The organism is Colwellia demingiae, assembly GCF_007954275.1.
Taxonomy (GTDB): Bacteria; Pseudomonadota; Gammaproteobacteria; order Enterobacterales; family Alteromonadaceae; genus Colwellia; species Colwellia demingiae.
The window spans coordinates 1-115,343 of the sequence record NZ_VOLT01000007.1; the positions used below are offsets into that span (position 1 = coordinate 1).

Consider the following 115,343-nt stretch of genomic DNA (forward strand, 5'->3'; position numbering starts at 1 on the left):
AAACCATCAAAGATTCTTCGACCGTCGGCATCGGTGTAGTAATTTCCCTCGGCAGAAACGATGATGCGCGGGTCTTTTTTAAACTCACGGTTGCCGGTAAATGCCATCCAGTGCGCATCAAGTTGTGACTGAGTGATACCATGTTTTGTTTGGTTGTTCATATTTCACCTCATTATATGAGTCTTATAGACTTAAGATTTTCTTATTATCTATAATCCGTAAGATTAGTAAATTTATAATTATTGAACTTTAGTTAAGTAAAAGGTTACCTTACAAGGGTGACTCTGACGTTAAGCAAGCTTTCATCATTATGCGTATTAGCCAATCCAGTCGATTTTGAAATCATATGTAAAGCCGATTGTCACCGAAGTAAAATCACCTTATTGTCAAAAGTTATAGTCAGTAACTGAATGTGGGTTTGAAACTTTGAGCATTTTTAAGACTGAGAGTTTGAGGCGCTGTATCATCCATACCGCGATGATACAGTGCCTTAAAAGGATCAAATAACTCGATCCTTTTGAGTCTTGAAATAACTTTATTCAGGCTGAGTAGTTACAAAATAAGTTAAAAGTTATAATCAAAGTTGTAGCGCATACCAACGATTAGCTGATTATTATCTTTCGCGTTATCATCTTCAAAATTGTTATTTTGAAACTCAACAAATAAACGATAATCTGGACTTCCTTGCCATTCTAATGTGGTATTAAAGCGAGTAACTTCATTACTATCGGTAGGCATTAAATCGTCAGAAAATAGAGAGTAGCCGGCTTTAAGCTTGTAGCTATCATTAATACGGTAGGCGCCAACTAAATCAATGGTATTGATATCTTGACTATTACCACCGCGATCAACGTCTTGATAAGCTGCAGCAACGTACCAGTTACCGAATGATTTTGACGCTGAGAAACCCACTGTGTTTTCGTCAGTTCCAGTAAGATCTTTGGTTAGGTAAGCAGCAGCTAAAGTAAAGCTTTCACCAGTATATTTAACGCCACCGTTAACTAAGTCACTACCTTCAAGATCGCTTTCACCTTTGAATTGACCTTCAATGCGAAAATCTAAGTTACCAAAGCTCTTTCTGTAGCTAACCATCTCTTGTTGACGAAATGGGCTAACATCATCATAAGCTAGTGGTGATGCTGAACGGTTGAAAATGTCAACTGGACCGGCAATGATGGCGAATTGAGTGGTATCTTGTTTACCTATCGCAATACTGCCAAAATTCCCTTTTATTCCTACATACGCTTTACGTGCATCGCCAAAGTGCGCATCACCTTGAATTTGAACTTTAAACTCACCTTTTGCAAACCCCGTCATACCATTACTTAATTTATGCTCTGCTGCGATGCCTATACGTGATAATGCATCACCAACATCCCAGCTATCCTCAGTATCACTGCTCGTTACACCAAAAGTTGGACGTAAAGAGCCATAAAAATTAATAGATGTTTCACTTGTATCTGCTGCTGGTTTTTTAGATTCTTCTAATTGCGCCAAACGAGTCTGGATTTCTGTTAGCTGTTTTTTTAAGCTTTCTTTTGAAGTTTCTGCATAGGCTGCAGATGTTGGTAACAGAATAGCTAAAGTAAGTAGTGATGTTTTAAAGTTAAAATTATTCATAGTGATCCCCGTTTTCATATTGTTATAGTTATTTTTTAAGTGCGAAACTTAGTAAGTTACGTGCTATTTTTATTGATACTTATATCTCTGTTGCTTTATAACTCTCAGTAATTGAGCAGCTACAAATAGCTTTATTACTACGATCTAATATCGACTGTGGATAATCACGTTAAGGTGATAGCCCGATGTCATACACTCATTATTTGCTTCCATAGTGTCGATATTGACTTATACTTGCGCAACGGCTAACGTAAATAAATTCAAACATAATTAACCTAAGTTAAACATTTGTTTACCTATTGGAGAGCTATGACATTAAAAAAACGAAGTTTCACAGGACAAGTCAGTAATATTGATCTGCGGATGTTACGTATATTCAAAACAGTGGTTGATTGTGGTGGATTTTCAGCAGCTGAAGTGGAATTAAATATTAGCCGTCCTGCGATTAGTATTGCTATCTCAGATCTGGAGAAACGATTTAATCTAAAACTCTGTCAACGTGGTCGTACCGGTTTTTCTTTAACGGAAGAAGGCGCAGAGGTTTATCAGTCTGTAATTGAGTTGCTTAGTGCATTAGAATCATTTCGAACCCAGGTCAATGGTATTAATGAGCAACTGAAAGGCGAACTTAATATAGGTATTACCGATAATTTGGTTACCATCAAGCATATGAAACTTACCAATGCCTTGATGGAATTAAAAGATTTAGGACCTGAAATACAAATAAATCTTAGGATGATGCCGCCGGATAAGATTGAGATCGATGTTCTTGACGGCCGGTTGCATGTCGGTGTGGTTCCTGAACTTCGCCCCCTTTCAGGCCTCAATTATCATCAACTATATCAGGAGGAATCGTTTCTATATTGCAGTAAAGACCACCCATACTTTCCTCTCGAGGATAAGCAACTTACCAATACGATAATCTCTAAAAGTGACGCCGTGGTACTATCTTATCAACAGACACCTGAAATTAGGCATTTGTTGCAAAAGCTCAATAGTACGGCCAGCGCTACGGACCGTGAAGGTCTGCTTTTTTTAATTCTTACCGGACGCTATATTGGATATTTGCCCGAACACTTTGCCAGGCAATGGGTGGCTGATGGTAAGCTCAGAGCGATAAAACCTGATAAATTTCGCATTGAAAGCTATTATTCGGTTGTTACCCGAAAAAGTGCCCGTTCAAACATTATTTTAGATAGCTTTATGGAGCTACTCCTTAAGAAAACAAAGAAATAAACTCTCTTTAAATTAAGCTGAAAAATACTAAAAGTTATTGATAATATCGCTATGACTTTAAGCTTAGTGTGTAGTGATATCGTTAATTCTTCCATCTGATTAGCGAGGATGTCATACCAATTAACATTGGTTGGCATGGCGAAAAGATGAATAAAAATCCCTTTAACACCCAAGTTCAGACTGGAATAAATTCGTCCGCTAAAAGTGCACGTATTGGTGTCAAAAGCAGAACCATGCCATATCACCTCAGTAGATCTCGTCATCAGGCTACTTCACTAATCCATTTGAAAACAGCTAACTCAACATCAGTGTTTAGCTCTCCCACATGAAAAATTTTAAGTACGGCTCCTTCAGTGATAAGTCAGGTGATTTTAGGTTAATCAAAGCGCTTTCAAGGGGGACTGATTAATGTTTTTCGCGTTGCAGGTGTATGTGCTTTTTAGGTAAGCAAATAATTAACTTTAGTTAAGATATATAAGATTTATTTTAACTTTAAAACGAGGCAGACTGATCTCGACCTCGCCTATTATCGGAATAAAAATTATTCTGAAATAAGGCATATAAAACCTAAAACAGAGGATTCAAAATGTTGAAGACAAAAAAAATTACAACAATGATTACCAAAAATAAACTTATTAGTGCTTGTACACTTGCTGCTGTGTTAAGTGTATCTGTAATTAATACTGCTGTAGCAGATAGTAAGTTTATTTTTGCCCAAGCTTATAACACCGAACATATTTTTCACCACACTTCTGAGAAGTTCATGGAGCAACTTAATGATAAAGGCTCTTCTTATAAAGCCGATTATCATCCAGGTGGTGATTTAGGCGATTGGACCTCACAGTTTGAACAAGCAATGATGGGTGTTATTCCCATGACTATTACTTATGGTGCGTCTGAATTTGATGGTCGACTCGATCTGACTTGGCTGGGTTATGTGGTTGATGACTGGGCAAGCGCACGCAAAGTTTATGGTCCTGGTGGGCCGATGCTTGATGTTTACAATAAGATTTTTGCCGAAATGGATCTAGTGGCGTTAGGTACTATCCCAACAGGTTTTGGTTCTATAACCATCCGTAAAGGTGTTGATAAAATTCCGACCAGCTTTCCCGAAGATGCAAAAGGGATCAAAATGCGGGTGATTCCATCGCCATTGGCTATTGAGCGTTTTAAAAACTGGGGGTTTTCTGCTGTCCCTATGCCATATTCCGAACTCTACACCGCACTGCAGTTAGGTACTGTAGATGGTCGTGCATTTGGTCCTGCCGTTGAAATTTATCAAATGCGTGATGTGCTCGAAGCTTACATTTTAACCCGTGATTATTTTGAGCACGCTTTCTGGTTAGTTAATAAGGATTGGTGGGAAGATCTTCCGGCTGCCGAGAGAAAGAAAATGCAAACGGCTGCTGATGAAACGCTTAAATGGGCATGGCAGGAAGCAGAAACGATTGATAACGGGTTTTTAGACAAAGTGCGCGAAAGTGGTATTAAGGTTATTGAGTTATCAGATGAGGATCGTGCTAAAGCTAAAAGTATTTTGTACGCAAAAGAATGGCCATACATGGAGAAAAAAGTTGGAAGCGACATCATGAAAATGATGCGTGAGATAGCTGGTATTTAGTAATTCCTTAATTAGGTGTGATCTGGGCTCAAGTCAGTAAGTAAGTGACCTGAGCCTAAAATTTACAAAATCAAGGATATATTTTTATGAAAACCACTACGTTAAAATCTGACAGTCTTCTTCAACAAGTTGATTTAACAGGTAAAACAAAAAAAACTACGCTACAACAGTTTGAATATCTGCTAGATTTCTGCCTCAAAGCGGCCATGATCTTTAGTGGTCTCGGACTCGCCATATTAATGTTCACTCAAGTCATCATGCGTTATGTGCTCGAATCTCCTTTTGCGGGAATAGAAGAAGCGGCAATTTTGTTAGCAGTATGGGTCTATTTTCTCGGTATGGGCTATGCGACTAAAGAGCGAGCACACATTCACGGTGGCATCGTCAGCCTCGTTGTCAGTGACCCGTTTAAAATTGAAATGATCCGCTTTATTGTTTCTATTATTTGTACCATTGCCGCCTGTGTTTTTGGCTATTATGCGACTAAATACGGATTATTTGTCATTGAAAAAGGACGAATGAGTCTCTATTTGCAATGGCCTAAAGGATTATGGAGTGGCAGTATGATCTTTGGTTTTTCGATGATGATATTTTACTTTCTGCTGCAAACAGTAACAGACTATCGGGCTATGTTAGCCGCCAAAGCCCAAAAGCAAGCCACTACACCTCAATCATCAAACAACGGAAAGGATTAGCATATTATGGTTATTTTTCTCATATCTATGCTGGTCATAGTTCTCTTGTTATTAGCTGAACTTCCGGTAGCATTTGCATTTGGCATCGGCGCGATAATGTTTACTTTTGCTACTGGCAATGATATTTCATTTTTGGTTATTCATGGATTTAATACCAGCGGTGGTTTTGCCCTGTTAGCATTACCCTTGTTTATTTTAGCTGGGATTTTAATGGCTGAAGGTGGAATTTCAAACCGATTGCTTGATTTTGTTAATTCAATTGTTGGTCGTCTTAAAGGCGGTTTAGGTGCAGTAACTGTTTTAACCTGTGCACTGTTTGGTGCTATTTCTGGTAGTTCTTCGGCTGCCATTGCGGCAATCGGCCAGATTATGATCCCGCGGATGAAAGAAGAAGGCTATCCAGAAGGGCACGCGACGGCTTTAGTTGCTTGTTCATCTGTACTTGCACTGTTAATACCGCCAAGTATTCCAATGATTATTTTTTCAATCACTGGCGGATTGTCTGTCGGTGCAGCTTTTCTATCAACCATTATTCCTGGCATTATGTTAACGGTAATATACTGTTGCTTAAACTTTTGGTTTTTACGTAATAACACCTTAATAAAAGTCGAACCTGCGCTTCCTTTTGTTCAAGCAGCGCGAGGCGTAGTTACTTCTGGCTATAATGCATTTTGGGCATTGTTGATGCCTGTTATTATATTAGGTGCTATTTATACGGGTATTGCTACGCCAACAGAAGCGGCGGCAATTGCTGTTATTTATGCAATCCCAGTAAGTTTATTCGTCTACAAGGGTTTAACCTTTAAAACGTTAGGTAGTGCCACTGTTCGTGCTGTCATTATGACGGGTTCAATTATGGCCGTACTTTTCTTCTTGTTTATTATGAGCAGGGCAATGATTTTAGAACAGGTGCCTAAGCAACTTGCCGAAGCGTTATTAATGCTATCTGATAACAAGCTAGTCATCCTTTTGGTGATTAACCTCTTATTATTGCTTATCGGTATGATAGTTGATGATATTTCTGGAGGTGTTTTAGCGGCGATTATTTTCTTGCCGGTAGTACAGGCTCTTGGCATTCATCCTATTCATTTTGCCGCTATTGTTGGGGTAAACCTCGGCTTAGGTAATGTTTCTCCCCCCTGTGCCCCGATGCTCTATATGGCAGGAGGTGTCGCAAAACTACCGCTCAATAAGTATATTGTGCCGACGGTTAAATTACTGTGCTTTGGTCACTTACCTATGGTGGTTTTAGTTACCTTCGTACCTGATTTGGCATTATTTTTACCTCGTTTGTTGATGGGTATTGAGTAATACAATTTGATTAAATTTCTTCCCAACTCAGAGCTATGTTAAATGTTCAATAACAAGGCAAATTTGTTTAGGTCTAGTCATTCTAAATCAAATAAATTTAACGATGTTAATGGGCATAGAACAAGCTCCCAAAGGGCGAGTATCTAATAAAAGGTAAAGGCTTACATGCTGCGTTATTGATTTTGACAAGGGAATAACCATTCTCTTCAATCAATGTCTTGCCTCTAAGCCTTTTAATTCTCGCTGAGTGGGAAAGAACTTAATCAACTTGGTATAATACCTGTGTTCTTTGGGTCATCAAATCTTTATTTAGATCTGATGACCCGTTTTTTTTGGTCATTAATGCCTTCTTTTTTAAATTTTTTCTGTGATTAATAAGAGCGTGTGATTTAATGAAACTGCAAGTTGATAGAGTAATATTTATCTGTTGGTTTTATATTTTGCGATTGAAGAGAATAAGAGGATTGGGTAAAGTCTGATTAAAATGAAAGTTATGAGAGTGCTGCAATGTCATTTGAAATTACCGATGTAGTGAATATCATGGGATTGTCTGCAGTGGCAGTCTTTGCAATATCGGGGGGACTCGATGCCGCACGTCAGAAAATGGATATTCTTGGTTTTATGCTAATTGGAACGGCCACAGGTCTCGGTGGCGGTACGCTTCGCGATTTGCTGCTGGGTAATGTGCCCGTATTCTGGGTGCGAGAGCCGGTATGGATCGTCGTCTGTCTGGTTTCGACAGCAATAACCTACTTTATCGCACCAAAATTGGCTTCTATAACGCGCGCACTGATTTGGATGGATGCGGTCGGTATTGCATTGTTTGCAGTGGTTGGAACTGAGATTGCGTTAGAGTTTGGTACCTCCCCCTTGATCGCCATCTGTATGGGAGTAATGACAGCTAGCTTTGGTGGTATCGCACGTGATGTACTCAGTGGTAGCAACCTTACACTGATGAATGAAGAACTTTATATCACCACAACTGTGGCTGGTTCAGTTATGTACCTTTGGCTGAATACCTTAAGTCTACCTCCTAATTATGATTTGATTGGTGGTTTTTTTATTGCTTTCATTCTACGTGCATTAGCGATTAGATTTAATATTAAGCTGCCCAATCTTTATAGAAAGGACTGATATTTCCTGTCTGCGTTAGCAAATCTGAAGCTGATATAAATGCTAAGCAAGATTAAGGTAGGAAGTAGCAAGTTCTCAAACTCAATTTGATTAAAAATTATGCTAATTAAATTTAATTTAATGATTATTGCGTAATACGCTCTAATTAATACTCTAATCAGACTCAGAAGAGTAATTGCACTAATGGGATTCTGAAGTCATTTTGAAGGCGGATTTAGCTTCTTAGAGCATGCTAATGCTATAGAGAGTAACTTTGTTAGATTATGCAGAGGTAATTATCCTGATTAGATATTATTTGAATAACTATTCTCTTCGGTTGATGCCTTTATTTTCTGTATTTTCACTCTATCGCAGCGGTAAGTAACTTAACGGACTTAGTACTACTTTATTCGTAGATAATATATCGGGGTAGAATTGAGATTGTGACTCTAAGCCTAGCATAGTTAGTGTTTCTTTTATTTTACAGTTGGCGGTGTTTTTGTTGTTTATTCAGTGTTTTTGGCGTTTTATTCAAACAATCAAGTGTAATCGTGTGAATACAAAACTAAATATAGCTACTAATTAGAAGAAATAGTAATAGTTTTCAATTGTTTTAAATCCTTTTTATTGTTGTATATATTCAAATATGTCGTATATATATTCATAAAATGATTGACTCAGAACCATTTTGCGGGTAATTTTGCCGGCCGCAATTAATAATGACTTTCACAATTGCGTTCGTCTCATAAAGACTCAGCAGAAGTCTGGCGTTCGATGTTCAAGAAATTCTAAGTAATATTCTGAAGGATCAGTTGCGCACATTTTGAACATAAAGAATATATAGCTTAATTAGCAAGCGGCTTAATTAAAAAGCAACAAAAGCTAATAGAAATAGTTTGATGAAATAGGAATAAGCAATGAATGATATGAGCAAAAAATCCCAAGGCCTTTATCGCGCCGAGTTTGAACATGATAGTTGTGGTATTGGTTTTGTCGCCAACCTAAAGGGTAAAAAAACTCACGATATTATTGAAAATGCACTCACCATGTTGAGCTGTATGGAACATCGTGGTGGTACTGGTTTTGACGTCAAAAGTGGTGACGGTGCCGGTATTCTTATTCAAATCCCTCACGATTTTTTAAGCCAAGAAACCGAAAAATTAGGTTTTAGCTTGCCTGAAGCTGGAAACTACGGCGTTGGCATGATTTTCTTTCCGCGCGATAAAGCGCAAAGCGAAGCGTGCAGAGACACTTTAAATCAAAATATTATTGAGCTGGGCTTAACCTTACTAGGTTACCGTGATGTCCCAGGTGATAATTCTATGTTAGGTGCCGCTTCATTTGATAGCGAACCGAACATCGAACAAGTATTTATTGCCAAACCAGCAGCATTAACTGCACAAGAGTTTGAACGTAAGTTATTTGTTCTGCGTAAATATACTTCGCATAAAATTAATGCTAGCGGTATCACAGAACGTGATGAGTTTTATGTTACGTCAATGTCGTCAACTAAGATTGTTTATAAAGGGCAGTTTACCACGCAGCAAGTTCGTCAATATTATCTTGATCTTCAAGACGAACGAACTATCTCTGGTATGGCGATGTTCCATTCTCGCTTCTCAACAAATACTTTCCCAGCTTGGCGTCGTGCTCAACCGTTTCGTTATATCGCCCATAATGGTGAAATCAACACGGTTCGCGGTAACATTAACTGGATGAATGCTCGTGAAGCATTATTTAGTTCAGTAAATTTTAGCGATGCTGAATTGAAAATGTTAACGCCGATTTGTAATAACGATAACTCTGATTCTGCCAATCTTGATATGGCGATTGAGTTATTGGTGCTAAGTGGACGTTCACTAGCCCAAGTTATGATGATGATGGTGCCAGAAGCATGGCAAACACAAACTGATATGGATCCAACTAAACACGCATTTTATGAGTATTATGCTTGTATTATGGAACCGTGGGATGGTCCAGCTTCGTTATCGTTTAGTGATGGTAATGTTATCGGCGCGACCCTTGATCGTAACGGTTTACGTCCTTCACGTTACTTGTTAACTGAAGACGGTACTTTGGTGATGGGCTCTGAAACAGGCACTTTATGTGTTGATCAGTCAACTGTTGTTGAAAAAGGTCGTTTGCAGCCAGGTAAAATATTTATTGCTGATTTAAAGCAAGGTCGCATCATTAGTGACGAAGAAGTAAAACAGCAAGTCAGCTCAGCTCAGCCTTACGGTAAGTGGTTAGCAGATAACAAAGTTGAATTAGATAAATTACCAGTTCCAATAGCATCTATTGCCCAACCGCCACTGGCAGAATTGCGTAAAATGCAAAAAGCCTTTGGTTATACGAGTGAAGATCTTAACTTAGTGCTTGCGGGCATGGTAGGTACATCAAAAGAGCCATTAGGCGCTATGGGTACAGATACGCCATTAGCGGTATTGTCTAGTCGTCCGCAACAATTGTCTCATTACTTTAAGCAATTATTTGCTCAAGTAACTAACCCACCAATCGATCCGATTCGTGAAGAGTTAGTGATGTCATTGCGTGGTTATATCGGTAAGTCGTTTAACTTACTGGATGAAACACCAGAGCATTGCCACAAAGTTGAAATTGAACAGCCGGTATTAACAATCGATCAATTACGCAAGTTACAGTATATTGATAATAATCATCTGCAATCAAAAACCATTGCTATAACCTTTAAAGCGAGCGGTGAACCTGGCGCACTTAAAAAAGCGCTTGATCGCGTATGTTATAACGCAAAAAGTGCCGTTGAAGATGGTTATGAAATCCTAATTTTAAGTGATCGTGAAGTTGATAGTGACCATGTTGCTATTCCATCAGTATTAGCAACAGCAGCCGTTCATCATTATTTGATTCGCGAAAAATTACGTTCTGGTGCTGATATTATTTTAGAATCAGGCGACATCCGTGAAACGCATCATTTTGCTACGGTTATTGGTTATGGCGCAGCAGCGGTAAATCCTTACTTAGCACTAGAGAGTATGTATGGCTTACGTGATGAAGGCGTACTTGACAGCAAGTTAACTGACGAAGAAATTGTTGCTAAGTACACAGCAGCAGTAGGTAGTGGTTTATTGAAAACCTTCTCTAAAATGGGTATTTCAACACTACAGTCTTATTTAGGTGCGCAAGTTTTTGAAGCATTGGGTATTAACTCTGATGTAATCGATGAGTACTTTACGGGTACGGTTAGTCGAATCCAAGGTTTAAGCCTTGATCAAATCGCTCAAGAAGCACTTTTACGTCATCGTGAAGGTTTCCCTGACGCGAGTCGTATTGCGGTTGAGAACTTATTACCAACCGGTGGTGAATATTCGTGGCGTAATGATGGCGAACGTCATCTATTTAGCCCAACAGTTATTCGTTTATTGCAACATTCCACAGCAAGTAACAATACTAACCAGTTTAAGCAGTATGCAAAAACAGTTGATGATCAAAGTAAAGAAGCCTTTACCTTACGTGGCTTACTTGAACTGAGTAGCGATCGTCCTGCAATTGACATCAGTGAAGTTGAACCTATTGCAAATATTTTCAAACGTTTCGCTTCTGGTGCAATGTCATTTGGCTCAATTTCATGGGAAGCACATACTACCTTAGCCATTGCAATGAACCGTATTGGCGGTAAGAGCAACAGCGGTGAAGGTGGTGAAGATCCTATTCGTTTCACACCGTTAGAAAATGGCGATTCGATGAACTCGCGCATTAAGCAAGTTGCTTCTGGTCGTTTTGGTGTTACCAGTCATTACTTAGCTAATGCAGACGAATTACAAATTAAAATGGCGCAGGGCGCTAAACCAGGCGAGGGTGGTCAGTTACCTGGCGACAAAGTTGATGCTTGGATTGGTAAAACACGTGGCTCAACGCCGGGTGTTGGTTTGATTTCACCACCGCCACATCATGATATTTATTCTATTGAAGATTTATCACAGCTTATTTTTGATCTTAAAAATGCTAACCGTGAAGCTCGTATTAACGTTAAATTAGTGTCAGAAGCCGGTGTAGGTACGATCGCGTCAGGTGTTGCTAAAGCGTATGCTGATGTAGTACTGATTGCAGGTCACGATGGCGGCACAGGTGCTTCACCATTGAGCTCAATTAAGCATACGGGCTTACCGTGGGAACTTGGTTTGGCTGAAACCCATCAGACCTTGGTACGTAATCATTTACGTAGCCGTATTACCGTACAAACTGATGGTCAGCTTAAAACACCACGCGATTTAGCGATTGCCACATTACTTGGTGCAGAAGAATATGGTATGGCAACCACTGCGTTAGTAGTTGAAGGTTGTATCATGATGCGTAAGTGTCATTTAAATACGTGTCCAGTGGGTATCGCTACTCAAGATAAAGAGTTACGTGATCGCTTTACCGGTCGTGCTGATATTCTAGTTAACTTCTTTACCATGATGGCTGAAGGTTTACGTGAAATCATGGCTGAGCTAGGCTTTAGAAGCATTGAAGAAATGGTTGGTCAGACTCAATGTCTTAAGCAACTTAAAGATGTTGACCATTGGAAATACCAAGGGCTTGATTTAACGCCGTTATTGCACAAAGAAGCGTGTCATGAGAACGAAACGCTTTATCAATCAATCAATCAGAAGCATTTAATTGACGATATTATTGATCGCAAGATGATGGTAGATGCAAAAGCTGCGCTTGATTCGCAGCAAAGTGTTGAATTGGAATATGATGTTATCAATACTGATAGAACAGTTGGTGCCATGATTTCTAATGAAATCTCTAAGAAGTATCAAGCTGAAGGATTACCAGAAAACACTATCAAAGTTAAGTTTAACGGCTCTGCAGGTCAAAGTTTTGGTTGTTTCTCAGCTAAAGGTTTACGCTTTGAACTTGAAGGCGATGCTAATGATTACTTTGGTAAAGGATTATCTGGTGCAAACCTTGTGGTATATCCAAGTAAACAAGCGAAGTTCTCAGCTAGTGAAAATATTCTTATTGGTAACGTTGCATTCTTTGGTGGAACATCAGGAACTGCCTTTATACGTGGTATTGCTGGCGAACGTTTCTGTGTTCGTAACTCAGGTGTAACAGCAGTTGTTGAAGGTGTTGGTGATCACGGTTGTGAATACATGACTGGTGGTAAAGCCGTAATCTTAGGCGCAACAGGTCGAAACTTTGCTGCGGGTATGTCGGGCGGTGTTGCTTATGTACTTGATGACAACAATGACTTTGCTGCTAAATGCAACATGGAAATGGTTTCACTAGAAACGGTTGACACTGATGCTGAAAACCTTGAATTGAAAGCACTGATTACTGAGCATTTTGATGCAACAGGCTCAGATGTTGCCAGTGACTTACTGAGTGATTGGGACAACAATGTTAAGCGCTTTGTTAAAGTTATGCCGGTTGATTACAAACGCATGCAAGGTTACATGAATGACGTGCGTAATAGCGGAGATTTCGAATCAGAATATGACATTGCGGTTAAAGCTTTCGATATCCATTTAAACAAACTAGCTAGCGCAAAAGCTTAAGCTGACAAGGAGAATATATTATGGGAAATCCAACAGGATTTATCAACGTAGGTCGTGCCTTGCCAACTGAACGCAAAGCTGGAGAACGTTTAACTGATTGGCTTGAAGTCTATGAAGAAATACCACTAAAAGCTGTAGAGAAACAAGCTTCTCGCTGTATGGACTGTGGCGTACCATTTTGCCAATCGGCAAAATCAGAGTTTGCACCTGCCGTTGCGGGTTGTCCGGTTAACAATGTTATTCCTGAATGGAATGACTTGATTTACCGAGGCCGTTGGAAAGATGCCATAGAGTTATTGCATAAAACCAATAACTTCCCTGAGTTTACGGGTCGTGTATGTCCAGCACCTTGTGAAGGCGCATGTGTATTAGGTATCAATGCTGATCCAGTAGCTATTAAGCTACATGAAAAAGAAATTATTGACCATGCCTTTAAAGAAGGTTGGGTAGTCGCTCAGCCACCATCAGCACGTACCGGTAAAAATGTTGCTGTTATTGGCTCAGGTCCTGCTGGCCTTGCTGCCGCAGCACAGCTTAATAAAGCAGGCCATATGGTTACTGTCTATGAACGTGCCGATCGTATTGGTGGTTTGTTAATGTACGGTATTCCTAATATGAAGCTGCAAAAGGAGTTAGTACAACGTCGCGTTGATATTCTAGCGGAAGAAGGCATTGTCTTTGTAACGAATACCGAAGTAGGTAAAGACGTTAGTGTTGAACAGCTTGAAAGCGACTTTGATGCGATAGTGTTATGTATTGGCGCAACGGTGCCACGTGATTTACCTGTTGAAGGCCGTGAACTTAACGGTGTTCATTTTGCTATGGATTTCTTGAAAGCGAATACTAAAAGTTTACTTGATAGTGAGCATAAAGATGGCCAGTTCATTAATGCCCAAGGCAAAAATGTGGTCGTTATTGGTGGCGGTGATACCGGTACTGATTGTATTGGTACTTCATTACGTCATCAGTGTACAAATGCGATACAACTAGAAATCATGCCGCGTCCACCAGAAAAACGTGAAGAAAATAGCAATCCATGGCCACAATGGCCAAAACGTTTGTTGGTTGATTACGGTCAAAAAGAAGCGATTGAAATTCAAGGTCAAGATCCACGTCAATATTTAGTAATGACTAAGAAAATTGAAAGTGACGAGCAAGGTAATGTTAAGGCGGTTCATACCGTTGATATTACTTGGGAACAAAACGAGAAAGGTCAAATGTTCCCGCAGGAAGTTGCTGGCAGTGAAAAAGCTATTCCAGCCGATATCGTACTTATCGCAATGGGCTTTATGGGCCCTGAAGGTGGGTTAGTCGAGCAGTTTGGTCTTGAGCAAGATAATCGCTCTAACATAGCTGCAGAATACGATAAGTTTGCTACCAGCAAGCAAGGCGTATTCGCTGCTGGTGATGGTCGCCGTGGTCAAAGCTTGATTGTTTGGGCAATTGATGAAGGTCGTCGTTGTGCGCGTGAAGTAGACAGTTACCTAATGGGTAAAAGCTACTTACCTTAAACAATTAGTTACTACTGCTATATTTTAAACTAGCACCCTATAAAAGTCCTGCCATGTTCATCACGGTGGGACTTTTTTATTAAGTGTTTTTATCAATGTATTACAATAGAAAAGATAATGCTCGGTATCGTTCAGTACTCTATCTCAAGTTTCGATGGATAGGCTTAGACTAAAGTTTTATCTAATGAATCAGTACCTTTCAGCGAAAATGTCTATAATAGAAATCAACAATAATTAATAGGTTAAATGTCGAGAATATTTTAACCATTGAAGGGTGAGAATGGATCGCTTATTTCTTTGTTGTTTAAATTTTTGTCAAAATCTTAATAAGGCTCAATATGAATTTACTTAATAATTTAGTGTTTAAACAAAAATTAATTTTACTTGTGTTGATACCCCTTTTAGCAACACTGTATTTTAGTTTGAACAATTTAAATACCTTAACCTCGAAGCAAGGGCAGCTTGAAGAGATTCATGACTTGATTACGCTAACGGTTGCTAATAACGCTCTTGTTCATGAGTTACAAAAAGAGCGTGGCGCCACTGCTGTTTATCTAGGCAGTAAAGGTGAAAAATTTTCTTACGAGTTAAAAGAACAACGCAAACTAACCAATAAAACTCACACACTCTTAAATGAAAAGTTAAAAGTTTTCTCTTCAGATAACGACAAAGTAAATAATATTGTCTTAACGATTAAAAGTGGATTATTAAAACTAGAGGGGATTAGATCTCGTACTGATGGACTGTCAATATCACTCAGTGATGCTATTGGTTACTACACAACTCAAAACCATGAGATGCTTAGCTTAGCAGAGTTCTTTTCAACAATTAGTCCAACAGAAACCGTCAGTAACGACATTGCCTATTATGTTCTTTTAGAAGCTAAAGAGCGGGCGGGTATAGAGCGAGCAGTTGCTAGTGGTGGTTTTGCAAAGGATAAGTTCACACAGTCTGCCTTTCAAAAATTTAACAGCCTAGTTGCCTTACAAGATAGTTATTTAGAGCAATTCAGCGCTAAAGCATCATCGAAAATCATAAGCGCTTATCAAAACAGCTTAAATAATAATGCTGTAGTTGAAGTCAATAGAATGAGAGTTACAGCATTATCTGTTGGTCAAGCTGGCCCTTTCAATGTTGATGCGAGTGCATGGTTTAAAAGCGCAACAGGAAGAATTAATTTACTAAAAGATATTGAGAACCTCGTTGCTGATGAGTTCATTACTGACATAGATAAACTGCTTCATGAAGCAAGTAGAGGAGTCAGTATTGATTTGATTATTATTATTATAACGTTCATTATGACGATTTTTATTGTCTACGTTATTTTGACAAATTTAATTAAGCAATTGAATGAGATTTCAGTAACGATGGAAAAAGTAACTGAAAATAATGATTTAACGGTACAGGCAGGTGTTTTTAGCACGGATGAGTTGGGTAATATTGCCAAAGGGTTAAATAAAACACTTAGCACATTTTCTCATGCTATCACTGAAATAAAAAGTAGTAGCATTTCTCTCGCTGCATCGGCACAACAATCATCTGTCATTGTGAATAATAACGTAGATAGTTTACAACTACAGCGTGATGAAACCGCGCAAGTGGCTACTGCAATAGAGGAAATGTCAGCAACAGTACAAGAAGTCTCTCGTAATGCCAATGAGGCTATGTCATCAACACATCAAGTAAATACTCAAGCGATAGAGAGCCAGACTGTTGTAGGGAACTCATTAGAAGCAATCAATAATTTAGCGACAGAAGTGTCTGAAATAGGCACGCTCATCTCAGGATTGCACTCAACAACGTCAAACATATCAAATGTTATTGATGTTATAAAAGGTATCGCGGACCAAACTAACTTACTTGCCCTAAATGCCGCAATAGAAGCAGCAAGAGCAGGCGAGCAAGGGCGAGGCTTTGCCGTAGTTGCGGATGAAGTTAGAACCTTAGCCCAACGTACTCAAGATTCCACTATTGAAATTGAAGAAATTATCAATCAATTGCAAAGTGAAGCGAGCAATGCAAATACCATGGTGGCTGGCACCCAAAAACGTGCCGATGAAAGTATTGACGGTGCTCATCAAATTGAATTATCACTGACAAGTATCGTAACGGCCGTATCGGATATCAATCTAATGATAGAGCAAATTGCTACCGCGGCAGAAGAACAAGTCAGTGTCACGGAAGATATCAATAAAAATGTTAATGACATAGATAAAAAGTCTTCTGAAATAACATCAGGAGCACAAGATGTCTCTCTGGCAGCGAGTGAGCAAGTAGAGATTGCTAACGCGCTTGAAAGCTTGGCAGCCAAGTTTGTCGTATAGATAAGCCATTTTAAATAATTTGCTTATCGCGTAATAATTAACTTACAGAATGTGGTAGTGGTTTTATGCCTCTACTACAGTTCAACGTTATTTTAAGGCTATCGAATAAGCGCTTGAACCGCATCACTTCATAGTTACTGTGACTTATAATGTATGAGTCCCGACGATGAGTCACAGTGCCTTGAATCGAAATAGCTTATCCACTCTGAAATATGTATCTTGATTGGTAATAGGTATATGTTTCTAAAAAACTCCTTTACTCATATGCAATCGCTAATCATTAAAACGATTAATGATTTAATTAGTCTAATTCCACATGTAAATCATAATAATCAACAGTGATATATTCATTTATTGGAAAATAAAATCAAGTATGTTATAAGTGTTTTTAGGATTTTATTTATTAATAACAAAGAATTAAGTTTTTTATATGCAAACGGACTGTACGGGTAATATTCCATTTATTTTAGGTATCACTGGGCATCGTGATTTATTCACATCTACTGAAAACTCACCAGAAGCACTTAAAGATCAAATTAGACAGGCACTTTCTTTTTGGCAAAAAAAAATAGGACCAAATACTCCGTTTTGGTTATTAACGGGTTTAGCTGAAGGTGCCGATTTACTTGTTGCAGAAATCGTATTAGCACTGCAAAGAGAAGGCGAAAATATACTATTACTTGCCTGTTTGCCAATGCCAGAATCAGCGTTTAGAAAAGATTTTGTTAATGTAGACGCGCTATCGACCTATACCAACATAATTGAGCGTATAACAAACAGTGATAATAAGCTTTTTGAACTAAAAAATCCTCTATCGTCTATAGAGTTTGAAACTGCAATTAATGACAATGAATTTGGCGCGTTACGTAACGCTTTATATTTGAATCAAAGTCTTTTTGTTGCTAAATACTGCAATGTTTTATTGGCTTTATGGGATGGACACGAAAGTAAAGGTGCTGGTGGTAGTGCAGATGCAGTGCAATACAAACTTGGTAATACACCTTCTTGGCCAGAAAATATTATTGTTGATAAAAATCTATTGCCAGCCTCTGATTTTGACGGTCAAGTTAGCGGTATTGTGCATCATATCCTTGTGTCTCGAAATACCGACTCCCCGAAAATCACGGAATTAACCGAGTTTACGTCAATAGAAATTGGCATTGGCAAACTTTATTCTTCAGTAGGAAAAACGAAGGGTAAAAATATACTAAATGACCTGATAGTGCATGAGTTTCAGTTAATGCTCGATGAAATGACGTTTTATAATCAAATAGCGCAAAATCATCCTATTGAATCAAGTATTCAAAGTGATGGACTGAGTAGTACTAATGCAATATTTGAAAAGGCTGACGCCATTGCTATTGCTAATCAATCTAAATATAGGAATATAGTTAAAGCATTTTTTACCATCATCACTCCTGGTTTTATTGCTTATGAGCTTGCGGGTAACTACATTAACGAACTGAGTAGTGTGTATATACTTTTTGTCGTTTTACTCGCTATTTTAGGTAGTTGGTTACTTATTAAATATGTGAAAAAAAATGATCACAAATGGCAATATCAACTAGCTAGGGGCGTTGCCGAAACGGTCCGCATTAGAGAGTTTCTAAATATCGCTGATGTAGAACCGACAGCAGAGCCATTAATTCCAAGGCGTTATCGTGAAAATTTACCCTTGTTAAATCATGTTATTCAACTTACAGAAATCCAGTGGTGGGACAAAAACTATCAAAGCAGTCCCGAGTCTATTAAAAATATTTGGCTAGATGAACAAGTAAAATTTTTAGATAGTCGACTTGTTTTATCTGCCAATTCAGTCAGTGATTTATTATATAAACGGCCACGTTACGCAGCTCATTTATGCAGTAAAATCGCATCCTTTAGTTTTTATACTGCAGTGGTGTTTGGTCTTGTTTTATTGATAAATTTGAGTGCGTTCTATGTTGTTGGTTTTGATTTATTCAGTTCATTTAACGGCGCACTAATGTACATAGTGCAATATGGATTGATGCTAGCGGGTATCGTAGTGTTATGGAGTGAAATTGCTGGCTATGAGTCAACTACCTTAGGTTATAGCAGTCTAAAAACTTTATATGAGCGTGCCACAGCACTGTTTGAAGAAACGCCAGACAGAAGCAGTAAAAAAATGTTACTTGAGTTAGCGAAAGAAGCGGTATTTGAACACGTCACTTGGACACGTTCAGAAATGGCTAGCGACTTGAAAGAAAGATAAGAATTTGTATTTAAGCAGTAAGGGAAACTAATTATGACAACAGAAAAAGTAAGCTTTTATCAAACACTGACTGATGATGAAATTGCTAAAGAGACTGTAAGGGAAGAACGTTTAGATAATAAATATAGATTAGAGTGGGGTGTAGATTCAAGCTTTACTATTTACTGTGACGATGAAGATGAACAAAAAACGTATACTCGCCACCTTGATTCGATTATTGGTGTCCTACCGCTAAAGCATCCTAAAAATGAAGGATGTTTTGTGAGTATAGGATTGGAAAATAGCTTACAAATCTCATTAAATCAGGGACCTCACCTGAAAACATTAACAGGCCATGACGAACGCGTTCTTGGCTTGATTGAACTTGATGACGGGAACTTAGTATCAGCCAGTACTGATGGTTTTCTTCGCTTTTGGAATACTAAAAACGGGAAAATGCTTAGTGAAATAGAAACCTCACTTGAATCATTAGAACAAGTTAAGTTTTTTCTCTATCACGATATAGTGGCAATCCAAGAAACTAACGCTGTGAGTATTTGGAAATTTTCAGGTGAACGACTAGTTCAGCTTGAAGGACAAAAAAAGCAACTGCAATCGGCTCATCACCTATCATCGGGCAACTGGTTAATCTGGACAGAAAATACTAAGCCAAGTTTATGGACAGAAGAAGGAAAATTAATTAAAGCCTTTTCTTTCTCATTTCCTGTGTTCGGAGCATATTGTGAACTTGAATCGAAGCAACTGTTAATTAAGAGAAGTGATTCGATCATTTCATTATTTGATGAAAACGGCACTTTACAAAGTGAACATCAAAACAATAAAGAGGTTGTTGATTTATTTGATCAATTAGCAAAAGGACTTCGAGAAACTGAACAATTTATAATTAAAAATCCGAATGTTAGCTACTTTCAACATGCTAGAAATTTACTCGCCTCGAAAAAAAGTTTATTTTGCGCACACTATGAATTAGAAAAACAATCGTTAGAATTTGACCATAATTCCACTGAGCAGAAAGTTTGGAATTTTTTTAGTCGACCAATATTTGAAAAAATCAAAACAGCACTAAAATCTGTGATCAAAACCGCTCGTACGAAAGAAAAAACACTCTTAACATTGATTGAAGATAGTAAGGAAAGAGAAACTCGCTATATTTCAAAAAGAGGTACTTTTAGTATAATGCGTTGGATTTTCTTTGTTTTGGTATCGGCTGCTGCAGGAGCTGGCTGGTTTTTATTACAACAACCAGACTTACTCGAATCTATGGTGTCAGATAACAGAGATTTATTGAGTATTGCTCGAAAAACCCCACACATGCTTGTCTATATACCTGCGGCTTTATTGTCTATTTTTTGGTTGTTCTTTTGGTCTAAATCACGAAAGCATAATAAAAATGCTAACCGTGAAAACAACAATTTAGCCGTGCTAAATGTGCTTTTACCGGGATATTATCAACTAATTGATAACATTAAGAACTATAGGAAAAAATTAACAAGTCAGATCCCTGTATTACAAGAAGGTAGTAGAGACCTTTATCAAGGACAATTCATCCAAGCTCATATCGATGAATTGATCAGTGGTAAAATACAAGAATTAGCGATGAATGAATGCGGATTAGATAAAGACGATATTATCTACAAAGATCAAGAGCCCATTATTTTACCGACATTTAGTTTAATTCAAGATAAAGAAAGACGAGCACAAGTTGCGAGTAAACTTGTTTTTGAAAATGAATATTCATTTTGGCCGGTAAAAGGCGGTACGCTAGTCAGTGCCGTGCAATTTATTCAATACACTTTCTTAACAAAAGATAAAATTGATGTGTTCACTACTTACTATGACTTTATAACTAATAAAGCGGTTGGTAAGGAAGCAAATGCTTTCTACTACAAAGACGTTACCAATATTGCGAAAAAAGAAGTGGATCGTGATGACTTTTGGGAAGATAAAAGTAAAGACATTTCAGCGACCGAAATTGTTTTATCAGTTGCTAGTGGAGAGAAGATTCGTTTAACTATTCTAAATGAAGAAAGTTTGTCAAAAATACACCAACAAACTAAAGATGTTGAAACAATCAGCCCTGAAATGTTGATGAAAAAATTAGAAGATGAACGTATAAGCATTAAAGCAGATGACGACTTATCTGATGAAGAAAAAGAAGATGAATTAAGAGTTGTTGATGGTCGTATAGCTGAAGCGAAAACAAGCTTATTTGAATTAGATTCTAGTCAAACAAGTAATAAAGCTGATGAAGCAATTAAAAATATCCGTAATCAATTACAGCAACACAAGAAGGAAAGTTAATGAGCAAAGTATTTATCAGCTATAGCTCATCTGATAGACCTGCGGTAAAGCTATTGAAAGAGTCTTTAGAGCAACTTTCTTATGATGTTTGGTTTGATCAAGATGCTATATTGCCCGGAGGATATTACGCAAAGGACATCGCTAACGCATTAAAAGATATTGATGTTTTTGTACTAATGACAAGCGCTAACTCAATTGGGGATAAAGCAAATAATATTGTCGGCTCTAGTGAAGTAGCTAAAGAAGTGGTTTTAGCACAAAATTCACCTGCTGTTATTATCCCCGTTAAATTAGATGACTGTTGGATGGAAACAACCACTCATGATGAGTTCACTTATTTATTAGCGCGAACACAGTGGCTTGATGCGGGGTATTGTGACTCATCTTCTGATTTTATGGACGTTGCTAAACGGATTGATAGTGCCTTAGTTTCTGGTAACTTTAAGTTTAATCACGATACGACACTTGATGAGATCGATAAATTATTGAAGCAAGGATTATTTGGTCAAGCTGCGTCAAGGATGAGTGCTAATACGTTCCCTGATATTGCAAGTGATAGAGTTGTATTGATTAATTCAATACTCGCACTGTCAGAGCGGCCTATATCAAGTCTGAGTAAGTTAATGGTTGATAACTTAGTACGAGAGTTAATGCACATTCGTAATGAAAGTGTCAGACCAGCAGCACTTTATTTACAAGGAGCTTTATCAACATTCTATTATCAGACAAATGCCATTTATGATCCAACGGGTGGATTAGTTGCTCTTAAAAAAGAAGCCGCGGCTCTTGGTCGATTAAAAGCTAAATATGTAATGTCTATTGCGCATTTATTGCCATCAATTAACCAATACTCTTTGCAGTGGTCGAAATAACCGACCTGCATTGGAGTGGTTAATAATGCTAGTTACCTTCATGAGCAAGATTAGGCTTTTTGAAAGGTTGTATTCAAACACACTACTAATGAGTAATAAAAGAGAGTGTTGAGTTAGTATCAATAAGAATTGGAGATGAACATTTTTAGAACCAAAAGCAACTCGGTAATAGGTAAGAAAAAAATTTATAAGACAAACTAATTTAAGAATATGCGATAAAGATATATCTAGTCTGTGTTATTGTTTTTTATTTTTAAATCTGCGATCTGAAGAGTAATGTGAATATATTCTTAATACTGTTAATCAAAATTTTCCCACTATACATAAATGTTGGTTTAGGTTTTTTTGCTACAAAATATTTGGATGTTCAAAGACACAGTGTTGCTGCTCTTCTTATTTATATCATAGGACCTATTGTTGTATTGTCTGCAACGATGAGTGTAGAAATAAATGCAAGTGTCGCATTTTTGCCCATTTTTTTATATGTCTTTGGTTCCATCATTGCTTTCGCCACTTTGTTCATTTTTGGAAAGAATTGGAATGACCCTACGGGGAATATTTTAGCTTTTTCAAGTGGAACGGGAAATACTGGTTACTTTGGAATACCGCTTGCTTTGATCTTTTTTGATACTGATTTAGCGAATATATATATTTTTACTGTGTTAGCTTCTCTTTTATATGAAAATACCACAGGATTTTATGTAACGGCAAAAGGAAATTTCACCGCCAAACAAAGTCTTGTTAAGATAATTAAACTGCCAATTCTGCATGCATTTATTGTAGGAATTACATTGAACATCATGGGAATAAAGCTTCCAGAAGAGTTGACGTTTTACTCTGATCAATTCAAGAGCTCCTATGGCATTCTAGGAATGATGATGTTGGGGATGGGGCTTCATGGTTTTAATAAAAGTGAAGATTTGGATTATAAATTTATCAAAATATCTTTTATCATCAAATTCATTTTTTGGCCGGCTTCAATTTTGGCGCTTATTTACCTAGATAAAACATTTATTCAATTACTTAACGAAGATTTATACAAGGTACTGATTCTGTTTTCAATCGTTCCACTTGCAGGCAATACCGTATCACTGGCTGTCTTATTAAATGCTAAACCCGAGAAAGCGAGTTTATCTGTCTTTTTAAGTACAGTACTATCAATTTTATTCATACCATTAGCACTTTATTTATACGGTGGTTTTTAAATTCATCGAAGCAGGGGGAGCAATAACCTTCTGCCTGCTGTGACTTATAAAGACGCTACATGGATGTCGCTTCTTAGGTAATGCATGAGCAATTATCCTGAGTATATTCTCCTTAAATACTACTCTTTCATCAAAGTGCCTCAAATTGAAATTGCTTACGCACTTTGAAATATGCAACTTGATTGGTCGCGGGATCAGCTAAGATAAGGTTCTTATTTTTCAGTTTTACGCTAACACCAACAATTATATATTAATCGACAGGTGTAACAGGGGAGATATTGCTGTAAATTAGTCACTTGCTTACTCTCTTATACGAATCACCATGACATCAATTCGCTTGACCCAATACTCACACGGCGCAGGCTGTGGCTGTAAAATTTCTCCATCGGTACTTGATGTGATGCTAAAGTCATCACTTGCTTTACCAGTGAATGACGCACTTTTAGTGGGTAATAGCACTAAAGACGATGCGGCCGTTTTTGATATTGGTAATGATCAAGGCGTGATTTCAACCACTGATTTTTTCATGCCCATTGTTGATGACCCAACTGACTTTGGTAAAATCGCTGCCTGTAATGCCATCAGCGATATTTATGCCATGGGCGGAAAACCGATAATGGCAATAGCTATTTTGGGCTGGCCAGTCAATCTTTTAGCACCAGAAATCGCTCAACAAGTGCTTGATGGTGCTAGAGCTATCTGTGCTGAAGCGGGTATCCCATTAGCGGGCGGTCATTCCATTGATGCGCCAGAGCCTATCTTTGGTTTAGCGGTCACTGGCTTAATTAATAATGCGCACATTAAGCGAAATAATACCGCAGAGGTTGGCGATCTACTTTATTTAACTAAGCCATTAGGTATTGGCATTATGACCACGGCTGAAAAACAAGGAAAATTGTTACCTGAGCATGCGCAACTCGCGCCACAAGCAATGAAGACTTTAAATGTTATTGGACAGAAGTTTGCAGAACTCGAAGTAGTTACTGCTATGACTGATGTAACCGGTTTTGCACTATTAGGACACCTTTTAGAAATGTGTCAGGGCAGTGGGGTTGCTGCCGTTATTGATTTTGACCAAGTACCTCGTCTTGATTTTGTCAATGATTACATTGACCAAGGCTGTGTACCAGGTGGCTGTGAGCGAAACTTCATCAGTTATGGCGAACACGTCGGACCGCTAAGCCCTAAACAAAAAATACTTTTGTGTGACCCTCAAACCAGTGGTGGTCTACTTGTGGCAGTGAAACCACAAGGTAAAGAAGCTTTTGAAACGTTATGCCAAGAAAATGGTCTTAACCTACAACCTATTGGCGAACTCGTGGCGGCAGTGAAAACTGCGCCAACTGTGAGCTTATTGTAATGACAGTAAGTAACAAAAACACCTCAACAACAGAGCGTTCTGACAGCAGCGATTTTCGAGCTATTATTCGTAATAAACTGCCTTTAATGGATGTACGCGCACCGATTGAGTTTGAAAAAGGTGCCTTTAGCCAGTCCATTAATTACCCGTTAATGAACAATGATGAACGAGAAGAAGTTGGGATTTGTTATAAAAAGAATGGACAAGAAGCCGCCATCACATTGGGTAACGCGCTAGTTTCAGGACAAAGTAAAGCAAATCGAGTGGCACAATGGCAAAGCTTTGCACGGGAAAACCCACAAGGTTATTTATATTGTTTTCGCGGTGGTTTACGTTCACAAACAGTGCAGCGCTGGTTAAAAGAGTCAGGTATTAACTATCCACTTATTACAGGGGGATATAAAGCACTTCGTCAGTTTTTACTGAACGAAATTGAACAATTAGCGTTACATCCCTTAACTATTTTAGCCGGTAACACTGGTAGTGGAAAAACGCCTTTTCTGACCCATTGTGTTAACAGCCTCGATTTAGAAGGCGCAGCAGGACATCGAGGCTCAAGTTTTGGTGGCTTCGTTACACCGCAAGCAAATCAAATAAATTTCGAAAATAAGCTGGCTGAACAATATATTAGGGGTAACTTCTCTTTAGATCAAAGGTTAGTCTTAGAAGATGAAGGTAGGTTAATAGGTAGTGTTCATTTACCTGAAAGTTTACGAAATGCCATGACGTTAGCGCCAGTAGTCGTTATTGAAGAAAGCTTAGACTATCGACTTGAACATATATATCAAGAATACATCATAAAAATGACCGCACAATATCAAGCTGCTTATGGTGTTGAACAAGGTTTTATTGCCTTTAGCGAGTATTTGGAACATGGCTTATTCAAAGTACGAAAACGCCTTGGTACAGAGCGTTACGGTCAATTAAAAGAAATACAGATTGCAGCGTTAACGCAGCAACAAAATGGTCAACAGCAGTATCACTTGGATTGGTTAAAACCGTTGCTCAGCGAATACTATGATCCTATGTATCAATATCAATTAGGACTAAAAGCCGATAGAGTAGTTTTTCGTGGCAATAACGCGGAATGTTTAGCTTTTTTACACGATAAGTAAAAACCAACTAAAACATTACCAAAAAATAGTTAAAGCCAGTTTTACTTGCATTATCACATGCGGTATCACATGTGATAATAGTTATTGTTCTTGCAAGAACTTAGCTTTTAATTTATTGATAAATAACCGTAATATTAATGGTAATTGTTGATGATATGAATGTACCGCATAGACGTTTCTCGGCTCGCCTAAATAATCAGGTAGTACTCGTTGCAAGGTACCTGACTGTAGTTCACTTTTAATAAAAACTGACGGTATTAAACATATACCCGCACCTGTGATTGCACTATTAATGGCACTGGTTGAGGTATTCATTTTTAGGTATTTTAAACTACTAAAAGTAATCGCGTTATTATCGTTTTTAGTAAGAGAAAAATTATGTTGCCATGGCAGCATAATTAAATTTTGTAATGATAAATTTTTCTCATTAATCCCTGTCTGCTTAGCCAAATATTTTGGCGAAGCAACTAACACACTTTCTAACTCCCCAATAAGTATCGCATGATACGAACTATCTTTTTGTGTCCCCACTGAAATGGCCAGATCAAGCTGATGTTTAAGTATATCTAAACGTTCATCAGTAAAAGTAAGTTCAGGTGTAAGCTTGGGGTATTCATCACATAACTCTGTAATGATTGGTGTGACTAAAGACGCCTCAAAAGCATGTGGAGCCGTTATTGCAATTCGGCCCGCTGGTGCGATAGCACTCTCTTGTATTTCATCTAAAGTGACGGTTAATAACTCAAGTAATTGCTCACTACGTTTGGCAACTAACTGTCCTGTTGGCGTCAAATTTAAAGTGCGGGTACTTCTATTGAGCAATCGTACTCCTAGGGCTCGTTCAAGTTGACTCACATACTGACTAATTGCTGATTTAGTATGCCCTAGGCTATGAGCCGCTTCTGTAAATGAGCCTTGCTTAAGCACTTCATCAAATACTAACATTTGGTAAGCTAAGCGCTTCTGTTCACTTTTATTGAACATTGTTTTCATCTTTTGGCTAATTATCATTCTTTAGAATAACAATAAAATGGTGCTTCTGAAATAACTAAGAGATAAAAAATGAATCAAATAACATTAAACAGTATTAGAAATAACGTTATGAAAGCTAGCGCCCAGTGGATCTCTGATTTCAATCAAGGGAATGTTCAAACATGTATTAACCGATATTTACCCACTGCAACGATGCAAGTTCACCCTTTTGGAAAATTTACTTCAATAGAGGCTATTTCTGACTTTTGGTTCGAGTTTTCCAAAAGTAACCCAAGTGATTTAGTTTATCGAAACATTGATATCAAAGTATTAAATAATGGACAAGCAGTACTTTCAGCGAATTGGCGCATGAATATTGCCAGTGGTTTTATTAGTAAAGAGTTGTGGACCCTGGCAGAAGACGGTCAGTGGTACCTTGAAGAAGACGACTTTACTGTTTTAGCACAGCATACAAAACCTGTTCACGATAAGAGAACGGCGTTAGTCTTGGTTGATCTACAAAATGATTATTTTAGTGGTGGTCGTTTTGAACTTGATAATACTGATTTAGCCGCCAAAAAAGCAAGTCAATTATTAGCGCACTTTAGACAAAACGAAATGCCAGTTATTCATATTCAACATATATTTGAAGATGCCAACGCAGCCTTTTTCACAGCGAATACAGAAGGTGCTGATATTGAATCAAGTGTTAAACCTAATGAAAATGAGCCTGTGATTATAAAACATCAAATAGACAGTTTTATTAATACAACATTGGAGCAAACATTGGTTGAGTTAGGTATAGATAACTTGGTTATTGTCGGTGCAATGGCACAAGCATGTGTGCAAACCATCTGTCGAAGTGCGGTCAATAAAGGCTATAAGTGCCAGGTCATATCCGATGCTATTGCTGCACCTAAATTAGAATATAAACAGCACACCTTTACCGGAGAGCAATTGGTTGCGGCTAACTTATTATCACTGTCATTTGGCGGCGCTGATATTACTGAAACGAAGGAATGGTTACAAAAAAACAGCTAATCAATCAGTTAAATAATAGTAAAAATAGTGATTATTACTCCAAATAACCACTATTTTTATTTACGACCATATGCTGAAGAGTGCCTGCATACCCATTACATTACTGAAAGTGATTACTTTAGCCCTTCACTCAATTACAATAAATTCCATAGTCAGTATTTTATAATGGATTTATATGTCAAATTCTCACTGCATTCATTGCGAACACATAGTAAAAGGCACATGTCGTATTTGCCCTATGTGTGGTGGTTCAATGAAACAAGAAATAGAGAATGAAAACCGTCAATGTCCTCGATGTAAAGATCCCTTAGTGGTTTTTCAGTTTAATCATTATCAATTAGACAAGTGCACAAGTTGTGAAGGTTTATGGCTAGAGCCTGATAAATTTAAAGTGTTAACGAGTGAGTTTGACGTTTATCGTGATGATAAGTCGGAGCCAAACTTTCTTAGGAAACCAACGCCAAAAGCGGAAGGGTATTTACCTTGTGCTTGTTGCGATAAATTAATGTCTCGGAAAAACTTTAAAGCTATCTCAGGGGTAATTATCGATTCCTGCATTAGCTGTGGGATTTGGTTAGATAAAGGTGAACTAATACAAATTCGTAGTTTTATTGCTAGTGGTGGTTTAGATAGATCACAAGATAGACAACTCGATAAACATTCACAACAAATCCAAGCGTTAGATGATCGGCTTTCAGATGTTGAATTAATGGAAAAAATGTTAAATAAATTTAGTTTGAAACGCATCTTTTTTAGAGGATTTTAAATCTAATTACCCTAGACAGATTTACGTATGGGCTTATACCAATTCCAATAAATTTCTTCCCACTCAGCGATAGTTAAAAGGCTTAGAGGCAAGACATTGATTGTAGATAATGGTTTTTCCCTTATCAAAATCAATAACGCAGCATGTAAGCCTTTTAAACTCGCCGTTAGGGAGCTTTCCAGTGACTCGATAATCGCATAAAATTTCTTTTATATAGAGTGACTATATGCAAAAAATTCTATTTATTCTCAAACCGCTGGCAAGCTCTGAGTGGGAACTAACTTAATGGACTTGGTATTACATTGCATTAAGGACTTTCTGCTTTCACAGCCCTATTGTAGTGATTAGCGCAAATCAGTTATCACTAAAGCAGTAATGTTCATTTAAATCTCAAGTGTTCATGTCTCACAAGTGCGACTCACTACAATGAAAACTGTGTCGAAATTGACACACCCCCTCATATGAGTGACAGTGTAATTTAAATAAAACACAATATAATCAGTATGTTAGTTTTTATTTTACAGATGGCACAAGACTTGTAATAACTAATCATCTCATTTACAAATATAAGATGAATCATGGATATACAAAGAAAAGCCGTTCAAAAACCACTTTGGAAAAAATACTGGTTTGTTTTACCTGTATTTATTCTACTCATCGGCACTTATTCATTAAGAAATATTTTAGGTAATGCCTCTTACTTTATTGAACGAAGCGCCGTTGTTACCGCCAAAGTAGAGCAGGGTAATTTTCGAGTTAATGTGCGTGCAACAGGTGTTTTAAAGCCACTTAATATTCGTTGGGTATCCTCGCAAGTTTCAGGTAGAGCAGAGCAAGTCTTTGTTAAAGCTGGCGCTGAAGTAAATAAAGGTGATGTGCTTGTACAATTATCTAACCCTGAACTACATCGTAATTTAGAAAAGGCGCGTTGGGAGCTGGAAGCAAAAAAGGCTGAAAGTCATGTTGCTTTTGTGATGCTAGAATCACAGATGGTTGATTTAGAAAATTCAGTATTATCTGCAGAATATAGCTATCAATCAGCGAAACTAAAACTTGATGCAGAAACCGCTCTATTGGCACAAGGTAATGCGACAGTCTCTGCGCTCGAATACCAAAGAAGCCAATTAACTGTTAAGCAACAAATGCAATCTTGGCGCGCTCAACAACAAAAAACTGAAAAAATGAAAGCGAATATGGCGGCAACAAAAATTGCTCAACAAGCCCGTATTGGTTTAGTTGAAAATAATTATCAGCGTGTGCAAGAGCAAGTCGCTGCGCTGCAAGTGAGATCATCAACGTCTGGTGTTGTTCAACAAGTTTCACTAGAACTCGGTGAACGTGCTCAAGTGGGAGATAGTGTTGCTTTAGTGGCCGATCAAAACACCTTATTTGCAGAATTACAGGTACAAGAAGTTAGGGTAAAAGATATTGCGCTAGGCCAATTAGTGACTATTGATACTCGCACCAGTGAGATTATTGGTGAAGTGACGCGTATCGACCCAGCGGTAAAATCTGGCATGGTGTTGATCGATGTCAAACTAATGAGTGACTTACCAACGGAAGCTCGTCCTGAATTAACCGTTGATGGGCTGATTGCTATTAGCAATATTGAAAATGCTTTGTATGTAAAGCGACCTGTTTATGCACCAAGACATACTAAGGTTGGCCTGTATAAACTGAGCCAAGACCAGCAATTTGCGAGTAAATATTCCGTTGGTTTAGGTCAAAGTTCAGTAAATAAAATTCAAATTATAGATGGTTTGATGCTTGGTGATGAAATCATTATTTCAGACACATCAAGCTGGCAAGAACATCAAGAAATTAAGATCAATTAATGGTCTATTAGCAATAATACTTAATGAATAGTTACTCAATACACACGACTCAAAAAATGAAAATCAGCAGCAAGTAACTTGCTGATACCATATGGGAATAATTATGACTGCACTTATCACCTTAAAAAATATTAGCAAAAAATTCTTAACTGAAGAGATAGAAACGCGGGCTTTAAATACTATTAACCTAGAGATTAATAAGGGTGAATACCTGTCACTCAGTGGCCAGTCAGGTTGTGGTAAATCAACCTTACTCTCTTTACTAGGATTATTAGATGCACCTAGTTCAGGACATTATCATTTAGCAGGTAGTGATGTTTCAGCTTTAACACGGGATCAACGAGCAAAAATACGCAGTGAACAAATAGGGTTTGTTTTTCAATCGTTTAATTTGATTTCAGATCTCACGGTATTTGAAAATGTTATGTTACCGTTGACGTATCAAACAGGAAAGTCTAAAAAAGCCATTGAAGCTAAAGTGAATGAAGTATTAGCGAAAGTAGAAATGGGACATCGTAAAAATCATTACCCTTCACAATTATCTGGCGGACAACAACAGCGCGTTGCCGTTGCTAGAGCCTTAGTTAATGACCCTGCAATTATTCTTGCCGATGAACCAACAGGTAACTTAGATTCAAAAAATGCCGAGGCAGTTTTACAGCTATTCGATCAACTTCATCATGATGGCGCAACTATCTGCATGGTGACCCATGATCCCTCGTCAGCGAAGAGAGCGAGTAGGTGTTTAGAAATGTTTGATGGGCAACTGATCAAAGACAATATCAATCATGATCGTCAAGTAACGCTTAAACCAGTTGAATTGGCTGCGGGCTAAACCTTAGGAGAAGTACCATGTCGATGTTAATAGATATTAAATACGCTTTTCGCTTGTTATTTAAAGCGCCTAAATTTACTGCGATGACCTTGGGGGTATTAATCGGTGGATTATCGATTAGTTTATTCACCTTCTCATTTTTATATACCATGGTTTACAAACCTCTACCAATACCTGAGGCTGAAACGGCAAAAGCGATTACTGTTGAATTTGACGGTAACTACAACTTAATCACGGGTTATGAATATAACAATGTTAAAGAGAGTGTAACCAGTTTTACCGAGTTTGGTGTTTATGATAATCGTAATATTCGTTTGTCTGTTGAACAATCAGGTAAAGATATTTCAGGAAGCTATGTCCAAAATGGTTTTTTTGAGTTCAGCCGTACAGAACCTATTTTAGGTCGAACGATACAAGCCCAAGATAACAAAGTAGGTGCATCGCCAGTCGCATTAATTAGCTATGAAATTTGGCAGTCTGAACTTAATGGCGATGAAGGTGTTTTGTCAAAAAGCCTGATGCTAAATGGGGTGATTACTGATGTTATTGGGGTTATGCCAAAAGGATATCTATTTCCTAATACTTCACAAATTTGGTTGCCACTGTCAGACAGCGTTTTTAATGCTACCGCAGAGCAAAGTGAAAACTATTTTGCGTATGGCCGAGTTAACGCTGGTACCACTATTGAACAAGCTGAATTGGAGTTGGGGCAAGCCATTAACCAAGTTTATCAACAGAATGTAGAATTATATAACATGCCTGAGTTTGAAAAAGGCGCGAAGCTGATGTCATTCCAAGCGGCGCAAACCAACGGCCAAGGCAGTATTGTTTTTGTCTTCTTAAACGCCATTTCATGGTTGATTTTATTACTTGCTTGTATCAACGTCGGCAATTTATTACTCGCTCGTACCATTGAACGTCAAAAAGAAACCGCTATTCGCGCTGCTTTGGGGGCAACTAGCTCTCGCTTAGTTAGCCAGTTAATGTGGGAAGGCGTTATCATTTCAACGGTTGGTGGCATTTTGTCATTACTATTGGTTGGGGCTGCTTTAGATTATACCGAAATTGCTTTTCACTCGTGGATTCCAGGTGGAGGTTCCTTCTGGTGGCATTGGAGTATGGATCTGCAAACGTTGCTAATGGGCATTGCATTTACCGTGGTTACTATTTTACTGTCAGCTTTTTTACCGGCATGGCGCTCTGCAAATCAAGACATTAATACCACATTAAGAGATGGAACCCGTGGTGCTCAAAGTAAAAAAGCAGGCAGGATTTCTCGGATATTAGTCACTAGCCAAGTATTTTTGGTCGCCACTTTAATGTTAATTGGCTCTGTTTCTGCCTACATATCACATAAATTGATTAACCTTGAAATGGGCGATGATTATAGCTATGTGATGTCAGCAAGAATGTCGATACCTGAAAATAAATACCCAGAGCCTACGCAGCAATTAGCATTATTTCAATCGTTAAAAGAAAACATTGAGCAACATCCTCAAGTGGTTGGTGTTGTTGCAAACGATTGGCGACGTCAATCGACAGTGACTCTCGAAGGTAAGGATTATGCCTCTGAAGAGAGCAAACCTAAAATTGATACTATTACGGTTATTGGTGATACCGCAACAGTGGGTATTGACTTAGTCGCAGGGAGACAATTTACTCACCTTGATAAGTTGGGTCACCGTAAAACGGCTATGATAAGCCAATCTATGGCTAAACGTTATTGGCCGGGAGAGTCTGCTTTAGAAAAAAGTTTTCAGGTGAAAATAGATGATAAAAATGAAAAAGTTTTTATTGTTGGCGTTGTTACAGACCGTCTTAATGCTTCTACTATGTTTGCTCGATTAGATAGTGCTGATGAAGTTTATGTATCAGGGTTACAATTTATCAATAGCTTCCAAATTGTTTATTATCGTACTTTACCCAATACGCAAAACGCGGAAGAAATTTTCTATCAAGCCATGTTTGATACCGATCGCTCTATTGAGATGACATATTCGGTTCAATTAGCGAGTAAGAACAGAAACATGATGCGAGATTCAATGGGCTTAATGTCGAATGTAACCTTTGGTACTGGTTTCTTTGCTTTATTATTGGCCATGGTGGGTATTTATGGCTTAACGGCAAATTCAGTGGCTCAGCGTACCCATGAAGTAGGTATTAGGCGTGCTGTTGGGGCTAGTGATAAAAATATTACACAGATGTTTTTAAAGCAGGGGGCCCGTCAGTTAGTTATTGGTTTAGGCTTGGCGGTGGTACTGTTTGCTTTAATCTCTTTTGGTTTTCATAAGTTTACTGAAGAAATATTCCCGGTATACCTCTACTTCGGCATTGCTATTACGGTAGTTTCGGTGCTTTCAGTCATTGTTATGTTGGCAATTTTTACACCAACCAAACGTGCCGTTAAAATGGAACCGAGCATAGCGTTACGTTACGAGTAGGCTGATTAAGCTGCCTAGGGTAATAGATGGATCTCGTACTTCATCTGTTACCCTTATCAGTCAACTTTTTAAGCAAATAGACTTTATAACTATCTAATTCTTGTTCCTTTGCTCGATATTACTTAAAGTGAAGACATAATCTCGGAAACTTAACTACTTATGAATAAACGCTTGTGAATAAAAAAATACTAATCGCTGATGATGATATTAATATCATTGCCAGTTTAAAATTTGTTTTAGCCGACGAAGGCTTTGATATTGTAGCGGTCACAACGCCACAAGCTGCTTTAGATAATTTAAAAACTCAAAGTGTTGATTTGATTCTACTTGATATGAACTTTCAGCAAGACACAACCTCTGGTGCTGAGGGTGTTCAATTAGTTGAAGCAATCACAGAACTTGAACTTAATGTTCCCATTATCGTGATGACTGGCTGGGCGACTATTGATATTGCCGTTGAAGCTATGCAAGCTGGCGCAAAAGACTTCATTCAAAAACCGTGGAAAAATGAACGTATGCTCAGCGCGATTGACAATCAATTAGCCTTGGCAAAATCCGATAAAAAAGCACAACGACTCAGTCAGCAAAATCAATTGCTCACCTCGCAAGCCCACCCTGGCAGTCGTGCAGGTATCATTGCACAATCCCAACCTATGCAAGAATTATTAGCAACCCTTGATGATTTAGCAAAAAGCGATATGAGTATTTTATTAACTGGTGATAATGGCACGGGTAAAAGCATGCTTGCAGCTTATGTGCATAGTGTTTCTACACGAGAAAAACATTCTTTTGTGCCTGTTAATATGGGCGCTATACCCGAATCACTTTTTGAAAGCGAAATGTTTGGCCATGTAAAAGGGGCGTTTACTGATGCCAAAGAAAATCGTATTGGTCGCTTTGAAATGGCAGAGCAAGGTACTTTATTTTTAGATGAACTTGCCAATATTCCTTTTGCTCAACAAGCTAAGTTGCTGCACGTTTTAGAAGCACAACAGTTTGAGGCGGTTGGCAGTAGTAAATCATTACATGCAGATGTACGTATTATTTCGGCGACTAACAGTGATTTATTGGCTGAGATTAAAAACAATACCTTTAGACAAGATCTGTATTATCGATTAAATACTATTGAGTTAAGAGTGCCATCATTAAGTGAGCGAGTTGAAGATATCCCCGCGCTCGCTGAGCACTTTCTTCAATCTTTCAGTGCTAAATACCATCGAGCTTGTCCTAAACTTACAGAACAAGCCATCATTGCAATGCAGCAATATGACTGGCCTGGTAATATTCGTGAACTTAGTCATATGATGGAGCGAGTGCTTTTCACCTGTAAAAAAGACAGTATTGAGACCCAAGAGTTGATGTTAACAGGCGCTAATAACTCTGAAAATGGTGCTGTTGAATCTTTGGATGATCCCAATTTAAGTCTTGATGAAATCGAAAGGAAAACCTTAATCAAGCGTCTGAAGTTTCATCGTGGTAATGCCACTGAAACAGCGAAGTCCTTAGGGTTAAGTCGAAGTGGTTATTATCGACGTTTGAGTAAGTATGAACTGGATTAAAAAAAGTTGGCAATTACTTTTGGGTAATTCAAAAACTCAACACGGCGAAAACCAACATAATTTATTATTGTTGGTATGTATACCGTGTTTCTTCATCACCGCCACTGCGCTTTTCTTAACGCAAATATCAGGCTATTTAATTGCTTTTATCCTCATTGTTTTATTACTGCTGTGTAGTTTTGTCATCGTGGCGAGTAGACAAAATTCGCATTATCAAATCCGCACATTATCTAACTTAATTGAGTCGATGATTGATGGCGACTACACGTTAAGAGGGCGGCTTCAAACGAATCAAGCGTTTCAAGAACTACTCAATTCAGTTAACGTTTTAGCAGATACTTTGTCAAAACATAAAATTGAAGCCAAAGAATCACGTTTGTTATTAGAGCGCATCATGGAACAAATGGATGCCATGGTATTCGCCACTGATGAGCAAGGTTTTGTCGTTATGGCTAATGCTTCGGCGCATAAACTTGTTTTGGGGCAGGTCGGTAATGAGGTCGATAATATAACCAATATTCAATTAGCGACTTTACCTATTGGCGCTGAAATTATTAGCGCCAATGCAGGTATCATTGAGTTTAAAGAAGGGTCAATTAGTGGTGAACACTTTTTATCTAAAGAGTCTTTTTTAAGTGATGGCAAACAGCATCAACTTTTTACTCTTACTAATGCCGAACGTCTATTAATGGAGAAAGAGCGTAAAGCTTGGCAAAGCCTGCTTCGGGTATTAAGTCATGAAATGAATAATTCATTAACGCCAATTGTTGCCATCAGCCAATCAATGCAAAAAAAGTTACAAAGGGAAGATCGCGAAGTAGACAAAGTATCCTTACTTGAAGGCATTAACATTATTAATGAGCGTGCAGACTCTTTAAGCCAATTCATTGCCAGTTACAGTCAACTATCTCAGTTACCTAAACCGAATAAATCAGTATTCAAGTTAGTGTTTATGATTGATAAACTTTCAACACTTTATCCCGAATGTAAAATACAGTGTGAACTGGATAGCGAATTATTAATTGAAGCGGATAAAAGTCAGCTTGAGCAAGTGTTGATTAATTTATTTAAAAATTCTGTTGAGGCAATGAGCGATACTGATGAAAAAATAATTGAGATTAACAGTTCGCAAGAAGGTAACTGGCAGCATATTTCTATTCGAGACTTGGGTACAGGCATTGCAAATTTAGATAATGTCTTTGTGCCGTTTTACAGCACAAAACCTCAAGGCAGTGGTATTGGATTAGCATTGTGTCGACAAATTTTATTTAATCATAATGGCTCGATTAAAATAGACAATTATCAAGGTTTACTTCAAGGGAGTGATAAAGACTCTCCTTATGTTAAGCAAGGTGTTGAAGTGGTTTTATCGCTGCCAATATATGTTGCGTAAAGTTGAAGTTTTCTAGAGATGAAATCACAACACTCTCGCTATAGCTGATATCATTAACTCAAAATTAAAGAAGCCTCAAAAACCTCTATTAACGACCATTAATTGATCACTACTCTGTAACTAATCTTATGAACGCAAACTCTCTAATAATCCTCGATTTTGAAACAACCGGTCTGTCACCTGATAATGGCGATAGAGCCATTGAAATTGGTGCGGTAAAGCTTGAAAATGGAGTGGTAACTGATCGTTTTCAAGAGTTGATGTATCCTGGGCGACCGGTAAGTCACTTTATTGCTGATTACACTGGCATCACTAATGTAATGCTAAGTAAAGCCGCGCCATGTCATGAAGTCATGGGTCGCTTTAGCGATTTTATTCAAGGGCAAAACCTGGTTGCTCATAATGCATCGTTTGATAAGCGTTTTTTAGATAGTGAGCTAAAGCGTATTTCGTCGGGTTATGATGGGCAGTTTGCCTGCTCGTTATTGTTATCTCGTCGATTATATCAAACTGCACCTAACCATAAGTTAGGTACATTAACTAACTATAAAGGCATTGCCTCAAATGGCAGTTTCCATAGAGCATTATATGATTCTGAAATGACAGCAAAGCTTTGGGTCGCGATGTTAGATGATATTAAGCAACAAACTGGTATTGATGAAGTGCCATTTTCTTTAATTCAGAAGTTAACTAAAACGACTAAAGCGAATGTTGGTAAGCTTTTAGCTAACTACAGATAATCCGTAATAGCTGGATAACTACATTAAGTTAATCGCTTAATTAAAGCCAATAAAAGCTAATAAAACAGTAGTCTACATTTCTTAGACTTTTATCCTTATTTTAACCATTGCTTCAATAAGACATCCGCATCAGCTTTTTCGGAATAATCTGAATTCACTACATCTACCATTAATTTTATTGCCTCTTTATCTCTATTAAGAGCTTTGAGTGTTAACGCTAAATGATACTTCACCGCCGGATTTGAATTATTGATGGCTAACGCTTTTCTAAATAGAGGTAAGGCTTTATTAAATTCTTTGGTGTGATAATAAACCCAGCCTAAAGTGTCTAAAGAGTCAGGCTGATTATCAACAAGTGCCAATGACCTTTTTACCAATGCTTCAGCTCGTGGGTAATCAGATATATTCAAAGCCACATAACTGGCATTATTTAATATTGCCGGTTGCTTAGGGTACAGCTGAACTAATGTTTGATATATCTTATCTGCATTGATCCATTGAGATTGGTCGATATAAAGCTCAGCTAATGCTGTATTCAATAATAAACTGTTTGGCCTGTCATTTAACGACTTTGTTAATAAGTCTACCGCTTTACTGGTTCGTTTCGTCGCTCTGTATATTAAGTTTAAACCAACTACGCTACTGTCATTACTAGCTAATTTAATACGTTTTTTATAATATATTTCAGCTAGTTTATATTGATTTATTCGTAAATATGAATTAGCTAACACTTCGACTAATTGGGCAGATAACTGATGATTAACTTCAAACGATTTAATTAATTTTATTGCACTGTCAGTATCATTTTCTGCATTATAAAGTTGCGCTAATCCTATGATCGCTTTATCGTTATCTCCATCCCAAGCCATCGATTTTTTATAGGCAGTGATTGCCTCAGGTACTTTAGAAAATCGTTGATAAGCATGGGCTATTAACAAATAAATTGTCCCTTTATCTCCGTCTTGTTTTATCGCCGATTTATACGCACTAACTGCAGAGTTCACATCTGAATTCATTATTTGTAAACTTGCCAGCATAAGATAAAGCTCAACTGTTTTTCTTTGATTCAATAAATAAGTATTCAATGTTTCAATAGCAAGCATCAGCTGTTTATCGCCAACATAACTAACAATTAAGTTTTTTAATAATTCTTCATTTTTAGTATCAAGCTTAAATGGTTCTTCTAATAAGATGACGCTAGCAGCTGAATTATCAGTACGATTATATAACTTAGCTAAAGCTGTAATTAAATCAATATCGTTTGCTGAGATTATTAATGCTGCTTTTAAACGATTAATAGCAATATCAGCGTTACCCTTTTGATAATCGAGGTTAGCTAAGCTAATAATGGATTTGGCATGATTGGGTTCAATTATCAATGCTTGTTCAAATTGATGTTTTGCCTTCTCTATTTCACCTGAAATTTGGTAAATATAACCAAGATGATGCTGAATATTTGCATTGTCTGGCATGTTTTCAGCTAAGTTTTTCGCAACGCTAATGCCCTTATTCATTTCTCCAGACTTAATATAAGACTCAACCAATAATAAACCAACGACTATTGGATCATATTCTGCTGCAGAGGCTGTTAACAAATGCTTAATCGCTTTTTCGGGCATTCCTGTTGCTAAATAGCTTTGTGCAAGTTGAGTGTCTGCGATCCCTAAATTAGGCTGCAGCTCTTTAACTTTTGCAAGGTGGAAGTGGGCTTTTTCATACTGCTTTAGCTCTAAGTAGGTCATGCCTAACATAGATAATATTTTTGGGTTATTAGGATCTAAAAAATTAGCCCTACTTAACAACGCCTTTGCTTGCATTGGTTTTTCTTCCAATAATTCAATAGTGGCAGCAAGTATTAAAGCGTTAATGTTATTTTCATCTATAAATAAATAGTCATCTATGTATTGTCTTGCTGCTTCATATTTTTGTTGGTGAAATAAAATGATACTGGCTAAATAATAATAAGAAGGATTTGACTGCAATACATCCTCACTCAGGTGGTCCAGAACTTGTGCCACTTTTTCTATTGAGCTGTCAAAGCCAGTATTTTCATTTTTTCTAATCTGTACCATAGCTTTAAGAAATTCAGCTTTAGGTTCATTAGGCACTCGTTCTAATACGGTATCTGCGTATTGTTCGGCTAACTCAAAATGTTGCAATTCGGTGTTAATAGTACTGGCAAAAATTAGTGATTGAATATTTTTTTTATCAATCAATAGCGCCTGGTTGATTGCATTAAGAGCAAGTTCGTTATTGCCTAAACTTTGCTGAATACTGGCCTTCAAATTCCAAGCTTTAATGGGAGGGATATACCCAGATAACACCTCATCAACGAGCTTTTCTGCCTGACGGAATTGAAAGTAATTAACTGCAATTTGCGCTAATCCCAACTTGGCGTCTATATTTTTGGCATCAAAAGTTAACGCTGTGTTGTAATCATTTTGTGATAGCTTTAATTGTCGTAGCCCCAAATGCGCATCACCACGAAGTACATAAATTTTCGCGGCTAATTTGTCGTCATTTGTTTGCTCTGGTAGGTAATCTAGGGTTTTATTATATTGCCCTTGCATAATGTAGGACTCAGCAAACAATAGACGTAACTGTTTCTTATTCGCGCCTAAGGAAGCCGCTTTGGTTAAAGCTGCTTCTGCCGCACTAGCACTACCGTGAGCGAGCAATATTTCAGCGATTAAAATATTTGAGGCTAAGTGCTCTGGTGATGTTTTTAGTATGTTTTTTACGTGTATCAGTGCTTCATCATATTGGTTGTCGTTTAATGCACTTCGAGCTTCTTCATAAAGCTTATCTTCCTGTGAAGCAGCTAACGAAGAGGAAATAAGGAGTAAAAATATATACGGATAAGCTTTCAAATTTCTATCCAAAATAGCAAGTGAACATTAGATAATGATTATGTCAAAATTATTGGAATAAAGATAACGCAGCATAACTAACCTTTTCAAACTGTCTATAAATTTTACACTTTTTTTTTTTTTTTTATTAAAATTTATAAATAAATCATTAAAGTGATATATAACAAAGACCTTTAATATAAGGTACGATTTTTGCATTGTATGTTCACATATGGATGATTATGATAAATGCATAATTTAATTTTCACTTCTTCAGGTAAATATTATGTTTTCAAAACTTTTATTCCCAATGATTTTATTGATCGGACTTTCTCTTTTCGTTAGCTATGCAGCTAATGCTAAATTGACACGAGTTGGTACACTCATTCAGGGTAACGAGTGTGGTTCAGGAAGTTTTTCTGCCTGTAAAATATCAATAGTAGATACTAATGGAGATACACAATATTTAGCTAACTCTTTAATTAAATTCAGTGGGGATTTTCAAGTTTCTGATGAAAACACAAATTACAAATACACTAACGCTAGTGATGATTTTGTGAAATTAAAAATGAAATTTACAGATAAAACAGGTGGTGGACCAAGCAATGATCAGCCTGATGGTGTAGATGATAGAAATGGTGATGGTAAATGGAAATACTCTCCTCAAGGAGAAAATTCATATCCTGATATTCGTTTTTGGGCTGCAAAAGCAGGTAATCAATACAAGTTATTTTGGTACGTTGATGATGTTAATATTTCAAATGCATCTTGCAAGAAAAATGTAAAAAATTATAACTTTACATTTAACTGTATGAGTTTAGCTGAAACAGTAACAGCGGGTAGTTGGACGACTCCTAGCAATAAAGACTTGTCTCACCTCACTTTTTTTGGTGATTTATGTGATAATGCTAATCAAGGTATCAATGGTAACGGCTGCGGAACAACAACAACAACAACAAGTATCCCTGAGCCATCATCTATTGCATTATTTGCTTTAGCTTTATTTGGTATTACAGCTAGACGTAAAAACTTAACATCATAATTTAGCCTAAATAAAGCTAAGTCTATTCAAAAAAGCCAGTCACTGTATGACTGGCTTTTTTTGTCTTTGAGTACTTATCTTGTAGTAGATTGCTTTGTGTTATCGTAAATCTAATTGGATAGCCAAGGCAGTTATTAGTAAATAGTCCATTGAAAAATATTTTCCAACAACCTTATAAAGTTATTGTGGAACTGAACCTTAAGTCGCGTTGAAAATATTCCTACACGTTTGAGTCTCTGGTTCTTAATAATCGACTCTTACAACATGTTAGCCTTATGGCAGTTTTCTAATTTGATTAGCACATTCGGCTAAGACAATAGCACCAGCGGTAGAAACATTGAGCGAATTACCCATGCCAAACATCGGGATGTGAATTTGCTGATGGCTTAATTTCAATGCTGCTTCACTCACACCTTTGCGCTCATTGCCTAATACTAAAACGCATTTAGAGGGATAACTAACAGTAGTGTAATCAACCGACTCATGGCATAGCTCAACACTGTAAATGGCATGTCCTTCATCCAATAAAGTTTGTAAACTTGCCGTAGTACTATCGCTATATTCAACACAAACCCATTTTGCTTCGTTTCTAGACGCTTTTTTCATCTTTTTATCTGAAATAGTCAGTGCGCCACAAACAATGACTTTTTCGATAGCAAAAGCATCAGCCAAACGAATAAAAGCACCAATGTTGTAGCTGTTAGTGACATTATCTAATACCACTATCAAGGGGATTTTTGGCTTAGTTAAATATTCATCTCGTGTTGGTTTATTCTTTCTAAGATCTTCTTTGGTAAGTTGTATTTTTGAATCCATTATTCCTACTCTGATTACTTTTTAATACTAGGTGGAGATGCTTTTTTCTATGACCCACATTTGTGAGCTTATAGTTCAGGCGAGGATTGTGCGACTTTATTTCGATAATATCAAATTATTGTTATACAAGGTTCATTAAGGTTTCGAACTTGTTACGCATAGATAAAATACATCAAAGTAACTCGGCTTCTGAGTATTATACCCCGTAAAAGAGGGAGTGATTTCATGAGTTTTTTTGCTAAAAGTCCCATACTTTAACGTATTAAAATACCTACGAACCTTTCAATATTACTGATAGATTTTCTATTGATCGGGTAATCTCTTTTTCAGAAATAGCACCGAAACCAAAGCGAATATGAGTAGGGTCTGTAGATTCATCGTTGTAAAGAGTACTCAGTGTTGAATCTTTATGGTGCAAATTTTTTATTGATTTTCCCTTAATTGTTTTTGATATATCTATCCACAGGGCCATTCCTCCAGTAGGTAGCGTGAATGAAATATTTTTACCAAACACTCTTTTAAATTCACGTGCTGCAAAGTTTCTTCTTGATTCATATTGTTTTCTCGTTTTACGGATATGCCTTTTCACTTCACCAGATTCCATCAAATCGGATAAAACATGTTCAGTGATTGTGTTTCCTTGTCTGTCTATAAGTACTATTTCTTGTGCGGCCCTTTCAATAAATTTTTTATGAGCAGCTACATAACCTAATCTTAGACCTGGCGCAAAAACTTTAGACATAGAACCTATGTGAACAACGTTTTCTGAATTAGGTAAACTAGCTAGAGGGGGAATGGGTTTGGTTTCGTAATGGAATTCGTGATCATAATCATCTTCTATTATTACGAAATTATGTAGTTTAGATAATTTTAGTAAATCGAGCCGTCTTTCCATCGGAAGGCATACGGTCGTAGGATATTGATGGTGAGGTGTAGTATAAATACCTACTACTTCATGTAGAGATAATATTTTTTCTAACGCTATAATACTTAAACCATTGTGATCTAATTCGCACGCTAATACCTTAAATCCATTTGACTCGAATGCCGCTCTGGCGGGTGGATAATACATTCTTTCCATGACAATGATCCCTTTACTAGGATCTAATACTCTAGAAGCCAAATATATTCCCATTTGACTCCCCCTGACTATGCAAATTTCTTCGGAAGAGCAATTCATAAATCGATCATTGGACAACATCTTTTGGATTGAATCTCGTAGTTCTATAGTGCCTCGAGGATCTCCATAACCCAGACTTGAATGACGACTCAAGCTGATACAAGCTCTTCTATAAGCTCTTGCCAGTATTTCATAGGGGATTAGTCTCGTATCAGGGATGCCATCATTTGCAGTAGCCATGGTCGTACTAGTACTGAGGGCATCTTGATAGAGATTTTCTACTAATTTAGAAGGTGCTTTAGTTTTTTGTGCATTATTGATTAGTTGCTTATTTTTGTCTGACAACTCATTTTCAGGAAGGATGTTAGAAATAAATGTCCCACATCTAGGCTTTGTCACTAACCATCCTTGTGATTCAAGCTCTTCATATACCAGTTGAACGGTTTTTCGGTTAACCCCTAATTGCTTTGCTAATGAACGTGATCCGGGAAGCATAGAATCAGAGGCAAGACGACCGTCTTTAATATCTGTTATTAGCTTATTAAGTAGCTTTGTATGAAACGTTTTTCCAGGGCTATCTTCTAGCCAAAATTTCATACTCCAAGGTCTTAACACGTATCTCTCCTATCTGGACCACTATAATTGTTTAATCTGGATGTTATTGGTAATCCAGTGTGTTGCTATCCTGCACTCGTTGTTAAATAAACGCAAACATACGAGGAGATTTATTATGAAAACAGCTTCTACAGCAAAAAAAGAGCTCATGGTTAGCGCACAACTTGAGATGAAGAAAACTATTCAGGATATAGATTTAACTGTTCGTCAAAAGCTAGCATTAACTTGTCGCATCTTATTCGACAAAGGTCATGATGCAGGCGTAGCAGGGCAAATTACGTGTCGTTCTACTAAGCCAGATACGTATCTTACGCAACGATTCGGACAAGGCTTTGATGAAATTACGGCAGATGGTTTGATTGAAGTAGATCATGATCTTAAACCATTGGACGGCGAAGGTATGGCAAATCCAGCGAATCGTTTTCATACCTGGGTTTATAAAGAACACCCAGAAGTTAACTGTATTGTTCACACGCATCCAACTTATATCGCAGCATTATCAATGTTGAAAGTACCCCTTGTTATTTCTCAAATGGATACGTGTGGTTTGTACAACGATTGTTCTTTTGTCGAGAATTGGCCAGGTGTGCCTGTAGGCAACGAAGAAGGAATTCTTATTTCTAAAGCGTTAGGCAATAACCGAGCTGTTTTTCTTGCTCATCATGGTCAACTAGTTACAGGTAAAACTATTGAAGAAGCCTGTAATCTTGCGATTTTAATTGAGCGCGCAGCAAAATTACAATTATTGGCCATGGCTGCTGGTGAAATCCAGCCGCTTCCTCATGAACTAGCACAAGAAGCTCATGACTGGGTGTCTACAGACAAACGCAATAAAGTAAATTTTGCCTATTACGCAAGACAAGCTCTTAAAAAAAACACAGATTGTATATAAGGAAAGCAGATGAATTTATCAGGAATTATTGGTTACCCTATAACCCCTTTTAGTGATTTAATTAAAGGCGTTGATCTTGAAAAACTTGGTATCGTTATAGATATTTTACTTGATGCAAAAGTAGACGCTATTGCTGCGCTAGGCAGTGCTGGTGAGGCGGCTTACTTAACTAAATTTGAATGGGAACAAGTAGCAAAATACACAGTGAAGTATGTTGATGGTAAGGTGCCTGTTGTTATTGGTGTCGCTGAATTGACCACTGAGCAAGCAATAGAACGTGCCAAATATGCTCACGCTATAGGCGCAGATATGATCATGGTATCGCCTTTTTCTTACTACAAGCTAAATGAAGCAGAGTTATTTCAGCATTATGAAAGTATTTCAAATGCAACGCCTTTGCCCATTATGATATATAACAATCCTGCCACTTGTGGCGTCGATATGTCTCCGAAATTTATGTTAACTATGGTCGATGGCATTAAAAATGCCTGCATGATTAAAGAGAGTACGGGTGATATCCAACGCATGCATAAAATTCATAAGTTATCTAAAGGAAAAGTGCCATTTTTTAATGGTTGTAATCATATGGCTTTAGAAGCACTAACGGCCGGGGCAAGCGGCTGGTGTACAACGGCACCTTGCTTAATTGGTGACCAACCTAAGCAATTATTTGATGCTGTTAAACAAGGCGATAAAGATAAAGCACAAGCGTTATTCTATCAACAATATGAATTCCTTGAGTTCATTGTTACCTCAGGTTTGGCTGCCGCAGTTAAATCTGGTTTATCAATTCAAGGTAAGCTAGATGGAGAGCCTAGAAAGCCTCTATTACCTTTGACTAAATCTGCTCAAAAGACACTAAGAAATATGTTAACTGAGTTAGATTGTATTAAAGCATAAACGTTCAACTCTACTGACTTGAATGACTGCTGTAGATAGAGCCAAGTAACCTGAAAAGAGGTTACTTGGCTCTATCTACAGCATAGCTATATTTTTAAATTAAAAGAATCAATCTCTTTACCAACAGACTTTTCATCATATTTTATTCAATAAACCTTGCTGGTTAAGCAAATATAGTGATAATCGGGCAAGGTTTTTACTTGCTGGGTTAATGAAGTGCAATTATTAGAAATAGAGTGTTTAGGTCAAACACTACGGTTAGAAGGTTCAATGGCTGGATGGCAGCAACTATTTTGGGGTGATCAATGTGTCTCCCAGATTAATGCTAATGCCGATAGTGAGTCATTTTTGCATCAATTTTCTTTGCAAAATGAACAAGGAGAACTACAAGTTGAACTCAAAGGATCATTACAGTGGCAGCCCTTTGACCTGCAGTTTCAGCTTTTAGTCAATGAGGAGTTGTTACATGAAAACACCCTCAATGAAAAAGACATAGAACAACGTCAAGTCACGCAAGGTGAAAAGCAACCAATAAAGTTTAGCTTTGTTGGTATGGCTGGTCTTGGCTTAAAACTATTGAAAAGTGCCAAGGTCATTAAAGTTTTATTTGCTGCGGGTAGTTTGGCGGCTTATAGCTGGTTATTTTCTATTGAATTTGCTATCGCACTTATCCTCTGTCTGGTCTTTCATGAGTATGGTCATATTAAAGCGATGAAATATTTTGGTTTGAAAACCAAAGGTATTTATCTCATTCCCTTTGTTGGTGGTTTAGCACTTAGCGATGACAAAATTAATACTCGCTGGCAAGATATTGTCATTTCCATTATGGGACCCTTTTTCGGATTAATACTTTCTATAGCCTGTTTAATTGGCTATTGGCTAACCGATATAGAAATACTCGCCGGTTTAGCGGTATTTAATGCATTGCTCAATTTATTTAATATGCTGCCAGTATTACCGTTAGATGGCGGACATGTCCTTAAAAGTATCGCGTTTTCAATCAACTCTAAAGTGGGTTTAGTCGCATGTGTATTAGGTGCAGCATTGGGGGTATATATTAGTTATCACTTTGGTTTAGCCTTGCTAGGGTTTTTACTGGCTATTGGTAGTATCGAAATATTCTTTGAATATAAACGCCGACATTTAAGTGATTTATTACCGCTAAATCGCTATGCGCAAATCGTATCAGCTCTGTGGTATATCATTACTGTAGGTGGTTTAAGCGCCATTATTTGGTTTGTTGGTCAAACAGCTAATGATGCCTTGTCATTACCGCTTAAAATACTCGGTAGTTAGTCTTATTTACAGGAGATATCACTGTGTTGGTGAGTAAATAAGTATTAATCAAAACCAGCTATCCAGCTGGTTTTAGTTTCTTTACTTAGTTTCTTAAACTAGGTTCGTAAATTTTTTGATTAACGCTATTTACTTAACTTTGTTTTTAACAAATTATCTAATGAGAGTTTTCCTGCACCAAATAATACGACTTGTAACAGAAGTAAGCCCCATATAACGTGTGAGTAAAGTGCTGCGGGAGCAATCTCGGTTAAGCTGACAACGGCAACGATATTTACAACAGTTAAACCTAAAGCACCAAATCGACTCGCTAAACCTAGTACCAATAAAACGGGCAAAATTAGTTCGCCTGCTGTGCCCAAATACGCAGCCAGTTCAAAGGGAATAAACGGCACGCTATATTCTTCTTCAAACAAAAATAAGGTGGAATCCCAATCTCTCAGTTTTGTTAGACCCGAAGCAAAAAATACCCAAGCGACGTAAAATCTTGCACCTAACAGTGCAAGGGGCTGTAAATAATTTAGCAGTTGACTAACTTGGCTGTAAGGTTGAATAAGTCGCTGGGTAATTGTTGTCATCATGTTTTTCCTTTACGGGTAAATTTTTTATTTAAATTGTGGTTTCAATATTCAATTAGGGTTCATTTAGGGCTTAAATTACTCTGTAAATTAAATTTTTAATCGGCTAATCAGATTTTGTTCCAGTGCTATACCAATCCATTGGGCGAAGTCAAAGTCATGCTCAAGCTTGTTATTATTGGTCATAATATCTAATGCTTTACCTATACTGACTCCTTGCTTTATTAACGTTAACCAAGCGTATTCACTTACTGATAATTCGCGTATTTCAGCGTTGAAATAAGGTCTATATATCAGTACTTTTTGTGAGAAATCACCTTGTGCTAATTTATCGAGTGATTGTTTAATAAATCTTTGGTTGAGCTCTTCCGCAGTATCGGAAACAACACGTTGTTGATGAGATAACCAAAACTCAATCACAGGATAATTAGAGCTCATACCCAATTGGCTCGTCGTTAATTCTATATAAATTTCATCTATGTCGTGTGTTGCTAATAGTTGTAGACTTGCTTGATCTATTACAGAGTTTTTCGCACGCATGCTCTGTTGTCTAAGTCGGTCTACTTGCGCAATATCAGCAACAAAAGGGTAGTCAGATAATTGCACTAAACCAGATAGTAGCGTCGGAAAGTTATCTCCCCAAAGTGCCCAGTCGCCATGTTTAGGTGGTGATAAGATTAATAACTCACGACTTGCATAATTAAATAAACCTTCACCAATTAACGTTAACACCGTAGGAAAACTTATCGCGAGTGCTTGTTGAGCTGTAACTAATAAATTGTTGCGATATATCGCCATTCCTCTTGGGTCGAATTCATCAATTACGTCATTACCTGCAGAGGGGAATATCGCAGAAATGAGCCTTTGCTGTTGTTGTGCTACTTGTTCAAATGCAGCTTGGAGTGAGTGTTTTTTTGCGTCGTTGTTATTCATGTGCAAACTCACTCTCAAGTGTTGTCTCAGGTGTTATGATTCTTGATGAAGCATTATCGTCAAAAACCTGCTCTGCTATCGCTCTCGCTTTGTCCGCTTCGGCGATTAATGTTTGCCAGCTAGGCAGATTATTATCCCATTCAACTAAGGTTGGGACTTTTCCAAAGCGCTCTAAAGCGCTGCGATATAGTTGCCATCCTTGGCTCGAAACAGCTTGACTATGATCATCAATAATGAGTTCACCTTCAGTTACCTCGGTAAAACCTGCAAGATGAATTTCACCGACCATGGTTGTCGGAATTTCAGCTAACCATTGTTGTGCATAATCTAAAGGTTGTGCCGCATTAATGTTGTTGGCCGTCACAATGATATTGTTTAAATCAACTAATAACTTGCAGCCAGTTAACTCTGCAAGACGGACTAAAAACTCGGTTTCAGGCATACACGCATGTGAATATTGAATGTAAGCTGATAGGTTTTCTACCAACAGTGAACGACCTAACGATTGTTGAACACGGTCAATATTGTGCGCTAGCACCATCAAGGTTTGCTCGCTGTAAGCTAGCGGTAATAAATCTCCCGCATGCACTTGTTGACCCTTTAATTGGCTCCAACTAAAACAAACATGATCTGACATTAAAATAGGGTTGCAAGTACTTGCTAACTGCTTAAGCTTTTGTAAATAATGGCTAGGTACACCTTGTGCTGAACCTAAGCCCATTGCCGTTGAATGCAAACTGATAGCGTATTTTTCACTGGCTTGAGCTAATACACTTTGTGTCGCGCCGCCTTGTGCAAAAAAATTTTCTGAATGTACTTCGACAAAATCGATATTTGATGGAGTTGTTAACGCCTCAGTAAAGTGTTGGTGTCTTAATCCAACACCAATAAGTACGTCAGACTTCAATTTTTCATCTGCTCTTTGTAATGACATTAATTCAACTCCATGGATACCAAGTTCAATAACGACTAGTTACTTTGCTTTATCTTCTGCAAATTTTTTCTTTGCTGCTGCTTTTAAAAGGCCGCCAATATCTTCACAAGTGCCTTTAGCCACAAGTTTCCACTCACCTGGATCATTATCTAATGATGATTGTCCTGCACATGAATGTGTTCCTGCTAAGTTAGCACAATCATTTTGACCAGCCATCGCTACGCCATAACACTTCTCTTTACTCGCCGCTTGTGCTGGCGCAGTAACTACAGTAGAAAGGGCGACAACCAGTGCTGCACTAGCAAGTAATTTTTTGTTATTCATAATAAAGCCTCTATTTAATTGTATTGTGGTTAAGCTGCTCGCTTAACCAATGGTTTATTTCTTCAATGTTTACGCCACCTATCAAGCGAGATTTAGTACCAGAACGGCCTAATAACACTAAGGATGGAACGCCTGTCACTTCAAGTTGTTTTGCTAACTGTGTTTGCTCATCAACATCAATTTTGATCACGTTTAGCTGGTCTACATAATGTTCTGATACATCGACCATGATAGGCGCCATGCTTTTACAGGGTGCGCACCATGAAGTACTAAAATAAATAAGTACCCATGATTTTTCATGCTCGCACCAGTTAAGACCTTGCAGGTTTAGTTCTTCTTTCATTGGCAAAGGTCTAACTCGGGCAAACTTTGTAAGCAAATTATTCAGCATCTAACTGCGCAATAGATACACCTTGAATACCAGACCAAGTTCTATCTGCAGTAGCGATGTAACCAGGAATATCAGTTGACCATTTTTTCTGAACTGCTTTGTTCAGGTTCAAATACAATTTACCATCAACAATTTTCCAAGCTGTAGGGTCAGTATCTAATTTTTTATTTAACGCTACGCCCATCGCGCAAAAGCCGCCAAATTGTGGTGCGAATTGTTCTGGGTTTTGTTTGAACTGATCACGATTTGCTTCACTGCTAAACTGATAAATAGCGGTCTTATAAGTCGCAGTGTATTTTTGGTTACCTTTAGTTGCTTTACTGTCGGTGAAATATGAAACAGCATCATAACCATGAATAGCAAGGTCATTTTCATTGCTATTAACATCAATTTGGGCAGCAAAACTCACACTGCTGATAGCTAGCGTTGCGACGATGGCGACAGATTTAATTAGAGTAGAGATATTCATTAAAGGCTCCTTGGAGGCTAAGTGGTAAAAGTATGCAACGTTTTGTTGTACATAAATTATGGTGTATAGACATAAGTGGTGTAATATTTACAGCGCTTCGTCATGTGGTTACTTTAACAAGCCGTTTGTGAGCGAATGCCGCTATGAGTCTCGAACTTGAAACCAATCGTCTAAAAGAGTTGTTTATGGATCAATTAAGTCAAATTTTAGAAAACCTTTCTTTTAATGCTGATGTTTTTTTCAGTGGTAACTTGTGTGGTATTCAAAGCTTAGGCGGGGCTGATAGTAAAAAAGGTCATTTGCATTTATTAAAATCAGGCGTATTAACCATTGTGTGTGAAGAAGGGCATAAAGTTACCCTAGATAAGCCATCTGTTATTTTCATGCCTGGTCCAAGTAAACATCAAGTTATTGCCAGTGAATCAGATGATGCTGAGTTAGTTTGTGTCGATGTCGATTTTCATTCGGGCAGTGGGGCTGCATTGGTAAATGCATTACCAAAATTTATTTGTTTGAACATTGAACAGCATGATCCTGTTGGAAGAACTGCACACTGGTTGTTTGAAGAAGCGTTTAACAAACAAGCTGGTCAACAGATGATCGTGAATAAGCTCGGTGATATTTTCTTGATACAAATACTGCGACATGTCATCAAGGAAGGCATCGTTATTCAGGGAATGTTAGCGGGTATGGCGCATCCTCAATTATCAACATTAATGTCAGCGTTGCATAAACGGCCGCAAGAACAGTGGACCGTTGAGTTAATGGCTGAAACAGCCTTAATGTCCCGAGCTAAGTTTGCCGCTTTATTTAAAGACACCATAGGCCAAGCGCCCAGTGACTATTTAACAGACTTACGTATTGCTATCGCGCAAGGCTTATTGAAAAAAGATAAACCCGTTAGCTTTGTTGCTAACGAAGTGGGTTATGAACATGGCTCTGCATTGGCCAGAGTGTTCAGGAAAAAAACGGGATTATCACCAAAAGAATGGTTAATGAAATTTAGGAAATAATATCAATCGAATTAATTCTCGCTAAGTGATCAATAAATTAATCTGATTGGTATAACAGTAACAAATAGCCTTGTTGTATAAAGAAAGGACTACAACAAGTGTTCCGCCAAGTAGTCTACTAATAGTCTTATTTTTGGCGACAAGTGACGATTCTGTGGATAAATTGCCCATATGCCTTCATCTGGTGCGCGATAATTATCTAATAAGGTGACCAGTTCACCACTTTGTAAGTGCTGTTTAATATAATAATCGGGTAGTTGTACTATACCTAGCCCTTTCAATGCCGCATCAGTCAAACTATAACCGCTGTTGTATCGTAACCGTCCCGTGATGCGAACGCTCTTTTCTTTGTCAGACTCTCTAAAGTGCCAATAATCGTTTGTTCCCAATAAACAGCTGTGTTTATTAAGTTCTGAAATAGAGTGAGGTATGCCATGTTTTTGTAAATAAAGGGGCGATGCACAAACAAAGTTTGAGCGTTCACCTAATTTTTTTGCCATCATTGAAGAGTCACTTAAATTGCCTAGTCGAATAGCCAAATCATAACCATCTTCAACTAAATCAACTCTCTGATTACTTAAGTAAGCCGATACTTCAACATCGCTATATTGTTTTAGGAAATCATTCACCAGCGGTAATATCTGCTTTTCGCCATAGGTAACAGGGGCTGTCAGCTTAATTTTACCTTGAGGTTTCGATTGTAAATTTGTAATTGCACGTTCAGCAGCGTCAAGTCCATCAAGTACACTGCGACAGTGTTGATAAAAAATTCTTCCTTCTTCAGTTAATGAAACCTTGCGTGTAGTGCGATAAAATAATTTGATATTTAAGCGTTTTTCTAACGCACTTATTTGCCGACTGACTTGGGCTGTCGATATAGCCATTTTTTTTGAGGCAAGAGTAAAACTCTCATTTTCAGCAACGTAAACAAACTCGCTAATACCTTCCCACTGCATCATTGTTACCTATATGTAAAAGTAATTTACCAAAACGTCATATTATCATTGTTTCAGAAATAGATATAATGTTGCTTACAGAAACAAATACGATGTGCTGAAGTGAAGCTATAATTGAGCTTTAAAGCCTAATATACAAAAGTGAGAATACCTATGTCAGATAAATTTATTAAATCAAAAGCCGCTATTGCTTGGGGTCCTAATCAACCCTTATCCATTGAAGAAGTCGATGTAATGTTACCTCGTGAAGGTGAAGTGTTAGTTAAGGTTGTTGCATCGGGTGTTTGTCATACTGATGCTTTTACCTTATCAGGCGATGATCCAGAAGGTATTTTCCCCGTTATTTTAGGGCACGAAGGTGGTGGTATTGTTGAGCAAATTGGCGCAGGCGTTACTAGCGTTAAAGTTGGCGATCATGTTATCCCGTTATACACACCAGAGTGTGGTGAGTGTAAATTCTGTTTGTCGGGTAAAACCAACCTGTGTCAAAAAATTCGTGAAACTCAAGGTAAAGGTTTAATGCCTGATGGCACCACGCGTTTTTATAAAGACGGTCAACCTATCTTTCATTACATGGGATGTTCAACCTTTTCTGAATACACAGTTTTACCAGAAATTTCTTTAGCTAAGGTCAATAAAGATGCGCCGTTAGAAGAAGTTTGTTTACTTGGTTGTGGTGTCACTACCGGTATGGGCGCAGTAATGAATACGGCGAAAGTTGAAGAAGGTGCAACAGTCGCTATCTTTGGCCTTGGTGGTATTGGTTTATCAGCAGTTATTGGCGCAACTATGGCTAAAGCGAGTCGTATTATTGCCATTGATATTAATGAAAGTAAGTTTGAGCTAGCAAAAAAATTAGGCGCAACAGACTTTATTAACCCGAAAGATTACGACAAGCCAATTCAAGATGTGATCGTTGAAATGACTGACGGCGGTGTTGATTATTCTTTTGAATGTATTGGTAATGTAAACCTAATGCGCTCAGCTTTAGAATGTTGTCATAAAGGTTGGGGTGAATCAGTGGTAATAGGTGTTGCTGGTGCAGGACAAGAAATTTCAACTCGTCCATTCCAGTTAGTTACTGGTCGTGTATGGAGAGGATCTGCATTTGGTGGTGTTAAAGGCCGTACTGAATTACCTGATTATGTAGAACGTTATTTAGCGGGTGAATTCAAACTAAGTGACTTTATTACTCATACTATGCCTCTTGAAGACATTAATGAATCATTTGAATTGATGCATAAAGGCGAAAGTATCCGCTCAGTTATCCATTTCGATAAATAATAGTTTTACGTTGTCCCTCTCTTAGTAATAAACAGAGAGGGGTCGCGTCTTGAGGTTTTACCATGACAACTAGCCATGTAATTGAAAACGTAAGTGTAAACAAAAGTTTTGGTGGATGGCATAAGCAATATAGCCATCAATCTACAACGTTAAATTGTACGATGAAATTTGCTATCTACTTACCACCCAAAATCGCAAGCGGAGAAAAGGTACCTGTACTGTATTGGCTTTCTGGCCTGACATGTACTGATGAAAACTTTATGCAGAAATCAGGGGTACAGCGCATTGCTGCTGAACTTGGTATTGCTATTGTTGCGCCTGATACCAGTCCGCGTGGTGAAGGGGTAGCTAATGATGATGGTTATGATTTGGGGCAGGGCGCAGGCTTTTATGTTAATGCAACCCAAGCACCTTGGAATCGCCATTACCAGATGTATGATTATGTGGTGAATGAACTGCCGCAGTTAATTGAATCGACGTTTCCTGTCTCAGATAAACGAGCGATTTCCGGGCACTCTATGGGCGGACATGGGGCACTGACCATTGCCATGCTCAACCCTGAACGTTATAGCTCAATGTCGGCGTTTAGTCCTATTTGTAATCCAATAAACGCTCCTTGGGGTAAAAAAGCTTTCAGCACTTACCTTGGTAAAGATAAAGCCAATTGGCTTAATCACGATGCCAGTGAGTTAATGCGTCGAGCAACACAGTTTATTCCGGCTAAAGTTGACCAGGGAGGGGCTGATGATTTTCTCACTGAGCAGTTACAACCCGAAACCTTAGAAGCCGCTGCACAAGCCAATGATTATCCATTAGAGCTTTGCATTCATGAAGGTTATGATCATAGTTACTATTTTATTTCATCATTCATTGAAGAACACCTGCGCTTTCATGCAGAGCACTTGAACAAGTAATTATTGTCTAGCAATAGTAATAAAAAAGTACCTTTCCTGCTCAAGCATTGAAGGTACTTTCGTTAATATTGTAAGTGATATGATTATTGAAAAGGGTATAAGCGCATACCTAAATGTAAAATTATTGCTTTAAAATGTGTCATTTATTTTATTCAAAGCAATAGACTTTAGTCTAACTTGCTCTGTTTCACTCTTTTTTTGTCTATTAAAACAACAATATTTTAACTTTTACTCTTGTTACTCTCAAATGATGACGTTAAAATACTTAACATAATAATAACAAATCAAGAGTATAGGAATGAAGTATGTCCTTTGAAGATGAGTATCAAGTAACGTCTGAATTCAGTGAGCGTACCCATGACTTCCTCTCTAGTCATTTAATTTCCCCAACACCAGTCAATTATTCAGTAATATATCTTCATATTAGTAATGAAAACGAAATGTTATCGGCTGCTATAAATAAAAAATTACAACAGGGAACATTAATCACCGCAGATTTCATGGCTAATTTATTCAAACGTTATGTATCCCTTACTGAGCAAATTGAAAATACGATATTAGCCCCTTTTGAACAAACCTTGAGTAAAACGCTAGAACAAATTAGTAAACAGGTGAGTAATGAAGATAAAGCGGTAAATAATTTAGAGAAGTTAGATAAAATTTTAGCTAAGACAAAAAACAATACTTCTATGGATAATATTGTTAGTTATCTTTTTAATACGATAAATAGCACTAAAGCTCAGCATGAAGAACTGTCGCAAAAGTTAACCACAACACAACAAGAAATTAATCAATTAAAAGACAAATTAGCGTCGTCAAGACAAGAAGCTTTAGTTGACTCATTAACAGGTTTATTGAATCGTCGTGGCTGTGATGAAAAACTACAAAATTTAGACCTCGCTGATACCCATTCCTCTTTAGCCATTGATATTGATCACTTTAAAAAGGTCAACGACACTTTTGGCCACTTTATTGGTGACAAAGTGATTCAACGTATAGCTAAAACGATTCAAAGCCATATTGGGGAGCAAGATCTTGCGGTACGTTTTGGTGGCGAAGAGTTTGTGGTAGTTATGGCTCACACTCCCATTGATGAAGCAAAAGAAATCGCTGAAAAAATACGTATTGCTATCTCTAAAATGAGATTAAAACAAAGAGATACCAACACCTTTTTACCACCAATTTCAGTCTCTATAGGTATTGCTCAAAATGATAATATTTCAGAGTGGACCACCTTATTTGAACAAGCAGACACTGCGTTATATAAAGCTAAAAACTCTGGGCGAAATTGCTGTATTTGTGCCTAAAAAATTGTTTATAGGTGGCCTACTTTAACCAATATAATCGTTTCCTGCTCTACATAGGGAAAGTGCTCGCTCATATGGGGGCTACGAATCCAAGAGCCTTCAGGATAACGGCCATGCTCATCTATAAATTCTCCACTAATCACAAAGATTTCTTCACCGCCAAAATGCTTATGGGGTTGAAAACGCTCCCCTTTAGGCCATTTGACGAGTGCGGTTGATTCACCTTGATAGCTGTGCAACGGCATAACCATTAAGTTACCCATGCCAGCTGACCAGCTTTCGTTTGCGGTATCGATGACAACATGTTCATTATCGCCTGGCAGAAATTGATGAAGTTTTACCAATAAGGTACAACCATCTTTACTAAAAGGCGCATGGCGATAACCTTCAGGATTACGAAAATAGCTACCCGCATGATAGTCACCACTATGATCAGAAAAAGTGCCCGATAATACGAGGATCTCTTCGCCTAGAGGATGATCATGTTCACTAAAGCTAGCGCCGGGATCAAACTTTACTAAGCTCGTTGCATGTCCTCTTTCTGCATCTTCTCTGGCTAATGGTTTACGCCATACACCCTCTTTGGGGCTTGCTACCCAAGGTTGTTGCTGTGTATTAATGAATACTTGTTCATCGAAGTTCATATTGAGCATTGATTTTCCTTTAACGCTTGTAATTTTAAGAGGAAGACTTCATAACTATAGCTATATTCTCAAGCACTCTGAAAGCTGCATCTTGAATGGTAATGGGTATATAATATCGCTTATCAGATACAACGCCAAGTATGCACAAAATGGTTTAGTAGGCACTTTAAGGTACATCTTTATGAATAATAAGAATATTAAATTTTCAAGAAAATCGGCCCCTGAAAAATCTGCTCGCATGGTTGAAACGATTGTTGGCTGTAAATGGTCACTCACCGTTTATAACTTACTCAATAATGACATATATCGCCCAGGAGAAATGGTGAGAAGTGTTGAAGGTTTAACCACCAAGGTGTTGAATGCTTGTTTAAAGCGCAATATAGAGTTTGGTATTCTTGAACGGGAAACCTTTAATGAAGTTCCACCTAGAGTCGAATATAAAGTGACAACGTTTGGTCATAAATTTATTAACATTTTGACAGAATTAGAAAAGCTGCAACTAGAAATAGATGACAGTCATTTATAAAAATAATGCTCTAAGCTCATGGTCTAGATTTAAATACAAAATATTTTCTTTTTATTATTCAGTAAACTAGACCAATAAGTACCTAGCTTACTAGATTGTGCCTACTTTTTTTACTTGTTTTATCTCCTTATTATTTAGTGGTATCTACTTTACTTATTTAAATAATTAACGGGAGAAAAATGATGAAATTTACCCATCAAGGAAAAGCAATAATTATTGGTGGCTCAAGCGGTATGGGCTTAGCAACAGCGAAATTATTAGTTAAACATCATGTCGAGGTTATTATTGTAGGGCGTAATGCTGAAAAACTTGAACTAGCATTAACTCAGCTTAATGAGACTGGAAAAGCATCAGCAATTCAGGCAGATCTTTATCAAGCAGCAGACTTAGAAAAATTACTCTCGTATATTAATCAAGACGATGTTCGGTTAAGTTATTTGGTAAATGCCGCTGGATATTTTAGCCCTAAGGCGTTTTTAACACATGATGTTGAAGACTATAATACTTATATGGAACTTAACAGAGCGACATTCTTTATCGCACAAGCCGTTGCTGAAAACATGAAAAACCAAGGCGGCGGAAACATTGTTAATATTGGTTCAATGTGGGGAAAACAAGCGATTAAAGCGACACCTTCTTCGGCTTATTCTATGGCAAAGGCTGGGTTGCATGCCTTAACTCAACATATGGCAATGGAATTAGCACAGTACAATATTCGAGTTAATGCGGTATCTCCAGCGGTGGTGAAAACGCCTATCTACCACTCTTTTATTGACCCTACAGAATTAGATGAAGCATTAGCTGGATTTAACGAATTCCATCCTATTGGAAGAATAGGCACGGTCGATGATGTCGCTAATACTATCGGCTTTTTATTATCGTCAGATACATCTTGGGTAACAGGGGCTATTTGGGATATTGATGGTGGTGTTATGACTGGTCGCAATTAAGGTGATGTAATAAGACGAAAACAACTCAGTGCGCAATACTCCTGAGTTGTTTCGAATGTAGCAGATATCGCTATTATTTTGTCATCTTATTTATCTATATGACCAACTTTATTGTGTTGTCATGCGTCATGATAAATTCATTCATATCATGTTTCGCAATAGTTAATTTATGCTGTGCATCTCTTAGTGCAGTACGTAAACCTTCCTCAATTACCGGATGATAAAAGGGCATGGTAAGCATCGCTTGCACCGTCATCTGTTGTTGCCTCGCCCATGCGAGCAAGTGGCCAATATGCTCAGCGGCAGGGCCAAACATCTCAGCACCTAAAAATTCACCTGAGTATTGGTCGGCATAAACCTTCAATAATCCTTTATTTTTACCCATGACACGGCTTCGACCTTGTCCTTCAAAACTGACTTGGCCAACCACATAATTCGTGGCATCTTGATCGGCATATAAATCCTCTATTTGTCTCAACGATAAACCGACACTGGCAACTTGTGGTTCAGTAAAAACAACGGATAATGGAGCACGTCTTTGCCCTTGAGCGATAATTGGATATGCTCCTGCATTGGTTCCAGCAATTTTTCCATCATCGGCTGCTTCATGTAATAGCGTTAAAGTATTGTTGGCATCTCCCGCGACAAAAATATGGTCAACTGATGTTTGCAGAGTCAATTCATCAAATAGTGGGCTGTTATTTTTACCAAGTTCGATGCTAGTATTTTCCAGTCCTAGCTTGTCTACGTTAGCTTTACGACCCGTAGCAGCTAAAATATACTGAAATGACTCAGTCGTTTTATGTCCTGATTTATCGAAATAAATTACTTCAACAGCATCATCTTTTTCTATGGTACTAATGACGTGTGCTTTAGCATCAAAATAAAACTCTTCATTAAACGTCTTCTCAGCGTAGCGTTTCATTTCTTCATCTTGTAAATTTGCAACCGAGCCACTTCGGCCAAATACTTTAACTATTACGCCTAATCGACTTAAGGCTTGGCCTAATTCTAGCCCTATGACGCCAGGACCAAAGACAGCAACAGACTTTGGTAAATCGTTCAGTTCGAATAAGTTATCATTGGTTAATAAACGGCTACCAGCCGCGGCCAAGAATTCAGGGTAATTAGGTCTAGAGCCTGTGGCGATGACAATACGTTTTGCAATAACTTGGCTATGATCGTCTATCTGCAAGGTATGTTCGTCTTGAAATTTGGCAAAACCACGAATTTTATCTTGCTCATCGAAACCCTCTACAGACTCAACCACAAAGCCGACAAAACGATCACGTTCTGTTTGCACGCGCTTCATTACAACTTTTCCATTAACTTTAATGCGGTCAACTTGAATGCCAAAAAGGTCCGTTTGACTAGCGTGATAAGACGCATCCGCCGCGGCAATTAATAATTTACTAGGCATGCAACCTACGCGAGCACAAGTAGTACCGTAAGCGCCGCCTTCAATTATGACTATCTTATCAGTATATTTCTTTGCGGCGCGATAAGCGCCCATTCCTGCAGTGCCTGTACCAATAATGGCAACATCAACATTGATTACTTTCATGAGAATAGTCCTGCTTTAATTATGAGGTTAATGAAAATGAAATAGCTTATTTTCTATTGCGTAAAAAGTTAATAATGTCATCGGATTCATATAACCATTGCGCTTGACCATTTGATTGACCGATACGTAAACAAGGTACTTGTGTTTTATTACCTCCTTGTTGCAATTCAATACGATGCTGATGATTTATTTGAATATTTCGAAGTTCAACACTGAGTTCAAGTTCATTTATTGCTTGGCGTGTTTTAGCGCAAAAAGGACAGCTGTCATAATGATAAAGTGCCATGTCATTTGGCTGTACTACTGATAAAGTCATGATTTTTTCCTTGGTGATAATAATGTAAATGTAAGTATTTTGAGAATAAATTTCGTGAACATGAATACCATAAAAATAAGTGTTTTAGTCACGAATAGAAGCTAAAGAGTGAAGCCATAATATAAATGCTCATAAGGAGATAAAGGCAACCAGGAGTCTGGACATTGCCACCATTTGTCTAATTAGCCCTATTTTTAAATAAAACATTAAAAAAGCGCTACAAATAAAATGGGATTATTGCAGCGCAAAGGAAATTTATGTATTGCTAGTTATTCTTTGTCATGAACTTAAGAATGTGATTGGCAATAACATCACCGTCTTCTTCTAAAGCAAAGTGACCTGTGTCTAAGATATTAAAGTCTAAGTTTTTTAAATCACGTTTGTATGGGTGTGCGCCTTCCTCAGGGAAAATATAGTCTCCTTTACCCCACATTAATAATGTTGGCGGTTGGTGCTCTCTGAAGTAATCTTGCCATTCTGGGTAAAGTGCTGGATTAGTGCCGTAAGAATAAAATAATTCTAATTGGATTTCTTTATTGCCTGGGCGGTCTAATTTAGCCTGATCTACTATCCAGTTATCAGGGCTAATGGTTTCTTTATTACGAGTACCATTAGTATATTGCCACTCTGTTGCACCGATAGTTAACAGGTTATCTTTAAGTACTTTGGCATTTTCAGGTGTTTTATCTTTCCAATAGGCTTTAATGGGGTCCCAAAAGTCACGTAAACCTTCATCATAAGCATTGCCATTTTGTATGATCAGACCTTGGACTCGCTCAGGATGAGCTGCGGCTATTCTAAAGCCGATTGGAGCGCCGTAATCCATGACATACATGGTATATTCTTCAGCGCCTACTTTGGCTAAAAAGGCATCGGTAATCTTAGCTAAGTTATCAAAACTGTATTCAAAATCACTAAGCGCAGGCATAGAGCTGTTACCAAAACCGGGATAATCTGGAGCAATGACGTGATATGTTTCTGACAATTTAGGGATTAAATCACGATACATATGTGACGACGTTGGAAAGCCATGTAATAACACAATAGTTTTCTTGTGTTCTTCACCTGCTTCACGGTAAAAAATTTCTTGGTTTTGTACTTTAATCGTTTTGTGTAAGGTTTGTGCTGCTTCAACATGATTAATTGAGCTAAAACCTAGTAGTAATACGCTAGCAGTTGCCATGAGATAATTGCTAAATTTTCTATTTTTTACGATTAACTTAGTTAAATTTTTCATTGTTTTTTCCTATGTAAGTAATTAATAAGTGCTATTTTTTTAAGTTTGTTGCTAATAAGTTGATCTGTTTGTTTTCTAGTAATTCAGTAAAACCACCCACTGATAACTCTTCGATAAATATTTGAGGGTAGGTTCTGCCCGTTGTTCTTTGTTGTAACTCTTCTATGTACTTTGGATTTTCATAAACATCATATTCAACATAATCCAACCCTTTATTGCTTAATAACCGTTTAGCGTGAGTACAGTAACCACAGCCAGGGCGGGTATATATTTCTATCTTTTCCATTTAATCCTCCGTTTACACTTTTCAGTGATGCTGCTTTGTTGTTGATGAGGCTATTATCTATTTCAATGCTTCATTGATAAACAGGGTTGATGTTGAATGATTGTCAATGTAGTGTTGATAATAAGGTTCTGAATGAATAGTAATTGAGTGAATACTGAGTAATGGCTGAGCCGAAATTTAGTCATCGTTGAATGAAAGAGGGGTCTGCGAGTAGCTTATGGATACGTTAGATGGATTAAAAACAGTGGTGGCAGTCGTTGAAACAAACTCATTTACCGCGGCAAGTGACAGACTAGGGATCTCAAAAGCGTTAGTAAGTAAGTACGTAGGTGAAGTGGAAAACCAATTAGGCATTCGACTTTTTAATCGCACAACTAGGCAATTAGCATTAACTGATTCCGGCCGACGTTATTATGAGGAAGCAATTATATTACTGGAGCAGTTTAGCGCTATGGTAGATAACGTAACTGGTGAGCAGACAGCACCACGTGGCTTGTTACGAATTAGCGCACCAGTAACTTTTGGTGAAATGAGGTTAGCACCCTTATTACCAAAATTTATCGCCTTGTACCCTGACTTAACCATTGAGTTAGTGCTAACCAATGGTGCGATAGACATGCTTGAAGAGGGAATTGATGTGCGTTTACGTATTGGCGGTGTTGATGACTCCAACATGATAGCCAGGCATTTAACTAACTTCCCTCTGGTATTATCGGCATCACCAAACTACGCTCAGGAAAACGGTTTACCTACAACGCCTGAACAGCTTGGGGAACATCATTGTATTATTGACAGTAATTTTAGGATTGGTAAACAATGGCCATTTATTTCGCCAAAGGGGCAAGCAGAAACCATTAATGTGCAGTCTGGGGTTGCGGTAAATAGCCCGCAAGCTGTTCGGGAAGTAGCCATCGCTGATGGTGGAATTGCGATGACACCTAACTTTATTGTTGAAGATGCACTAGCTGATGGCAGGCTATTAAGAGTATTACCAGAATACACCACGCTGGAGTTTGGTCTTTTTGCTATTTATCCACACCGTAAATATGTGGCCAAGAAAGTACGTTGTTTTATCGACTTTGTCTTAGATCAGTTCTCCAAACAATCAAGTGCTAATAACTCGTAATAGAAATATTTTCCGTTGCAAGGCTGTCCTGCGAGTAACCGCAGGACTTTTGATTGGTATAATAAGATATATTTATTAAAACGTTAAGCACGCCAAAACATTTCAAGCGACGCAGTAGCGTTGTATTTACGTAGGTCTTCTTTGTAGTCAGGAGAACTGGTAATAATACTAAATGCTAATCCCCATGACTCTTGATAATAAACGGCACCGGTAGATAGTGTTGCTTGCCAATGTTCAGTATGTACATCAAATAAATGCTTAGGGCGTGCGCCATCAATAGTAATATCTTGAAATCTATATCTCCCCTCTATTGAAAGGTAGTAAAATTGTCCGGAATGACTTTTTGATAATACACTTACGTCAATGTATTTACCCGGCATAGCCCCAACACTAGCAAAACTTTCATGTAAAGAAGTGCCCCACCTGATGGTGCTACCCAGTGCAACTTCGCTTTGATAATTACCCACATTAACTCTACCTGATAAGCCCGTATCGTAGTCTTTATCAAACCAACCTTGTGATCTGGTCAGCAACCGTTGGCCCTCATAAGAAAAGCTAAAGACGGTTTGATTTTCAATTTGTCTAGCCCAGCCCATAGGTTTTGGTGAGCCTATTAAACTATGAACAGACTTTTGTGAATTCTCTCCAAAAGCATCAGGACCAACAGCCCCAAGCATCAAACTGTATTTATTAGCTGCATCCGCAGAAAATTCAAAAATATTCGCTTCAATAAACAAAAATCCGGTGTAGGGTCTATCGTTTTCTCCTTCAACGGGAGATTCTAAGTCGGTCGGAGTCCATATTTGTTGACCAACAGTAATCCCCCAACCTTTGTTACTCTGTTGATGTAACGGTAACCAATTGCCAATAGTTTTAAGCAGCCACGGGGAATTATTTTCTATATCAACAGTACTACTTGAGTTGAATTTTAAAAATAGACCATTGGTGTATCCTCTATCAGAGCCTAGAAAACCATCATTATCAAGGCTTAGGCTCATACTGCTGGTATTGTATTCCTCAGCGATAACAGAACCTCCCATGAGTATTGCAAAACAGATAACAATGACATTGATGAGAGTACTTGCTGAATGAAAATCAAAATGTATTTTTTTCATAACGATTATCCAAAATTATTTACAAAATATATGAAATTAAAAAATCAATAATTTAGGATGTTTGTTGAAATACACTTTGCCTAGTCATGGTTATTTACGTTGAAGTAATTTAATAACAATTATTGTTTATCAACTTGTTCATCCTGAGATAAATGTTATCAAGGGCAAACTCAGTCAATGCATCCAAAAGGCTTAACTTTGAAACTGATCGTCTTAATAGGAAGGTTTCGAAGTGTCACTCGGAAAGGGGGGCAATAATGAATACAGTTTACTCCGTATTTCTGTTACATTATTTTAACAAAGATTGTTATGTCAATTTAAGGATAATTCTCTATGACAGATATCATTCCTCACTCTGAAGATACGTCGGAAAATCAGCCAGAAGTGATGCCAAAAGTAACTCGTGAAACATCAGCTCAGCGGATCAATCTCGCTTTTATAAAAAATACCAAAGCGGTTGGCATAGTGATGATCATTATTGGCATCTTAGGGATTTTGGTACCTAATTTAATTGGTTTGGCATTTAATACTTATGTCGGTGGTATATTCTTAATATCAGCAATCGCACTGGCTTTTAATGCCTGGCAATATAAAACACAAGATATGTCTTTATGGTTTAAGCCCTTTATTTTAATGGCTTTAGCACTTATTATTTTTACTCATCCAGCTATTATTCTTGGTGTCTTAGGGGTGTTAATTGCGATTTACTTTTTAATTAGCGGCTTTAGTGCTGTTGTGGTTTCTTTTGGACTTAATGCATCAGCCAAATTTTTCAGTCTGTTAAGTGGTGTGATTTCTTTCATGTTAGGCGTAATTGTACTGACTAATTGGCCCTTTGCTAGTGCTTGGATCATTGGTCTTATTATTGGCATTACCTTTTTATTTGATGGAATTGCTTTATTAAGCATCTCGAATCAACTAAAGAAAACTCAACAATAGTGGATTAAGTCGCGCTATATTTTGTGTTTTTGGTATGTTTCACCTCAATTTTTAACATCAGTTTTAACATCGTTTTTTACATAGGAAGTATAGGTTTATTAATTTTTTACACGTGTAATTGATTGTTTATCTATTTTAAATAAAAGGATTTAAGTGTGGTTATATTTTTTAGAATGGTAATTTTGCTTGGTTTTATCTTAGTTTCAGCGACGGGATACGCTAAAAACTGGGATGGAATATTCGAGCGGGCACAGTATCAAAATGCCAAAATATCTCCTGATGGCAAACATCTAGCGGTGTCAGTATTTAGCCAAGGGGAGGCGACTCTTGTTTTTTTAGATAGTAAAACACTAAAAGCTGTTTCAGGCTCTAAGCTCGCTGGACGATTAGAGATTGATCAGTATTACTGGGTTAATAATGAACGAGTCGTTATCAGTCTTGCCAAGCGAGATCCGTGGCTTGAAGAACCCCAATCTTATGGTGAATTATTTGCAGTAAATATTGATGGCTCAAGAGGGAAGATGATTTTTGGCTATCGAGCTGGTGAGAAACAAACAGGCAGTTTTATTAAAAAGAAAGAATCAACCTTTGGCTGGGGTAAAATTGTTGATATTCTGCCAGAAGATGAGAAACATATTTTAATTAGCTCTACACCTATGAGTACAACAGGAGAAAGATTCGCCACTGTCTTAAAACTTAATGTTTATACTGGGGTAATCAAAAGGAAAGTCGTTAAATCTCCTGTGCCTTTTGCTCGATTTTTAACGGATGGTCAAGGCAAGGTAAAGTTTGTGGTTGGCACTGATGGAAATAATGATACTAAACTTTATGTTAGGCAAGATGGAAAATGGAAACACATCCCTCAAGATATTGTTGGTTCAAGTGTACAGCCACTGTTTATAGATGCATCAGGAAAATATTTATACACCATTGATGATTACCAACAAGACATCAAAGGTATATTCAAGTTGAATCTGGAAAACTACCAATATAAATCGATTTACACAGATAAAGTAGTAAACATAACCGATGTTGAAATGACCACTGATAACCGTTTAGCTTATGCTGTTCGTGTTGATGATGGCTATCCAGCCTACTTAGTTTTAAATAAAAAGCTTGAAGAAGCAAAAGTTTTTAAAGAGCTGTTAAAGCTGTTTCCATATAGTTCGGTGAATGTAACCAGTAAAACCGAGGATGGACAACTTTATGTTGTTTTTGTTTCATCTGATGTTGACCCTGGAAGTTTGTATTTACTCGATAGAAAATCAAATAGTTTAAAGAAGCTCTTTCAATTTAAACCTGAATTTAAAAGTGCTGACTTTGCCCAAGTTGAACCTATTAAATTTGAAGCATTGGATGGTTCGATGCTCAATGGCTTTTTTACCCAAGCAAAAGCAAAACAAAAAAATGAATTAGCACCTACCGTTGTTTTAGTTCATGGCGGCCCTCATGGTGTGAGAGATTATTGGGAATTCTCTACCCAAGTTCAATATTTAGTTGCTCATGGTTATTCTGTTTTACAGGTGAATTACCGGGGTTCAGGTGGGTTTGGTGCTAATTATGAAAAATTAGGCTATAGAGCATGGGGAAGTCGAGTACAACAGGATATATTGGATGGTTACCAATGGTTAGTTAAAAATAAAAAAGCTGCTGATAATAATGTTTGCATTATGGGAGGGAGTTTTGGTGCCTATTCGGCGATACAAAGTGCAACCTTATATCCCGATGTTTATAAATGCGCCATAGCCAATGCTGGCATTTATGATTTAGAGTTAATGTTTGAAGAAGGGGATGTACAGCAAAGACGTTCAGGTATGAGTTATCTGAAACGCGTTTTAGGAACAGATGAACAACAGTTAAAAGGTATGTCTCCAGTTAACTATGTTGAAAAAATACAAGTGCCTATTTTATTGGCTCATGGCGAGAAAGATGAACGAGCCCCCTTTGAGCATGCGGAGCGATTAAGAGCAGCGCTTGATAAGGAAAAGAAGTCATATGAGTGGTTTGTTGTTGATAAAGAAGGTCATGGTTTTTTTAACCCTGAAAATCAAAGAGCTTACATGAAACAGGTTGTTGGATTTTTAGATGAGCACCTATTGTAAAGCTTGTTTGTATTCTATTTAGATCATACTTCTATTACTTAACTTATCAAAATTGAGAGAAAGTCAGCAACGATGCTGGCTTTTTTCTTTAGAGTAAGTGGCTGAAAATGCTATTTACTCACTCAAACCTGCCTAGCTTATTTAGTTAATCAAGAAACCAAATCTACACTAAGACTCTAATTCCTCTCATCAAAAAAAACTTTGAATTATTATCCTCCCCCCTTTCTTATTGATGACTATAACCGTTGTTTATTTTCATTATTCTTCTTGTAAATAAATAGTGTCTGGATAAAAAACGACCACTAATCTATTGTGATTTAACTGGTCCAACGTCAGACCAGTTAAATCACAATAATAAAAATATGACGGAATAAAAATAATTATAAAAAATAATTGGGGAATATATGAATATTATCAAAAACACAATGGCGATTGCAGCGCTCTGCTTGGCATTTTACTCAGCGGATACATACAGCAAAGAATATAAAATAGTACTTATTCATGGCTTTCAGCCACAACAATTGATATCCGATGGTGATGTTAGCGAAAGTGGTCAAAACTACTGGAATGGTTATTGGGACAACTTAAGTGATGCCCGTATTGATTGGCCCTCATATGAGCGAATTGAAGAGAAAATTGCAACGGATTATATTTGGCCAAAATTGAAGGCTTTTTCAGAAAGTGATTTCTGCTCACCTGGCTGTATATTTGTCACTCATTCTACTGGTGATTTAGTGGCTCGCTATATTATCGAAAATCAAGAAACGTGGTTAGAAAATGCTGGATTAGCACCGCTTAATATCGTTGCTACTTTTGATATTGCGGGTGCTGGCGGTGGTAGTGAACTTGCCGATTTAGCTGTAAGTGTCGCTCAGGGGACTGAAAGCTGGACCTTTATTATTGAGGCTGCGTTAGAGGCTTGTTTGGGAGGCCAACTTAGTGATGAAATGGGCGTACTTCATGACCTCAAAGTTAATAATGCGAGACAACTTGCACCATTACCTGATGCGAGAATTCCTCGTTTACGTTTTGTTGCTGATGCCAGCGATTTCTTAGGTGTTACAAGTCCATTTATTCAAGGCCATGATGATGGTGTTGTTGGTAGTCATTCCTCGTGTGGTGGAAACCGCCAAGGGCATTACGGTAGTTGTAGTTCGCAAGTCGATTTTAACGGTAAAGTGTCAAATCAAGGCAATGCGGTTTCAGGTTTTATGCCGTATCATTATCCTATGCTTATGAGTAAAGACTATGCTCACTTGTCTGTACTTGAACAACAGCACAAAGGTAAAGTAACGGCGGCCAGTAATCATGAAAACTTATTATCTGGTGAGGGCGTGCATTTTGATACTTACACTCAAACTACTGGTTGGTGGCTATGGAAAAGTAATTATCTTTATGTAGAAAATTCAAATGAAGACAGTATGTCAACGCTAATTTATGACGCGATTCCTAACTAATAATATATGAATAGCTGTTAATCCTAATTATTAATATTTTAAAGGGTTAACAGCTCATAAAGCAGGAAAGTTGATTAATTATGAAAAAATACAAAATTTTAAAACGAATAGTGACGATAAGTATTGTTGTTGTCAGTGTTTGGATTTTTTGGCCATCGATGCCGCAACAGCAAACAACGGTTAATAATTCGCTTATAACAACACCACTGCTAGCAGAAAAAAAACGGCTAGTTAACACTGCTCAAGTTAATAACTTGCTTGGGGTAACGTCTAAAAAAATAACGTCTAACGACTCTGCAACATTAGTGGCTAAGGCGTATGCCGCAGAACTAAGCTTTCCATCATACTCTCAACCATTAACTCATAATGATTTTGATCGCTTGAAACCAAATCACTTCAATCCGCAATCAATTCCCGTTGACGATGATGGAACTCAAGTCACTGCAGCACTATCAAAATATCGTTATACATACCCAGAACAAGTGTTAGCGACGCTTACAGGAAACAATATTGATAATGCAGAACTTCAGCTCATAGACCTGAACACTGGAGGAGTATTACTAAGCAGTAAGTTTGAACAGGAGGAAAGTCATTGGTATGCACAATTAAAAGGTAAACAAAATCTGCCAAGGCAATTGCAAGCTACGATCAAAGCCCGTGTTAACGGTAAGAATATTACTATTGCACTGGCGATGAAATATGTTGATTCAGTGGCAACTTTAGAAGGATTCAATTCAGTATTTAATCAGGATGCTGATATGGTAATGCAAGCTAATTTGACGACCAGAAAAAAAGGGCTTTATCGGGTACGTGCTAATTTATTTGATGCGAACAACCAACCCATCGCACACTTAGTCAGTAAAGAAAAACTCAATAAAGGTAATAGTCATATCAACTTAAAAGCGCACCAATCAGTATTGCATGGGAAACAAGCGCCATTTTATTTATCTACCTTCTCAATCGAGTTAATGTCGCCGGCACCAGGTAAACCCAAAAAATACGGAAATAGTGCGATTAAGAAATATGAAATTAAAGGTTTCGAAGTATCTAGTTTAAGTGATATACCCTATCAGTCTTCAAAGCAGGAGCAACAGCGATTGCGACTATTGCAGAATATGGCTGAAGGGGGATGAGTAAGTAAAGTGCGTGATAGCGATAGAAAACTAGTTTCTATCGCTATCATTTATCATAGGTTTAACAGGTGATAACTTCTCACCAAGTTTCAAACTGCTTGGGCTGTCACTAAGAAAATTTATACTTAAATGAGTGACTAGTACTGATGTAAAGCGTAACCACCTTTCAAATGACCAACATTTTCAAAACCTAACCGACCTAGTGCTTGAGCGGCTAATTGAGAGCGGCCTCCACTGCGACAAACCAATACGAATTCTTGTTCTTTATCTTGTTGTTGCTCTTTTACAAATTGCACCAGTCGAGTCAAAGGAACATTGTTGGTAAATTTTTCATCGTGTTGTAGTGCGTATTCGTGTGGTTCACGGATATCAATTAACTGCATGTTACTCGATTTTTGTACCGCTTTGGTTAAGCTGGCGCTGTCATATTCATGTACTACAACCTTTTGGCAAGCACTGGCTAAATTACTGGTAAACGCGCCACACATAATTTCATTACCAGACTCTTCGATTATATGTTTATCCATTTTAATTTTTTTACTAGAAAACTCTTCAATATCTATTTCACTATTCATAACTTGGCGAAGTAGCGAGTTACCTGTCATTTCAGTTTCAAGGCAGGTAGTAAATTCGTTGTGATAATCATGACTTGGGCAAATCAGACTGTCTTTGCCGATGAGTGTATTCATTAACTGTAAACTTGAATACATTGCTGGCGTACTGCTGGTTGAAAAATTGCTGCGACCAATACTGTCCATCAAAATCAGATCACCACAAAAGGCATAGTGTACCTGCAGTTTTTCTGCTGAATGGGTGATTGGATCGCACAGTAACAAACTGATGCTGTCGTCGGTATGGCCAGGTGTAGCTATTTTTATTAACCACTTATCACCCAAAATAATGTATGGGTATTTTTGGCCATGAATGTTTGTTGTTTGCGCATCAGCTGGCCAGCCAAGTGAGTCAGATTGTTGCTCGGCTAAAAGCTTTTTTGCGATACTATTACGACAAGACTCATGGTCTGCATGACCATGGGTATCAATGACGGCAACTAAATCAAGTCCGCGACAAGTCAATAATGTTTGTAGACGTTCACTGACTTCCGGTAAGGGATCGATAAATAGTGCCGATTGCGTTTTTTTGTCGACATATAACCAACTACAACTGCCGCCTACTTTAAATTGCACAAGACCTTCTAACTCTGTCTTATCGGTGATGCTATTCGTGTTCATGGTATGTGTGTCAATACTCTTTGTACCGAGAGTCAAACAGCTCTGCACCAATGCTTGAGCTGCTGAAACTATTCGGTTACAAGCAATGTCAATTTCTGTTTGGGTCATCGCGGGTCCAAATGACATTCTAATGGCTGACTCACTTTGCCAAGCGGGAAGTCCCATGGCATCTAAAACGAAACTACGGGTAACTTTAGAGCTGCAAGCCGAGCCTGAGCTAACGCGTATATTGGCCGCGTCGAATAAATCCATTATCTCTTTCGAGCTAAACCCTGGGATAGCAAAATTAAGGGTGGTTGCTACTGAGTTTTCAAAGCTGTGGTTAAAAGTGATCTCAGGAAATGCCTGTGTTAATGCCGACACTAACTGCAGACGATATAAGTGCAAGGTTTTTACTGGGGTAAAGCTAGCTTCACTTTGACCTAACAACATACTAAAGATTTCACTTAATGCCGCTAAACCGGGCAAGTTTTCGGTGCCAGAACGCAATCCACTTTCTTGACCTCCACCTGCAATAATAGGGGTAAATGGTGCATTTTCTTTAACGTACATAAAACCGATACCTTTAGGAGCATAAAGTTTGTGCCCACTAAAAGCAGCATAGTCAATACTTGTTAGTGCTAAGGCTAAGTCTGTTTTACCTAAAGCTTGCACGCAATCTACCATCCAGGCTACGTTGGGATTATTGGCTCGTATTGTTTGATCGAGAAAATTTATATCTTGATAAACGCCAGTTTCATTGTTAACCGCCATGGTACAAATCATCAAGGCGTTAGGTACCTCTTTAGCGATGAAGTCCATATCTAATTGACCTTTTTCATCAACAGGAATCGCTTTTATCTCAGCATTTATCTCCAGAATTTTGTTCCAGTGCTTTAGAGATTCGGGTACGGCTTTATGCTCAGTTGCACCATACAAAAGGCTATAGCTTTTGGTTTTATTAAGGGTAGCTTTGGCATTGACTAATGCTGATAATATTGCTGTCTGGATACCTTCAGTGGCACCACTGGTAAAGATGATTTTCCCTTCATCAGCGCCAATAATACTTTTTGCTTGTTGACGTGTTTTGTCGACTATTTGTTTGGCTTGCAGCCCAGTAATATGGCTACTACTCGGATTGCCAAAAAGAGTTTCCATCGTTGATAAAGCTGCTGATGCCGCTTGTGGTAAAACTTGAGTGGTCGCATTGGCATCGAGGTAAATTAGGCTAAGTGGTTGTTTAGTGTTTTTTGATAAATTAATCATGAACTTCTCTCAAGTTATGTTGCTAATGTTTACTGAAAAATTTGGTCATTAACAATGATATGCATAAGATAATTATTTCATGTAGTCGTCGGTTTTATTTTGCGTATTTTATTTATAAATACTGAATAATGAGTTTTAAATTTTAATTAATTGTTATTTTGAAGATTAATAATTTAAATATGTCCTGACTTGTAGATTAAATAATCATTAGTTGTTTTTCTTACCCGCGCTCACGTTATAGGTTTTTTAGTGTTTGTATAATTACGGGTGAAAGTGTGGGTTTTTCGGCAACTTTCTTCTTGGTGGCAGAGCGTGAAAGGGGTATTATCTTTTCTAAGTCTCTAGGGGCTGTTGATCTTTCACGGTTAAATTTTGTTCGCCTTTTTTAAAGAGAGTAAAGCGTTTTAATCGCGGCGAGTAGTGTGTAGCCTAGTCACTCTAAGCAAATACTACTCAACAATGAGTAAGACGCTTTTAGCCGAATCCATCGGACAGCGTTTGTTGGTCATTTGTACGGCGTTATCGCCTTTTTATGTGACGCGACATGGATGTCGCTTATTAGACAATGCAGGAGCATATTGTCCTGAACAACCACATGACAAAGGCTCTGCCTTGTATAAATACCCAACAAATAGCTGCAAAAACAATCTCGAAAGATCAACAGACCCTATTATAAAAATCTTAATATTGTTAGGTATCAATTCAAATGGAAGTGATTGAGTTAGCCATCCCAGCGTTAGTTTTCTTTTTAATGTTCATTATCGGCGCTAGTCTTGAAAAGCGTGATGTTAATGAAGTTAAGGCGCAAAACAAAAAAATATTGCTCCTCACATTAGGGCAAGTTTTGTTACTGCCATTATGTGCTTGGATCATAATAAAACTAATGAACCCACCGGCTCTGGTAGCAGGAGGAATGCTTTTAGTGTCTCTTTGCCCTGGAGGAGCTGTTTCTAATATTTATAGCTTTTTGGCAAGAGCGAATGTTGCGTTATCGGTTACACTCACCGCTTTTAATGGCTTAGTCGCTGTCTTTATTTTACCTGTCGTTGTTGTTACTGTATTTCCAGCACTGTTGACGGTTGATTTAGCGCTTGAAAACTTGATGATGAAACAAGCACTGCAATTAGTATTGTTACTGCTTTGTCCCGTTGTACTTGGCATGACGTTAAGGTATTGGAAACCAGTTTTGATACAAAAAATGATGCCGACTTTTGAGAAAATTGGTGGGATAGGTTTACTGTTATTATTAATGACTATTTTGGCTAAATTTCAGCACAAAATTGCAGAGCAGTTATCATCTTTAGTTTTATTAGCATTAGTTTTCACGCTAACTTCTATTTTTATTGCCTATTGTCTAGGGCGGATATTGAAGTTGTGCCAAAGTGATCAAGCGGCTGTTGTGATAGAGTTTCCAGTGAGAAATTTGGCATTAGCGGCGCTAATTGCAGTTAACCTTTTTCAAAATAGTGATTATTTATTGTTTGCGGCAGTATTTTTTGTCATTCAAACGCCTATTATGTTGGCAATTACAGCATGGTATCGAAGCCAACTAAGCACGAATAAATAACAGGTCATCTTTTAGTTTATCTGATTAAACTTGTTGAATATTATTGAGTGTTTCTGAAGGTAACTCTTGAAAAAGTTGACGATATTCCCTAGCGAAGCGGCTTAATTCAATAAACCCCCAGTTAAGTGCTACATCTACGACTCTATCTTTTTTAGGGACAGAAATTAGCAGCTCTCGCCTAACGCCATTTAACCGAACTAACCTTAAATAACGAATAGGTGTTACCCCTAAATATTCTTTAAAACCGTATTGGAGGGTTCTTTCACTTAAGTTGGCTATTTGACACAACTCGGGAATGGTTGGAATTTGATCAGAATAGTTGTGTAAATAGTCAATTACTCTACGTACACCTACGAGTCTATTTGATTGACTGGATTTTTTTTCAACAGGTGGTGTAGTTTTACTCAGAGCATTAAATAGCAACCTCAGTATACTGTCGCCAAGCATGCGAATAGCATTCTCTTTTACTAATATTTTAGGGTTCTGTTGGATTATATTAATAATGTTATTCAACCCTTGACCATAATGATTTAAGGCGAGATGGTCAGTTAGTGAAGCCTTACTGAGTAACCAATTAGATGGGATTTCTTGGCCTGTGAGTCGCTCTATATCATGACTAAATTTTTCCCTACTAAAGACGGCGGCAATAACATGTATATTGTTTTTAAAGTTTAAATCCCAAGTACCACCTGTCGCTTGAAGAAGGGTGTTTTTTTGTTGCGATTTACCACAAAAATTAAACCCTTCTGAGTTTGACAATAATGTTGCAAAGGGCAGGAAACTGCTAGCAGGTGCTGCTTCAATTAAGACTCCCGCGGAGAGCTTCTCTCGGAAAATTTGTACACCACCTAAGTTAACTTCTACATAATCGCCTTTTAATTTTCCGGGGTGCAATTGAGTATATCTGCGATTTTTATTGATTTGAAAGTGAGAAAGCTCATCAATGTCAGATGTTGATATACCTCTGATTTTGTTAATGTTGCTATTGATAATGCTCTGGGAGAGATTATTTTGATGTTTCATCGCTTATTAACGTCCTTTATCGATAAGCCTCATTTACACGATTAAATTAATGGCGATATAAACAGCACGTTTTCGGAAAGTGCCTACTCAAGTGTCCACAACGTTAATATAATGCCTAAGATACTATAAATGGATTTTAACCCTCAATACAACTTTATTTATGTTGCAGTAAGTCAGTAGTTATTGAGGAAGTAAACCGATGTAGTCCATTGAACAAATTAATTTAAAACTTTATTTAGGCACTCTGGAAACATTTATGAAAAAAATAATAACTATTCTTTCTACGGTCATATTACTCACCAGTTGCGCGGAACAGTCAGAATCTGTTCAGCCCAAAGCAGTGGCTGAAACCGTGGCTAAGAAACCCAATATTCTGCTTTTGGTGGCAGATGATACGGCCTTTGGCGATATTGGCGCCTATGGCTCAGAAGTTCACACGCCCAATATGAATAAAATTGCTAATGCGGGTATTCGCTTTACTAACTTTCATGTATCGCCGGTTTGCTCGGTAACACGTTCAATGCTTCTTACTGGTAACGATAATATTGAAGTCGGTTTAGGATCCTTTGATTACTCTATTTATCCGCCGACAAGAGGTAAAGAAGGTTATCAAGGTTATCTCACCAAAAATGCAGTGACTATTTCGGAATTATTAAACGATGATGGTTATGAAGTCTATAAATCAGGTAAATGGCACTTAGGTGGCGAAGAAGGTAATGGTAAAGGTCCTCTAGAATGGGGTTTCACTAAAGAGTTTGGTATTTTATCGGGTGGTTCTAATCATTGGAATGACTTAGCAATGACGCCTGACTTTAAAGATCCAAATGGCCTGAATGTTAAAAGAAAAGAAGATTGGACCTTGAATGGCGAAGAATATGATCGCCCTGAAGGCGTTTATTCTGGCGAGATATACACTAATCAAATGTTAGAGTTTATCAAAGATGGCGCTAAAAAAGATAAACCATGGTTTGCTTACATGGCCTTCACTACCGCTCATTTTCCTGTACAAGCCCCAGCAGACTTAATCATGAAGTATTATCCTAAATACCTAGCACTAGGTTATGCAGGATTAAAAAAAGCTCGATATGAAAGTCTTAAAGCCCAAGGTTTGATTTCACACGAAGCGACTGAAGCTCCTTTTAATAACCTTACCGTTAAATGGGAAAGTCTTTCACAAGAAAACAAAGAAAAACAAGCCAAAATAATGGCCACTTATGCCGCTATGATTGAAGATCAAGATAATAGAATAGGTCAAATTTTAGCGTATTTAAAAGAGTCAGGTCAGTTAGACAATACGCTAGTCGTATACATGACAGATAATGGTCCTGAAGGTTTTGAGCCGACCAATCCAAAAACCGGAAATCCAGAGATGGCAAAATGGGTTGAAACTCAGTTTGATTCGTCTTTCGAAGCGATTGGTACAGCTAACTCTGAAAATGTTATTGGAACCTCTTGGGCAAATGCTGCCACAGGTGGTTTGCAGTGGTGGAAGTGGTTTATTGGCGAAGGTGGCACACGCGTGCCATTAATGATTGTTCCTCCTGGTGGTTTCAGTACTGATTACGCTCGAGCCGGTGAAAAATCAAATGCAGTTGTATATGTTAAAGATGTTCCTATGACCATTTTGGAATATGCCAACGTTAAACACCCTATGACCCAATACAAAAATAAAAAGGTAATACCACCTAGTGGTATCAGCATTAAACCTTTCTTAGATGGACAGTCTGACGTTGTGAGAACCGAGAAAGATTGGTGGGCATTTGAACTCTTTGGTAATGGTTATGTTATGCAAGGTGAATTTAAAGCGATGAAGGTAAGAACGGGTATGTTCGGTGATGGTAAATGGCATTTATATAATGTGGTTGCTGATCCGTCAGAGTCTAAGCCGCTCGATGTTAAACATCCTGAAAAATTAGCCGCTATGATTACTTTATATAAAGGCTATACCGCTAAAAATAATATAATCGAAGTAGATGCGAGTTGGAGCCCTTTCGCAGGTGCTAGTCAGTAAATAACAGCTTCAATAGCGATAATCATAAAAGGGTGGTTTACATAATGTGTACGCTACCCTTTTATTTATGACGATGCACCAAATAACATTGCCATTGCAAATGATACTTAGCTGTTTAACTTGGGTATTTGCCATTACATGCCATCCGATAAAGTGAGTAAAGAAGGTTATCGTTTATTACCGACAGTGAAAGTGAAAAAATAATTATTAGGGTGCAGTCTTGAAGTAACAGATTAAATATCTTAACCATAAAAGCCAGTAAGTTAGCAAAATAACTTACTGGCTTTTGTATTTATTAAGCTTGCAGCGACCAACAAAAAAAGATGTTTTTTGAAATTTATTATTCTTATTCTCTGTCTTATTTTTGTACACAACAATTAATTACACTTTAAGGATATCACTATGGACAACAAAAAAATTGCCAGTGCAGCTATCTCTAGTATTTTAGCATTAGGTGTTTTAACCGCTACTTCTGCTAATGCCGTCCCAAACCAACCTACCTCTTGGGAAAAATGTGCGGGTATAGCCAAAGCAGGTAAAAATGACTGTGGCGCATTAAACGGCAGCCATAATTGCGCAGGGCAAGCAACAACTGATAATTCTGCGCATGAGTGGGTTTATGTACCTCAAGGCACTTGTGACAAAATTACGGGTGGTGTGGTCAAAGCGCTAAAACCAGCGAAAAAATAGCTGAGAAAATAGAGGTTAGTAGTTTTGTTGGATTTATAGGTAAGGCGCTAGAATAAAGTACTTTGCGCCTTACCAAATTTACACTTAATTGATTTGATATGGTATTAATCATGCAAAGTATTCAAGGCGTGGGGGTGTCACTGAAACATCAGCACTTCCAAGAGTTTATTAACCATAAACCAGATGTTCCTTGGTTAGAGGTTCATACGGAAAATTTTTTTAGTCAGGCAAGTACCTCGTCAAAATATCTGGCTCAGATCCGCCAAGATTACCCTATCTCTGCCCATTGTGTTGGCATGTCTTTGGGCTCAGCAGCAATTAACTGCCCTGTTCGTGAACAACACCTTCAAAACATTAAAAGTACTGTTGATTGGTTACAGCCAGGATTGATCTCAGATCATCTTTCTTGGAGCGCATCACAGAGCGGACATTACTTACCCGACTTATTACCTATCCCGCTCACTGAAGAAGCCTTTGCTATTGTTGCTAACAATATTAAACGCGCGCAAGATGTTTTACAAAGGCAGATATTAATAGAGAACCCTTCAAGTTATTTAACTTATGTAGACTCCCCGATAACTGAGTGGCAGTTTCTATCTTCATTGGCTGAAGATACTGGCTGTGGGTTATTACTCGATGTAAATAACATTTATGTCAGTGCACATAACCATAACTTTGACTGCTTAACCTATTTAAATAATATTCCGCTCACTGCGGTGAAGGAAATACATTTAGCCGGTTTTAGCACCGAGATGATTGAGGGTAAAGAACTCTATATAGATACTCATGGTGATAGGGTTTGTGATGATGTTTGGCGGCTATATGAACAAGCAATTAAGCGATTTGGCGCCTTACCAACCTTGATTGAATGGGACACTAATATTCCTGATCTCGCCGTGCTGTTAGATGAAAAAAGCAAAGCTGAAGCGATTATTACCAAGGTTGCAAGTATTGAAAAATCGAACCTGATAGCTAATACAGTTAATGGGCAGAGTTGATTATGACTAAACTCGCTGAGCTACAAACTAACTTTATCCGTGATTGTTTATCGGGCCAGTTAACTCCTGAGAATACTTTAATGGCTAATGACCTTGATACCCAGTTGATTTCTGCTCAAGGACTGATGAGCATTTATCAAAATAGTGCCATCGCCAATATCACTAATTCTTTGAGCCTTAGTTATCCAGTGATTGAAAAATTAGTCGGTAAGGATTTTTTTCAAGTCATGTGCGAACAGTATATTGTTAAGCACTGGCCAACATCAGGCAATATGGACGACTATGGCGAATCTTTTTCATCATTTTTAGCTGAATTTGAGCAGGTCAGGCATTTATCATATCTTGAAGATGTTGCTCAACTGGAATGGCGTTTTCATCAAAGTTCATTAGCGAATGATAATAGTTATTTTGATTGGGCTCGCTTGGCAGAAGTTGCTTCATCAGAGACAATAACGTTTTTATTGAGCCCTTCACTATCAATAATGTCTTCGACTATGCCTGTTGATAAAATTTGGTTGATGAACCAAGTGAATACACCTGAAAATATTGAGTTATCCCTTGATGGTGATAGTGACACTTTTATCGTGCTATTTCGACAGGGATTAAAAACTGAAATGATGACGGTAGTTGCGAGTGAGTTTGCGTTTTTACAGTCAATTGAAAATGGTCATGATTTTGAAGCCGCTATTGAAAGTGCTCAGACTGTAGATGCCAACATGTCGATAGATCATTGCCTTAAGAAATATATTGAACTAGGCGTTATCTGCGGCTTTTCGGTTTAGCCTTGTAATTAGTAATAATTATTAGCGGGAATTATTAGCATTAAGTACCAGTACTAATCCGTTTGGTATTAGTACTGGTTATTTAAGTCATTTACTAATAAATAACTAATGAATTATTTATAAGTCAGCATGAGGACCGAATACTTCATAATGAATATTGCTTGCTGCTACACCTAATGTCAGTAATTGCTGCTTGGCAAATTGCATAAATGGGATTGGTCCACAAAGATAAAAGTCACCTTGTTCAATAGGTAAATCTATTTTAGTAAAATCCATCATGCCTTGCTGTATGTGTTCCTGCGAAACATCTTCAGCTCGATACCAAATATGTTGTTGCCAATTATTTTGGTTGACCAACTCTGTTGTTCTTTGATCAAATGAATGCTGTTCGCTATTTTCACAGGCGTGTAGGTACTGAACAGGATGACTATAACTTCGCTGTGCTAGTGTTTCTAATATGGCTTGCATCGGTGTTATGCCTACACCAGCAGAAAGTAGAACAACAGGTGCTTGACGGTCATTAAAGAAAAAATCACCTGCTGGTGCGTATAAATTGATGTTATCACCAATATTTACTTCATCATGCAAATAATTAGACACTATGCCTTTAGCAGATATTCCATCTACAGTATTTACTTCTCGCTTGACTGAAATTCGATAGGTTTGATCATTGGCTTTAGTTGATAAAGAATATTGACGAATTTCTTTAAACTCTCTGCTTGGATCTGATACTTCGATACCCAAATATTGGCCTGGCTGAAACCCAATAACGGGTTTGTCATCAACGGGCATAAAAATAAAGCTGGTGACGAGTTTCGATTCAACCACTTTATCTATTACCGTAAAAGCTCTGGCGTCACGCCAACCACCCAAGGTTTCAGCGCGCTGTTGGTATAGCTCTTCTTCTCGATTAATAAATATTTGTGCTAAAAACTGATAAGCAGCAGTCCACGCTTCTTCAACATCAGCGGTGAAAGCTTCACTGGCTAATTCACGTAGCGTTTCGATAAGGTGATGCCCTACAACGGCGTAGTGCGGTGCTTTGATATTAAAGCTGGTATGTTTTTGTGCAATACGCTCCACAGCAGTGGTTAACGCTGCGAGGTTTTCAATATTTTTAGCGTAGGCTGCAATGGCTTCAAACAAAGCAACTTGTTGTTTACCTGAGTGTTGATTGGCCATGTTGAAGATATCTTGAAGCTCAGGATTATGGCTGAACAACCGTTGATAAAAATGGCCCGTTAATGCAGGTCCTGCGTTTTCTAACAGGGGAATAGTACTTTTTATAATATCGATGTGCTTATCAGTTAACATGATTACTCCTAGGTAAACTTAAATGAAAAATATGTCCTAGGTAAAATCACCTAGGCACTTTTTAAAATTATCTTTTTTGATTATCTTTTTTACTTTTGTTCTAACGATTAAAGGATTTTTCAATTTTCTTAGCCGTTAAAATAGGCAAGTAAACCTTTAAGAAAAACAATCCTGCGATTAACCAAGCTAGTGCACTAATATTCCAAGCAAGTAATGGTTGCGACGTAATCGTTGGCAGTATGGCTCGGGTAAATGCTGAGAAGATAATCAGAAAAAATACCCATGAAACTAATTTACTCGGTATTAATGCTCTACCTGTATGCCCTAGAGATACTCGGCACATCATGGCAAAAATCATTAAGCCCATTGCAGCGATAGTGATCAAGTGCAGTGCATCACTAAAGGCGATTGATAAGCCAAAGTACTCAATGCTTTGCGCCTGAAAATAACTTAATCCAAGTAATATAAGTCCCAAACCTAAAGAAAAGTTGGCGAAATGTAATGACCATAATAAAGCGATGTTTCGGGTAGCAAAGCTGCGCCAATAACTTTGTCTGATAAGGTGAAGTAGACCGGACGCTATCATTAATATTGCCGGACTAAAGGGTAATTCAATGAAAGCAGAACTGAAAAAGGCTAATACTCCTAAAATAGACGTGATTGTTAATAAGGGCGTAAGCCAACTAGGCGTTTTGATAGGATCAAGCTTAGCGCCTGAAACGGTAAAAAAGGGGATTACGCGGCCACCTAAAATTCCCATCAACAGACAAAACATTAATACACTGGTTCTAGCAATATGGCGGGTTAATTCATGGTACCCATTAAAATCAAGCAGTAGTAAAGCGATATTGAGTAACATTAATGCCGATAACAACGGAATAAATAAGTAATTTCGTCGGTTACTACTTTTTAGCACTAAACGAGTAAAGACAATAATAGAGCCTAGCCACCAAAAGCCTTGTAAGACGATAGCCAAAATAATAGTGCTAGGTAAGTTAATTAATAATGCCGCTCTAACGATTAACCAAAGCCCTATGAAAGCGAGTACTTGTAAGCCCTTAATACTTGGTTGGCCTGTCCATGTTTGTGCGGCGGTAAGTATAAAACCGACAGCAACAGTGGCACCAAAACCAAAAATCATTTCATGAATATGCCAAGCCAGCGGGCTAATGCCATTTTCCGCAAAAGTGAAGTAGCCATTAAAATAAGCAGCCCATATTCCTAGTGCGACCATAGAGCAAGCAACGGCAAGTAAAAAGTAGCTTCTAAAGGGTAAATCTAATACTGGGTGTTGTGCTACATAATTAAGTGCATTGGTATCTTGATGATCATAATTTAATTGAGAGCTTTCTGAGTCTTGAATTTGTAACATGTTAAAAGTTCCTTTGACCGAAACCATGTAAAGCAATACAGCGCAATACATAGCCAATTTTGAGTAAACCAGCGAAAACAATGGTGGAAATATGTGCAGATACTTGTGCTGAAATGGTGAAGTGATCGTCAATAGCGAAAGTAATAAAAACAGAAGTAACCACAATAATAAAAGACAACAACATTAAATAATTACCTATGACTAAGCATTTTTGAAAAGCTAGCGCATTTTCTATTTTAGGCAGTTGAGGAGCGATGAAAAATTGCGAATACATAGTGAACTCTTATCGATTATTATTTACTTTAGTGCTTGCAAAGCAAGTGCCAAGTTTATTTGTTCCTTATATACAATGGGTTAATGATTTATTACGTGTTTATGTAGTCATTATGACCCTGTTAGTTGGTGGTCATAATGACTCTATTGTGTTATTTTATCTCATCAGGTGGCCGTAAAATTAAAGATAAATTTCTAAATTAGCTTTTCATCAGGAAAAATATGAAAAAAATATCATCAACGGCAGTTATTGAGCTAGCCCTCGACCTTGCAACGAGTTTAAATACCAAAGATAGATTTGATCGGTTATTAGATACGGTTAGGAAAACGATTACCTGTGATGCGGTAGCATTACTGTCCTTTCATGGTGACGTACTCAAACCTATCGCCTTACAAGGGTTAAGTAGAGATACCTTAGGTCGTCGTTTTTATGTCGAAGAACATCCTAGATTCCTAGCACTTTGCCAGTCAAAATCACCCATTCGATTTGCTGCTGACTCACCATTACCCGATCCCTATGATGGGCTATTGATTGATCGTGCGGGTGATTTACCTGTGCATTCATGCATGGGTTTGCCACTGTATTATGATGATAAACTGTTGGGCTTATTAACGATTGATAGCCTTACACCGCATGACTTTGAAGACATTGAAGTGCGCATTTTAGAGGTCATTTCAGCCATTGCAGCAGCAACACTCAATACGGCTTTTCTATTAGATCAACTTGAAAGTAGGGCTGATCATTCACAGCGCGTGGTGGCTGAGTTAACTGAAGAAGCGTGGAAACGTGATGGTGGTGAACTCATTGGAGAGAGTCCTATCATGTTACAACTGAAACAAGAGTTAGACATTGTTGCTTCCTCTGATTTTAATATTTTAATCTATGGTGAAACAGGGGTAGGTAAAGAGTTAGTTGCCCGAACTTTACATCAAAAATCACTACGACAACATGGTCCTATGGTTTATGTGAATTGCGCAGCGTTACCTGAAAATTTGATTGAAAGTGAGCTTTTTGGTCATGTAAAAGGTGCTTTTACTGGCGCGGATAGAAACCGTGCCGGTAAGTTTTCGCTGGCTGATGGCGGTACATTATTTTTAGATGAAATAGGGGAATTGCCCTTTGGTGCGCAGAGTAAAATATTAAGGGCAATACAGAGCAATGAAATTCAGCCGGTTGGTCAAGATAATGTTGAAGAAGTGGATGTTCGTATTGTAGCCGCGACCAATAGAGACTTAAAAGAAGAAGTGGGAGAAGGGCGTTTTCGTGCGGATTTGTACCACAGATTAAGCGTGTACCCCATTAGAGTGCCTAGGCTTTATGAGAGAGTTGGCGATGTACAGTTACTAGCAGGTTACTTTGTTGAACAAACTAGGAGAAAGCTTGGTATTCCTCAGCTAAAAATTACGGAGCAAGCTGTTGTCCATTTAACACAATATAATTGGCCTGGTAATGTGCGTGAACTAGAACATGTGGTTAGCAGGGCAACCCTAAAGGCGCGAGCACGTCAGCGTGATAAAGCGATAATATCAATCGATAAAGTCGATTGCGGAACACTTAACGCGGTTGGCGTAGAGTTGCCGATAGAGCTTATCGCTGAAAGTGGATTCTCATCAATTACGGAACAGCATGTTAACTTGAATTTAAAAGTAGAAACAGAGAGTTTTCAAAAACAATTAATTAGCCGTATTCTCAAAGAAGAAGAGGGTAATTGGGCTGCAGCGGCAAGGCGACTATCTACAGATCGCGCTAATTTAAACCGTATTGCTAAAAGTTTGAATATTAAAGTGGTGAAGTCAGTTGTTTAAGGTTTTTAAATTAAGCAGTATCGGCGACTAATTAGGGTATTTAGTCGCCCAATTCTATTGTAGCTTCTACTTTATTTCGCCAAAATGGATAACACTGCGCTGTTCATCGCTTGCGTTGCGGTAGCAATTACCTTTTCAGCATCAGGCGCCCAAAATGGACTATGAAGTGATGGTAAACCTTCACCTGTTTCTTGGGCTGATTGCCACTTATCATGAGGTACACCACCTACCCAAAATATCATGCTTTTAATGCGGGTATCTGCTCTATAATAACGACCAAAATCTTCTCCTGCCATTACCGCTGGTACTTCAATAACGCGCTCTTTACCTAGTTCAGCGGTGAATAATCCAGCCATTTTATTAGTGAATTCAGGCTCATTATATGTCGCAGGGGTATATTCATCTTTTACGGTAACTACCGGTAGTAACTTTTCAGGTAAACCCATAGCAATGCCTTCACCTTTAGCTATTCTGGTGATGCCATCAATTAATTTTTGACGTGTTTCATCAGAGTAGCTACGTACGGTCAACAGCAACAATGCCTGATCAGAAATGATGTTGTGCTTAGTACCTGATTGAAAACTACCTACTGTGACAACTGCAGGGTCTTGAGGGTCTAATTCTCGACTAACTAATGTTTGTAAGGCACCAACAATGCGTGCGCCTAATACAATAGGATCTTTAGTCGCGTGCGGGTAGGCACCATGACCACCAACCCCTTTAACAAGAATATTCACGCTATCAACATTGGCAAAGGTATAACCTGGGGTATAACCAATAACACCGGCCTTTAAGCTGGCTGAATTATGAAAAGCTAAGGCATAGTCAGGTTTTGGGAAACGCTTATATAAGCCATCGGCTATCATGTCTTTTGCACCACGACCACGTTCTTCAGCAGGTTGTAATATCATCACTAAAGTACCAGACCAGTTCGCTTTTTTTTCACTGAGTAACTTTGCTGCACCAACCCAGCTACTCATATGGGTATCATGTGCACAAGCATGCATGACATGCGCTTGTTGGCCTTCTTCAGTGGTGGTGGTAACCTTGGAAGCAAAGGCTAATCCGGTTTGCTCTTTTACCGGTAAAGCGTCCATATCAGCACGAATTAATACGGTTGGGCCTTTACCATTTTTTAATACTGCAACGACACCCGTACCACCCACTTTCTCAGTGACTTCAAAACCTAACTCACGTGCAGTTTTAGCTAACTTTTTAGCGGTGTTAAATTCTACGCTAGAGAGCTCAGGGGTTTGATGTAAATCTTTATACAATGTCATCAACTCAGGCATCGCTGCTTTAACTAATTTTGCATTGTCTTGGGCTGCATAGGTTAATGTGCTGCTAGCAAGGCATAAAAAAGAGGTTATAAATACTATAGTTTTCATTGTATTACTCAGTTGACGATTGAAAAAACCATCTTAGCTTAATGGGCGAGGGGGTTCAAATAGGATTACTAGGAACAATTGACTATACCCTTTACCCATCATAGCAGCGCTTGAACAACATCACTTCATCGTTGCTGTGACTTATAATGACGCTGCATGGATGTAGCTTATTAGAGAATGCAGGAGCATATTCTCCTGAACAACCATTATTTCATCACAGCGCCTTGAATTAAAATAGATTAAGTACTCTGAAACCTGCATCTTGAATGGTAACGGGTATATATTTTAAGGGAAGCTAAGCATCATTAGCGAGCATATGCTTCGATATAAACTCAGCAACTGAGTTATCGGTAACATCATCAAGATCGACACTTTTCAGTTTAGATTTTGCTAAAGGTAACGTTGCAGCAATAAACTGTAGGTCTTTACTTAAGCTCTTTAGGGACTCATTTATGGCTAAGAACCTAACACAGGGAGCTACATCAAAAGCGCTATAAAAGGCGAGATGATGACTGTCGATTAAGTATTGGCTGGCAATGGCATAACAATGACCTTGAGTACGAGAGGCTATGAAGGTCGGGTATGCGTTGAGTATAAAGCTAGTTAATATCGCTAGATTCTGTTCTGTATCGTTAATATTAATCAGTATGAGGCAGTGGTTTGGATCAAACACCTCCGCTATCTTCTCTTGGTGCTGTATTAATTGCTGTTGAGCTTGTATTAATAAAGGTGAAAGTACTGCTGGTAAGGGGCGGTGTTTATATTCACTTTGCTGATGTTTTCCCTCACTTAAATGTTGTGACAATTGTATTAATAAAAGGTTTGCAACAGGTAATAATGGTATAGGTTTTTTTGTTTGCTGTTGTTTTATTAGCGGTTGTTTTTTCAGTGGATAAACTGAGCCGTGCCCTAAAACGAGTGTTGTCTGTTTATTCGAGTACAGCGATTGCTTTTTAGTTAAGTTCTGATTTAAGCCCTGATTTAGTTCCTTATTTAAATTTGAAGCTAAATCCGATTCTAAGTCTCGTATTAGTCTTTGGTAGTAATTAAATAAGCGAATAATTTCTGGGGAAAACTTATTCGGTTTTTCTTTCTTTCTAATGCTCTTATCTTCAGGGTTTTTTAAAAGAAAGCTTGCCAAAGCTTGAGACAAAACAGTTTCAGAGCAATGCATAGGCGCGATAATATCGAGGGCGAACTGCTGTTTATTATTTAGGTTGTATTGTGGTGATATTAGCAGGGCGTCGTAACTTTCAATTAAGTGACTTAAGCTTTTATAATTATTGGTGAAATACGCGAAAAATTCCTCATCGATATACCACCGGAATAACTGCTTCTTAGCCTCAAAGTGATCGGTCTCAAAGTGATTGATTTCGTAATGCTCATCTTCCAAAAAGTAAGCTTTAGGTAAGACTTTAGGGCAATAAGGTACGTCATTCTTGGTTGTATCATTGATAGATTCAAGTAAAGAATCTATCAATGTTGGCTCAATATTTCCGGTAACTAAGTACATTTTTTTAGCTTGATAATATTGAGCATGGTAGCGTGTGATATCGCTCAGCGTTAATGTTGAGATTAGTTCAAGATCACCACCGTATTGATAACATCGTTGAGCAGAAGTATCGCTACGATCAATAACACGTTGTTGGTTAGCTTGCCCTTGCTGGGGAGTTAGCTCACGATTAATCACACCATAACAGTCGTCATGGTAAATTTCGTGCGCTAAATCTTGTGTTACGAATTCGGGCGCTAATAAACCATTAAATAAATAATTTAAGCCAAGTAGACAGGTTTGCAGACACTGACTATGACAATGATAATAAGTTACATTGTAGTGAGTGGAGGCGTTAATGGATAAATCAGTGAGTGCAGTAAGCTGAAACAAAGATTCGGCGTGATTAAACGCCTTACTTCGACGAAAGACCAAATGTTCAACTGCGTGGCTAACACCACTGTCGTCTAGCGCAGGCGTGTTAACCACAATTAATGCGCTAAAACCTCGATTGTCATTAATATTTTGATGTTGTAACCCGTTAGGGTGACGCTTAATTTGACCAGAAGAGGTCATAACTTTATTTGAACAATATCTGCGTCTTTAATACTGCGCTTATTTACCCGTTCTAACAGCGGGTTTTTCGGGTTTTTTGCTCGTTCAATCGCTTCTTGAATTAAATGATGATCGGGTGATTTACTGCACACAGGATCTGTTTTATCCATATCGCCTGTCATCATAAAGGCTTGGCAACGACAACCACCAAAATCTTTCTCTTTTTCATCACAACTTTGACAAGGTTGTGGCATCCAGCTATCACCACGAAAACGATTAAAAGAGAAATCTTGCTGCCAAATATCGCTGATAGATTTGTCTTTCACATTGGGGAATTTCAGTGGTAACATTTTTGCACTATGACACGGTAGCGCACTACCATCTGGGGCTATGGTTAAGAAGGTACTGCCCCAGCCATTCATACACGCCTTAGGACGAACTTCAAAATAATCAGGCGTCACAAAAATGAATTGTGGCCCTTTACCTTGCTGTTTATCACGGAACTCATTGACGATTTTCTCTGCGTCTATCAGTTGTTGTTGTGAAGGTAATAAATGATCTCGATTATCATACGCCCAGCCATAATATTGCGCCGTAGCAAGCTCAACATAATCGGCATTTAATTGGCAGCTTAAGCGCATGATATCTTCAACTTGGCTAATATTTTGTTTTGAAATAACAAAATTTAATACCATTGGATAACCCTGTGCTTTAACCGACTGCGCCATTTTAAATTTTTGTTCAAAGGCGTTACCACGTCCGGCGATAATATCGTTCATTTCAGGATCTGCGCCTTGAAAACTAATTTGGATATGATCTAAGCCCGCTACTTTTAACTTTGCAATACGTTTTTCGGTTAAACCAATGCCTGAGGTAATCAAGTTTGTGTAAAAACCTAATTCTCTTGAGTGTTTAACCATCTCTTCTAAGTCTTTGCGTAACAAAGGTTCGCCACCGGAAAAGCCCAGTTGCACCGCGCCCATAGCGCGTGCCTGTGTGAATACATCAAGCCATTGCTCAGTATTGAGTTCATCTTTTGTATCACCAAGTTCTGTTGGGTTAGAACAATAAGGACAATGCAAAGGACAATCGTAAGTGAGTTCAGCCAACAGCCAGAGGGGAGGGCCAACTTTTATTTGGGTTTCATTATTCATAATAAAGCCATTTTTTATCATAAGCAGCAATTAAAAACTCATGAACATCGTCAGTTAAATCACCAGCGTCAGGAAATTTTTTATTTAATATGTTGATAATGTCAGCAATTTTATTTTGACCATCAACCAATTGCATTATTTCTCCAGCGCTACCATTAAGTTTAACCATACCCTCAGGAAATAATAATACATAACAATCTTGCGCTTGTTCCCATTGCAGTCGGAACATCGCGTTTAAACTTGGCGGCACGGACTGATTGATCATTTGAAAATTCTCTTATGGTAAGTTGGTTCAGCTACTAAACCCTGATAAGGAGCACGGTCCTGTTGATAAGCTAGGGTCATAGCGTCAAGCATACTCCACAAAATATCTAATTTAAATTGTAGAATATTTAATGCCTCGTCTTGTGCTTGACGGGTAGTAAAGTGATCTAATGTTATTTGCAGGCCATGATTAACATCGCGTCTTGCTTGAGACAAACGCATTTGAAAATACTGCAGGCCTTGTGTTTCAATCCAAGGATAATTCGTTGGCCAACTGTCTAGTCTGCTTTGATGTATTTGAGGGGCAAACATTTCCGTCAGTGATGAACAGGCGGCCTCTTGCCAGTTAGCACGGCGAGCGAAGTTTACATAGGCATCTACGGCGAATCGTACACCGGGTAAAACAAATTTTTCATCAAGTAAGTCTTGTCTATCTAATCCTACCGCTTGGCCCAATTGTAACCAGGCTTCAATACCACCTAATGTTTTGTCCTCTACACTGCCATCGTGATCTAAAATGCGTTGGATCCATAAACGACGAGTTTCCATATCATGGCAATTAGCTAATATGGCGGCATCTTTAATAGGAATATTGACTTGGTAATAAAAACGGTTTGCCACCCAACCCTGAATTTGCTCAACACTACATTCACCTTGATGCATGGCAATATGAAATGGGTGATGAATATGATAAAGCTGCCCTTTAGCGCGCAGCATTTCTTCAAATTGCTCTCTTGACCACGGTTGTTGCATAAATAAAGCGCCTCTTAGTATTAAGTGTTATACCCGCTCCACTTGAAGATGCGAGTTTCAGGGTGCCTGAGCGATTCATGATCAAGGCGCCTCTTTTTATTAAGGGTTGTTCCCTTAAAAATAGATGCAACGAAGCGCATGATTTGCTCAGACATCCCCAAAGGGCTGTTTTAGAAACGCTTTATGCTACGTTATTGATTTTGAGAAGGGAACAACCATTCTCTTCAATCAATGCCTTGCCTAAAGGCGTTTCTAATTCCAGCTGAATCCTGCATCTTCAAGTGGAACGGGTATATATCAATTGCATTTATTATCAGATCATTAAAGGCAATTATATTGTTATTTCCATGCCATCTACGGCTATTTCAACACCGTTGTCCAAAACAAACTGATGTTGTGCTGATTCTTCATTGAGAATGGGGTTGGTGTTATTAATATGGATTAGAATCTTGCGTTCGATATCAAACTTATTGAGTAATGCGACAGTACCAAAATCACCATTTACCGGCATATGGCCCATTTGAGATCCCAATTTAGTACCAACGCCTTGTGCGATCATTTCATCATCAAGCCAGAGTGTGCCATCAATTAATACGCAGCTAGCATCAGCCAATATTTCTTCAACTTCAGGTGTGCTTTCTACTATACCCGGTAAATAAAAAAGGTACTTTCCGCTTGTTTTATCTACAATTTTTAGTCCGATATTATTACCTGAAACGACTTTGTCACGATATTTAGAGTAAGGAGGCGCATTTGACTCTATAGTCACGGGAACGAACTCGATATCTGCAACACCCTCAACGTTAAAAGCATCACTTTGCTCATAGCCAATAGGTTTAAACGCTAGGCCGCCATGCCAATGTTCAAGCATATTAAATAAAGGGTATGCTGAGGTTAAATCTTCATAGACAACATGAGAACAATAAACATCAAGGGGTAAACCTTCACGTAAGGTGATTAAGCCTGTGGTGTGATCAATTTGGCTATCGGTTAGAATTGCGCCACGAATATTGGTACCCCGTGCACCTTGCTCAGGCCATAATTGTGGGGATTGATTTATTTGCTGACGAATATCGGGTGAAGCATTAATTAACGCCCAATTTTTACCGTCAGGACTGACAGCGATAGACGATTGAGTACGCGGTGTAGCTTTTATTGTTCCTGCTCGTAATCCTTTACAATTAGCACAATGACAGTTCCACTGTGGAAAACCACCACCAGCAGCAGAACCAAGAATTAAAATTTGCATAAATTCCTTAAAACATTATGAAAAAGACCCTCAGAGGGATAATTTACCGAGGGTAATCGTATACCTATCTAAAAAACGGGTATTATTTCTCAAAAGGCTTTATCTGTTGCTTATATAAAGTGTTACTTCAAAACCTAAACGCATTTCTTCAAACTTTGGTTTAGTCCACATAGTCAATCCTCATTATTGTAAGTTAGTTGCTAGATCAATATAGATCGGCAGGCACTTGAAAGAAATCATACTTTAGAACGAACATTATTAATATATAGGAGGGTATTTGCTAATAATGACTCAAAAACTGTTTAGAAAAGCTACGTGTGGCCTCAATTAATGCGTTGACCATCAATGGTTCGTTCGCGATATGACCAGCCATATCAATTACTGTTAATTCAGCTTGTGGGCAATGGTATGCCAATTGCCATGCTTGCTCTACTGGGCAAACAAAATCATACCGACCTTGTATAATTTTCATCGGAATAGCACTGACTTGGGTTATTTGTTCAAGAATAGGGTTTTTCTCAATGAAACAATGGTTTATTGAGTAATGAAGTTGAATTATTGATGGGTTGATATTGATTGTACCGCCTTTACTCGCAGGGATACCTGGTTGAATATTTAATATTGCCGACTCCCATTGCTGTAAACGATTATAAGCATTTCGACTTATCTGTTCATCGCTACTAATTAACCGTTGGTAAATGGCTTTTAGTGGTTTTTGTTGCTGCTCAATAGGGAGGTTATCAACTAAACCTTGCCATGCATCCGGATATATTTGAGCAGCGCCTTTATTACTATATACCCAGTCAATATCTTGTGCACGACCCAAAAAAACTCCCCGTAAAATCATGCCTAATACTTGTTCAGGGTACTGCTCTGCATACGCTAAACCTAAAGTAGCTCCCCAAGAACCACCAAAGACTAACCATTGGCCAATACCAAGGTGTTTACGAATAGCATTGATATCTTCCACTAGTGTTAAGGTGTTGTTTTCGGTTAACTCACCTTGTGGTTTGGAGCGTCCACAGCCTCGTTGATCAAATAAAATAATATGATAAATTGCGGAGTCAAAATAACATCGATGTTGTTCTCGGCAACCTGAACCTGGTCCACCATGTAAAAAAACAACAGGAATTCCTTGTTCGTTACCGCACTGTTCAATATAGAGCTGATGAAGAGGACTTACCTCGAGATACTGTTGAGAGAATGGCTCAATTTCCGGATAAAGTGTATGCAAAAATGTATGCCTCTTAACAGTTCTAGGGATAATAAACGGTAAAATAATAACTTTTAGATCAGTTTACACTAGGGTAATAAAAGCACAACACAATGATTTTAAATTAAATAATACCGTTAATGCCTACTTTAATTGCGCACATAAAAAAAGACCTTAACAAATAAATGTTAAGGTCTTTTTGCTAACTATACAAAGTTAATTAAATATAAATATGAATTTATAAAAAATTAAGCTTTAGTAATTACGTCAACTAATTTCCACTTGTCTTTATGAGCAGACTTAGAAATTATGTCGATATATTTAGCACATAAAAAAAGACCTTAACAAATAAATGTTAAGGTCCTTTTGCTAACTATAATAAAGTTAATTAAGTATAAATATTAATTTATAAAGAATTAAGCTTTAGTAATTACGTCAACTAATTTCCAGTTTTTAGACTTAGAAATTGGCGCAACTTCAGTAATAGTTACTAAGTCACCTTCGTTACATACGTTAGTTTCATCATGTGCTTTCAACTTAGTTGAACGCGTCATGTATTTACCGTACATAGGGTGCTTAACACGACGCTCAATCAAAACAACGATAGACTTATCCATTTTGTTACTGACAACAACGCCTTGTAGTGTGCGGATTTTAGTTTCGCTCATTACTTACCTGCCTTTTCAGTGATGATAGTCTTAACGCGCGCGATATTGCGACGTACGATTCTTAGCAAATGAGTTTGTGCTAATTGACCAGTGCTTGCTTGCATGCGGTAGTTAAACTGCTCGCGAAGAAGTTCTAGTAATTCAGCATTTAGCTCTTCAATGCTTTTTGCTTTAAGTTCACTAACTTTCATTACAATGCCGTCCTAGTTACGAAGGTGGTTTTGAATGGTAGTTTAGAAGCGGCTAAAGCAAAAGCTTCACGCGCGATTTCTTCAGAAACACCTTCCATTTCATAAAGAACACGACCTGGAAGAATTTGGCAAACCCAATACTCAACTGAACCCTTACCTTTACCCATACGAACCTCAAGAGGTTTTTTAGTAATTGGCTTATCAGGGAATACGCGTATCCAGATTTTACCTTGACGTTTCACATGACGAGTCATGGCACGACGAGCGGCTTCAATTTGGCGTGCAGTCATACGACCACGTTCCATTGATTTCAAACCGAAAGTACCGAAGCTAACTGAACTACCTACGTGAGCTAGGCCACGGTTACGTAGTTTAAATTGCTTACGGAATTTAGTACGTTTTGGTTGTAACATTACTTATTCCTCTACTTCGCTTTGCGGTTGTTCTTTCTTTTAGGCTTAGCAGCTGGTTGCTCTGCTTGTAATGGCATGTTGCCAATAATTTCGCCTTTAAAGATCCAAACTTTGATACCAATAACACCATAAGTAGTGTTGCCACGCGCAATTGCGTAGTCAATATCAGCACGTAATGTATGTAAAGGTACACGACCTTCACGATACCATTCAGCACGTGCGATATCAGCGCCGCCTAAGCGACCACTAACTTGTACTTTGATGCCTTTCGCGCCTAAACGCATTGCATTTTGCACGGCACGCTTCATAGCGCGACGGAACATAACACGACGTTCAAGTTGACTAGCAATGCTGTCTGCAACAAGCTGCGCATCCATTTCTGGCTTACGTACTTCAGCGATGTTGATTTGAGCAGGAACACCAGCAATTTTAGAAACGGCTAAGCGTAGTTTCTCAACATCTTCGCCTTTCTTACCGATAACAACACCTGGACGAGCCGTGTGAATTGTTACGCGGATAGATTTAGCTGGACGTTCGATTACCACTTTAGAAAGTGATGCACGCTTAAGCTTTTCTTTTAAAAATTCGCGAACCTTATGATCGCCGTCTAAGTTGCTAGCAAAATCTTTGTTGCTTGCAAACCAAGTAGACGCGAAAGGTTTCGTGATACCTAAGCGAATACCGGTAGGATTAACTTTTTGACCCATACTAATATACTCCTAAGAATCAGACACAATCACAGTGATGTGACTAGTGCGCTTGATGATGCGATCGGCTCGGCCTTTCGCACGTGGCATAATACGTTTCATTGTTGGACCATCGTCAATCAAAATTGTTTTAACGAATAATTCATCAATATCTGCACCTTCGTTATGCTCGGCATTCGCGATAGCAGAGTTAAGTACTTTTTTAACTAATTCAGCAGCTTTTTTGTTGCTGAAAGTTAGAATTTCAAGTGCTTTCTCTACATTAACGCCACGGATTTGATCCGCAACTAAACGCGCTTTTTGAGCAGAACCGCGGGCAAATTTATGTATAGCAATAGCTTGCATGTAACTTCCCCTTATTTCTTCGCTTTCTTATCAGCGACATGACCGCGATAAGTACGAGTTGGTGCAAATTCGCCTAATTTGTGACCGATCATTTCTTCGGTTACAAATACAGGAACGTGTTGACGGCCATTATGGACAGCGATGGTCAATCCGATCATTGTTGGAATGATCATTGAACGACGGGACCAAGTTTTAATTGGCTTTTTATTCCCGCTTTCCACCGCTTTCTCTACCTTCGTCAACAAGTGTAGGTCAATAAATGGACCTTTCTTGAGGGAACGTGGCATGGTGAATCCTTATATATTCAATTCTTCATGTGAACTTAGCAAGCTAAGTTCAGCAATCAGAATATTAATTAAATGTACTAATTACTTAGTACGACGACGTACGATAAATTTATCAGTACGCTTGTTCGAACGAGTCTTGTAACCCTTAGTTGGTACGCCCCAAGGGGATACCGGGTGACGACCGCCAGATGTTTTACCTTCACCACCACCATGTGGGTGATCAACTGGGTTCATGGCAACACCACGAACAGTTGGGCGAACACCGCGCCATCTTGAAGCACCAGCTTTACCCAAAGAGCGAAGCATGTGTTCAGAATTGCCGATTTCACCTAAAGTAGCACGACAATCTGTTTCGACTTTACGCATTTCGCCAGAGCGAAGACGTAAAGTAACGTAAGCACCATCTTTCGCAACTAATTGTGCGTAAGTTCCGGCTGCACGTGCGATTTGAGCACCTTTGCCTGGCTTAAGTTCGATTGCGTGAATAACACTACCTAACGGTATGTTACGTAGTGGCATTGTATTACCAGGTTTGATCGGAGCACCAACACCAGACAGGATAGTATCACCAGCTGATAAGCCTTTAGGGGCTAAGATGTAACGACGTTCACCATCTGCATACAAAACTAATGCAATGTTAGCGCTTCGGTTTGGATCGTATTCTAAACGTTCAACTTTGGCTGGAATGCCATCTTTAAGACGTTTAAAATCAACTATACGATAATGTTGCTTATGACCACCACCAATGTGACGAACCGTAATGCGACCATTATTGTTACGACCACCAGACTTAGACTTAGTGTCTAATAATGGTGCATAAGGCTTACCTGTATGAAGCTCTTTGTTTACCACTTTAACTAGGTGACGACGACCCGGAGAAGTAGGTTTACATTTTACTATAGCCATTTTAACTGCTCCTTATGATTCCGCGCCAACGAAGTCGATGTCACTACCTTCTGCAAGAGTAACGTAGGCTTTTTTCCAGTCGTTACGACGACCAAAACGAGCACCGGTACGTTTTACTTTACCCTTAACATTAAGTGTATTAACACCTTCAACTGTAACTTCAAAAAGTTTCTCAACTGCCGCTTTAATTTCAGCTTTAGTTGCATCTGTAGCTACTTTGAAAACAACAGTGTTGTTTGCTTCAGCAGCAGTAGTTGCTTTTTCAGAGATATTCGGTGCTAAAAGCACTTTCAACAAACGTTCTTCGTTTATCATGCTAAAATCCCCTCAATTTCTTTAACTGCATCAGCAGTGATTAAAACTTTTTCGAAACCAACTAAGCTTACAGGGTCGATTGCTGCAACGTCACGAACGTCAACTTTATATAAGTTGCGTGCTGATAAGAACAAGTTCTCGTCAACTTCTTTCGTTACAATCAATACGTCTTTAAGCTCTAAGCCTTTAAGCTTAGCAACTAATTCTTTAGTTTTAGGTGTTTCTACCGAAAAGTTCTCTACCACAACTAGACGATCTTGACGAACTAGTTCAGATAGGATGCTAGCAATAGCACCACGATACATTTTACGGTTAACTTTTTGGCTGTGATCCTGAGGTTTAGCAGCGAATGTTACGCCACCTGTACGCCAGATTGGACCACGGGTAGTACCGGCACGTGCACGGCCAGTACCTTTTTGACGCCATGGTTTTGCACCACCGCCGCTAACTTCTGAACGAGTTTTCTGAGCACGAGTACCTTGACGAGCACCAGCTGCATATGCAACTACTACTTGGTGTACTAACGCTTCATTAAACTCACGTCCAAAAGTTGCTTCAGATACTTCAAGAGCACCAGATGCGTCTTTTAATGATAATTCCATCATAAAATCTCCTGGACTAAGCTTTAACAGCTGGTTTGATGATTACGTTGCCGTTGATAGCACCCGGAACTGCGCCTTTAATAAGCAACAAGTTACGTTCAGCATCGACGCGAACCAATTCAAGGTTTTGTGTAGTACAACGCACAGCACCCATATGACCAGACATTTTTTTGCCTTTAAATACACGACCTGGTGTTTGACATTGACCTAACGAACCGTTAGATCTATGTGATAACGAAACACCATGCGTTGCATGTTGCATAGTAAAGTTCCAGCGTTTAATACCGCCTTGGAAACCTTTACCTTTCGATGTACCAGTAACGTCTACTAATTTAGTGTCATTGAATACTTCAACAGTGATTTCACTGCCAGCTTCGATGTCACTACCTTCATTTTCGTTTAAACGGAATTCCCACAAGCCGCGGCCTGCTTCTATTCCTGCTTTAGCGAAATGTCCAGCAGCAGGTTTAGTTACACGGCTTGCTTTACGCTTGCCCGTAGTAACTTGTAGTGCTGAATAACCATCGTTGTCTACAGTTTTAACCTGAGCAACACGGTTTGCTTCAACTTCGATAACAGTAACAGGGGTAGAAACACCATCTTCTGTGAAGACACGAGTCATACCCACTTTACGTCCAACTAGACCTATAGTCATTGTTAAAACTCCCCTTAGCCCAAGCTGATTTGAACATCAACACCAGCTGCAAGATCTAAACGCATTAATGCGTCTACAGTCTTTTCAGTTGGCTCAACGATATCAATCATGCGTTTATGAGTACGAATTTCGTACTGATCTCGCGCATCTTTGTTAACGTGTGGAGAAGTCAAGATAGTGTAACGTTCTTTGCGAGTAGGAAGTGGAATTGGACCACGAACCTGTGCGCCAGTACGTTTTGCAGTATCAACGATTTCTGCTGTAGATTGATCAATCAAACGATGATCGAACGCTTTCAAACGAATGCGAATTCTTTGATTTGACATGAAGACAAATCCCCTTTTTTAAAGAACAAAAAAATACATCCCTCTGCTTCCTTGTGTGCCGGAAGGGGGTGTATTAACTAATAAACATTCAACTCAAAATTAGAGCTGCTGTGAAACGAATAGAAACTTAATTCTTATTCATTTAGTGCTATAAGCTTTACTTAACAATGATAGTTTTAGTAATAGTCTTTAGCATAACACACTCAATTTGGCTGAATGCGAGCGCGTATTATACAAGAAAGCTTGTCGTGTGCAAGTTATTTATAGCTGATTATAGAATTGTTACTTTTATTAGCAGAAACTTGCCAATAATAGGCATATGGAGGGAGACAAATAAGATTTGAAGGGTAAATAAAATAGACCAAACAGGGCGTTGTCGGTCTTTAATTCAGTAGGCCTATATAAAGCAGAGTTATTTTAATTTTAACAAAGCTAGGTTGGCAACCAACAATACCTTGGAAGCTAGCTTTGTGCCAAGCTCATGCGTTTGGCATGTAAAAAGGATAAAGTGCTTATCTATAATAGAGTAGCGTTAAGTAAGGACTTAAACATTAGCAAAGTCGTGTGGGATATAAGTTCGATAATTTTGTCACGTATTCCATATTAGTGATGAAAGGGCAATCTGACTAATCAACTATATAAAAAGCCATTACTTATATAGTAGGTGTGTTTATGTATCGTTGAACTACTGTTCATTTAATAAATTTCTGCCGGTTACAATTGGATAGAATTTTCATCTCTCTCTAAAATCACAATTTACCGATAAAAATTTTTTAGACTATTCCTTTGCTATATATAAGCAGAAACCTAATTTATGACTAATAAACCAAGTTGTACTAATAATTTATTTATCAATTTTCTATGGATTTGCTTTTGTTAATGGTATACTCGCGCGCAAATTTTCAACAATTCTGCTTTTTATGCTGCCTATATATAGGTACTAAAAGCGGGATAGACCTTAAACTAAATAGAGTAATGTAATGGCAGATTTATCCAAATACAGAAACATTGGTATCTTCGCTCACGTTGATGCTGGTAAAACCACAACAACTGAACGTATCCTTAAATTAACCGGTCAGATCCACAAAACTGGTGAAGTACATGACGGTGAGTCAACAACTGATTTCATGGAACAGGAAGCTGAGCGCGGTATTACCATCCAGTCTGCTGCGGTAAGTTGTTTTTGGAACGATCATCGTTTCAACGTTATCGATACTCCTGGTCACGTTGATTTCACTGTTGAAGTTTACCGTTCACTAAAAGTACTTGATGGTGGTGTTGGTGTATTCTGTGGCTCTGGTGGTGTTGAACCACAATCAGAAACTAACTGGCGTTACGCGAACGACTCAGAAGTTGCTCGTATCATCATGATTAACAAACTTGACCGTTTAGGCGCTGATTTCTACCGTGTTTGTAAGCAAGTTAAAGATGTTTTAGGTGCTAACCCACTTATTATGACTTTGCCAATTGGTGTAGAAGATGATTTTGTTGGTGTTGTTGATCTTCTTAGCGAAAAAGCTTACATCTGGGATGACACAGGTCTTCCAGAAAACTATGAAGTTACTGATATTCCAGCTGACATGGTAGAGCAAGCTGCTGAGTACCGTTTGAAGTTAATTGAAACAGCTTTAGAAGTTGATGAAGACATGTTAATGGAGTTCTTAGAAGGGGAAATGGTTCCTACTACAGAACAAATCAAAGCGTGTATCCGTGCTGGTACTCGTGATATGACTTTCTTCCCAACTTACGGTGCATCTGCATTTAAAAACAAAGGTATTCAATTAATTCTTGATGCTGTTGTTGATTACTTGCCTTCACCTACAGATGTTGATCCACAACCACTTACTGATGAAGAAGGTGAGCCTAATGGTGAATACGCAATCGTTTCTGCAGATGAAACATTCAAAGCATTAGCATTCAAAATCACTGATGACCGTTTTGGTACATTAACTTTCGTACGTATCTATTCAGGTACATTGAAGAAAGGCGATACAATTCTTAATGCTGCTACAGGTAAAACTGAGCGTGTTGGGCGTATGTGTGAAATGCAAGCCGATGACCGTAACGAACTTACTTCAGCACAAGCTGGTGATATCATCGCAATTGTTGGTATGAAAAGTAACGTTCAAACAGGTCACACATTATGTGATCCTAAGAACCCAATCGTCCTAGAAGCTATGGTATTCCCTAAGCCTGTAATTTCAATCTCTGTAACACCAAAAGATAAAGGTTCAACTGAGAAAATGGGTCTTGCTATCGGTAAAATGGTTGCAGAAGATCCAACTTTTAAAGTTGAAACTGATCAAGATTCAGGTGAAACGATTTTATCTGGTATGGGTGAACTTCACCTAGATATCAAAGTAGATATTCTAAAACGTACCTACGGTGTTGAATTACAAGTTGGTAAGCCACAAGTTGCATACCGTGAAACAATCACAACTGCAATTGAAGATTCTTACACACATAAGAAACAATCTGGTGGTTCTGGTCAGTTCGGTAAAATTGATTACCGTATCAAGCCCGGCGAACCTGGTTCTGGTTTCGTATTCAGCTCTGTTGTTGTTGGTGGTAATGTTCCTAAAGAATTCTTCCCGGCAATCGAGAAAGGCTTTAAAGGCATGATGGATACTGGTGTTCTTGCTGGTTTCCCTGTACTTGACGTTGAAATTGAATTATACGATGGTGGTTTCCATGCTGTCGATTCATCTGCTGTTGCATTTGAACTCGCTGCTCGTGGTGCTTTCCGTCAATCAATTCCAAAAGCTGGTGCCCAGTTAATCGAACCTATCATGAAAGTTGATGTGTTTACGCCTGATGATCACGTTGGTGATGTTATTGGTGATTTAAACCGTCGTCGTGGCATGATCGGAGGTCAAGACGCGGGTGTTTCTGGTGTTCGTATTAAAGCTGACGTACCTCTTTCAGAAATGTTCGGTTACATCGGAACGTTACGTACAATGACATCAGGTCGTGGTCAATTCTCTATGGAATTCTCTCACTACATGCCTTGTCCTAATAACGTAGCTGAAACAGTAATTGCTGAAGTTAAAGCGGCTAAAATAGCTAAAGACGCAGCGAGAAAATAGAAAATAATTAGTCTTTAATTATTTTTTGATGAAAGGATGCTTCGGCATCCTTTTTTATTGCCTGAAATTTAGTAAGCTTTGTCCTAACAAGCACACGTTAGCAAAGTGAAACAGAAGTGGCTGAAGTTAAATTGTCAACAGTCTCTAATTGAGTTGTTTGCCATGAGGCCAAAATTTTCGCCAACGTTGCATAGTATTTGAAGCAAGGTAACTCTGCTTATTACGCTTTATTAACCGGTGAAGTTGCCAATTCTTAGGTGTTAGATGGATGACAATATTAAGATAATTAGGAATATCAAAATAGGTAATATGATGACTTGGTTGTAACTGCTGTAATATCGTTAAGCATAAATTAATATCGCTATCACTAATATCAGGTAAGTTAATTGATAAACATGATTGTGAATCTAATTTATTTGTTAACACTTCAAGTTGATTTACGATGCAATCAAAACCAAATTCTTGAGATTGGTAAACATCACAAATAATCCAGTCAATATCGTTAGCATTCTGCTGCGCTAACCAAGTCATGCCATCAGCACAAACAATATCAAGTTCCGCTTGTTCAGGGTTGAAGTATTGAGTAAAACTGTTAATAACCTCCTGACTGTGATCAACAGTGGTTAACATTATATCTGGCGATAAATGCTGTAAAAACCGAGTAAGATTTCCGCCACCTAACCATAGTTCAATGATACGAGTCGGTTTAAAAAATAGCAGTGGTAATAGCAGAGCTATTTGATGCGGTAAGGTTAATTGCCAAGGTTTACGTTTGTGCATAACACTTTGCACTACATCACTAAATGCCATCCAACGATAAGAGTCATTTTCACTCACCGTTATTGCATCTTGTTGTTGGCTTAAATACACTAACCACCCTTGGGCTAAGTGTTTCGCTAACTGCATAAGCCAATTCCTAAATATAATGTCGAATAAGCGTAAGGATAGCCAATGAATGTCTGCAGGTCACCAAAAACCGCTTTAGAGTTTGAACAATATTACCAATTACGCTGGACAATATTACGTCAGCCATGGGGACAAGCCTTAGGCAGTGAGCGTGATAGCTTAGAGCAAGAATCAATACATCGTATGATTTTTGATGAAAATGACAAAGTGATTGCTGTGGGGCGACTAGAAAAATCTAGCCAGTTTTCTGGTCAAATTCGTTTTATGGCTGTAAGTTTTGCAGCACAAGGGCAGGGACTCGGTCAGCAAATAATTGAAGCGCTTGAACACCAAGCACAAAAATTAGGTATTACTGAGATTACGTTGAATGCGCGAGAAGATGCTGTAGGGTTTTACCAGAAATTGGGTTATAACTTACAAGGTTTTTCACATCTATTGTTTGATGAAATTAAGCACTTCGTGATGAGTAAAGACTTATCTCATGCACATGAACACCAACAACTAGCGTCAACAGCACTGCAAGATGTTTGGCATGAGACTATTCCTCTTAGTAAAGCGATGAACATCAAAATTAGTTATTTTGATGGTAAAGAGCTTATTACTCATTGTGATGGTGGTTTTAATAAAAACTTACATAACACTATGTTTGCCGGCAGTATTTACACGTTGGCCACTTTATCAGGCTGGGGCTGGGTGTATTTGCAGTTACAGCAACAGCAGTTGAAAGGCGATATTGTCTTAGCTAAAGCGAATATCAAATATCATGCACCGATAACAGGAATTGGTTATGCAAAAGTTTTAGCTGAATCAGTTTCGGGTGACTTTACTCGATTAACTAAGGGTAAAAATGCGCGTATAAATTTAACTGTTCATCTTTATAGTGGTGAAGATATTGCGGCTACCTTTACCGGTAGTTATGCGGTGTTAGCGCCTAAACCTTAATTTAAGTCCGAAACGAGCGCTAGCATAACTCCTATATAAGCCTGAACATTAAAAGTGAGAAAAGAATGAGAAAATGTAGTCTGTTAATCGTTGCAGTAATATTTGGGCTAACGTCTGGATTGCTGAGTTTTTCCTGCTTTGCCATGAGTGATGAGCAAAGTATAGATAAGGTCTTAAATAGCTTTCACCAAGCTGCTGCTGATGCACAGGCAAAGCCTTATTTTAACCTACTTAGCCAAGATGCTATTTTTCTTGGAACTGATGCTAACGAACGCTGGAGCAAAGAAGAATTTAAGGCTTTTGTGGTGCCATATTTTTCAAAAGGCAAGGGCTGGATCTATACTCCTACAGAGCGAAATATCAGCTTAGTTAAACAAGGACAGGTAGCCTTTTTTGATGAGTTATTATTTAGCGAGAGTTATGGCACTTGCCGTGGCTCAGGTATATTAATAAAAACTGAGCAAGGTTGGAAAATATCCCAGTATAATTTATCAATTCCTATGCCTAATGGTTTAGCTAAAGCCCTTGTTAAACAGATCAAAATGTTCGAGCAGAACAAGTAGGGCCTGTTGATCTTTCGAGATTGTTTTTGCAGCAATTTTTTGGGTTTTTATACAAGGTAGAGCCTTTGTCATGTGGTTATTCCACATAAAAAGGCGATAACGCCGTAAAAATGTCTAAAAAACACTGTCCGAAGGATTCGGCTAAAAGCGTTTTACTCTTTGTTGAGTACTATTTTCTTAGAGTGATTAGGCTACACACCACTCGCCGCGATTAAAACGCTTTTATCTCGAACAAAATTTAACCGCAAAAGATCAACAGACCCTAACATCACAAATATAAAATGAGTAAAAGCGAGTAACGCAATGACTAATAAAGTAGTGAAGAATGATGGAGTCTCCTCTGTAGGCATCATTGGCTGTGGTTGGTTGGGTAGTGCATTAGCCTATCAGCTGCAAAAACAGGGCGTAGCAGTACTCGCGACGCGCAGCAATAGTGACAATACCGAACAACTGAAAAGCCAAGGTATCGAAGCTGAAGTCTTATCCTTACCAGCTGAGCAAGCGCTGTTAAATACGCACCCCATTTTTAAGCAGCAATGTTTAGTTATCGCCATTACACCACAATTTAGACAGGGTCGTGTTGATTATGCGGATAAAGTACAACAGCTAGTTGAATCAGCTAAAGAAGGTAACTATGTCGAACAGATTGTTTTACTGAGCAGCAGTGCGATATATAACGGCTTATCAGGGCAAGTAGAGGAAGGCAGCACTTTAGATATGTCGGCTGATAAAGTCTCAGTATTAAATCAAGCTGAACAAGCGGTATTAAACTTTAATAGCCAGTCTCGCTTAAATGCGCTAAATGATGACGTAGGTATTAAGAAAGCTTATGTGCTCAGATTATCTGGCTTAGTTGGGCCAAAGCGTCATCCTGGTAAGTTTCTGTTAAATGGTCGTATGTTAAAAAGCCCACAAGCAATTGTTAACTTAATTCATCAACAAGATGCCGTTGGTCTCATTCAGGCATTATTACAAAGTGCTATCTGCGGGGGAGTTTTTAATGGTGTGAGTTCAACTCAGGTAACTAAAAAGCAATATTACCAAGCGGCAGCAAGTGCTTTACAGTTACCAATGCCTACGTTTGAAGAGGTCGATCTATCGGCAGAGAATGATCCCAAGATCGTCTCGAGCAAAAAAACTCAGGCCGAGTTAGCTTATGCATTTGTTTATGATGATTTACTCACATGGCTTGAACAGGCTGAATAACTCACTCTTTTCTATTCAAATGATAATTCTCTTATATCAAAGTGATTAGTACACAGTGCGTTGGCGCTTTTGATATACTAGCGCTGATATTTATTAAAGAGCCAACTTTTGAATTTATTCCCGACAAAATTTATAATTCGCCATCAAGCTAAACTATTTTTTATTGCTGTCTGGGGTCATGTCACTATTTTAGATCTTTGTTATGTGACTTATTCGGGACCAATATTTTTTTGGCAAGAAAATTTGCAGCCATTTACATTATTTATTCATCTAACGGTAGCTTCCTTGACTTTAGCTTTCTATCTTTTAGTCATCAATATCAACGCTCGTTTACGAGCAAATAAAACCGCTAAAATACTAAATTCTACTAAGGAATCTTCATACTAATGCGTGTTGTACTTGCGCCTATGGAAGGCGTGCTGGATTACAGAATGCGTGACTTACTTACGCAAGTTGGTAGTTATGATCTCTGCGTCACTGAGTTTATTCGTGTGGTTGACCAAGTTCTTCCAGATCGTGTTTTTCATCGTTACTGTCCTGAGTTAATTAATGCTGATGTTTACGGTAGCTGTACTAAAGCGGGCACACCTGTTCGAGTACAGTTATTGGGACAATACCCTGAGTATATGGCTGAAAATGCCGCCAAAGTTATTGAACTTGGCTCGAATGGCATCGATTTAAACTTTGGCTGTCCCTCAAAAACGGTTAATAAAAGTCGTGGTGGCTCTATTTTATTAAAAGATCCTGAAAACCTTTATCAAATAATAAAAGCCGTTAAAGACGCCGTTCCAGCCGATACAATTGTCAGTGCTAAAATTCGTTTGGGTTATGAAGATAAGGCTCTCGCCATAGAAAATGGTCAAGCAGTTGAAGCGGCAGGCGCGAATGAACTTACCGTGCATGCTCGTACTAAATTAGAAGGTTACAAACGACCTGCACATTGGCACTGGATTGCTAAAATTAAAAATGCAATTAATATTCCTGTTATCGCCAATGGTGAGATTTGGAATTTAGACGATGCAATTAAGTGTCGAGAGATTTCTGGTTGTACAGATATTATGGTTGGACGTGGTGCGTTAACTATTCCTAATTTAGGACAAGTTATTAAACAAGAAAGCGATATTATGCCTTGGTTAGAGGTACTGGCTATATTATCTGCTTATACAGAATTTGAAACTCACGGTGACAAGAGCAAGTATTACTGTAATCGTATCAAACAGTGGCTGAAATATTTAAAGAGTCATTATCAGGAAGCGGATGTACTGTTTGACGAAATCAGAAGATTAAAAACAGCAGAAGGTATTAGAGCTGCATTGTAATTCTTGAATACTCGATAATACACCGTCATACCCGATCAGAGACTTCGGGTATGACGGTGTATTATCGAGTATAACGCTATCAAGGGTAGTCGGTTAAACCCTTTCTATTAACGCAATAAAAAAGGTAGCTATTAAGCTACCTTTTTTAATTTTAACTTTTCAACAGCCGAAGCTGAAGGTTGCTTATAAGCTAGGTAATAAACCTTCAGGCAGATATTGATTCAAGTAACCATCAGAGATGATTTCAGAAGCTTCTACAATGTCAGGTGCAAAGTATCTGTCTTTATCGTAGAAAGAGACTGTTTCACGTAATTTCGCTTTTGCTTTTTCAATAAGAGGCGATCCCTTAAGCGGAGCTCTAAAGTCTAAACCTTGCACTGCAGCTAAATACTCAACGGCAAGAACACCATTAGTATTCTCGCTCATATCCGCCAAACGACGACCAGCGAAACATGCCATAGATACGTGATCTTCTTGGTTAGCAGACGTTGGTAAACTATCAACAGAAGCAGGGTGAGCAAGTGATTTATTCTCTGAAGCAAGTGCCGCAGAAGTAACTTGGGCAATCATAAAGCCAGAGTTAACACCACCGTTATCAACTAAAAATGGTGGTAGTTTACTTAAGCTTGAGTCAATTAATAACGCCATGCGACGCTCAGATAATGAACCAATCTCAGCAATAGCCAAAGCTAAATTATCGGCGGCCATAGCAACAGGCTCAGCATGGAAGTTACCAGCAGAGATAAAGTCACCTTCGTTAGCGAAAACTAACGGGTTATCTGTTACACCATTCGCTTCAACGTGCAATACTTCTGCGGCTTGACGAATTTGTGTTAAACAAGCGCCCATTACTTGTGGCTGACAACGAAGTGAATAAGGGTCTTGTACTTTTTCACAATCAACATGTGCTTCAGCTATTTCAGAGCTATCAGTTAATACTTCACGATAAGCACGTGCCGCATCAATTTGACCTTTTTGACCACGTACAAAATGTACGCGATGATCAAACGGTGCACGAGAGCCCATAGCGGCTTCTACAGAAATAGAACCAATTACCGTACCTGCAGCGTATAAATCTTCAGCATGGAATAAACCTTCTAAAGAGAAGGCTGTTGAAGCTTGCGTACCATTTAATAAAGCTAAACCTTCTTTTGCGGCTAGTGTTACTACGTCAAGCCCTGCAATTTTCAAACCTTCAGCGGCGGGAATTACTTGATCTTGGTAAGACATTTCGCCTTCACCTAATAACGGTAATACCATGTGAGAAAGTGGTGCTAAATCACCTGAAGCACCTACTGAACCTTTCTTTGGTACGCACGGGTATACTTCAGCATTTAATAAGGTAATTAGTGCTTGAATAACTTGTAAGCGAATACCTGAAAAACCACGAGAAAGTGAGTTTATTTTCAATACCATCATCAAACGAACGGTCGAATCTTCCATGTACTCACCAAAACCTGCTGAGTGGGAAAGTACGATAGAACGTTGAAGTAATTCTAACTCTTCAGTTTTGATACGTGTGCTGGCTAACAAGCCAAAACCTGTGTTGATACCGTAAACAACGCGATCATCTTTAATCACTTGTTGTACAGCATCAGCACTTTTATTGATTTCAGCAAAAGCTGATTCATCTAAACTGTATTTGATGCCGTCAAAACGGTTTACATCACGTAATTGAGCTAGCGTTAACTGGCCAGGAATAATTTTTAATTCAGTAATATGGTTCATTATAATTTTTCTCAATTTTTATCAATATAGTGTTCTATGTTAATAACCTTAAGTGCGTCATTCCCGTCGTGGTTTAATGGGAATCTACTCACTTGAAGCTGGATCCTCGATCAGATACTTCGAGGATGACATTACTTAGTTTTATTGCGTAGCTGAAACTGGTTACTACTTACCGTTCGCACCATCTATCATAGGTAAGTCTAAGCCCTGTTTCTTGGCACAATCTACAGCGAGATCATAGCCGGCGTCTGCATGACGCATAACACCTGTTGCAGGATCATTCCACAATACACGACCAATGCGCTTAGCTGCATCATCAGTACCGTCAGCAACAATAACCACACCAGAATGTTGACTAAAGCCCATTCCAACGCCACCACCATGGTGTATGCTAACCCATGTGGCGCCACCAGAAGTTGATAATAAAGCGTTAAGTAATGGCCAATCTGATACGGCATCAGAGCCATCTAACATGCTTTCAGTTTCACGGTTTGGTGAAGCAACTGAGCCTGAATCTAAATGATCTCGACCGATAACTACTGGCGCAGATAGCTCACCAGTTTTAACCATTTCGTTAAATGCCAACGCCAAACGTGCTCTATCTTTCAAACCTACCCAGCAAATACGAGCAGGTAAACCTTGGAAAGCAATACGTTCGCGTGCCATGTCTAACCAGTTATGCAAATGTGGGTTATCAGGGATAAGCTCTTTTACTTTAGCATCAGTTTTGTAGATATCTTCTGGATCGCCAGAGAGTGCAACCCAACGAAATGGTCCAATACCTTCACAGAATAATGGACGAACATAAGCGGGTACAAAACCCGGGAAATCGAATGCGTTTGTCACGCCTTCTTCCAATGCCATTTGACGGATATTGTTACCATAATCGGTAGTAGCAGCACCCATTTTCTGTAAATCAAGCATAGCTTGAACTTGTACAGCCATAGATTGCTTAGCCGCTTTAACCACAGCCGCTTCATCTTTCAAGCGCATTTGTGCGGCATGTTCCATGGTCCAGCCTTGTGGCAAGTAACCATTTAAAGGATCATGTGCAGATGTTTGGTCAGTGACTACATCAGGGGTGATACCACGTTTAACTAACTCAGGGAAAACGTCAGCAGCGTTACCTAAAAGGCCTACTGAAATCGCTTCACCTTTTGCATTTGCTTCGTTGATGATTATTAATGCTTCATCTAACGTTTTTGCTTTTTTGTCAACATAACGCGTGTTAATACGGAAATCGATACGTGTCTCATCACATTCAACCACTAATGCTGAAAAACCAGCCATTGTTGCTGCTAGTGGTTGAGCACCACCCATGCCGCCTAAACCACCAGTAAGTACCCATTTGCCTTTAGCACTGCCACCAAAGTGTTGGTTTGCCATAGCAACAAATGTTTCGTAAGTGCCCTGAACAATACCTTGTGAGCCAATATAAATCCAAGAGCCTGCAGTCATTTGGCCGTACATCATCAGGCATTTTTTATCTAACTCGTTAAAATGCTCCCAATTAGCCCAGTTAGGTACTAAATTTGAGTTAGCAATTAATACGCGCGGTGCATTTTCGTGAGTTTTGAATACGCCAACAGGTTTACCTGATTGCACCATTAAGGTTTCATCATTTTCAAGGCGGTTTAACACTTCAATAATTTTGTCGTAACATTCCCAGTTACGTGCTGCACGGCCTATGCCGCCATATACCACTAACGATTGTGGATGTTCAGCAACTTCAGGATCTAAGTTGTTCATTAACATACGTTTAGCAGCTTCAGTTAACCAACTTTTTGCGGTGATTTCAGTACCGCGATCAGCGCGAATTACGCGTGAAGTATCTAAGCGTGGGTCTATGTTAGTTGTCATCGTTTTTCCTCATGGTACAAATTACTCAGTATTTAAAGACATATAAGTTCAATAAAAAAGAGTATGTAAACTATAGTTGTAAAAATAATATTCGCGGTATTACTTACTCGATAATACTAATATCAAGTAAGCAAACATGCTTAAAATTTAAGGTGGCTGCCTAAACGGTACTTATCACCAGGTGATGTCAAAATAGCGACACTAACAACACCTTGTTTCGACCAAGTACGGCGTTTAACTTGTAAACAAGGCGTAGTTGTCTGTATGTCTAATTGTTGGCAAATTTCATCACTTGCGAGAATCGCTTCTATTTCGTGGGTTGCTTCAGTTAAGGGGGCGACCGATGAAAGATATTCATGTGGGGTGATTATCGTAAAGTTTTGCAATAAATAATCAGGAACTAAACTGACATTTACAAAACGTTGTTCTAATTGAATCGCATCATCATTTTCATAATGTAATATCTCAGAATAAAAAACATCTTCGTTATTTTTTAAGTTGAGTAAAATAGCGATCTCTTCAGTAACGGCAATAGATCTTAATAATAATTGCTTGGCTTTATGTTGATGACCACGTTCACTAATTTCATCACTAATGTTGCGAATTTCTAGCAGTGATGATTGTGACTTAAACGTAGCGACAAAAGTTCCAGCACCTTGAGAACGTACTAAAATGCCCTGCTCAGTTAATTCTTGTAGGGCACGTCTTGCAGTCATGCGGCTTACGTCAAATTGTTGTGTTAGTTCATTTTCAGAAGGCACTTTTGCATTTTGCGGCCATTCACCTGACTCAATATGTTCACAAATATATTGTTTGATAATAGTATACTTAGCAGGCTTATCTTTTTTTGTTGAGCTGTTACTAGCATTGATAGTCATGATTGGCTTTGGCTTTGTTTGAACTTATTTATACGATCTCACATATTTAATGAAAAGGCAAGAGTTGTATATACAAGTTGCGATCGGCATAATTTCAAGGTAATATTTCAAGGTGAAATATTTTTATCATGTAAGATTATTCGCAAGTTTTTATATTTATACTCAAACCACTTGAAGATGCGTGTTTCAGGTTGCTTGGGTATATGAAAAATGACTTATTATTTTGCTTTCATCACTTTCTCCATAAGGTCGCGGTATGACACTCTTTAAGCACTGGCAAACCCTTTATATCAATGTAAATCTGGCAACTATGACTGATGGCAGTGAAAGTTACGGTGAAATAACTCAAGCGGCATTAGCAATCAGCAAGGGTAAAATTGCTTGGTTAGGTAAAGAAAGCGACTTGCCTGAGCACTTTTCAGTAAAAGATGATGATGTTGAAGTTATTGATGGCAAAGGACAATGGATAACCCCTGGTTTAATCGATTGTCATACACATTTAGTCTATGGCGGTAACCGTGCTAATGAATTTGAAATGCGCTTGCAAGGTAAAAGCTATCAAGAAATTGCTAATGCTGGCGGCGGTATCGTTTCAACAGTTACAGCGACGCGAAAGGCAAGTGAACAAGAATTACTTGCCAGCGCTTTACCACGTTTAACCGCTTTACATCAGCAAGGTGTTACTACAGTTGAAATTAAGTCAGGTTATGGTTTAGATACGTTAAACGAAATCAAAATGCTAAAAGTAGCGGGCTTATTAGCTGATGAATTGCCTGTTACGATTAAGCGTACTTTTCTGGGTGCTCATGCTTTACCGATAGAATACAAGGATAATGCTGAAGGTTACCTTGATGTTGTTTGCGAAGAAATGTTGCCACAAGTTGTGAGTGAAAACTTAGCTGATGCCGTTGACGTATTTTGTGAGGGAATAGGTTTTAGCCTTGAACAAACTAAACGCGTTTTTGATGCGGCACAATCATATAACTTACCTATAAAAGTTCATGCAGAACAATTATCTAACCTAGGTGCCTCGGAATTGGCGGCCAACTATAATGCTTTGTCCTCTGATCATATTGAGTTTCTAGATGAAACTGGTATTAAAGCGATGAAAAAATCGGGCATGACGGCAGTATTATTACCCGGTGCTTTTTACTTCCTCCGTGAAACTCAATTACCACCGATAGAACTGCTTCGTAAACATCAAGTACCGATGGCAGTCGCCACGGATGCAAATCCAGGTACTTCACCTATTCATAATATTCACCTAATGCTTAATATGGCCTGTACCTTGTTTAGATTAACACCGTCTGAGGCATTGGCAGGTATCACCTGTTATGGCGCTAAAGCTTTAGGGTTAAGTGAAAGCAAAGGGCAGTTGGCTGTTGGATATGATGCTGATATTGCTTTATGGAATATTAATCAACCAGCAGAGCTTTGTTATCAATTTGGGGTAAACCCATTGAGTCGTTTAATGCAAAATGGACAGCAAGTGTTGATGAATGAGAGTGCGTAACAGCGCTAAGTTATATACCCGTTCCACTTGAAGATGCAGGATTCAGCTGGAATTAGAAACGCCTTTAAGCAAGGCATTGATTGAAGAGAATGGTTACTCAGGAGAATATGCTCCTGCATTCTCTAATAAGCTGCATCCATGCAGCGTCCTTGTCAAAATCAATAACGCAGCATAAAGCGTTTCTAAACCCGCCCTTGGGGAAGGCTGAGCAAATAATGATCTGCGTTACATTTCTTTTTAAGGGAATAACCCTTAATAAAAAATGTGCCTTGATTATGAATCGCTCAGACTTCCTGAAACGAGCATCTTCAAGTAGAGCGGTTATAAGTATTGCAATGCAGTACTCATGACGAAGTTAGGTTAATAACCAGGTTGGTTTTAGCATGATTTTTCTTCGCTGAGTTTACTAAAAAATAGCGTGAAAAGTGTGCAGCCCTTGAAATACCTCAAGATATATGACAGTTCAGTTAAAATTAGCGAACATTAAGGCAACGATTTTCCACCAAGACAAAACTGGTATACACTGCACGCTCAAGTGAAATTTGATAGGAGTAGATGGTGAGCCATCCTTTTCTTTTGCGCTCTGCGCTTTTACATTATTGTGTCTATATTACTTCATTGTTTTTTATCTCGTTGGCCTCTTGGTCGGTGGAAGCTTGTTCAAAAGAAAATGCAACTTGTGTTCAAGTACACGTTAAGAATGTAAATAACAATCCTTTGAAAAATATGGTGGTGTATCTTGAGCCCTTAATGGGTCAAGTTTTATCACAACAGAGTAAAACGGTTGAAATTAGTCAGCATAGTAAATCCTTTATTCCCTATATAAGCGTTAGTCAAAGTACCTCTAAGGTCAACTTTGTAAATAAAGATGATATTACTCATCATATTTATTCAGCTGATAGTGAAAACAAATTCTCATTTAAAATTCGCGCAGGTAAAACTGATTCAACAGCGCAATTCAATCAAGCTGCAGAAATCGCCATGGGGTGTAATATTCACGATTGGATGAGTGGTTACCTTTTAGTAGTTGATACGCCATATTTTACTAAAACGGATGTTCAAGGGCTGGCTAGTTTTACCTTGAAAGAATTAGGAAAGTATCGAATTGTGGTATGGCATCCTCAAATGCGATCAGAAAATAATCGTATGATTATAGAAAAGGACCTTTCAATGGGTGACAACATCACTTTTACCTTACAGAAAAATATGGATGATATTCCTGTACAAAAAAGTGATGATGATTTTGATTTTCTTTCAGATTATTAGGGTCTGTTGAACTTTCGAGATTGTTTTTGCAGCGGTTTATTGGGTATTTATACAAGGCAGAGCCTTTGCCATGTGGTTGTTCCACATCAAAAGGCGATAACGCCGTAAAAATGACCAACAAACGCTGTCCGAAGGATTCGGCTAAAAGCGTTTTACTCTTTGTTGAGTAGAGTTTGCTTAGAATGACTAGGCTACACGCTACTCGCCGCGATTAAAACGCTTTACTATCTTTAATAAAGGCGAACAAAATTTAACGGCAAAAGATCAACAGACCCTAGTATAAAAAATATAAGAAGTTAATGAATGAAGAGTTTACAAAATAAAATATTTTTATTATTTGTCATATTGTTATTAATGGTTCAAGCCATTGCTTTTTGGACCCTATATAGCGAGAACAAAAATCAAGAAGCGGCAGAAATTAATAACCGTTTAACGACAGCAAAAACCATTTTTACTGAGTTATTTGATCGCAGGCTGACTTATTTATCCACTTTTGCTGAAACGGTAGCGAAAGATTATGGCTTAAAAGAAGTCTTTAATGAGGATACGCGCAGTTTATTATTTGCTTTAAATAATCATAGAAAACGCATTGATGCAGACTTGGCCATGACAATTTCTTCAGAAGGAATTATCAATGGGCAATTACAGCGATATTTCGTTAACGGCAAGGATAAAATTCGACAAGGTGCTGAACGAAATAGTGCTTTTCGTTTTACCGAATGGCTTGAAACTCCTCAAGCAGCGCATTTATATATGATTGATGATGCACTTTATCAAATGAGTTTATCTCCGGTTACTGTGGGAGCTAAAACGTTAGGATGGATCGCTTTTGGTTTTGAAATAGATAAGCGGTTAGCAGATGAATTCAAAAATATTACCGGTTTAAATACCGACTTTATTATCAAACATGAAGGTGCATGGCAGTTAATTTCAATTGCTAAAAATAATGAAAGTTACGATAAGTTACTTGAGTTGGCGGTGCAGGTTATTGAAAATAATACTCCTGATCAATATATCGCTACTCATTCATTAATTACCGAATTTGATAATCAAGAATTTGGTGTTGCTATGCATGGCTTACGGGCTAACTTTGTTGCTTTGTTACAAGAACAGTGGTGGAAATTTCTATTCCTAGCAGCGTTAACATTATTGTTGTCACTTACTAGCGCTTATTTTATTGCCGGTTCTATTAGTAACCCTATTAAACGCTTGGTTGCTCAAGCAAAAGTAATTGCCAGCGGAGATTATCAGCAGAAAGTTACGTTAAAAGATAACAATGAAATAGGACAACTTGCGGATGAATTTAATCAAATGCAAGCCGCAGTATTACAGCGTGAAGAAGCTATCACTCATCGTGCAGATCATGATCCATTAACGGATTTACCCAACCGAAACAAACTCAATAAAACCCTTAATAAACTCATAGAGCAACAGCAAAACTTTCTAGTTTTACATTTAAATCTTAGTCGTTTGAAAGATGTTAACGATACATTGGGTCATGATGTAGGTGATGAAGTTATTAAAGAACTTGCAAGTCGTTTACATAATCTTTGTCAAATGAATAGTTTTAAAGCGTTGGCGCATCTAGGAGCAGACGAATTTATTTTATTGGTAGAACATTTGAAGGTCGATGAAGCTATTTATCAACTAAGAGCTGAGCTTGAACCAATATTTAATTATCAGGGCATTAGCTTACAGCTGCAAGTTAGGATTGGCGTAGCAGCGTATCCTGAGCATGCTATTGATGATAAATCATTATTACAAATGGCAGATACGGCGCTTAATAGTACGAGAGAAAAGGGTAAATCAGTACAAATATACCATCCTGATCTTGATGTTAATACGGTTGAACGTTTAAGTTTGATTAACGATTTGAAACAAGCTATTCCAGCAGGTGAATTGGAATTACACTTTCAACCTAAAATGTGTTTAAAAACTAAAACGGTAACCCATGCCGAAGCATTGGTTCGCTGGCAGCACCCTACATTAGGTATGGTACCTCCAGATAACTTTATTCATATTGCAGAGCAAACAGGCCAAATTAAGGCGTTAACACGTTGGGTATTTGTTACCGCATTGGACCAATATAATGCTTGGAAAGAACAGGGTATTGATTTGAATATAGCGATAAATGTTTCTGCAGAAAATTTAAAAGAGAACGATTTTCATCACTTTATCTGTCAGTCAATTATGGCGGCGAAAGTACCTGCAGAAAAAATTACGCTGGAAGTGACCGAAAGCTCGGTAGTGGAAGACCCTGAGGCGGCAATTAAATTATTGGCAGAATTTAAAGATTACGGTATGAAAATATCTATTGATGATTACGGCACGGGTTATTCATCATTAGCACAGTTGAAACAATTGCCTGTACATGAACTAAAAATAGATAAATCATTTATTCAACACCTTGAACATGATGAAGATGATCAAATTATAGTGCGCTCCACTATTGAACTCGCTCATAATATGGGATTGCATGTGGTTGCCGAGGGAATAGAAGATGAATTTGCGTTAAATTGGTTAGCAGCTCATGGTTGTGAACTTGCGCAGGGTTATTATATCAGTAAACCAAAACCGGCAGTTGAGCTGACTCCATGGCTGATAGCACAGTTAAGTATTCAAGATGTT

Annotated in this window: 100 protein-coding genes and 1 pseudogene (1 of these 101 running past the window's edge); 53 read left to right on the forward strand and 48 right to left on the reverse strand. The window is 38.2% G+C overall.

Features of this window, described 5'->3' with window-relative positions; all coding sequences use genetic code 11:
• Positions 1-564 precede the first annotated feature (564 nt).
• On the reverse strand, positions 565-1,620 hold the full coding sequence (locus ESZ36_RS13930; RefSeq protein ID WP_146789018.1) for a porin: 1,056 nt from the start codon (positions 1,618-1,620) through the stop codon (positions 565-567).
• A gap of 309 nt (positions 1,621-1,929) precedes the next feature.
• On the opposite strand from ESZ36_RS13930, the gene ESZ36_RS13935 reads away from it, so the two are divergent.
• The 14 genes from ESZ36_RS13935 (at position 1,930) to mnmH (ending at position 26,042) form a co-directional block, all read left to right on the forward strand.
• Positions 1,930-2,856, forward strand: a complete 927-nt coding sequence (locus ESZ36_RS13935; protein ID WP_146789020.1) for a LysR family transcriptional regulator — start codon at positions 1,930-1,932, stop codon at positions 2,854-2,856.
• 586 nt (positions 2,857-3,442) lie between these two features.
• Positions 3,443-4,477: a TRAP transporter substrate-binding protein DctP gene (dctP, locus tag ESZ36_RS13940; protein ID WP_211357791.1), complete on the forward strand. Its 1,035-nt coding sequence runs from the start codon at positions 3,443-3,445 to the stop codon at positions 4,475-4,477.
• Between the two features lie 86 nt (positions 4,478-4,563).
• Positions 4,564-5,172 (forward strand): TRAP transporter small permease, encoded by a 609-nt coding sequence (locus ESZ36_RS13945; RefSeq protein ID WP_146789022.1) that lies wholly within the window; start codon positions 4,564-4,566, stop codon positions 5,170-5,172.
• 6 nt (positions 5,173-5,178) lie between these two features.
• Positions 5,179-6,483 (forward strand): TRAP transporter large permease, encoded by a 1,305-nt coding sequence (locus ESZ36_RS13950; protein ID WP_146789024.1) that lies wholly within the window; start codon positions 5,179-5,181, stop codon positions 6,481-6,483.
• Between the two features lie 507 nt (positions 6,484-6,990).
• On the forward strand, positions 6,991-7,617 hold the full coding sequence (locus ESZ36_RS13955; RefSeq protein WP_146789026.1) for a trimeric intracellular cation channel family protein: 627 nt from the start codon (positions 6,991-6,993) through the stop codon (positions 7,615-7,617).
• Between the two features lie 896 nt (positions 7,618-8,513).
• Positions 8,514-13,121, forward strand: coding sequence for a glutamate synthase large subunit (gene gltB / locus ESZ36_RS13960; protein WP_146789028.1), 4,608 nt, complete (start codon positions 8,514-8,516; stop codon positions 13,119-13,121).
• A 20-nt stretch (positions 13,122-13,141) separates the two neighbouring features.
• Positions 13,142-14,632, forward strand: coding sequence for a glutamate synthase subunit beta (locus ESZ36_RS13965; protein WP_146789030.1), 1,491 nt, complete (start codon positions 13,142-13,144; stop codon positions 14,630-14,632).
• 338 nt (positions 14,633-14,970) lie between these two features.
• Positions 14,971-16,956, forward strand: coding sequence for a methyl-accepting chemotaxis protein (locus ESZ36_RS13970; RefSeq protein WP_146789032.1), 1,986 nt, complete (start codon positions 14,971-14,973; stop codon positions 16,954-16,956).
• 430 nt (positions 16,957-17,386) lie between these two features.
• Positions 17,387-19,189 carry a hypothetical protein gene (locus tag ESZ36_RS13975; protein ID WP_146789034.1) on the forward strand — a complete coding sequence of 601 codons (1,803 nt, stop codon included), beginning with the start codon at positions 17,387-17,389 and terminating at the stop codon, positions 19,187-19,189.
• A 33-nt stretch (positions 19,190-19,222) separates the two neighbouring features.
• Complete coding sequence (locus ESZ36_RS13980; protein WP_146789036.1) at positions 19,223-21,490, forward strand: WD40 repeat domain-containing protein; 2,268 nt, start codon at positions 19,223-19,225, stop codon at positions 21,488-21,490.
• Positions 21,490-22,362, forward strand: coding sequence for a toll/interleukin-1 receptor domain-containing protein (locus ESZ36_RS13985; protein ID WP_146789038.1), 873 nt, complete (start codon positions 21,490-21,492; stop codon positions 22,360-22,362). Before ESZ36_RS13980 ends, ESZ36_RS13985 begins: the two co-directional genes overlap by 1 nt.
• A 278-nt stretch (positions 22,363-22,640) precedes the next feature.
• A complete protein-coding gene (locus tag ESZ36_RS13990; RefSeq protein WP_146789040.1) occupies positions 22,641-23,567 on the forward strand; it encodes an AEC family transporter in 927 nt (308 codons plus the stop codon).
• Positions 23,568-23,889: 322 nt separating this feature from the next.
• Entirely contained in the window at positions 23,890-24,927 is a 1,038-nt protein-coding gene (gene selD / locus ESZ36_RS13995) for a selenide, water dikinase SelD (protein ID WP_146789042.1), read from the forward strand.
• Positions 24,927-26,042, forward strand: a complete 1,116-nt coding sequence (gene mnmH, locus ESZ36_RS14000) for a tRNA 2-selenouridine(34) synthase MnmH (protein WP_146789044.1) — start codon at positions 24,927-24,929, stop codon at positions 26,040-26,042. The genes selD and mnmH overlap by 1 nt, the downstream gene beginning before the upstream one ends.
• An 81-nt stretch (positions 26,043-26,123) precedes the next feature.
• Here mnmH and ESZ36_RS14005 read toward each other — a convergent pair whose 3' ends face one another.
• On the reverse strand, positions 26,124-27,026 hold the full coding sequence (locus tag ESZ36_RS14005; protein ID WP_146789046.1) for a LysR family transcriptional regulator: 903 nt from the start codon (positions 27,024-27,026) through the stop codon (positions 26,124-26,126).
• Between the two features lie 78 nt (positions 27,027-27,104).
• On the opposite strand from ESZ36_RS14005, the gene ESZ36_RS14010 reads away from it, so the two are divergent.
• The 8 genes from ESZ36_RS14010 to ESZ36_RS14045 all read left to right on the forward strand — a co-directional run bounded on the left by ESZ36_RS14010 (position 27,105) and on the right by ESZ36_RS14045 (position 37,624).
• Positions 27,105-28,055 carry a cysteine hydrolase family protein gene (locus ESZ36_RS14010; protein WP_146789047.1) on the forward strand — a complete coding sequence of 317 codons (951 nt, stop codon included), beginning with the start codon at positions 27,105-27,107 and terminating at the stop codon, positions 28,053-28,055.
• Between the two features lie 175 nt (positions 28,056-28,230).
• On the forward strand, positions 28,231-28,821 hold the full coding sequence (locus ESZ36_RS14015) for a zf-TFIIB domain-containing protein (protein WP_146789049.1): 591 nt from the start codon (positions 28,231-28,233) through the stop codon (positions 28,819-28,821).
• Between the two features lie 578 nt (positions 28,822-29,399).
• Entirely contained in the window at positions 29,400-30,656 is a 1,257-nt protein-coding gene (locus ESZ36_RS14020) for an HlyD family secretion protein (RefSeq protein ID WP_146789051.1), read from the forward strand.
• Between the two features lie 103 nt (positions 30,657-30,759).
• Positions 30,760-31,491: an ABC transporter ATP-binding protein gene (locus tag ESZ36_RS14025; protein ID WP_011041624.1), complete on the forward strand. Its 732-nt coding sequence runs from the start codon at positions 30,760-30,762 to the stop codon at positions 31,489-31,491.
• 17 nt (positions 31,492-31,508) lie between these two features.
• The gene (locus tag ESZ36_RS14030) at positions 31,509-33,932 is read left to right on the forward strand and encodes an FtsX-like permease family protein (RefSeq protein ID WP_146789053.1); all 2,424 of its coding nucleotides are present in this window, start codon (positions 31,509-31,511) and stop codon (positions 33,930-33,932) included.
• Positions 33,933-34,105: 173 nt separating this feature from the next.
• A complete protein-coding gene (locus tag ESZ36_RS14035; protein WP_146789055.1) occupies positions 34,106-35,491 on the forward strand; it encodes a sigma-54-dependent transcriptional regulator in 1,386 nt (461 codons plus the stop codon).
• Complete coding sequence (locus tag ESZ36_RS14040) at positions 35,478-36,884, forward strand: sensor histidine kinase (protein WP_146789057.1); 1,407 nt, start codon at positions 35,478-35,480, stop codon at positions 36,882-36,884. The genes ESZ36_RS14035 and ESZ36_RS14040 overlap by 14 nt, the downstream gene beginning before the upstream one ends.
• Before the next feature lie 128 nt (positions 36,885-37,012).
• Positions 37,013-37,624 carry a 3'-5' exonuclease gene (locus ESZ36_RS14045; RefSeq protein ID WP_146789059.1) on the forward strand — a complete coding sequence of 204 codons (612 nt, stop codon included), beginning with the start codon at positions 37,013-37,015 and terminating at the stop codon, positions 37,622-37,624.
• A gap of 95 nt (positions 37,625-37,719) precedes the next feature.
• Here ESZ36_RS14045 and prsT read toward each other — a convergent pair whose 3' ends face one another.
• On the reverse strand, positions 37,720-40,494 hold the full coding sequence (gene prsT / locus ESZ36_RS14050; RefSeq protein ID WP_170235850.1) for an XrtA/PEP-CTERM system TPR-repeat protein PrsT: 2,775 nt from the start codon (positions 40,492-40,494) through the stop codon (positions 37,720-37,722).
• 265 nt (positions 40,495-40,759) lie between these two features.
• Here prsT and ESZ36_RS14055 point away from each other — a divergent pair, with 265 nt between their 5' ends.
• Positions 40,760-41,515: a PEP-CTERM sorting domain-containing protein gene (locus tag ESZ36_RS14055; protein WP_146789063.1), complete on the forward strand. Its 756-nt coding sequence runs from the start codon at positions 40,760-40,762 to the stop codon at positions 41,513-41,515.
• A 273-nt stretch (positions 41,516-41,788) separates the two neighbouring features.
• On the opposite strand, the gene ESZ36_RS14060 is transcribed toward ESZ36_RS14055, so the two are convergent.
• Together ESZ36_RS14060 and pdxR are read right to left on the reverse strand one after the other, a co-directional pair.
• Entirely contained in the window at positions 41,789-42,331 is a 543-nt protein-coding gene (locus tag ESZ36_RS14060) for a TrmH family RNA methyltransferase (protein ID WP_146789065.1), read from the reverse strand.
• A 271-nt stretch (positions 42,332-42,602) separates the two neighbouring features.
• Positions 42,603-44,048 (reverse strand): MocR-like pyridoxine biosynthesis transcription factor PdxR, encoded by a 1,446-nt coding sequence (gene pdxR, locus ESZ36_RS14065; protein WP_146789067.1) that lies wholly within the window; start codon positions 44,046-44,048, stop codon positions 42,603-42,605.
• A 133-nt stretch (positions 44,049-44,181) separates the two neighbouring features.
• On the opposite strand from pdxR, the gene ESZ36_RS14070 reads away from it, so the two are divergent.
• From ESZ36_RS14070 to ESZ36_RS14080, 3 genes are all read left to right on the forward strand, one after another.
• Positions 44,182-44,958, forward strand: a complete 777-nt coding sequence (locus ESZ36_RS14070) for an aldolase (RefSeq protein WP_146789069.1) — start codon at positions 44,182-44,184, stop codon at positions 44,956-44,958.
• 9 nt (positions 44,959-44,967) lie between these two features.
• Complete coding sequence (locus ESZ36_RS14075) at positions 44,968-45,858, forward strand: dihydrodipicolinate synthase family protein (RefSeq protein WP_146789071.1); 891 nt, start codon at positions 44,968-44,970, stop codon at positions 45,856-45,858.
• 216 nt (positions 45,859-46,074) lie between these two features.
• Positions 46,075-47,154 carry a metalloprotease gene (locus ESZ36_RS14080; protein ID WP_146789073.1) on the forward strand — a complete coding sequence of 360 codons (1,080 nt, stop codon included), beginning with the start codon at positions 46,075-46,077 and terminating at the stop codon, positions 47,152-47,154.
• 125 nt (positions 47,155-47,279) lie between these two features.
• Here the strand turns inward: ESZ36_RS14080 and ESZ36_RS14085 are convergent, their stop codons facing one another.
• The 6 genes from ESZ36_RS14085 to ESZ36_RS14110 form a co-directional block, all read right to left on the reverse strand.
• Positions 47,280-47,735 carry a DoxX family protein gene (locus ESZ36_RS14085; protein ID WP_425457396.1) on the reverse strand — a complete coding sequence of 152 codons (456 nt, stop codon included), beginning with the start codon at positions 47,733-47,735 and terminating at the stop codon, positions 47,280-47,282.
• A gap of 87 nt (positions 47,736-47,822) precedes the next feature.
• Positions 47,823-48,665 carry an HvfC/BufC N-terminal domain-containing protein gene (locus ESZ36_RS14090; protein WP_146789075.1) on the reverse strand — a complete coding sequence of 281 codons (843 nt, stop codon included), beginning with the start codon at positions 48,663-48,665 and terminating at the stop codon, positions 47,823-47,825.
• A complete protein-coding gene (locus tag ESZ36_RS14095; protein ID WP_146789077.1) occupies positions 48,658-49,599 on the reverse strand; it encodes an MbnB/TglH/ChrH family RiPP precursor modification enzyme in 942 nt (313 codons plus the stop codon). Before ESZ36_RS14095 ends, ESZ36_RS14090 begins: the two co-directional genes overlap by 8 nt.
• Before the next feature lie 39 nt (positions 49,600-49,638).
• Entirely contained in the window at positions 49,639-49,923 is a 285-nt protein-coding gene (locus tag ESZ36_RS14100; RefSeq protein WP_146789079.1) for a BufA1 family periplasmic bufferin-type metallophore, read from the reverse strand.
• A gap of 10 nt (positions 49,924-49,933) precedes the next feature.
• Positions 49,934-50,266, reverse strand: a complete 333-nt coding sequence (locus ESZ36_RS14105) for a thioredoxin family protein (protein WP_170235852.1) — start codon at positions 50,264-50,266, stop codon at positions 49,934-49,936.
• A gap of 37 nt (positions 50,267-50,303) precedes the next feature.
• Complete coding sequence (locus ESZ36_RS14110) at positions 50,304-50,783, reverse strand: YHS domain-containing (seleno)protein (protein WP_146789082.1); 480 nt, start codon at positions 50,781-50,783, stop codon at positions 50,304-50,306.
• Positions 50,784-50,968: 185 nt separating this feature from the next.
• Here ESZ36_RS14110 and ESZ36_RS14115 point away from each other — a divergent pair, with 185 nt between their 5' ends.
• On the forward strand, positions 50,969-51,796 hold the full coding sequence (locus tag ESZ36_RS14115) for an AraC family transcriptional regulator (RefSeq protein WP_146789084.1): 828 nt from the start codon (positions 50,969-50,971) through the stop codon (positions 51,794-51,796).
• Positions 51,797-51,885: 89 nt separating this feature from the next.
• Here ESZ36_RS14115 and ESZ36_RS14120 read toward each other — a convergent pair whose 3' ends face one another.
• Positions 51,886-52,752 carry a LysR substrate-binding domain-containing protein gene (locus tag ESZ36_RS14120; protein ID WP_146789422.1) on the reverse strand — a complete coding sequence of 289 codons (867 nt, stop codon included), beginning with the start codon at positions 52,750-52,752 and terminating at the stop codon, positions 51,886-51,888.
• A gap of 153 nt (positions 52,753-52,905) precedes the next feature.
• Here ESZ36_RS14120 and ESZ36_RS14125 point away from each other — a divergent pair, with 153 nt between their 5' ends.
• From ESZ36_RS14125 to ESZ36_RS14135, 3 genes are all read left to right on the forward strand, one after another.
• Positions 52,906-54,036 (forward strand): S-(hydroxymethyl)glutathione dehydrogenase/class III alcohol dehydrogenase, encoded by a 1,131-nt coding sequence (locus tag ESZ36_RS14125; RefSeq protein WP_011041666.1) that lies wholly within the window; start codon positions 52,906-52,908, stop codon positions 54,034-54,036.
• Between the two features lie 62 nt (positions 54,037-54,098).
• Positions 54,099-54,950, forward strand: a complete 852-nt coding sequence (gene fghA, locus ESZ36_RS14130; RefSeq protein WP_146789086.1) for an S-formylglutathione hydrolase — start codon at positions 54,099-54,101, stop codon at positions 54,948-54,950.
• A gap of 305 nt (positions 54,951-55,255) precedes the next feature.
• Positions 55,256-56,257 (forward strand): diguanylate cyclase, encoded by a 1,002-nt coding sequence (locus ESZ36_RS14135; protein WP_146789088.1) that lies wholly within the window; start codon positions 55,256-55,258, stop codon positions 56,255-56,257.
• Between the two features lie 8 nt (positions 56,258-56,265).
• On the opposite strand, the gene ESZ36_RS14140 is transcribed toward ESZ36_RS14135, so the two are convergent.
• Positions 56,266-56,910: a cupin domain-containing protein gene (locus tag ESZ36_RS14140; RefSeq protein ID WP_146789090.1), complete on the reverse strand. Its 645-nt coding sequence runs from the start codon at positions 56,908-56,910 to the stop codon at positions 56,266-56,268.
• A gap of 172 nt (positions 56,911-57,082) precedes the next feature.
• Here ESZ36_RS14140 and ESZ36_RS14145 point away from each other — a divergent pair, with 172 nt between their 5' ends.
• Together ESZ36_RS14145 and ESZ36_RS14150 are read left to right on the forward strand one after the other, a co-directional pair.
• Positions 57,083-57,427 (forward strand): winged helix-turn-helix transcriptional regulator, encoded by a 345-nt coding sequence (locus ESZ36_RS14145; protein ID WP_146789091.1) that lies wholly within the window; start codon positions 57,083-57,085, stop codon positions 57,425-57,427.
• Positions 57,428-57,609: 182 nt separating this feature from the next.
• On the forward strand, positions 57,610-58,377 hold the full coding sequence (locus ESZ36_RS14150; protein WP_146789424.1) for an SDR family NAD(P)-dependent oxidoreductase: 768 nt from the start codon (positions 57,610-57,612) through the stop codon (positions 58,375-58,377).
• Between the two features lie 94 nt (positions 58,378-58,471).
• Here ESZ36_RS14150 and ESZ36_RS14155 read toward each other — a convergent pair whose 3' ends face one another.
• The 4 genes from ESZ36_RS14155 to ESZ36_RS14170 all read right to left on the reverse strand — a co-directional run bounded on the left by ESZ36_RS14155 (position 58,472) and on the right by ESZ36_RS14170 (position 61,780).
• Positions 58,472-59,941, reverse strand: a complete 1,470-nt coding sequence (locus ESZ36_RS14155; RefSeq protein WP_146789093.1) for a dihydrolipoyl dehydrogenase — start codon at positions 59,939-59,941, stop codon at positions 58,472-58,474.
• Positions 59,942-59,987: 46 nt separating this feature from the next.
• On the reverse strand, positions 59,988-60,257 hold the full coding sequence (locus tag ESZ36_RS14160) for a glutathione S-transferase N-terminal domain-containing protein (RefSeq protein ID WP_146789095.1): 270 nt from the start codon (positions 60,255-60,257) through the stop codon (positions 59,988-59,990).
• 265 nt (positions 60,258-60,522) lie between these two features.
• Entirely contained in the window at positions 60,523-61,494 is a 972-nt protein-coding gene (locus tag ESZ36_RS14165; protein WP_146789097.1) for an alpha/beta fold hydrolase, read from the reverse strand.
• Positions 61,495-61,525: 31 nt separating this feature from the next.
• A complete protein-coding gene (locus ESZ36_RS14170; RefSeq protein ID WP_146789099.1) occupies positions 61,526-61,780 on the reverse strand; it encodes a glutaredoxin family protein in 255 nt (84 codons plus the stop codon).
• A gap of 217 nt (positions 61,781-61,997) precedes the next feature.
• On the opposite strand from ESZ36_RS14170, the gene ESZ36_RS14175 reads away from it, so the two are divergent.
• Entirely contained in the window at positions 61,998-62,906 is a 909-nt protein-coding gene (locus tag ESZ36_RS14175) for a LysR family transcriptional regulator (RefSeq protein ID WP_146789101.1), read from the forward strand.
• Positions 62,907-62,989: 83 nt separating this feature from the next.
• Here the strand turns inward: ESZ36_RS14175 and ESZ36_RS14180 are convergent, their stop codons facing one another.
• Entirely contained in the window at positions 62,990-64,021 is a 1,032-nt protein-coding gene (locus ESZ36_RS14180; RefSeq protein WP_246129107.1) for a lipid A deacylase LpxR family protein, read from the reverse strand.
• Between the two features lie 333 nt (positions 64,022-64,354).
• Between ESZ36_RS14180 and ESZ36_RS14185 the strand changes: the two genes are divergently transcribed.
• From ESZ36_RS14185 to ESZ36_RS14200, 4 genes are all read left to right on the forward strand, one after another.
• Positions 64,355-64,960 (forward strand): HdeD family acid-resistance protein, encoded by a 606-nt coding sequence (locus tag ESZ36_RS14185; protein WP_246129108.1) that lies wholly within the window; start codon positions 64,355-64,357, stop codon positions 64,958-64,960.
• 155 nt (positions 64,961-65,115) lie between these two features.
• On the forward strand, positions 65,116-67,062 hold the full coding sequence (locus ESZ36_RS14190; RefSeq protein ID WP_146789103.1) for an alpha/beta hydrolase family protein: 1,947 nt from the start codon (positions 65,116-65,118) through the stop codon (positions 67,060-67,062).
• Positions 67,063-67,466: 404 nt separating this feature from the next.
• Positions 67,467-68,519, forward strand: a complete 1,053-nt coding sequence (locus tag ESZ36_RS14195) for a hypothetical protein (RefSeq protein WP_146789105.1) — start codon at positions 67,467-67,469, stop codon at positions 68,517-68,519.
• A gap of 80 nt (positions 68,520-68,599) precedes the next feature.
• Complete coding sequence (locus ESZ36_RS14200) at positions 68,600-69,652, forward strand: hypothetical protein (protein ID WP_146789107.1); 1,053 nt, start codon at positions 68,600-68,602, stop codon at positions 69,650-69,652.
• 137 nt (positions 69,653-69,789) lie between these two features.
• Here the strand turns inward: ESZ36_RS14200 and ESZ36_RS14205 are convergent, their stop codons facing one another.
• Positions 69,790-72,129, reverse strand: a complete 2,340-nt coding sequence (locus ESZ36_RS14205) for an aminotransferase class V-fold PLP-dependent enzyme (RefSeq protein ID WP_146789109.1) — start codon at positions 72,127-72,129, stop codon at positions 69,790-69,792.
• 420 nt (positions 72,130-72,549) lie between these two features.
• On the opposite strand from ESZ36_RS14205, the gene ESZ36_RS22935 reads away from it, so the two are divergent.
• Both ESZ36_RS22935 and ESZ36_RS14210 read left to right on the forward strand, forming a co-directional pair.
• A complete protein-coding gene (locus ESZ36_RS22935) occupies positions 72,550-72,849 on the forward strand; it encodes a hypothetical protein (protein ID WP_246129109.1) in 300 nt (99 codons plus the stop codon).
• Complete coding sequence (locus ESZ36_RS14210) at positions 72,836-73,696, forward strand: bile acid:sodium symporter family protein (protein WP_146789111.1); 861 nt, start codon at positions 72,836-72,838, stop codon at positions 73,694-73,696. Before ESZ36_RS22935 ends, ESZ36_RS14210 begins: the two co-directional genes overlap by 14 nt.
• A gap of 24 nt (positions 73,697-73,720) precedes the next feature.
• Here ESZ36_RS14210 and ESZ36_RS14215 read toward each other — a convergent pair whose 3' ends face one another.
• Positions 73,721-74,719 (reverse strand): helix-turn-helix domain-containing protein, encoded by a 999-nt coding sequence (locus ESZ36_RS14215; RefSeq protein ID WP_146789113.1) that lies wholly within the window; start codon positions 74,717-74,719, stop codon positions 73,721-73,723.
• A 256-nt stretch (positions 74,720-74,975) separates the two neighbouring features.
• Here ESZ36_RS14215 and ESZ36_RS14220 point away from each other — a divergent pair, with 256 nt between their 5' ends.
• The 4 genes from ESZ36_RS14220 (at position 74,976) to ESZ36_RS14235 (ending at position 79,200) form a co-directional block, all read left to right on the forward strand.
• Positions 74,976-76,730, forward strand: coding sequence for an arylsulfatase (locus tag ESZ36_RS14220; RefSeq protein WP_146789115.1), 1,755 nt, complete (start codon positions 74,976-74,978; stop codon positions 76,728-76,730).
• Between the two features lie 402 nt (positions 76,731-77,132).
• On the forward strand, positions 77,133-77,420 hold the full coding sequence (locus ESZ36_RS14225; RefSeq protein WP_146789117.1) for a BufA1 family periplasmic bufferin-type metallophore: 288 nt from the start codon (positions 77,133-77,135) through the stop codon (positions 77,418-77,420).
• A 110-nt stretch (positions 77,421-77,530) separates the two neighbouring features.
• Positions 77,531-78,418: an MNIO family bufferin maturase gene (gene bufB / locus ESZ36_RS14230; protein WP_146789119.1), complete on the forward strand. Its 888-nt coding sequence runs from the start codon at positions 77,531-77,533 to the stop codon at positions 78,416-78,418.
• Between the two features lie 2 nt (positions 78,419-78,420).
• A complete protein-coding gene (locus ESZ36_RS14235) occupies positions 78,421-79,200 on the forward strand; it encodes an HvfC/BufC N-terminal domain-containing protein (RefSeq protein ID WP_146789121.1) in 780 nt (259 codons plus the stop codon).
• Positions 79,201-79,317: 117 nt separating this feature from the next.
• On the opposite strand, the gene hmpA is transcribed toward ESZ36_RS14235, so the two are convergent.
• The 3 genes from hmpA to ESZ36_RS14250 all read right to left on the reverse strand — a co-directional run bounded on the left by hmpA (position 79,318) and on the right by ESZ36_RS14250 (position 82,160).
• Entirely contained in the window at positions 79,318-80,514 is a 1,197-nt protein-coding gene (gene hmpA, locus ESZ36_RS14240; RefSeq protein ID WP_146789123.1) for an NO-inducible flavohemoprotein, read from the reverse strand.
• Positions 80,515-80,614: 100 nt separating this feature from the next.
• The gene (locus tag ESZ36_RS14245) at positions 80,615-81,886 is read right to left on the reverse strand and encodes an NnrS family protein (protein ID WP_146789125.1); all 1,272 of its coding nucleotides are present in this window, start codon (positions 81,884-81,886) and stop codon (positions 80,615-80,617) included.
• 1 nt (position 81,887) lies between these two features.
• On the reverse strand, positions 81,888-82,160 hold the full coding sequence (locus tag ESZ36_RS14250; protein WP_146789127.1) for a hypothetical protein: 273 nt from the start codon (positions 82,158-82,160) through the stop codon (positions 81,888-81,890).
• Position 82,161: 1 nt separating this feature from the next.
• Here ESZ36_RS14250 and ESZ36_RS22555 point away from each other — a divergent pair, with 1 nt between their 5' ends.
• Together ESZ36_RS22555 and norR are read left to right on the forward strand one after the other, a co-directional pair.
• Entirely contained in the window at positions 82,162-82,338 is a 177-nt protein-coding gene (locus ESZ36_RS22555; RefSeq protein ID WP_170235853.1) for a hypothetical protein, read from the forward strand.
• A 43-nt stretch (positions 82,339-82,381) separates the two neighbouring features.
• Positions 82,382-83,965: a nitric oxide reductase transcriptional regulator NorR gene (gene norR / locus ESZ36_RS14255; RefSeq protein ID WP_146789129.1), complete on the forward strand. Its 1,584-nt coding sequence runs from the start codon at positions 82,382-82,384 to the stop codon at positions 83,963-83,965.
• 71 nt (positions 83,966-84,036) lie between these two features.
• On the opposite strand, the gene ESZ36_RS14260 is transcribed toward norR, so the two are convergent.
• The 19 genes from ESZ36_RS14260 to rpsJ form a co-directional block, all read right to left on the reverse strand.
• Positions 84,037-85,353, reverse strand: a complete 1,317-nt coding sequence (locus ESZ36_RS14260) for an amidohydrolase (protein WP_146789131.1) — start codon at positions 85,351-85,353, stop codon at positions 84,037-84,039.
• Between the two features lie 295 nt (positions 85,354-85,648).
• Complete coding sequence (locus ESZ36_RS14265; RefSeq protein WP_146789133.1) at positions 85,649-87,421, reverse strand: insulinase family protein; 1,773 nt, start codon at positions 87,419-87,421, stop codon at positions 85,649-85,651.
• On the reverse strand, positions 87,418-88,554 hold the full coding sequence (gene pqqE, locus ESZ36_RS14270) for a pyrroloquinoline quinone biosynthesis protein PqqE (protein ID WP_146789135.1): 1,137 nt from the start codon (positions 88,552-88,554) through the stop codon (positions 87,418-87,420). Before pqqE ends, ESZ36_RS14265 begins: the two co-directional genes overlap by 4 nt.
• Complete coding sequence (gene pqqD / locus ESZ36_RS14275; RefSeq protein WP_146789137.1) at positions 88,547-88,819, reverse strand: pyrroloquinoline quinone biosynthesis peptide chaperone PqqD; 273 nt, start codon at positions 88,817-88,819, stop codon at positions 88,547-88,549. The genes pqqE and pqqD overlap by 8 nt, the downstream gene beginning before the upstream one ends.
• Complete coding sequence (gene pqqC, locus ESZ36_RS14280; protein WP_146789139.1) at positions 88,816-89,571, reverse strand: pyrroloquinoline-quinone synthase PqqC; 756 nt, start codon at positions 89,569-89,571, stop codon at positions 88,816-88,818. Before pqqC ends, pqqD begins: the two co-directional genes overlap by 4 nt.
• A gap of 331 nt (positions 89,572-89,902) precedes the next feature.
• Positions 89,903-90,820, reverse strand: a complete 918-nt coding sequence (gene pqqB, locus ESZ36_RS14290) for a pyrroloquinoline quinone biosynthesis protein PqqB (protein WP_146789141.1) — start codon at positions 90,818-90,820, stop codon at positions 89,903-89,905.
• A gap of 99 nt (positions 90,821-90,919) precedes the next feature.
• On the reverse strand, positions 90,920-90,991 hold the full coding sequence (pqqA, locus tag ESZ36_RS23080) for a pyrroloquinoline quinone precursor peptide PqqA (RefSeq protein WP_011041711.1): 72 nt from the start codon (positions 90,989-90,991) through the stop codon (positions 90,920-90,922).
• A 109-nt stretch (positions 90,992-91,100) separates the two neighbouring features.
• Complete coding sequence (pip, locus tag ESZ36_RS14300; RefSeq protein WP_146789143.1) at positions 91,101-92,054, reverse strand: prolyl aminopeptidase; 954 nt, start codon at positions 92,052-92,054, stop codon at positions 91,101-91,103.
• A gap of 395 nt (positions 92,055-92,449) precedes the next feature.
• Positions 92,450-92,701 carry a 30S ribosomal protein S17 gene (gene rpsQ, locus ESZ36_RS14305; protein ID WP_011041713.1) on the reverse strand — a complete coding sequence of 84 codons (252 nt, stop codon included), beginning with the start codon at positions 92,699-92,701 and terminating at the stop codon, positions 92,450-92,452.
• The gene (rpmC, locus tag ESZ36_RS14310; RefSeq protein WP_011041714.1) at positions 92,701-92,892 is read right to left on the reverse strand and encodes a 50S ribosomal protein L29; all 192 of its coding nucleotides are present in this window, start codon (positions 92,890-92,892) and stop codon (positions 92,701-92,703) included. The genes rpsQ and rpmC overlap by 1 nt, the downstream gene beginning before the upstream one ends.
• On the reverse strand, positions 92,892-93,305 hold the full coding sequence (rplP, locus tag ESZ36_RS14315; RefSeq protein WP_011041715.1) for a 50S ribosomal protein L16: 414 nt from the start codon (positions 93,303-93,305) through the stop codon (positions 92,892-92,894). Before rplP ends, rpmC begins: the two co-directional genes overlap by 1 nt.
• An 11-nt stretch (positions 93,306-93,316) precedes the next feature.
• Positions 93,317-94,012: a 30S ribosomal protein S3 gene (gene rpsC / locus ESZ36_RS14320; RefSeq protein WP_146789145.1), complete on the reverse strand. Its 696-nt coding sequence runs from the start codon at positions 94,010-94,012 to the stop codon at positions 93,317-93,319.
• 12 nt (positions 94,013-94,024) lie between these two features.
• Positions 94,025-94,357: a 50S ribosomal protein L22 gene (gene rplV / locus ESZ36_RS14325; RefSeq protein WP_011041717.1), complete on the reverse strand. Its 333-nt coding sequence runs from the start codon at positions 94,355-94,357 to the stop codon at positions 94,025-94,027.
• Positions 94,358-94,368: 11 nt separating this feature from the next.
• Positions 94,369-94,644 (reverse strand): 30S ribosomal protein S19, encoded by a 276-nt coding sequence (gene rpsS / locus ESZ36_RS14330; protein WP_011041718.1) that lies wholly within the window; start codon positions 94,642-94,644, stop codon positions 94,369-94,371.
• An 81-nt stretch (positions 94,645-94,725) separates the two neighbouring features.
• Positions 94,726-95,550 carry a 50S ribosomal protein L2 gene (rplB, locus tag ESZ36_RS14335; RefSeq protein WP_146789147.1) on the reverse strand — a complete coding sequence of 275 codons (825 nt, stop codon included), beginning with the start codon at positions 95,548-95,550 and terminating at the stop codon, positions 94,726-94,728.
• A 12-nt stretch (positions 95,551-95,562) separates the two neighbouring features.
• On the reverse strand, positions 95,563-95,865 hold the full coding sequence (gene rplW, locus ESZ36_RS14340) for a 50S ribosomal protein L23 (RefSeq protein WP_011041720.1): 303 nt from the start codon (positions 95,863-95,865) through the stop codon (positions 95,563-95,565).
• Positions 95,862-96,467, reverse strand: a complete 606-nt coding sequence (rplD, locus tag ESZ36_RS14345) for a 50S ribosomal protein L4 (protein ID WP_146789430.1) — start codon at positions 96,465-96,467, stop codon at positions 95,862-95,864. Before rplD ends, rplW begins: the two co-directional genes overlap by 4 nt.
• Before the next feature lie 16 nt (positions 96,468-96,483).
• Positions 96,484-97,122, reverse strand: a complete 639-nt coding sequence (gene rplC / locus ESZ36_RS14350) for a 50S ribosomal protein L3 (RefSeq protein ID WP_011041722.1) — start codon at positions 97,120-97,122, stop codon at positions 96,484-96,486.
• A gap of 14 nt (positions 97,123-97,136) precedes the next feature.
• Positions 97,137-97,448 (reverse strand): 30S ribosomal protein S10, encoded by a 312-nt coding sequence (gene rpsJ, locus ESZ36_RS14355; RefSeq protein ID WP_011041723.1) that lies wholly within the window; start codon positions 97,446-97,448, stop codon positions 97,137-97,139.
• Between the two features lie 980 nt (positions 97,449-98,428).
• Here rpsJ and fusA point away from each other — a divergent pair.
• Positions 98,429-100,534: an elongation factor G gene (gene fusA, locus ESZ36_RS14360; RefSeq protein WP_146789148.1), complete on the forward strand. Its 2,106-nt coding sequence runs from the start codon at positions 98,429-98,431 to the stop codon at positions 100,532-100,534.
• A 144-nt stretch (positions 100,535-100,678) separates the two neighbouring features.
• On the opposite strand, the gene ESZ36_RS14365 is transcribed toward fusA, so the two are convergent.
• Entirely contained in the window at positions 100,679-101,440 is a 762-nt protein-coding gene (locus ESZ36_RS14365) for a class I SAM-dependent methyltransferase (RefSeq protein WP_146789149.1), read from the reverse strand.
• A 45-nt stretch (positions 101,441-101,485) separates the two neighbouring features.
• Here ESZ36_RS14365 and ESZ36_RS14370 point away from each other — a divergent pair, with 45 nt between their 5' ends.
• Together ESZ36_RS14370 and ESZ36_RS14375 are read left to right on the forward strand one after the other, a co-directional pair.
• A complete protein-coding gene (locus ESZ36_RS14370) occupies positions 101,486-102,382 on the forward strand; it encodes a bifunctional GNAT family N-acetyltransferase/hotdog fold thioesterase (RefSeq protein ID WP_146789150.1) in 897 nt (298 codons plus the stop codon).
• Positions 102,383-102,447: 65 nt separating this feature from the next.
• Entirely contained in the window at positions 102,448-102,945 is a 498-nt protein-coding gene (locus tag ESZ36_RS14375) for a nuclear transport factor 2 family protein (RefSeq protein WP_146789151.1), read from the forward strand.
• On the opposite strand, the pseudogene ESZ36_RS22940 reads toward ESZ36_RS14375, so the two are convergent.
• Positions 102,920-103,144 (reverse strand): annotated as a pseudogene (locus tag ESZ36_RS22940) (hypothetical protein). The gene ESZ36_RS14375 and the pseudogene ESZ36_RS22940 overlap by 26 nt on opposite strands.
• A 104-nt stretch (positions 103,145-103,248) precedes the next feature.
• Between ESZ36_RS22940 and ESZ36_RS14385 the strand changes: the two are divergent.
• Both ESZ36_RS14385 and dusC read left to right on the forward strand, forming a co-directional pair.
• The gene (locus tag ESZ36_RS14385) at positions 103,249-104,151 is read left to right on the forward strand and encodes an SDR family oxidoreductase (RefSeq protein WP_146789152.1); all 903 of its coding nucleotides are present in this window, start codon (positions 103,249-103,251) and stop codon (positions 104,149-104,151) included.
• Positions 104,152-104,537: 386 nt separating this feature from the next.
• A complete protein-coding gene (gene dusC, locus ESZ36_RS14395) occupies positions 104,538-105,470 on the forward strand; it encodes a tRNA dihydrouridine(16) synthase DusC (RefSeq protein ID WP_146789154.1) in 933 nt (310 codons plus the stop codon).
• A 183-nt stretch (positions 105,471-105,653) separates the two neighbouring features.
• On the opposite strand, the gene hutH is transcribed toward dusC, so the two are convergent.
• The 3 genes from hutH to hutC all read right to left on the reverse strand — a co-directional run bounded on the left by hutH (position 105,654) and on the right by hutC (position 109,936).
• Entirely contained in the window at positions 105,654-107,198 is a 1,545-nt protein-coding gene (hutH, locus tag ESZ36_RS14400; RefSeq protein ID WP_146789155.1) for a histidine ammonia-lyase, read from the reverse strand.
• Between the two features lie 165 nt (positions 107,199-107,363).
• Positions 107,364-109,058, reverse strand: coding sequence for a urocanate hydratase (gene hutU / locus ESZ36_RS14405; protein WP_146789156.1), 1,695 nt, complete (start codon positions 109,056-109,058; stop codon positions 107,364-107,366).
• Positions 109,059-109,198: 140 nt separating this feature from the next.
• Positions 109,199-109,936, reverse strand: a complete 738-nt coding sequence (gene hutC / locus ESZ36_RS14410) for a histidine utilization transcriptional repressor HutC (RefSeq protein WP_146789157.1) — start codon at positions 109,934-109,936, stop codon at positions 109,199-109,201.
• Between the two features lie 256 nt (positions 109,937-110,192).
• Between hutC and hutI the strand changes: the two genes are divergently transcribed.
• Both hutI and ESZ36_RS14420 read left to right on the forward strand, forming a co-directional pair.
• Positions 110,193-111,449 carry an imidazolonepropionase gene (gene hutI, locus ESZ36_RS14415; protein ID WP_146789158.1) on the forward strand — a complete coding sequence of 419 codons (1,257 nt, stop codon included), beginning with the start codon at positions 110,193-110,195 and terminating at the stop codon, positions 111,447-111,449.
• A 555-nt stretch (positions 111,450-112,004) separates the two neighbouring features.
• Positions 112,005-112,715 (forward strand): cupredoxin domain-containing protein, encoded by a 711-nt coding sequence (locus ESZ36_RS14420; protein WP_146789159.1) that lies wholly within the window; start codon positions 112,005-112,007, stop codon positions 112,713-112,715.
• Here the strand turns inward: ESZ36_RS14420 and ESZ36_RS22945 are convergent.
• Positions 112,639-112,899, reverse strand: a complete 261-nt coding sequence (locus ESZ36_RS22945) for a hypothetical protein (RefSeq protein ID WP_246129120.1) — start codon at positions 112,897-112,899, stop codon at positions 112,639-112,641. The two genes, ESZ36_RS14420 and ESZ36_RS22945, sit on opposite strands and share 77 nt — an antisense overlap.
• Before the next feature lie 119 nt (positions 112,900-113,018).
• Here ESZ36_RS22945 and ESZ36_RS14430 point away from each other — a divergent pair, with 119 nt between their 5' ends.
• A protein-coding gene (locus tag ESZ36_RS14430; protein WP_146789160.1) for a bifunctional diguanylate cyclase/phosphodiesterase crosses the window boundary here: on the forward strand, positions 113,019-115,343 show its 5' portion. 15 nt of this gene lie beyond the right edge of the window; the window shows 2,325 of its 2,340 coding nt (coding positions 1-2,325); it begins with the start codon at positions 113,019-113,021; its stop codon lies beyond the right edge, outside the window.

Excerpts from the sequence above, each read along its gene's own strand:
- ESZ36_RS13930 (WP_146789018.1), bottom strand. The coding sequence starts at position 1,620 with ATGAATAATTTTAACTTTAAAACATCACTACTTACTTTAGCTATTCTG.
- ESZ36_RS13935 (WP_146789020.1), top strand. The coding sequence starts at position 1,930 with ATGACATTAAAAAAACGAAGTTTCACAGGACAAGTCAGTAATATTGAT.
- dctP (WP_211357791.1), top strand. The coding sequence starts at position 3,443 with ATGTTGAAGACAAAAAAAATTACAACAATGATTACCAAAAATAAACTT.
- ESZ36_RS13945 (WP_146789022.1), top strand. The coding sequence starts at position 4,564 with ATGAAAACCACTACGTTAAAATCTGACAGTCTTCTTCAACAAGTTGAT.
- ESZ36_RS13950 (WP_146789024.1), top strand. The coding sequence starts at position 5,179 with ATGGTTATTTTTCTCATATCTATGCTGGTCATAGTTCTCTTGTTATTA.
- ESZ36_RS13955 (WP_146789026.1), top strand. The coding sequence starts at position 6,991 with ATGTCATTTGAAATTACCGATGTAGTGAATATCATGGGATTGTCTGCA.
- gltB (WP_146789028.1), top strand. The coding sequence starts at position 8,514 with ATGAATGATATGAGCAAAAAATCCCAAGGCCTTTATCGCGCCGAGTTT.
- ESZ36_RS13965 (WP_146789030.1), top strand. The coding sequence starts at position 13,142 with ATGGGAAATCCAACAGGATTTATCAACGTAGGTCGTGCCTTGCCAACT.
- ESZ36_RS13970 (WP_146789032.1), top strand. The coding sequence starts at position 14,971 with ATGAATTTACTTAATAATTTAGTGTTTAAACAAAAATTAATTTTACTT.
- ESZ36_RS13975 (WP_146789034.1), top strand. The coding sequence starts at position 17,387 with ATGCAAACGGACTGTACGGGTAATATTCCATTTATTTTAGGTATCACT.
- ESZ36_RS13980 (WP_146789036.1), top strand. The coding sequence starts at position 19,223 with ATGACAACAGAAAAAGTAAGCTTTTATCAAACACTGACTGATGATGAA.
- ESZ36_RS13985 (WP_146789038.1), top strand. The coding sequence starts at position 21,490 with ATGAGCAAAGTATTTATCAGCTATAGCTCATCTGATAGACCTGCGGTA.
- selD (WP_146789042.1), top strand. The coding sequence starts at position 23,890 with ATGACATCAATTCGCTTGACCCAATACTCACACGGCGCAGGCTGTGGC.
- mnmH (WP_146789044.1), top strand. The coding sequence starts at position 24,927 with ATGACAGTAAGTAACAAAAACACCTCAACAACAGAGCGTTCTGACAGC.
- ESZ36_RS14005 (WP_146789046.1), bottom strand. The coding sequence starts at position 27,026 with ATGTTCAATAAAAGTGAACAGAAGCGCTTAGCTTACCAAATGTTAGTA.
- ESZ36_RS14010 (WP_146789047.1), top strand. The coding sequence starts at position 27,105 with ATGAATCAAATAACATTAAACAGTATTAGAAATAACGTTATGAAAGCT.
- ESZ36_RS14015 (WP_146789049.1), top strand. The coding sequence starts at position 28,231 with ATGTCAAATTCTCACTGCATTCATTGCGAACACATAGTAAAAGGCACA.
- ESZ36_RS14020 (WP_146789051.1), top strand. The coding sequence starts at position 29,400 with ATGGATATACAAAGAAAAGCCGTTCAAAAACCACTTTGGAAAAAATAC.
- ESZ36_RS14025 (WP_011041624.1), top strand. The coding sequence starts at position 30,760 with ATGACTGCACTTATCACCTTAAAAAATATTAGCAAAAAATTCTTAACT.
- ESZ36_RS14030 (WP_146789053.1), top strand. The coding sequence starts at position 31,509 with ATGTCGATGTTAATAGATATTAAATACGCTTTTCGCTTGTTATTTAAA.
- ESZ36_RS14040 (WP_146789057.1), top strand. The coding sequence starts at position 35,478 with ATGAACTGGATTAAAAAAAGTTGGCAATTACTTTTGGGTAATTCAAAA.
- ESZ36_RS14045 (WP_146789059.1), top strand. The coding sequence starts at position 37,013 with ATGAACGCAAACTCTCTAATAATCCTCGATTTTGAAACAACCGGTCTG.
- ESZ36_RS14055 (WP_146789063.1), top strand. The coding sequence starts at position 40,760 with ATGTTTTCAAAACTTTTATTCCCAATGATTTTATTGATCGGACTTTCT.
- ESZ36_RS14060 (WP_146789065.1), bottom strand. The coding sequence starts at position 42,331 with ATGGATTCAAAAATACAACTTACCAAAGAAGATCTTAGAAAGAATAAA.
- pdxR (WP_146789067.1), bottom strand. The coding sequence starts at position 44,048 with ATGAAATTTTGGCTAGAAGATAGCCCTGGAAAAACGTTTCATACAAAG.
- ESZ36_RS14070 (WP_146789069.1), top strand. The coding sequence starts at position 44,182 with ATGAAAACAGCTTCTACAGCAAAAAAAGAGCTCATGGTTAGCGCACAA.
- ESZ36_RS14075 (WP_146789071.1), top strand. The coding sequence starts at position 44,968 with ATGAATTTATCAGGAATTATTGGTTACCCTATAACCCCTTTTAGTGAT.
- ESZ36_RS14085 (WP_425457396.1), bottom strand. The coding sequence starts at position 47,735 with ATGATGACAACAATTACCCAGCGACTTATTCAACCTTACAGCCAAGTT.
- ESZ36_RS14090 (WP_146789075.1), bottom strand. The coding sequence starts at position 48,665 with ATGAATAACAACGACGCAAAAAAACACTCACTCCAAGCTGCATTTGAA.
- ESZ36_RS14095 (WP_146789077.1), bottom strand. The coding sequence starts at position 49,599 with ATGTCATTACAAAGAGCAGATGAAAAATTGAAGTCTGACGTACTTATT.
- ESZ36_RS14100 (WP_146789079.1), bottom strand. The coding sequence starts at position 49,923 with ATGAATAACAAAAAATTACTTGCTAGTGCAGCACTGGTTGTCGCCCTT.
- ESZ36_RS14105 (WP_170235852.1), bottom strand. The coding sequence starts at position 50,266 with ATGAAAGAAGAACTAAACCTGCAAGGTCTTAACTGGTGCGAGCATGAA.
- ESZ36_RS14110 (WP_146789082.1), bottom strand. The coding sequence starts at position 50,783 with ATGAATATCTCTACTCTAATTAAATCTGTCGCCATCGTCGCAACGCTA.
- ESZ36_RS14115 (WP_146789084.1), top strand. The coding sequence starts at position 50,969 with ATGGATCAATTAAGTCAAATTTTAGAAAACCTTTCTTTTAATGCTGAT.
- ESZ36_RS14120 (WP_146789422.1), bottom strand. The coding sequence starts at position 52,752 with ATGCAGTGGGAAGGTATTAGCGAGTTTGTTTACGTTGCTGAAAATGAG.
- ESZ36_RS14125 (WP_011041666.1), top strand. The coding sequence starts at position 52,906 with ATGTCAGATAAATTTATTAAATCAAAAGCCGCTATTGCTTGGGGTCCT.
- fghA (WP_146789086.1), top strand. The coding sequence starts at position 54,099 with ATGACAACTAGCCATGTAATTGAAAACGTAAGTGTAAACAAAAGTTTT.
- ESZ36_RS14135 (WP_146789088.1), top strand. The coding sequence starts at position 55,256 with ATGTCCTTTGAAGATGAGTATCAAGTAACGTCTGAATTCAGTGAGCGT.
- ESZ36_RS14140 (WP_146789090.1), bottom strand. The coding sequence starts at position 56,910 with ATGCTCAATATGAACTTCGATGAACAAGTATTCATTAATACACAGCAA.
- ESZ36_RS14145 (WP_146789091.1), top strand. The coding sequence starts at position 57,083 with ATGAATAATAAGAATATTAAATTTTCAAGAAAATCGGCCCCTGAAAAA.
- ESZ36_RS14150 (WP_146789424.1), top strand. The coding sequence starts at position 57,610 with ATGAAATTTACCCATCAAGGAAAAGCAATAATTATTGGTGGCTCAAGC.
- ESZ36_RS14155 (WP_146789093.1), bottom strand. The coding sequence starts at position 59,941 with ATGAAAGTAATCAATGTTGATGTTGCCATTATTGGTACAGGCACTGCA.
- ESZ36_RS14160 (WP_146789095.1), bottom strand. The coding sequence starts at position 60,257 with ATGACTTTATCAGTAGTACAGCCAAATGACATGGCACTTTATCATTAT.
- ESZ36_RS14165 (WP_146789097.1), bottom strand. The coding sequence starts at position 61,494 with ATGAAAAATTTAACTAAGTTAATCGTAAAAAATAGAAAATTTAGCAAT.
- ESZ36_RS14170 (WP_146789099.1), bottom strand. The coding sequence starts at position 61,780 with ATGGAAAAGATAGAAATATATACCCGCCCTGGCTGTGGTTACTGTACT.
- ESZ36_RS14175 (WP_146789101.1), top strand. The coding sequence starts at position 61,998 with ATGGATACGTTAGATGGATTAAAAACAGTGGTGGCAGTCGTTGAAACA.
- ESZ36_RS14180 (WP_246129107.1), bottom strand. The coding sequence starts at position 64,021 with ATGAAAAAAATACATTTTGATTTTCATTCAGCAAGTACTCTCATCAAT.
- ESZ36_RS14185 (WP_246129108.1), top strand. The coding sequence starts at position 64,355 with ATGACAGATATCATTCCTCACTCTGAAGATACGTCGGAAAATCAGCCA.
- ESZ36_RS14195 (WP_146789105.1), top strand. The coding sequence starts at position 67,467 with ATGAATATTATCAAAAACACAATGGCGATTGCAGCGCTCTGCTTGGCA.
- ESZ36_RS14200 (WP_146789107.1), top strand. The coding sequence starts at position 68,600 with ATGAAAAAATACAAAATTTTAAAACGAATAGTGACGATAAGTATTGTT.
- ESZ36_RS14205 (WP_146789109.1), bottom strand. The coding sequence starts at position 72,129 with ATGATTAATTTATCAAAAAACACTAAACAACCACTTAGCCTAATTTAC.
- ESZ36_RS14210 (WP_146789111.1), top strand. The coding sequence starts at position 72,836 with ATGGAAGTGATTGAGTTAGCCATCCCAGCGTTAGTTTTCTTTTTAATG.
- ESZ36_RS14215 (WP_146789113.1), bottom strand. The coding sequence starts at position 74,719 with ATGAAACATCAAAATAATCTCTCCCAGAGCATTATCAATAGCAACATT.
- ESZ36_RS14220 (WP_146789115.1), top strand. The coding sequence starts at position 74,976 with ATGAAAAAAATAATAACTATTCTTTCTACGGTCATATTACTCACCAGT.
- ESZ36_RS14225 (WP_146789117.1), top strand. The coding sequence starts at position 77,133 with ATGGACAACAAAAAAATTGCCAGTGCAGCTATCTCTAGTATTTTAGCA.
- bufB (WP_146789119.1), top strand. The coding sequence starts at position 77,531 with ATGCAAAGTATTCAAGGCGTGGGGGTGTCACTGAAACATCAGCACTTC.
- ESZ36_RS14235 (WP_146789121.1), top strand. The coding sequence starts at position 78,421 with ATGACTAAACTCGCTGAGCTACAAACTAACTTTATCCGTGATTGTTTA.
- hmpA (WP_146789123.1), bottom strand. The coding sequence starts at position 80,514 with ATGTTAACTGATAAGCACATCGATATTATAAAAAGTACTATTCCCCTG.
- ESZ36_RS14245 (WP_146789125.1), bottom strand. The coding sequence starts at position 81,886 with ATGTTACAAATTCAAGACTCAGAAAGCTCTCAATTAAATTATGATCAT.
- ESZ36_RS14250 (WP_146789127.1), bottom strand. The coding sequence starts at position 82,160 with ATGTATTCGCAATTTTTCATCGCTCCTCAACTGCCTAAAATAGAAAAT.
- norR (WP_146789129.1), top strand. The coding sequence starts at position 82,382 with ATGAAAAAAATATCATCAACGGCAGTTATTGAGCTAGCCCTCGACCTT.
- ESZ36_RS14260 (WP_146789131.1), bottom strand. The coding sequence starts at position 85,353 with ATGAAAACTATAGTATTTATAACCTCTTTTTTATGCCTTGCTAGCAGC.
- ESZ36_RS14265 (WP_146789133.1), bottom strand. The coding sequence starts at position 87,421 with ATGACCTCTTCTGGTCAAATTAAGCGTCACCCTAACGGGTTACAACAT.
- pqqE (WP_146789135.1), bottom strand. The coding sequence starts at position 88,554 with ATGAATAATGAAACCCAAATAAAAGTTGGCCCTCCCCTCTGGCTGTTG.
- pqqD (WP_146789137.1), bottom strand. The coding sequence starts at position 88,819 with ATGATCAATCAGTCCGTGCCGCCAAGTTTAAACGCGATGTTCCGACTG.
- pqqC (WP_146789139.1), bottom strand. The coding sequence starts at position 89,571 with ATGCAACAACCGTGGTCAAGAGAGCAATTTGAAGAAATGCTGCGCGCT.
- pqqB (WP_146789141.1), bottom strand. The coding sequence starts at position 90,820 with ATGCAAATTTTAATTCTTGGTTCTGCTGCTGGTGGTGGTTTTCCACAG.
- rpsQ (WP_011041713.1), bottom strand. The coding sequence starts at position 92,701 with ATGAGCGAAACTAAAATCCGCACACTACAAGGCGTTGTTGTCAGTAAC.
- rpmC (WP_011041714.1), bottom strand. The coding sequence starts at position 92,892 with ATGAAAGTTAGTGAACTTAAAGCAAAAAGCATTGAAGAGCTAAATGCT.
- rplP (WP_011041715.1), bottom strand. The coding sequence starts at position 93,305 with ATGTTACAACCAAAACGTACTAAATTCCGTAAGCAATTTAAACTACGT.
- rpsC (WP_146789145.1), bottom strand. The coding sequence starts at position 94,012 with ATGGGTCAAAAAGTTAATCCTACCGGTATTCGCTTAGGTATCACGAAA.
- rplV (WP_011041717.1), bottom strand. The coding sequence starts at position 94,357 with ATGCAAGCTATTGCTATACATAAATTTGCCCGCGGTTCTGCTCAAAAA.
- rpsS (WP_011041718.1), bottom strand. The coding sequence starts at position 94,644 with ATGCCACGTTCCCTCAAGAAAGGTCCATTTATTGACCTACACTTGTTG.
- rplB (WP_146789147.1), bottom strand. The coding sequence starts at position 95,550 with ATGGCTATAGTAAAATGTAAACCTACTTCTCCGGGTCGTCGTCACCTA.
- rplW (WP_011041720.1), bottom strand. The coding sequence starts at position 95,865 with ATGATAAACGAAGAACGTTTGTTGAAAGTGCTTTTAGCACCGAATATC.
- rplD (WP_146789430.1), bottom strand. The coding sequence starts at position 96,467 with ATGGAATTATCATTAAAAGACGCATCTGGTGCTCTTGAAGTATCTGAA.
- rplC (WP_011041722.1), bottom strand. The coding sequence starts at position 97,122 with ATGACTATAGGTCTAGTTGGACGTAAAGTGGGTATGACTCGTGTCTTC.
- rpsJ (WP_011041723.1), bottom strand. The coding sequence starts at position 97,448 with ATGTCAAATCAAAGAATTCGCATTCGTTTGAAAGCGTTCGATCATCGT.
- fusA (WP_146789148.1), top strand. The coding sequence starts at position 98,429 with ATGGCAGATTTATCCAAATACAGAAACATTGGTATCTTCGCTCACGTT.
- ESZ36_RS14365 (WP_146789149.1), bottom strand. The coding sequence starts at position 101,440 with ATGCAGTTAGCGAAACACTTAGCCCAAGGGTGGTTAGTGTATTTAAGC.
- ESZ36_RS14370 (WP_146789150.1), top strand. The coding sequence starts at position 101,486 with ATGAATGTCTGCAGGTCACCAAAAACCGCTTTAGAGTTTGAACAATAT.
- ESZ36_RS14375 (WP_146789151.1), top strand. The coding sequence starts at position 102,448 with ATGAGAAAATGTAGTCTGTTAATCGTTGCAGTAATATTTGGGCTAACG.
- ESZ36_RS14385 (WP_146789152.1), top strand. The coding sequence starts at position 103,249 with ATGACTAATAAAGTAGTGAAGAATGATGGAGTCTCCTCTGTAGGCATC.
- dusC (WP_146789154.1), top strand. The coding sequence starts at position 104,538 with ATGCGTGTTGTACTTGCGCCTATGGAAGGCGTGCTGGATTACAGAATG.
- hutH (WP_146789155.1), bottom strand. The coding sequence starts at position 107,198 with ATGAACCATATTACTGAATTAAAAATTATTCCTGGCCAGTTAACGCTA.
- hutU (WP_146789156.1), bottom strand. The coding sequence starts at position 109,058 with ATGACAACTAACATAGACCCACGCTTAGATACTTCACGCGTAATTCGC.
- hutC (WP_146789157.1), bottom strand. The coding sequence starts at position 109,936 with ATGACTATCAATGCTAGTAACAGCTCAACAAAAAAAGATAAGCCTGCT.
- hutI (WP_146789158.1), top strand. The coding sequence starts at position 110,193 with ATGACACTCTTTAAGCACTGGCAAACCCTTTATATCAATGTAAATCTG.
- ESZ36_RS14420 (WP_146789159.1), top strand. The coding sequence starts at position 112,005 with ATGGTGAGCCATCCTTTTCTTTTGCGCTCTGCGCTTTTACATTATTGT.